This window comes from Streptomyces sp. NPDC021012 (assembly GCF_044333355.1).
In the GTDB taxonomy this organism is placed as follows: Bacteria; Actinomycetota; Actinomycetes; order Streptomycetales; family Streptomycetaceae; genus Streptomyces.
Map to the genome: position 1 here is coordinate 175238 of NZ_JBIRQU010000004.1, position 103419 is coordinate 278656.

Here is a 103419-nt window from a genome sequence, read left to right on the forward strand (position 1 = left end):
CTTCCACGCTCATCGGCGAGTTCTTCGTGATCGGCTTCGCCGGACTGGTCGCCATGAAGGACGACGGTCTCGCGATGTCCACCGTGTGGTGGGTCTGCGGCGTGGCCATGGTCTTCTCGGTGCTGCTGTGCGGGATGATCACCCGGCCCGGCGGGGTCCAGCTCGGCTGGGCCCTCCAGATCGGACTGGTCCTCAGCGGCTTCTTCGTCCCCACCATGTTCTTCCTGGGCGCGGTCTTCGCCGGCCTGTGGTGGGCCTCGGTGCACTACGGGCGGCGGATCGACGAGACCAAGGCCCGCTGGGCCGCCGCGCAGGCCTCGGCAGGGCCTGACGCTGCGTAATCGACGGACGTGCGGGCCCTGTAGCCTCGGAGGTCCCGCACACCGCTTTTCCGAAGGAGTTCCCCCGTGAGCCAGCGATCGCTCGTCCTGCTCAAGCCCGACGCCGTCCGCCGTGGTCTGATCGGCGAGATCATCGGCCGCATCGAGCGCAAGGCCGGCTGGACCATCACGGCCCTGGAGCTGCGCGAGCTGGACCAGGACACGCTGGAGCAGCACTACGGCGAGCACAAGGGCAAGCCCTTCTACGAGCCGCTGATGGGCTTCATGCAGTCCGGCCCGGTCGTCGCGCTCGTCGTCGAGGGCGAGCGGGTCATCGAGGGCCTGCGCACGCTCGCCGGCCCGACCGACCCGATCGCCGCCGCGCCGGGCTCCATCCGCGGCGACTTCGGCACCATCGTCCGCGAGAACCTGATCCACGCCTCGGACTCCGAGGAGTCGGCGGCCCGCGAGCTGAAGATCTTCTTCCCGGGCCTCGTCTGATCTGACCGGGAGTCAGCCGAACGAAGCACCCTGTGGGGCGACCGAAGGAATTCGGTCGCCCCCAGGCATATGAACGCCAATCCCGGGAACGGATCGCCGCGTCCTGCCGTCACCAGTACTGAGGTGGACCAACGCGCGCCATTCGCGCGGGCGGCACTACGATGGAAAACTCCACGCCGCACCACTCTCAGCCATGGGAAATCAAGGGGAACTTCATGTCGTTCATCGGCCGTGACATGGCTGTCGACCTCGGGACCGCCAACACGCTGGTGTACGTCAGGGGTCGAGGCATCGTTCTGAACGAGCCGTCCGTCGTCGCCATCAACACCAACACCGGAGGCATCCTCGCGGTCGGCGCCGAGGCGAAGAAGATGATCGGCCGGACCCCCGGCAACATCGTCGCCGTGCGCCCGCTCAAGGACGGTGTGATCGCCGACTTCGAGATCACCGAGCGGATGCTCCGCTACTTCATCCTCAAGATCCACAAGCGTCGCTGGATGGCCCGCCCCCGCGTCGTCGTCTGCGTGCCCTCCGGCATCACCGGAGTGGAGCGCCGCGCCGTGATCGAGGCGTCGACCCAGGCCGGCGCCCGCCAGGTGCACATCATCGAGGAGCCCATGGCGGCGGCCATCGGATCGGGCCTCCCCGTCCACGAGGCCACCGGCAACATGGTCGTCGACATCGGCGGCGGCACCACCGAGGTCGCCGTCATCTCCCTCGGCGGAATCGTCACGGCACAGTCCATCCGGGTCGCCGGAGACGAGCTCGACAGCGCGATCATCCAGCACATCAAGAAGGAGTACTCGCTCCTCCTCGGTGAGCGCACCGCCGAGCAGATCAAGATCACCATCGGCTCCGCGTACGACCTCGACAAGGACGAGCACACCGAGATCCGCGGCCGCGACCTCGTCTCCGGCCTGCCCAAGACCGTGGTCATCTCCGCTGCCGAGGTCCGCAAGGCCATCGAGGAGCCGGTCAACGCGATCGTCGACGCCGTGAAGACCACCCTCGACAAGTGCCCGCCGGAGCTCTCCGGTGACGTCATGGACCGCGGCATCGTTCTCACGGGTGGCGGCGCCCTGCTCCGCGGCCTCGACGAGCGCCTCCGGCGCGAGACCGGCATGCCGATCCACATCGCCGAGGACCCGCTGGACTCGGTGGCGCTCGGCTCCGGCAAGTGCGTGGAGGAGTTCGAGGCCCTCCAGCAGGTCCTGGACGCCCAGCCGCGCCGCTAGCGACACCGTTTCACCCGCACAGCCGAACAACCGAACCACGAGGAAAGGCACGGCCGCCGCACGTGAGGGACACACGAGAGAGCCGGCTGCTCCTGGTGCTGCTGATCGCCATCGCGTTCGCACTGATCACGGTGGACATCCGCGGCGGTCAGGAGTCACCCGTCGACGGTGCCCGGCAGGCCGCAGCGGCGGTCTTCGGGCCGGTCGAGAACGGTGTGGCGGCCGCCGTCGATCCCGTCGGCAACGCCATAGGCGCGGTACGGGACTCCGGGGAGCGGCACACCCGGATCGCCGCCCTGGAGAAGGAGAACGCCGAACTCAAGGCGAAGCTCGGCAGCGACGACCGCAACCGCAACCGGCTGCGCGAGCTCGACGCCATGCTCAAGACCGCCGGCGCCGGGCAGTACGGCATCAAGGGCGCCCAGGTCATCGCCATAGGAGCGGCCCAGGGCTTCTCCTGGACCGTCACCATCGACGTCGGCGCCCGCGACGGCATCAAGCGGGACATGACCGTGCTCAACGGCTCCGGGCTCGTCGGCCGGGTCACCACCGTCGGCCCCTCCACCTCCACGGTCCTCCTCGCCAACGACCCGGACTTCACCGTCGGCACCCGCATGGAGAAGAGCGACGAACTCGGCTTCGCCACCGGACAGGGCGACAGCCCCCTCCTGGTCCAGCTCCTCAACGGCAAGGCCAAGGTCAAGCCCGGCGACCGCCTCGTCACCTTCGGCTCGCGCGCGGACAAGCCCTTCGTGCCCGGCGTGCCGGTCGGCGAGGTCGTCCGCGTCGACCCCTCGGGCGGCGGCCTGACCCGCAACATCTACGTCCGCCCGTACGTCGGCTTCACCAAGCTCGACATCGTCGGCGTCGTCGTCCAGGCCCCGGGCTCCGACCCCCGCGACATGGTCCTCCCGCAGAAGCCCAAGCCCGCGCCGACCGTCACCGTCACGGTCACACCGACGGCGACACCACCGGACGGACAGCAGACCGCCGACGGACAGAAGCCGAACCAGAACCAGACGCAGGATCAGACGCAGGACCAGGGGGGCGTGACACCGTGAAGTTCAACCGCATCCTCCTCTCCGCCACCCTGATCGTGGTGGCCCTGGTCGTCCAGGTCTCCGTCCTCGCCCGCCTCCAGCTCCCCGGCGCCGTCCCCGACCTCGTGCTCCTCACGGTCGTCGGACTCGCCCTCGTCTACGGACCCGTCAGCGGCTCCCTCATCGGCTTCACCGCCGGCCTCCTCTCCGACCTCGCCCCGCCCGCCGACCACGCCGCCGGCCGCTACGCCCTCGTGCTCTGCGTCATCGGCTACCTCGTCGGCCTCGCGAGGCCGGACAACGGCCGGCTGACCTCCGCGACCGGCCCCATGGCCGTCGTCGTCGCCGCGGCCGTCGGCTCCACCCTGCTCTACGCGGGCGTCGGCGCCCTCGTCGGCGACACCGCCGCCCGCCATGTCGGCCTCGGCTTCCTGCTGTTCACCGCCGCCGTGTACGACCTGCTCCTGGCGCCCTTCACCGTGCCGCTCATCATGGCCCTGGCCCGCCGCGCCGAGAACGACCCGCTCGCCGACGCCGGCGGCGGCAACGGCGCCGACGTCGCCTCCGGCTGGCTCTCCTCCGGCACCGGCCTCAGGATCGGCACCCAGCGCGGCGGCCTGCGCGTGAAGGCCGCCCGCGGCCGCGCCTCACGCGCCGGACGCATCAAGGGAGTCAAGCGACTGTGAACGAGGGGGCACCGGCAGCATGACCAACATCCCCGAGACCGGGCGGACCCCCCGGGTCCAGATCCGGCTCGTCATCATCCAGATCCTCGTCTTCTCCCTGCTCCTCACCCTGGGGGGCCGGCTCTGGTACCTCCAGATCCGCAACGGCAAGGAGTACACGGACGAGGCGAAGAACAACCACGTCCAGCAGGTCGTCCAGCCCGCCGTCCGAGGCTCGCTCCTCGACGCCCGCGGCGTCCCGCTCGCCGACAACGAGACCCGGCTCGTGGTCTCCGCGTCCCGCACCGAGCTGATGAAGATGGAGGACCGGGGCAGGGCCGTCCTCACCCGGCTCGCCGACGTCCTCGACATGAAGCCCGACGAGGTCATCAACAAGATCCGGCTCTGCGACGCCAAGACGCCCAAGCCCTGCTGGAACGGTTCGCCCTACCAGCCGATCCCCGTCACCGACGAGGCCACCACCCAGCAGGCCCTCCAGATCCGCGAGCGCGCCGAGGACTTCCCCGGCATCACCGCCGAACCCACCGCCGTGCGCCGCTACCCGGCCCCCGCCAAGGCCCGCACCTCCCAGGTCCTCGGCTACCTCTCGCCCGTCACCGACGCCGAGATCGAGAAGGCCAAGGACACCGACTCGCCGTTCCTCCGCTCCGACCAGGTCGGCCGCTCCGGCCTGGAGCGCACGTACGACAAGGAACTGCGCGGCAAGGCCGGCGTCACCCGCTACGAGGTCGACAACCTCGGCCGCGTCATCGGCCAGGCCAAGAACGACCCTCCCGTGCCGGGCGCCAACGTCGTCACCTCCATCGACGCCCGCGTCCAGGCGGTCGCCGAATGGGAACTGCACAACGCGATGGTCGAGGCCCGCAAGGTCGTCGACAGGAACACCAACGAGAACTACAAGGCCGACTCCGGCGCCGTCGTCGTCATGGAGGCCAAGACCGGCCGCATCGTCGCCATGGCCTCGCAGCCCGACTACGACCCCAACGCCTGGGTCGGCGGCATCTCCGCCAAGGACTACGCCGCCCTCACCGGCAAGGACTCCAACTTCCCGCTGCTCAACCGGGCCATCCAGGGCCAGGCCGCGCCGGGCTCCATCTTCAAGGTCATCTCGACCACCGCCGCCGTGAACGCGGGCTACGACTTCGACGGGCGCTACCCGTGCACGAGCTCGTACTCCATCGGCAACCAGGTCTTCAAGAACTTCGAGTCGCAGAACCACGGCCCGATCACCCTCGGCCGCGCCCTCGAAGTCTCCTGCGACACCGTCTTCTACGCCCTCGCCCACCAGCAGTGGCTGAAGGACGGCGGGATGAAGCCGAAGAAGAACCCGGGCGACTGGTTCTACAAGACGGCCCATCAGTTCGGCCTCGGCGCCGAGACCGGCATCGACCTCCCCAACGAGGTCTCCGGCCGTGTCCCCGACCGCCAGTGGAAGCAGAAGTTCTGGGAGGACAACAAGGACTGGTGGTGCAAGTACGGCAAGAAGGGCGGCACCTACGTCCAGCAGCTCTCGTACGAGAACTGCCTCGAAGGCAACCTGATGCGCGCCGGTGACTCCGTCAACTACTCCATCGGACAGGGCGACACCCTCGTCACCCCCATCCAGATGGCCACCATCTACTCCGCCATCTCCAACGGCGGCACCCTGTGGAACCCCACCGTCGGCAAGGCCGTCATCAGCCCCGACGGCAAGAAGGTGCACGAGATCGCGCCCAAGTCGCACGGCAGGCTGCCCTTCGACGCGAACACCCGCGACTTGATAGACGAAGCCCTCGCGGGAGTCGCCACCCGCGGTACCGCCGCCTGGCGGTTCGGCGGCTGGCCGCAGGACAAGATCCCGATGCACGCCAAGACGGGCACCGCCGAGGTCTACGGCAAGCAGACGACCTCCTGGTTCGCCACGTACACCAAGGACTACGCGATCGTCATGACGATCTCCCAGGGTGGTACCGGCTCCGGCGCCTCCGGCCCCGCCGTGCGCAACATCTACGACGCGCTCTACGGACTCGACGACGCCGGCAACCAGGACCTCAAGCGCGCCCTGCTGCCGCAGCCGCAGAAGGCCCTGCCGAAGATCGAGGCCGACGGCTCCATCGACGCGCCGAAGGTCAAGCCGTACGACCCGGAGGAGCAGAAGGTCGACGAGACGAAGCCGAAGACCGACGGCACCCAGCCGCCGGCCGACCCGGCGACCCCCACCCCCACCAAAAAGCCGGACGACAACCAGCTCGCGGGCCCGCCCGCCACCCACCGAGGGAGGCTCTGAACAGATGGCCGCACCCCACGGCTTCTCCGTCTCCCGGTACGCGCCCGAGCGCGGCACCCTCGCCAAGCTGGCCGCCCGCGACTCGGTGCTCCGCCGACTCGACTGGCCCATCCTGCTCTCGGCGCTCGCGCTCTCCGGCATCGGCTCGCTGCTCGTCTGGTCCGCCACCCGCGGCCGCACCGAGCTCAACCAGGGCGACCCGTACTACTTCCTCTTCCGGCACCTGCTCAACACCGGCATCGGCCTCGCCCTGATGATCGGCACGATCTGGCTCGGCCACCGCACCCTGCGCGGTGCGGTGCCGATCCTCTACGGCCTCTCGATCGTGCTGATCCTCGCCGTCCTCACCCCGCTCGGCGCCACCATCAACGGCGCCCACGCGTGGATCGTCGTCGGCGGCGGCTTCTCCCTCCAGCCCAGCGAGTTCGTGAAGATCACGATCATCCTGGTCATGGCGATGCTCCTCGCCGCCAAGGTCGACGCCGGCGACCAGCTCCACCCCGACCACCGCACGGTCGCCAAGGCCCTCGCCCTGGCCGCCCTCCCCATGGGCATCGTCATGCTGATGCCCGACCTCGGCTCGGTCATGGTCATGATCGTCATCGTGCTCGGCGTGCTCCTCGCCTCCGGCGCCTCCAACCGCTGGGTCCTCGGACTCATCGGCGCCGGCGTCCTCGGCGCGGTCCTCGTCACCGCGCTCGGGATGCTCGACGAGTACCAGATCAACCGCTTCGCGGCCTTCGCCAACCCCGACCTCGACCCGGCCGGCGTCGGCTACAACACCAACCAGGCCCGCATCGCCATCGGCTCCGGCGGCCTCCTCGGCGCCGGCCTCTTCAAGGGCTCGCAGACCACCGGCCAGTTCGTCCCCGAACAGCAGACCGACTTCGTCTTCACCGTGGCCGGCGAGGAGCTCGGCTTCGTCGGCGCCGGCCTGATCCTCGTCCTCCTCGGCGTCATCCTCTGGCGCGCCTGCCGCATCGCCCGCGAGACCACCGAGCTCTACGGCACCATCGTCGCCGCCGGGATCATCGCCTGGTTCGCCTTCCAGTCCTTCGAGAACATCGGCATGACCCTCGGCATCATGCCCGTCGCCGGTCTGCCCCTGCCGTTCGTCTCGTACGGCGGCTCGTCGATGTTCGCCGTATGGGTGGCGATCGGACTGCTCCAGTCGATCCGTGTACAGCGCCCGATGACGGCCTGACGGGTCTAGATTCGAGGCATGGCGGAGACGAAGCGCGAGATCGAGCGGAAGTACGAAGCCACGGGTGAGACCCCGCTGCCGGACCTCACCCGGGTCGCCGGGGTGGCGGAGGTCGCCGACGAAGGCGTCATGGAGCTCGACGCCGTCTACTACGACACCCCCGACCTCCGGCTCGCGGCGGACGCGGTCACCCTCCGCCGCCGCACCGGCGGGAGCGATGCCGGCTGGCACGTGAAGTTCCCCGTCGCCGCCGGGATCCGCGACGAGATCAGGGCCCCGCTGAGCGACACCCTGCCGGATGAGCTCGCGGGGCTCCTGCGCTCCCGCGTCCGGCACGCCGAGATCGTCCCGGTCGTCCGGCTCCGCTCGTCCCGTGACGTCCGCCACCTCCTCGACGCCGACGGCACCCTCCTCGCCGAACTCTCCGTCGACACGGTCCACGCGGAACGCCTCCCGGGCGGGGGAGAGGCCTCCTGGACCGAGATCGAGGTCGAACTCGCGGACGGCGTCGACGACGAGAGCCTTCTCGACGCGATCGGGAAACGCCTCAAGAAGGCCGGCATCGTCCCCTCGGAGGCCCCGTCGAAACTGGCCAGGGCCCTGGCGGAGACGGCCCCGCCCCCGGAGTCGCCGGGCGCCGTGCCCGCCACACGGCGGGAAACCCCCCTGGCCCCGGCGGAGCGCCCCGGCACCGCCGGAGCCGCCGTGCTCGCCTACGTACGCGAACAGGCCGGGGCGATCGTCGCGCTCGACCCCGCCGTGCGCCGCGACCTGCCCGACGCCGTGCACCAGATGCGGGTCGCCTGCCGGCGGATGCGCAGTGCCTTCAAGACCTACCGCAAGGTCCTCGACCGGACCGTCACGGACCCCGTCGGCGACGAGCTGAAGTGGCTCGCGGGGGAGCTCGGCCTCGCCCGCGACCAGGAGGTCCTCGACGCCCGCCTCCGCGCCCGCCTCGCCGACCTGCCCCCCACCCTCACCCTCGGCCCCGTCGAGGCCCGGCTCCGCCGCCGCGACGCCGCCCTCGCCGAGGACGCCCGGCGCCAGGTCCTCGAAGCCCTCGACTCCGACCGCCACCTCGCCCTCCTCGACACCCTCCACGCGCTCCTCGCCGACCCGCCGTTGCGCGAGGCCGCCCGCCGCGACGCCCGCACGGTCCTCGCCAAGGCCGTCCGCAAGGACCACGACCGCCTCGGCGGCCGGATCGAACACGCCCTCGCCCTCGACCCCGGCCACGAGCGCGACCTCGCCCTCCACGAGGCCCGCAAGGCCGCCAAGCGCGCCCGCTACGCGGCCGACGCGGCCCGCCCCACCCTCGGCAAGCCCGCCAAGAAGCTCGGCAAACGCGTCAAGGCCGTCCAGTCCCTCCTCGGCGAACACCAGGACTCCGTCGTCGCCCGCGCCGCCCTCCGGGAGTTCGCGATCCAGTCCTACGGCGCCGGCGAATCGGCCTTCACCTGGGGACTTCTCTACGGCCGGGAGGAGGCCGCGGCCGCCGCGACCGAGCGGGAACTGCCCGGCGCGTGGGCGCGGGCCTCGGCCCCGGAAATCCGGGCGGCACTGAGCCGCTGAGCACCGGGGTACGCTTGAGAGTCGCCCCCCTGCCAGCTCACGAAGGTTCGAGATGTCTGCTGCCGAGTCTGTCTTCCCGCAGCTCGAAGCTCTGCTCCCGCACGTGCAGAAGCCGATTCAGTACGTCGGTGGAGAGCTGAACTCCACGGTCAAGCCGTGGGAGTCCGCCGACGTCCGCTGGGCGCTGATGTACCCGGACGCGTACGAGGTCGGCCTGCCCAACCAGGGCGTCATGATCCTCTACGAGGTGCTGAACGAGCGCGAGGGCGTCCTCGCCGAGCGCACCTACAGCGTGTGGCCGGACCTCGAAGAGCTGATGCGCGAGCACAACGTGCCCCAGTTCACCGTGGACAGCCACCGCCCCGTCGGCGCGTTCGACGTCTTCGGCCTGAGCTTCTCCACGGAGCTCGGCTACACGAACATGCTCACGGCCCTGGACCTGGCGGGCATCCCGCTGGAGTCCAAGGACCGGACGGTCGACCACCCGATCGTGCTCGCCGGCGGCCACGCCGCCTTCAACCCCGAGCCGATCGCGGACTTCATCGACGCGGCGATCATCGGCGACGGCGAGCAGGCCGTCCTGGACATGACCGAGATCATCCGGCAGTGGAAGGCCGAGGGCCGTCCGGGCGGGCGCGAGGAGGTCCTCTTCCGCCTCGCGAAGACCGGCTCGGTGTACATCCCGGCGTTCTACGACGTCGAGTACCTGCCGGACGGCCGCATCGGCCGTGTCGTCCCGAACAAGTCCGGTGTGCCGTGGCGCGTGTCCAAGCACACCGTCATGGACCTCGACGAGTGGCCGTACCCCAAGCAGCCCCTCGTCCCGCTCGCGGAGACCGTCCACGAGCGCATGTCCGTCGAGATCTTCCGCGGCTGCACCCGCGGCTGCCGCTTCTGCCAGGCCGGCATGATCACGCGCCCCGTGCGGGAGCGAAGCATCACCGGCATCGGCGAGATGGTCGAGAAGGGTCTCAAGGCGACGGGCTTCGAGGAGGTCGGCCTCCTCTCCCTGTCCTCGGCGGACCACACGGAGATCGCGGACATCGCGAAGGGCCTCGCCGACCGGTACGAGGAGGACAAGGTCGGCCTGTCCCTCCCGTCCACCCGCGTCGACGCCTTCAACGTCGACCTGGCGAACGAGCTGACCCGCAACGGCCGCCGTTCGGGCCTCACCTTCGCCCCCGAGGGCGGCTCCGAGCGCATGCGCAAGGTCATCAACAAGATGGTCTCGGAAGAGGACCTCATCCGCACCGTCTCCACCGCCTACGGCAACGGCTGGCGCCAGGTGAAGCTGTACTTCATGTGCGGCCTGCCCACGGAGACCGACGAGGACGTCCTCCAGATCGCCGACATGGCGATGAACGTGATCGCCGAGGGCCGCAAGGTCTCCGGCCAGAACGACATCCGCTGCACCGTCTCCATCGGCGGCTTCGTCCCCAAGCCGCACACCCCCTTCCAGTGGGCCCCGCAGCTGTCGGCCGAGGAGACGGACGAGCGCCTGCGCAAGCTCCGCGACAAGATCCGCGGCGACAAGAAGTACGGCCGCTCGATCGGCTTCCGCTACCACGACGGCAAGCCCGGCATCGTCGAGGGCCTCCTCTCCCGCGGCGACCGCCGCCTCGGCGCGGTCATCCGCGCGGTGTACGAGGACGGCGGCCGCTTCGACGGCTGGCGCGAGCACTTCTCGTACGACCGCTGGATGGCCTGCGCCGAGAAGACCCTCCCCGAGGTCGGCGTGGACGTCGCCTGGTACACCACCCGCGAGCGCACCTACGAGGAGGTCCTGCCCTGGGACCACCTGGACTCGGGCCTCGACAAGGACTGGCTGTGGGAGGACTGGCAGGACGCCCTCGACGAGACCGAGGTCGAGGACTGCCGCTGGACCCCGTGCTTCGACTGCGGCGTCTGCCCGCAGATGGACACGCACATCCAGATCGGCCCCACCGGCAAGAAGCTGCTGCCGCTGACGGTGGTCAACCAGTAGTAACACTTGCGTGACGGCCCGGCGGAGGGGAAACCCTCCGCCGGGCCTTCGCGTCGTTCTGAGCATGAACACGGAAAACCCGGGCTGCCTCACCGGGGTGGCGCGCGCCGTCGCCCTGGTGGTCGTCCTGCCCCTCCGGCTGCTCTGGGACGCCTTCGCCTTCTGCGTGAAGCAGCTGTGGCGCTGGATCCTCGCCCCGGTCGGCCGCGCCCTCGGATGGCTGATCCACCACCTGGTCGTGATCCCGCTCCGCTTCCTGTGGGAACGGGCGATCGTCCCGGTCGCCCGGGCCCTGTGGTGGGTGATCGACCTGCTCCTCGTCACCCCGCTGACCTGGCTCTGGCGCTGGGTCCTCCTCCCCGTCCTCAAGGCCCTGTGGTGGGTCGTCGACCTGCTGGTCGTCACCCCGCTCGGCTGGCTCTGGGAGTACGTGCTCGCCCCCGTCGGCCGGGCGGTCGGCGCCGCGTTCGCCTGGGCCTGGGGCATCGCCGGGCTGGTCTCGCGGGCCGTCGGCCGGGCCATCGGCTGGGTGCTGTGGAACGCGGTCGGACGCCCCCTCGCCTGGGCGTACCGGGTGGTCCTCACGCCCGTCGGCCACTGGCTGCGGACCTGGGTGTGGGCGCCGGTCGCCTCCGCCGCGCGGGCCGTCCGCGCGGCGGCCCGGGAGGTGCGTCTCGCCCTCTTCGGCGGACCCCGCTGACCGAGCCCGGGGAACCGGGGCCTGCCCGGGCGCGTACTCTGGGTAGTACAACCGAACGTCCCCGGAGCGCTGCCCGCCCCCGAGATCTCCCCGCAGGACGCGGGGGTGATCCGGGCGGACCGCCCAGGGGCCGTCCCCCAGACTTCCGGGCGGAGCGCCACCCGCGCCCGCCCCGCACCGAGGAGAAGAACCACTGGGCAAGCGACAGCCCGAAGGCCCGCCGCCCGCACCGGCGGTGCAGCGCATCCGACTGCGCTACACCAAGCGCGGCCGCCTCCGGTTCACCAGCCACCGTGACTTCCAGCGCGCCTTCGAGCGCGCGCTGCGCCGTGCCGAGGTGCCCATGGCGTACTCGGCGGGCTTCACCCCGCACCCGAAGGTCTCGTACGCCAACGCCGCCCCGACGGGCACGGGCTCCGAGGCCGAGTACCTGGAGATCGCGCTCACCGAGGCGCGCGACCCGGAGACCCTGCGGGCCCTGCTCGACGAGTCCCTCCCCGCCGGCCTCGACATCACCGACGCCGTCGAGGCCCGGACCTCGGGTCTCGCCGACCGGCTCACCGCCTCCGTGTGGGAGCTGCGGCTCGAAGGCGTCGCCGTCGAGGAGGCCGAGAAGGCCGTCGAGGCGTTTCTCGCGGCCGAGACGGTGGAAGTACAGCGCAAGACCAAGAACGGAGTCCGCACCTTCGACGCCCGTTCCGCCGTCACCGAGCTGACCGCTGCCCGTCCCCAGGGCGATCCCCAGGGTGATAGGCCGCTGGACAGCGCCTGTGCGATACTGCGGCTGGTTGTTCGGCACGTGACACCTGCCGTGCGACCCGACGACGTCCTGTCCGGTCTCCGAGCTGTGGCCGACCTGGCGCCGCCGGTCCCCGCTGCGGTGACCAGGCTGGCGCAGGGGCTCTTCGACGAGGAGTCCGGCACGGTGACCGACCCGCTCGCGCCCGACCGCGAGGCAGCTGCCTCAGCGACGGCGCCGGGTGCTGGTACCGCGTAGGGAGCGGTCGTCGTAGCGCCGCCCTGGTACTCGGGAGCCACCTGGGTCGGGCAGCGCACTGACCAGGAGACTTTCGCCAGGCCGTCCGCACAGGGCGTACGGAACCGGCGAGCCAGACATAGAGCTCCCGTGCGGCGCCCGCGCCCCGGACGGCGGCACCGCGCCACAGGCGCGACCGTGCCGCCGGACCGGAACCAGGCGCGGCGCCCGGGAGCGTGACGGGAGAAACCCCGCATGCTCGAGTCCAACGAAGACACCAACGCCCCCGGTGACAAGCTGCCGCCGCGCCGCAGGCGCCGCGCCGCTTCCCGCCCCGCCGGTCCGCCGGTGACGGGCGCCACCGCCGAACCCGCCGAGACCCCGGCCGCCGCCGAGGACCCCGTCGTGGAGGCCGCTCCGGTCGAGGCCGAGGCCGCTCCCGCGCCGCGCACCCGCCGCCGGGCCACCCGCAAGGCCACGGCGTCCGTCGTGGAGACCCCGGCCGAGCCGGCCGTGGAGCCGGTCGTCGAGACCCCCGCGGCCGAGGCCGTCGAGGAGGCCCCCGAGGCCTCCCCCGCCCGCCCGCGCCGCCGCGCCACCCGCAAGGCCACCTCGCCGGTGACGTCCACGGCAGTGGTCGCCGAGGAGACCGCGGAGCCCGTGGCCGTCGCCGCTCCGGCCGCCGAGCCCGCCCCGGCCGAGACCGAGGCCGCCCCGCCGGCCCGTACCCGCCGTCGTGCCACCCGCAAGGCCACCGCCCCGGCCGGCGCGCCTGCCGCCGCCGAGGAGGCCGTGGTCGTGGCCCCCGCCGCGGAGCCGGTCGCCGAGGCCCCGGTCGCCGAGGCCGCTCCGGCCGAGGCCGCCCCCGCGCCCCGTACCCGCCGCCGCGCCACCCGCAAGGCCACCTCGCCCGAGGCGAGCACCGAGGCCGCTCCCGCCGGCGAGTCGCTGCCGACGTCCACCGTCGAGCAGATCGCCGCCGCCGAGGCCGAGGTCGCCGCCGCCGAGACCGCCGCCACCCGCGGCCGCGGCCGCCGCCGCGTCACCTCCCCGCAGTTCACCTCCGAGCCGGCCCCGGCCCGCGAGCCGCGCCGCGCCGCGCGCCCCGCCGTCGCCGTCTTCCAGGCCCCGGTCTTCGCCGAGCCGATGTTCCAGACCCCGGAGACCGCCGCCTTCGCCGCGGCCGCCGCCGTGGCCGAGGAGCCGGAGGAGGAAGAGACGGTCGAGGCCGTCGAGACGGTCGAGGCCGTGGAGGAGCCCGAGCGCGCCGAGACCGGCTCCCGCCGTCGCCGTCGCCGCCGTGGCGAGCCCGTCGCCGTCGAGCCCGTCCCGGCCACCGTCGCCGACGAGCCCGAGGTCGAGGCCGTCGCCGACGAGGTCGAGGAGGCCGAGGCCGAGGAGGCGGACGAGTACGAGGACCGCCCGTCCCGCCGTCGCCGCCGTGGCGGCCGCCGCCGCCGTCGCGGCGAGCTCACCGAGGTCGAGGAGACCGAGGAGGGCGAGGAGCCGCACGCCGAGGACGAGGCCGAAGAGGCCGAGGAGTCCGAGGAGGAGCCGGAGGAGGCCGAGGCCTACGCCGGCGGTTCCAGCAGCTCCCGTCGCCGCCGCCGTCGCCGCCGTCGCAGCGGGGACGCCGCCGAGGTCGAGGCGGGCGAGGAGGACGGCGTCCGTACGGTCGTCAAGGTCCGCGAGCCCCGCCCGGCCCGTGAGAAGGCCGAGCCGTCCGACGAGGTCCAGTCCATCAAGGGCTCGACCCGCCTGGAGGCCAAGAAGCAGCGCCGCCGCGAAGGCCGCGAGCAGGGCCGCCGCCGCGTCCCGATCATCACCGAGGCCGAGTTCCTCGCCCGCCGCGAGGCCGTCGAGCGCGTCATGGTCGTCCGCCAGAACGGCGAGCGCACCCAGATCGGCGTCCTGGAAGACAACGTGCTCGTCGAGCACTACGTCAACAAGGAGCAGGCCACCTCGTACGTCGGCAACGTCTACCTGGGCAAGGTCCAGAACGTGCTGCCGTCCATGGAGGCCGCGTTCGTCGACATCGGCAAGGGCCGCAACGCCGTCCTGTACGCCGGCGAGGTCAACTTCGAGGCGCTCGGCATGGCCAACGGGCCGCGCCGCATCGAGTCCGCCCTCAAGTCCGGCCAGTCGGTCCTCGTGCAGGTCACGAAGGACCCGATCGGCCACAAGGGCGCCCGTCTGACCAGCCAGGTCTCCCTGCCGGGCCGCTACCTCGTGTACGTCCCCGAGGGCTCGATGACCGGCATCAGCCGCAAGCTCCCGGACACCGAGCGCGCCCGCCTGAAGACCATCCTCAAGAAGATCGTCCCCGAGGACGCGGGCGTCATCGTGCGCACCGCCGCCGAGGGCGCGAGCGAGGACGAGCTGCGCCGCGACGTCGAGCGCCTGCAGGCGCAGTGGGCCGACATCCAGAAGAAGGCCGCCCAGATCTCGACGTCCGCGCCGAGCCTGCTCTACGGCGAGCCGGACATGACCGTCCGCGTCGTCCGCGACATCTTCAACGAGGACTTCTCGAAGGTCATCGTCAGCGGCGACGACGCGTGGGAGACCATCCACGGGTACGTCTCGCACGTCGCGCCCGACCTGGCCGACCGCCTGTCCAAGTGGACGAGCGAGGTCGACGTCTTCGCGACGTACCGGATCGACGAGCAGCTCATGAAGGCGCTGGACCGCAAGGTCTGGCTGCCCTCCGGCGGCTCGCTGGTGATCGACAAGACCGAGGCGATGGTCGTCGTCGACGTCAACACCGGCAAGTTCACCGGTCAGGGCGGCAACCTCGAAGAGACCGTGACGAGGAACAACCTCGAAGCGGCCGAGGAGATCGTCCGCCAGCTGCGCCTGCGCGACCTCGGCGGCATCGTCGTCATCGACTTCATCGACATGGTCCTGGAGTCCAACCGCGACCTGGTGCTGCGCCGCCTCCTGGAGTGCCTGGGCCGGGACCGGACCAAGCACCAGGTGGCCGAGGTCACCTCGCTCGGCCTGGTCCAGATGACCCGCAAGCGGGTCGGCCAGGGCCTCCTGGAGTCCTTCTCCGAGACCTGCGTCCACTGCAACGGCCGCGGTGTCATCGTGCACATGGAGCAGCCGGCCGCCGCCGGCGGCGGTGGCGGCGGCAAGCGCGCGAAGAAGCGCGGCCGCGGCGGCGCCGAGCACGTCCACGAGCACGAGCACGCCGAGGCCGTGGAGACGGCGGAGGCCGAGGTCGAGACCGAGGCCGAGGTCGCCGCGGAGCTGGCCGCCCCGGTGGCCGTGCCGGTGCCGATCGCCCCGGACGAGGAGCTGTACGGCTCCGTCGCCGAGGCCGAGGCCGCCGCCACGCGCGGTCGTGGCCGCCGTCGCGCCACCCGCCGGGTGTCCGCCCCGGTCGTCTCGACGCCGGTCGCCCCGGCGGTCGTGGAGACCGAGGCCGTCGACTTCGAGCCGGCGCCCGCCGCCGAGCCCGTCGCGGCGCCGGTCGCGGAGCCCGTCGTCGAGCAGGCCGCCCCGGTGGCCGAGCCGGTCGCCGAGGCCGTGGTCGAGGAGACCCCCGCCCCGGCCCCGCGCGGTCGCCGCCGTGCCACCCGTCGGGTGACCTCCCCGGTCGTCTCCACCACGGAGACGCCGGCCGAGGTCGTCGTCGAGCCGGCCGCCGAGGCCGCGCCGGAGCCCGTCGCGGCGCCGGAGCCGGTCGCCGAGGCCGTCGCCGAGCCCGTCGTCGAGGAGGCCCCCGCGGCCGCCGCGCCGCGTGCCCGTCGCCGGGTGGTCCGCAAGGCCACCGCTCCCGCCGGTTCGCCCGCGGGCGCCGAGGAGGCGGCCGTCGTCGTGGTGACCACGGCCCCGGCCGAGAGCACCGAGGCGCCGGCCGAGGCCGCCGAGGCCGAGCCCGCCCCCGTCAAGAAGACGGCGGCGCGCAAGACCGCGGCGAAGAAGGCCACGGCCAAGAAGGCCGCCACCAAGAAGACGGCGGCGACCAAGAAGACCGCGGCGAAGAAGACCACCGCCAAGAAGGCCACGGCCAAGAAGGCGGCGGAGAAGACCGCCGCCCCGGCCCAGGACTGACCGGCCGGTGCGGGCCGCCCCTCCCCGGCGGAGGGGCGGCCCGCACCGCACGGGCGAATTTGACCCCCTGTGGCAGCCGCCCGTAACCTAGACCGTCGGCGTGTCTGATCGACATGCCGCGCCTCTGAGCACCTCCCTCCCGCTCGCCGGGAGAGGCCGCTCGTCCGATTCCGGAACGCCACGGGCCCCCGGGCCCGTGTGGGCGGCTGGCTTCAGAGGTTCCACCCCGAGTGAGAGAGAGATCCGCGTGTACGCCATCGTGCGCAGCGGTGGTCGCCAGCACAAGGTTGCTGTCGGCGACATCGTTGAGGTTGACAAGATTTCCACTGCCAAGGTTGGCGACACGGTCGAGCTCTCGACCCTGCTCGTTGTCGACGGCGACGCCGTGACCAGCGACCCGTGGGTCCTGGCCGGCATCAAGGTCACGGCCGAGGTCGTGGACCACCACAAGGGCGCCAAGATCGACATCCTGCGCTACAAGAACAAGACCGGCTACCGCCGTCGCCAGGGTCACCGTCAGCAGTACACGGCGATCAAGGTCACCGGTATCCCCGCGGCTGCGAAGTAAGAGGGACTGAGACATGGCACACAAGAAGGGCGCATCGTCCACCCGGAACGGGCGCGACTCGAATGCCCAGCGGCTCGGCGTGAAGCGCTTCGGCGGTCAGGCCGTCAACGCGGGTGAGATCCTGGTCCGCCAGCGCGGCACCCACTTCCACCCGGGCTCGGGTGTCGGTCGCGGTGGCGACGACACGCTGTTCGCCCTGCAGGCCGGCGCGGTGCAGTTCGGCACCCACCGTGGCCGCAAGGTCGTGAACATCGTTCCGGTCGCCTGATCGGAACACTTTGCGGAGGCGGACCTCACTTCCCGGACCGGGAAGCGGGTCCGCCTTTCGCGTGTTACTAGATAGACATTCCGCACGTAAGTAACTCTCTGGAGGCACCACCATGACCACCTTCGTGGACCGCGTCGAGCTGCACGTCGCCGCGGGTAACGGAGGCCACGGCTGCGCCTCCGTCCACCGGGAGAAGTTCAAGCCGCTCGGCGGCCCGGACGGCGGCAACGGCGGCCGTGGCGGCGATGTGACCCTGGTCGTCGACCAGTCGGTCACCACGCTCCTGGAATACCACCACTCGCCGCACCGCAAGGCGACCAACGGTCAGCCCGGCGCCGGCGACAACCGCTCCGGCAAGGACGGCCAGGACCTCGTCCTGACCGTGCCCGACGGCACCGTCGTCCTCGACAAGAAGGGCAACGTGCTCGCCGACCTCGTCGGCCAGGGCACCACCTTCGTCGCCGGCCAGGGCGGCCGCGGCGGCCTCGGCAACGCCGCGCTGGCCTCGGCCCGCCGCAAGGCCCCCGGCTTCGCGCTCCTCGGCGAGCCCGGCGAGGCGCGCGACATCGTCCTGGAGCTCAAGACCGTCGCCGACGTGGCGCTCGTGGGCTACCCGAGCGCCGGCAAGTCCTCGCTCATCTCCGTCCTCTCGGCCGCCAAGCCGAAGATCGCGGACTACCCCTTCACCACGCTCGTCCCGAACCTGGGCGTGGTCACGGCCGGTTCGACCGTCTACACGATCGCCGACGTGCCGGGCCTCATCCCGGGCGCCAGCCAGGGCCGCGGCCTCGGCCTGGAGTTCCTCCGCCACGTGGAGCGCTGCTCGGTCCTCGTCCACGTCCTCGACACGGCGACCCTGGAGTCCGAGCGCGACCCGGTCACCGACCTCGACGTCATCGAGGAGGAGCTCAAGCAGTACGGCGGCCTGGAGGACCGGCCCCGGATCGTCGTCCTCAACAAGATCGACATCCCGGACGGCCAGGACCTCGCGGACATGATCCGCCCGGACCTGGAGGAGCGCGGCTACCAGGTCTTCGAGGTCTCCGCCGTGGCCCGTACGGGTCTCAAGGAGCTCTCCTACGCCCTCGCCGGCATCGTCGCCGAGGCGCGCGCGGCCAAGCCGGTGGAGGAGGCGACCCGGATCGTCATCCGCCCGAAGGCCGTCGACGACGCGGGCTTCACCGTCACGTACGACGAGCACGAAGAGGTCTACCGGGTGCGCGGCGAGAAGCCGGAGCGCTGGGTCCGCCAGACCGACTTCAACAACGACGAGGCCGTGGGCTACCTGGCCGACCGCCTCAACCGCCTCGGCGTCGAGGACGCCCTGATGAAGGCCGGCGCCCGCGCGGGCGACGGCGTCGCGATCGGCTCCGAGGACAACGCGGTCGTCTTCGACTGGGAGCCCACCATGATGGCCGGCGCCGAAATGCTCGGCCGCCGCGGCGAGGACCACCGCCTCGAAGCCCCGCGCCCGGCGGCCCAGCGTCGCCGTGACCGCGAGGCGGAGCGTTTCGACCCGCAGCGTGAGTACGACGAGTTCGACCCGTTCTAGCAGGACGGCCGCGTCGGCCCGGCGGACGGAGTCCGGCGCAGCCGTCCGATGCCGGTGAGGCCCCTCGGGGCCGAGCCGTGCGAGGGTGGCGGGGGGAGGTTCTGCCCACCGCCTGGAAGCTCCGCGCCCGGCGGCCCAGCGTCGCCGTGACCGCGAGGCGGAGCGTTTCGACCCGCAGCGTGAGTACGACGGGTTCGACCCGTTCCAGCAGGTGCTCAGGGAGCCCCCCGACCCCGTCCGAGGGGGCGGGGGGCTCCCGTAGGATCCTGGTGTGAGTAGCGTCCCCCCGCCCGAGACCGCAGGTCGGCTCAGTGTCGTCGTCATCGCCTACAACGACGAGGAGCTGGTGGCCCAGGCCATCGGTTCCGCGCTCGACCAGGGGCCCGTGGTGGCGGAGGTCGTGGCGGTCGACGACTGTTCGAGCGACGGGACGGCCGCGGTCCTCGACGGGCTCGCCGCGCGGCACCCCCGGCTGCGGGTGGTGCGCCGCACCGAGAACAGCGGCGGCTGCGGGACCCCGCGCAACGACGGCATCCGCGCCGCGACCTCCCCGTACGTCATGTTCCTGGACAGCGACGACATCCTGCCGGCCGGCGCCGCCGAGGCCCTGGTCGCCGCCGCCGAGCGGCACCGCACCCCGGTCGCCGTCGGCGTCGCCGTACGCCGTGAACTGCCCGAGGGCCGGGACGTGCGCTGGCAGCCCGCCCTGTACCGGGAGCCGGCCGTCCTGGAGACGCCCGACGAGCTGCGCCCGCTCGTCCACGACACGCTCTGCGTCAACAAGATCTACGACCGTGCCTTCCTCGCCGAGCACGGCATCCGCTTCCCCGACGGCCGCTTCGTCTACGAGGACTTCCTCTTCACCGCCCGGGTGTACGCCGCCGCCCCCCGCGTCGCCGTGATCCCGGACACCGTCTACGTCTGGCACGTGCGCCGGGCCGCCGCCCAGCTGTCGATCTCCCTGGACCGCGAGGGCGTCTCCAACTGGCGGTCCCGGATCGCCGCCCACCGCACGGCCGTCGACACCCTCGCCGAGGCGGGACGCGCGGAACTCGCCGCCGCCTGCCGCACCAAGTTCCTCGAACACGACCTGCGCATGTACGCCCGCGACCTGCGGCTGAGGGACGCCGGGCACCGTGCCGAATGGTGGGAGCTCACCCGCGCCCACCTCTCCGGCTTCGCCGACGAGGAGATCGCCGCGGCGGCCGCCCCCGCCCGCTGGACCGCCCGCTTCCTGCTGGCCGCGAAGGAGCCGCGCGACCTGCTCCGGCTGTCCCGGCTCACCGCCAACCCGGGCCGGCTGCTCCCGCCGTACGCCGGCGACCGCACCGCCGCCGTCTGGGCCGACGACCTGCCGGAGGCCCGCCTCGACGGCATGGACGAGCTGCCGCTCGACGGGCTGCCGCTCGTCGTCGACGCCGTGCTGAGCACCGGCGGGGGCGGCGACCTGCGGTTCAGCGTGAAGGACCTGTACGGACGGCTCGCCGAGGCGGGCCCGGTCCGCGCCGAGCTCGCCTTCCTGCCGCGCGGCGACAGCGAGCCCGCCCGTACCGAGGAGGCCGCGCTGAGCGCCGTCACCGGGGCGGACGGCACGGTGGAGGCATGGACCGCCCGGGTCCCCGTCGGGCTCACCGGCCTCGCCGGATCCGGCCGGCGGCGGGGCCGCGAGGGCGTCCAGCTGTGGGACATCAGCGCCACGGTGACGTGTGCGAACGGTGAGTCGTTCACCACGTCGCTGCGGGCGCCGGACGGCTCCCAGCGGCGCTCGGTGCTTCCGAGCAGCCGGTACGGTGTACTCCTGGTGCAGCCGTACACCACGGCCAACGGCTCGCTGGCGGTACGGATCGCGCCCGGCGCACGGGACGGATTCCGGGCGGTCAGGGCCCGGCTGCGTCGGCTTGCCCGCAGTTCACAGTGAAAGGGTTTGGGGCACTATGACTTATCTGATCACCGGCGGCGCCGGATACATCGGTTCCCACGTGGTCCGCGCCATGACGCAGGCGGGCGAGCGGGTCGTCGTCCTCGACGACCTGTCCACGGGCTACGAGTCGCGGGTCCCCGAGGGCGTTCCCCTGGTGGTCGGCTCCACCCTGGACCGCGAGGTCCTGGACCGGACGATCGCGGAGCACGGTGTGACGGGCGTCGTCCACCTCGCCGCGAAGAAGCAGGTCGGCGAGTCCGTCGAGCTGCCGCTGCACTACTACCGCGAGAACGTCATCGGCCTCACGGTCCTCCTGGAGGCCGTCGCGGCCGCGGGCGTGCGCAACTTCCTCTTCTCCTCCTCCGCCGCCGTCTACGGCATGCCGGACGTCGACCTCGTCACCGAGGAGACCCCCTGCCTGCCGATGAGCCCGTACGGCGAGACCAAGCTCGTCGGCGAGTGGCTGGTCCGCGCAGCGGGCGCCGCGCACGGCATCTCGACGGCCTGCCTGCGCTACTTCAACGTGGCGGGCGCGGCGGCCCCCGAACTGGCCGACACCGGGGTCTTCAACCTGGTCCCGATGGTCTTCGAGCGCCTCGACGCGGGGGAGTCCCCGCGGATCTTCGGCGACGACTACGACACGCCCGACGGCACCTGCATCCGCGACTACATCCACGTCGAGGACCTGGCCGACGCGCACCTCGTCGCCGCGCGGAAGCTCGCGGAGTGGGCCGAGGCGGGCGAGCCGCGCGACCTGACCGTCAACATCGGCCGTGGCGAGGGCGTCTCCGTCACCGAGATGGTCCGGCTGATCAACGAGATCACCGGCCACACCACCGAGCCGCTGGTGACCCCGCGCCGTGCCGGCGACCCCGCCCGGGTCGTCGCCGCCGCCGACCGCATCGAGTCGGAGCTGGGCTGGAAGGCCCGCCACGACGTGCGCGACATGATCGAGTCGGCCTGGGCCGGCTGGGTCTCCCGCCGGGGCGCGACCGTCTGAACGTAGACACGGCAAGAGGGAAGGGCCGGGGAGTCGTACTCCCCGGCCCTTCCCTCTGGTGTCTCTACGATCAGCGCTCCAGGAAGGCGAAGAGCGCCTCCCAGCGGTCGGTGATCTCGTCGGCGGAGTACCGCTTCACGTTCTCGAAGGCGGCGTCGCCCATCCGGTTGCGCAGCTCCTCGTCGGAGATGAGGGAGCTGATGCGGGCGCCGAGCTCGACGGTGTTGCCGAGCCGCGCCAGCAGACCGTCCTCGCCGTCACGGATGATCTCCCGGACACCGGGGGCGCAGTCGAACGCGGCACAGGGCACGCCCGCCGCCATCGCCTCCAGGAGGGTGATCGGGAAGCCCTCGGCGCGGGACGCCTGCGCGAAGACCGAGGCCCCGGAGAGCGCACCGAGCACATCGCTGGTGCGGCCCATCCACTCCACGGACCCCTCGATGCCGAGCGTGGCCGTCCGGGCGAGCAGGGCCTGCTCCTCGTCGCCCGCGCCGTAGATCCGCAGCTTCCAGTCGGGGTGCCGGTCGGCGATCTCGGCCCAGCTGTCGAGCAGCATGTCGACGCCCTTCTCGTGCGAGAGGCGTCCGATCGAGGCGACGACCTTCGCGGTCCGGGGCGCCGGGGCCTCGGGCATGAACGGCAGGGCGTTCGGCATGTGACCGACGTTGTCCATGCCGGCCCGGATCCAGAGGTCCGCGTCGCCCGGGGTCAGGACGAGCATCCGGTCGACGTCCTTGTAGTACCGCTTCACCCGGGCGAGCCGGGAGGAGGCGGCGCTCGCCGCGTACGACTCGTGGCTCATGCCGATGACGACGTGGCCCTTGGTGTCGGCGAGGGAGACCCACTCCATCGCCCACACCTGCGTCACGATGACGACGGCCCCGGGCCGGGCGGCGGCGAACAGCGCCGTCATCCGGTCGGCCCGCTCGCGCATTCCGGCGGCGCGGGCCGTGTGGCGCCGACGCTCCACCGCGTTCAGCTTGCCCTTGAGGCCGCGCAGCGGCTTCACCTGCGGCGGGTGCGCGTCGTACAGCGTGGTGGTGTCGTACGGCAGCGGCTCGGGGAACTCGTGCTGCCGTCCGGCGGGGGCGGGCGTGATGCCGATGACGTGGACCTTGTGGCCCCGGTCGGTGAACTCCCGGGCCATCTGGTGCGTCCAGGTGGTCACACCGCCCATCTCGTCCACGCTGTTGGAGACGAGGAAGATGTCGCGGCCGCCGGACACGGCGGTCTGGTTGGTCACTTACCGCTCCTGGTGAAGAACTTGGCGACGATCTGCCGGGCCGCGTCGCCCCGGTCGTACTCGCTGAACTCCGCGTTGAACCGCCGACGGGCCGTCGCGTACTTGGTGTCGGCCTCGTCCTCGAAGTTGGCGATCACTCCGAAGAGCTCCTCCTCCGTGGCGACGACCGGGCCCGGAGCGTGCTCCTTCAGGTCGAAGTAGGTGCCGCGGTTCTCCGTCGCGTACTCGTCGTAGTCGTACGTGAAGAAGATCATCGGCCGGTCGAGCAGCCCGTAGTCGAACATCACGGACGAGTAGTCGGTGATCAGTCCGTCCGCGAGGGCGAGCAGCGGCGTGATGTCGTGGTGCTGGGACACGTCGACGATCCGGCCGCTGACCGACTCCGGCAGCGTCACGTGGTTCAGGTAGTGCGTCCTGATCAGCAGCGTGTGCGTGTCGCCGAAGCGCTCGGCGAACTCCTCCAGGTCGAAGGGCGGCTTGAAGGCGCGCACCTTGCCGCCCGGGGCGGACCGGAACGTCGGCGCGTACAGCAGCACCTTCTTGTCCGGGTCGAGGCCCAGCTCGGCCGCGAGCGCACCGCGCTCCCGCGCCCCGGTCCCGGCCTCCTCGGAGCGCGCCACGGCGAGCTCGTCGTTGCGCGGGTAGCCGACGGGCAGCAGCACCTCGTCGCGGAGGCGGAAGGCCCGGCCGAGGGTGCGGCGGTCGTGCTCACCGCGGATGAGGAAGTGGTCGAAGCGGTCCAGGGCGCGCTGGAAGGACTCCTGGGCGGCCAGCGGGCGCGCCTTGGAGTTGGGCTCGTCGAAGCCCATCCGCTTGAGGGCGGTGCCGTGCCAGGTCTGGATGTAGGTGGTCCCGGGGCGCTTGGTGAGGCGCAGCGGGAAGCCCTGGTTGTCGATCCAGAACTCGGCCTGGGCCAGCGCCTTCAGGTACTGCCAGCTCCAGCGCCTGACGAGGGTGGCGTCCTTGGGGAAGCCGGCCGGCGTCGCCCCGGCGTACGACCACACGGCCTCGAAGGGGACGCCCTGGCGGCGCATCTCCTCGTAGATCGCCTTGGGGCTGTCGCTGTACTGCTTGCCGAGGTGGCTCTCGAAGACGACGAGGCCCTTGCGGATCGGGAGCTTGCTGTAGAACTCGTGGTAGACGCGCAGCTTCGTCTCGCCCGAGGTCAGGTCCTTCTTCGCCTTCCGCAGGCGGCGCAGGCTGGTCTTCGCCAGCTGCGCGGGGCGCCCCTGCATCGCGCCCTCGATCATCGCCGAGGTGCGGACGGCCGCCTTGCCCTCGGCGGCGAGGACGTACGACAGGTTCCCCTTCTTGGTGATCTCGGGGACGAAGCGGTCCGACACCAGCGTGGTCAGCCGCGGGCGGACCTTGAGGGAACGGGCGTCCTCGAGGGACGCGTCGCCGACGGAGACCCGGGTCCGCAGACGCTGGCCGTCGACGGTGAGTATCACGCGGACGTCCCAGACGGCGTCGATGATGCCGAGCGGACGGACGGTGCCCGCGATGTCCGCGGTGCCCTCCCACTCGATCCACTCGCCGGCGTGGCGGAGGCTCGTCACCGGGATCCGGGCGGCCTTGCCGCTGACGCTCCGGCGGGCCGAGAACTCCAGAACGGCGCTGATCTTCGCGTCCGGGCTGATCCGGCCGAGCGGGTTGACGATGCGTCCGGCCAGCTTCACCACGCCGTCGGTGCTCTCGTACGAGGTGAGGCGGTTGCCGAGGGCGAGGGTGGTGAGCGCCCGGGTGTGGAAGTTGCGAGCGGTGACGTCGAGGATGCTGCGTCCCTGCTCGGTGTCCAGGTGGCGGTCGCACCAGTAGATCTGCTCGTCCAACTCGGCGAGGGGGACGGTGAGGCGGCCCGGGTTGGTGAGCGCCTCGGTGGCCGGGAGCAGGTTCTCCCAGTCCTCCTTGCTCAGCAGGTAGGCGCAGATCGCGTGGATCGGCTGCACTTCCTCGTACGCCTGCGGGTCGATGTCCGCGAGGTAGGCGTTGGCCAGTTCGGCGAACGCGTGGCGGTACTCGTCGTCGGCGCGCGCCAGGTCACGGAAGTGGAGGACCAGGTCGTGCTTGAGGAACTTGATGTCCTTGCGGTACTTGAGCTCGTCGTAGCCCTTGCTCGCGAGCAGCGCGTCCACGCGGCGGTGGATCTCCATGCGGTGCTCGAAGTTGGCGATCTCGTGGCGCCGGTTGCTGATCGACTTGGCGGCGGCGCTCTCCTGCACGTTCCAGTAGTAGACCGTGTTCGGGATGAGCGTGATGCGGTGGGCGGCGACGTAGGCCTGGGCCGAGAAGAGCAGGTCCTCGTAGTGGATGCCGACCGGGAACTCGAGGCCGGCCTCCAGGAGGAACTCCCGGCGGTAGCACTTGTTCGTCGACAGGGTGTCGAAGGTCAGCAGGTCCGACAGCTCGGTGATCGATTCGATCGTCCTGGTCGAGGAGTAGAGCCAGGGGTACCAGGCGGTCTTCTTCTGGTTGCGGCTGTCGAGGTGCACGCGGACGCAGAGGCCGGAGACGATGTCGGAGCCGGTGCTCTGGGCGGCGTCCAGCATGTTGCGGCAGGCGTTGCGCTCGAGCACGTCGTCGCTGTCGAGGAACATGACGTAGTCGCCGGCGCACTGCTGGATGCCGTAGTTGCGGGGCGCGCCGCAGCCGCCGCTGTTCTGCGGCAGCTGGAAGGCCCTCACCCGGTCCGGGTGCGCGGCGGCGAGCGCCTGGGCGACCTCGAAGGTGCTGTCCTTGCTGCAGTCGTCGACGATGACCACTTCGACGGCCTGCAGGGTCTGATCCAGTACCGACTGAACGGCCGTCGGGAGACGCTCTGCGTCGTTGTAGGCGATGACGACCACGGAGACGTCAGGCACTTGCACCTCGATCCACTTGTCTTTCCTCTAGACACACCCAAGCTACCTGGTGTTGTCCACCAGGTCCGACGCCGCTTCGGGCGCGACGGCGGGCCCCGTATCCCGATCGTTACGGGACAGGGAGCGGTTCGGAGGCAACCATCCGCACACGCGAGAGGTCGCCCTTATGGGCGCTCGTTCGGGGGCGGCTGTGCGGACGGCGGCACATGTGGCGAGAACCTACCCCAAAGCTCCTTACTTCCGACCACTCCAAGTGACAGGCATCACAGCCGTCTCAGGGGTGTCCTGAGTCATGGCCGAGACGGTCCGGGGGTGGAGTAGGTCATGACCGGCGGTCCCGGCGTGGCGTAGGTCATGACCGGCGGTCCCGGGGGTGGCGTAGGTCATGGCCGACGCAGCCGGTCCACCCCGTAGTAACGGGCGGCACACTGCGCGACCCAGTCCCGCGCGTACACGGTCGTGAAGAAGGGTTCCGCGAGGCCGCCGATGAGCAGGGGGCGGTACGTCACCTCCGCGCGTCCCGCCGCCGCCTCGGCGCGGATCCCGGAGTCCTGCCGGTCCCAGGCGAGGCTGCGCGCCACCGTGCTCGTGGTCAGCGTCCGCGTCGGGGACACCAGGGCGGCCGTACCCGCGACGGCCACGACCCCCGCGATCCCCGCCGCGAGCGCCGCGAGGGCCGACCGGGCCCCGAGCCGCCGCCCGATCCGGTGGCCGAGCCAGGCCCCGTAACCGCAGAGCGCGACCAGGAACGGCACGAGGAAGCTGGTCCACGCGCGCGCGTACGTCCAGCCGCCCGCTCCGTAACCACCCCGCAGGCCGTACACGGTCACCAGGCTGCCCAGGGCGATCAGGGGCACGGGGAGGACGGCGATCACGAGCAGCGCGCCGCGCGGCGGGCGGGGGGTGGATGGCGGGGCGGATCGCGGGCCGGCGGCCGGGCGGGAGGGGAGGGCCACCGCCAGGCCCAGGAGCACGCCGGCGGCGAGGGCGCCCGCGTACGCCCACTGGCCGCCGATCGTCTCCCAGACGCGGGCCCAGTCGTGGAACGTCGCCCCGATCTCCGACAGGGACAGCGGGCGCTTCGGCTGCTGGGCGCGCCGCCAGCGGGCCCCGGGCGACACGAAGAGCACCACCGAACCGATGACGAGGCCCAGGCACCAGGCGGCGCACCACGTCGAGGCGAAGCGGTCGTGGCCGAGGCGCAGCCGGGGGAGGCAGAGCACGGCGGCCGTCGCGGCGAGCAGCCCGGACATGGCGACGAAGGGTTCGCTGAGGGTGCCGGCCGCCGCGCCGAGCAGGACCGCCGAGCCGACGGCGACGGACCGGGCCCAGGGACGGTGGCTGCGGGCCGCCCACACCCCCGAGAGGGCGGCCCAGACGCCGAGGACGCTCGGGAGCGTGTGGGAGAGGGTGGCCGGCGCCCAGAGCAGCACCTGGTACGAGCGGGTCCCCGCGAGGAACAGCAGCGCTTCGAGCACCAGGACCGCCGTCGCGGTCGCGACCACCGGGAACGGCAGGCGCAGGGCGCGCAGCGCCTCCCGGGCGAGGAGGAGCAGCCCCGCGCCGAGCGTGACGATCAGGAAGGCGGGCAGCAGCTTCGGCCCCCGCATGTCGTCGGAGTAGAGGAGGCCGGTGAGGAAGGCGTTGGTGACGCGCCCGTTCTGGGTGCGGTAGAAGTCCGAGGTGATCCCCAGGGGGCCCATGTCGCGCGCCTTCCAGAGGGCGCACCAGTCGTCCGAGGTGGGGCGCACGTAGACGCCGAGGAAGGCGCCGACGGAGAGCAGCGCCCCGGCGCCGGCGGCGACGACGAGCGCGATCCGGGGCAGCAGCCGCCTGAGGGCGTCCGGGAGCCCGTCCGGCGTGTCCGCCGCGCCCCCCGTCCCCTCGGCGCCTCCCGTGTCCTCGCCGTCCTGCCCGTCCCGCCCGCCGTTCCCCCCGTGCGCGTCATCGTGCTCCGTGATGGTCGTCCCGCTCACCGGTCATCGCTCCAACTGGCCGAGTTTCGTGGCATGTCGCCCCTACGGGTGATAAATGGGCGAAAACGCCACGTACACCAATATCTTCCTCACATGCTTTGCCCCGTGGACGACATGCCGACCGGGGGCGGTCACTCGCGCGACGCCGGGCGGTCACCGCCGCGCCGTACCGTGGCCGCGCTGCTCGAAGGAGAGTCCGGTGGCGGTCCTTCCAGTCCCTCAGGACGCAAACTCGCCCATCCCTCTGGAGTGACCGTTCCATGACCAGGCTTTCCGTCGTCGTCCCCTGCTTCAACGAGGAGGACGTCATCGAGCGGTTCGACACGCGAATGCGACACGTGCTCGACGCACTCCCGGTCGGGTACGAGATCTGCTACGTCGACGACGGAAGCTCCGACGGAACCCTGGGCAAACTGCGCGAGATCGCCGCCCGGCACCCGCAGCACACCCAGTACGCCTCCTTCAGCCGCAACTTCGGCAAGGAGGCCGCCATGCTCGCCGGCCTGCGCAAATCCACCGGCGACGCCGTGGTCATCATGGACGCCGACCTCCAGCACCCGCCCGAGCTCCTCGCGCGCATGATCGACCTCTACCACCAGGGCCACGACCAGGTGATGGCGCGGCGCACCCGCGAAGGCGACAAGAAGGTCCGTACGGCGCTCAGCCATGTGTACTACCGGGCCGTCAACCGCTGGGTCGACGTCGAACTCACGGACGGGGTAGGCGACTTCCGGCTGCTCTCCCGCCCCGCCGTCGACGCCCTCCTCTCGCTGCCCGAGTACAACCGCTTCTCCAAGGGCCTCTTCTCCTGGATCGGCTTCGACACCGTCACCTTCGACTACCAGAACGCCGCGCGCGAGGGCGGCGAGACGAAGTGGAAGTTCAGCTCCCTGCTCAACTACGGCATGGACGGGCTGATCTCCTTCAACAACCGCCCGCTGCGCATCGCCCTCTGGCTCGGCATGATGCTCACCGGCCTCGCCGCCCTCTACGCGGTGTGGGTGACCGTCGCCGCGATCACCAACGGCGTCACCGCTCCCGGTTACGTCACCCTGGTCGCGATCATCGTGGGGCTCGGGGGAGTCCAGATGGTGATGCTGGGACTGATCGGCGAGTACATCGGCCGCATCTACTACGAGACCAAGCGCCGCCCGCACTTCCTCGTCAAGGAGACCCACCGCTCCTTCGGCCGCGCGGCCGCCGAGCGCGCCGCCGCCGAACGCATCCGCATCGTGACCGCCGAGCGGGAGCGCTGATGGGCCCGGAGGGCGCGGGAGACGTGCGGGGCGGTCGGCGGGCGCGGTTCGCCGAGATCTTCCGCTTCGCCCTGGTCGGCGGCGTCAACACCGGGACCTTCTTCGGCTGTTACCTGCTCCTGCACCCGTGGATGCCCTACTTCGCCGCGTACTCCCTCGCCTTCCTCCTCAGCATGATCGGCTCCTTCTTCCTCAACACCTACTTCACCTACCGCACCCGGCCGACGTGGAAGAAGTTCGCCCTCTTCCCGCTCACCAACGTCACCAACTACCTGGTGCAGAGCGTCGGTCTCTACGCGCTCGTCACCTGGGCCGGAATGGACGACAGGATCGCGCCACTCGTCGCGGCCGTCGTCGCGATCCCGTTCACCTACCTCATCTCCCAGCGGATCCTGGTGCCCCGCGGCACCGACCGGTCCTCCGCCGCTCCTGATCCGACCGGCCCGACAGGCCCGACCGGTCAGGCCGGTGCGACCGGTCCGACAGGTCAGGCCGGTGCGACCGGTCCAGGGAGCGAAACGGACGAGCGGCGCCCCTCCCGGCTCGCGTAGATTGCCTGGCAGCCGCGGCGGGGAGCATGCGGCGCTCAGCACAGCCGAGTGAGGACGACGCAGTGACCGGAGAGACGGACGTGGCAAGGCAGTACGTGACGGAGGCCCGCAGGATCGTCGTCAAGGTCGGCTCCTCCTCGCTCACCACCGCCTCCGGAGGCCTCGACGCCGACCGCGTCGACGCCCTCGTCGACGTGCTCGCCAAGGTCCGCAGCGGCGGCGAGAAGGAGATCGTCCTCGTCTCCTCCGGCGCCATCGCCGCGGGACTCGCCCCGCTCGGCCTCGCCCGCCGCCCCAAGGACCTCGCCCGCCAGCAGGCCGCCGCCAGCGTCGGCCAGGGCCTCCTCGTCGCCCGCTACACCGCCTCCTTCGCCCGCTACGGCGTCCGCGTCGGCCAGGTCCTCCTCACCACCGACGACACCAGCCGGCGCGCCCACTACCGCAACGCGTACCGCACCCTGGACCAGCTCCTCGCCATGGGCGCGCTGCCCGTCGTCAACGAGAACGACACCGTCGCCACGGACGAGATCCGCTTCGGCGACAACGACCGGCTCGCCGCCCTCGTCGCCCACCTCGTCCGCGCCGACCTGCTCGTCCTGCTCTCCGACGTCGACGGGCTCTACGACGGAGACCCGTCCAAGCCCGGCACCTCCCGGATCGCGCAGGTCGCGGGACCCGAGGACATCGCCCACGTCGAGATCGGCTCCGCCGGCAAGGCGGGCGTCGGCACCGGCGGCATGGTCACCAAGGTCGAGGCCGCCCGGATCGCCGCCGCCGCGGGCATCCCCGTGGTCCTCACCTCCGCGAGCCGCGCCGCCGACGCCCTCGCCGGCCGGGACACCGGCACCTACTTCCACCGCACCGGCCGCCGCTCCGCCGACCGGCTGCTCTGGCTCGCCCACGCCTCCACCCCGCAGGGTCACCTCAGCCTCGACGACGGAGCCGTACGAGCCGTCGTCGAGGGCAAGAAGTCCCTGCTCGCGGCCGGTGTCGCGGCCGTCGAGGGCGACTTCGTGGCAGGCGACCCCGTCGAGCTCCGCGACGCCTCCGGCCGGGCCGTCGCCCGCGGCCTCGTCAACTTCGACGCCAAGGAACTGCCCCGGATGCTCGGCCGCTCCACCCACGAGCTCGCCAGGGAACTCGGACCCGAGTACGAGCGCGAGGTCGTCCACCGCGACGACCTGGTCGTCATCCGCTGACGCGGCCGACGCCGAAACGGCTGAAAGTCTGGCCATCCGGAAGGGACGTTTACCAAAACCGCCCCATGTCCCGCCTCGGACTGGTCAACTTTCTCTCGGGGGTAAGACAAGGCGGGGTACAGCACCACACGCATCACACAGGAGGCCGCCGGTGAGACGAGCGCGCCCAGGGGCACCGCCCCGCGGGACTGCCGAACGCGCCCTGACCAGTGTCGAGGCCGGAGCCGACTTCGACGAGGCACGGGACAGGTCAGACAGGTCGGACCTGTCCACGGACAGGAAGACCGAGACCACCACCGAGACACGTGAGGAGCGGCCGGTGTCCAAGCTCTGGCACATCACTCTCAGCGTGTCGGGCGTGGAGTCACCGCTGAAGGAGGTACGACGCGGGCTGGAACAGCTGGCCCACGACCACCCCTTCCTGCTGACCAGTCGCTACGCCAACGACCACGCCGAGATCCGGTACTGGGAGGAGGCCCGCGACCTGCACGACGCGGCGGCCGTGGCCCTGCGCCTGTGGGGCGAGCACCGGCAGACCGCCAAGCTGCCGCCCTGGGAGATCGTGGGCCTCGAGGTCATCGACCGCGAGACCTACCACCAGCGGATCGCGGAGGGCTACGGCCCGCCGCCCGCCGCCCCGGTCGGCGTCCACCCGTACTGAGCAGGCGCCCACCCGCACCGACGGCCGGATCCCCGCCCGAGGGCACGTCCCGGGGTCGGGCCGGATCCCCGCGCGGGATTACGTCTCGGAGTGCGGGATACGTGAGGGATGTCCGCAGGGGTGCCAGTACCCTGCGGGCATGACCTCGCTCACGCCCCTCGACAACCTCTCCCCGGTCACCCGGGCCGCCTACCGGGCCCGTGGCGCCGCCGCCGAAATCGCGCCACTCCCGCGCGCGGCCAAGGACGACGCGCTCCTCGCGATCGCGGACGCCCTCGAAGTCCGCACCGCCGAGATCGTCGAAGCCAACGCCGTGGACATCGCCAAGGCCCGCGAAGCCGGGACCAGCGAGGCCATCATCGACCGCCTGACCCTCACCCCCGAGCGCGTCCGGGCCATCGCCGCCGACGTCCGGTCCGTCGCCGCGCTGCCCGACCCCGTCGGCGAGGTCGTCCGTGGCCAGACCCTCCCCAACGGCATCGACCTGCGCCAGATCCGCGTCCCGCTCGGCGTCGTCGGCATCATCTACGAGGCCCGCCCCAACGTCACGGTCGACGCCGCCGCCCTCTGCCTCAAGTCCGGCAACGCCGTCCTGCTCCGCGGCTCCTCCTCCGCGTACGCCTCCAACACCGCCCTGGTGACCGTCCTGCGCGACGCCGTCGGCGGCGCCGGGCTGCCCGCCGACGCGATCCAGCTCGTCCCCGGCGAGTCCCGCGAATCGGTCCGCGAGCTGATGCGCGCCCGCGGCCTCGTCGACGTCCTCATCCCGCGCGGCGGCGCCTCCCTGATCAAGACCGTCGTCGAGGAGTCCACCGTCCCGGTCATCGAGACCGGCACCGGCAACTGCCACGTCTACGTCGACGCCCAGACCGACCTCGACATGGCCGTCGACATCCTGATCAACTCCAAGGCCCAGCGGGTCAGCGTCTGCAACTCCGCCGAGACCCTCCTCGTCCACCGGGACGTCGCCGAGGCCTTCCTGCCCAAGGCCCTCGCCGCCCTCGCCGAGGCCGGCGTCACCGTCCACGCCGACGAGCGGGTCCTCGCCCTCGCCGAGGGCTCCAAGGCCACCGTCGTCCCGGCCACGCCCGAGGACTGGGAGACCGAGTACCTCTCGTACGACATCGCCGCCGCCGTCGTCGACTCCCTCGACAAGGCCGTCGAGCACATCCGGATGTGGTCCTCCGGCCACACCGAGGCGATCGTCACCACCTCGCAGGCCGCGGCCCGTCGTTTCACCCAGCTGGTCGACTCCACCACGGTCGCCGTGAACGCCTCCACCCGCTTCACGGACGGCGGAGAGTTCGGCTTCGGCGCGGAGATCGGCATCTCCACCCAGAAGCTCCACGCCCGGGGCCCGATGGGCCTTCCCGAGCTGACCTCGACCAAGTACATCGTCACCGGTGACGGTCACGTGCGCTAACACCTCCTTATCGGTACGGGGAGGGACGGGCGGGGAGGCTTCGCACTCTCCCTGCCCAAAACCACCTTCCGGGTCTACTCTGAATCCGTGCCGGACGACGTGGGGGGCAAGCCGTTCCAGGACGGCGGGGACCCCGAGGAATCTGTCGACCGCGGAGGCGCCGACGAGGTTTACGCCGACGTGGTCTTCGACGAGGACTTCGTCAGGGCCGCCACCATCCACGAGCCCACCGCGGTCGAGCGGCTCCTCGCCGCCGCCCAGGCCCGTGCCGAGGCGGAGGCGGCCCGCGCCCGAGCCGGCGGCGGATCCGTCGAGGACGACCCCTACGAGGACGGCCACGACCCCGTCGGCCTCACCTACGAGCCCGACGACATCGGCGACGACGCCAGCCCCTACGGCCGCCACGGCGGGGCCCTGCGCCCCTACCGGGGCCGGGCCCGCTGGCTCCGGCCCGTCGCCTGGGTCCTCGCCCTCGTCATGGGCGTCGGCATGGTCGCCCTCGCCTTCAGCGCCGTCTACCGGGGCGCGGCCGCCAACCACGAGGACCAGGTCCCGCCGCCGGCCTCCACCGGCGTCGACACACCGAACCCGAACCCGGCCCCACCGGCCGTCCAGGCCCCCGCGGCCGGGTCGGTGACCGGGGCGGCGGCGGGGGCGGCGTCACCCCGTTAGGCGCCCCGCCGGGAGCCCCGTCGCAGGGTCGGCACCGCCCCTGCGGGAGGCCCGTGCGCCCCCGCACACCCTGACGGCGGAATTCTTCCGAACTTGTCGTGTACCTGGGCGTTTACCGAAGCCCCCGCAGACCTACCCTGAAGGTATGGCAGGGCGTGGCGACCCGCCTGAGGGGACACCCGAGGGGCTCCCCGGCGGTGGTGAGGACGAATACCGATCCGTCGTCTTCGACGAGGCGTTCATCCGGGCTGCCCACCTCCAGGAGTTCTCGGCCCGGGAGCGGATGGGGGAGCACGCCCTGGCCGTCCGCAGCCGCTCCTCCTGGGAGAGCCGCAGCGGCTCCCGCCAGGCGCTCCTGCTCGTGCTGCTGATCCTCCTCGCCTTCGGTACCGCCATCTATCTGGGCGTGCGCAATCCGTACCAGCCCCCCGTCGACCAGCGGGCCGAGCCGCTGCGGACCACCGTGGTCCCGCTCGCTCCCGAGGGCCGCGTCCCGGGCGGCACGCCCACCCAGCTCTTCGCCCACAGTCCCGCCGCCGAGTACCGCACCGGGGCCGCCGGCATCAACCTGCCCGTCGCCGGGCGCACCACCAACTTCGCCGAGAGCCAGGTCGTCGCCGGACTCAACATCGCCAAGGAGTACCTGGTGGCCTCCTCCCTGGAGCCCGACGTCCTGTCCGGGGCGACCGTCCGGCCCGCGCGCCTGCTGATCGACCCGGACCAGCTGGAACAGTTCGACCAGAGCGTGGTGGCCCCCGCCGACGACGGCCGGCACGCCCTCGCGGGCTGGCTCGTCCGCTTCGACCCCCGGCAGGTGGCCCTCGCGGAGCCCGCCGCCCGCGTGCAGGGCACCCTCCGCTTCGAGGAGGTCGGTCCCGACACGCTGGACGTCACCGCGGACCACACGTACACCTACGCCCTCCGCCCGGCCGTCCAGGGCGCGGGACCGGCTGCCGCGGCGTCCCTCTTCACGGTCCACCGCGTGGTGCACTTCCGCTTCGACCGCGAGGACCTGCGCCTGCACCGCGCCGAGCTGCTGACCAGCACCGTGGAGGCCGGCCCCCAGGCCTGCGGCGCCGACACCACCGGCTCCCTGAAGCCGCTCCTGGCGGGAGCGCGGGCCTCCGACGCGGGCGTCGGTCCGGTGGCCACCGACCCGTACGCCACCGCCCGGCCCGCCGCCCCCGCACTGTGCGGAGTGCTGGCGCCGAGCGCTCAGCCCTCTCTCTGACCGTCCCCGGCACTGCTGCCCGGCCCGTCGTCGGCCTGGCCGCTCCCGGTCCGGCCTTCGGCGCCCTTGCCGTCGCCGGCCGGGCCGCCGTCCGCCTTCTGGCCGCCCCCGAAGCGGTTGCGCAGCCGTCCGCCCAGGTCGCCCGCCAGGTCACCGGCGCCGCCGGCTATGTCCCCGACCAGCTTCAGCAGCGGATCCTTGCTGGTCCGCACCGTGTCGGCGTAGTGCCCGGCGGACTCGCGGAAGGAGTCCGTGACCGAGGTGTCCTTGTCCTCCGAGCGCTTCGGGTAGTGCCCGTCCATGATCCGCTGGAAGTCGCGGCTCTCCGACCACTTCTTCAGCTCCGCCGCCCGGACGGTGGTGAAGGGGTGCGAGCGCGGCAGCACGTTCAGGATCTTCAGGACCGAGTCCCGCAGGTCCCCGGCCTTCTCGTACTCGTCGGCCTGGGCGAGGAACGCGTCCACGTTCATCTCGTGCAGGTGGTTGCCGCCGGCGATCTTCATCAGGCCGCGCATCGAGGCCCGCACGTCCTGGCCGACGAGGAGTCCGGCCCGGTCGGCGGAGAGCTCGGACTTGCGGAACCACTCGCGCAGCCCGGTGACGATGGCCGTGACCGCGACCGTCCCCAGCGGGATCCAGGCGATCTTGAGCGCGAGGCTGGTGAGGAACAGCAGGACCGTGCGGTAGACGGAGTGCCCGGACAGGGCGTGCCCCACCTCGTGGCCGACGACCGCCCGCATCTCCTCCTCGTCGAGGAGCTCCACCAGACCGGTGGTGAGCACGATGATCGGCTCGTCCAGGCCGATGCACATCGCGTTGGGCTTCGGGTCCTGGACGACGTACATCGGCGGGACCTTCTCCAGGTCCAGGATGTAACAGGCGTCCCTCAGCATGTCGTTGAGGTGGCTGAACTGCGCGTCGCTCACCCGGACGGAGTCCGAGAGGTAGAGGAGTCGCAGGCTGCGCTCCGGCAGCAGCCCGCTGAGCGCCTTGAAGGCCGTGTCGAAGCCGCTGAGCTTCCGCAGCGCCACCAGGGCCGAGCGGTCGGCCGGATGCTCGTAGGCCCGCGAGGAGATGCCGGGGAACCGCTTCCGCTTCCTGCTCGGCACGCTCCCCTGGTCGTTCTCGGTCATGGATGCCCCCTGTTCGTACGAGTCGGTGCTCGTCCCCCTGACTGACCCCAGACTAGGCGCTGGCGCTACCGTGTGCCGGGGCCCTGTGGATAACTGGGGCGCCGAGGACGACCGAAGGGCACGACCGACATGCCGGACACCGCCGACGCCGCAGCCGCGCTGCTCGCGGCCACCGCACAGCAGGGACCGGGCGACACGCTCCGGATCCTGCTGCTCGTCTCGATGGTGGGCGGCGCCCTGCTCGCCTGGTTCCTGCTGCGCGGGTACCGCAGCGGCGACACGGCCGGCGACGAGACGGCCGCCGACCGTACGGACACCGACACGGGCCGCGACGCCAACGCCTGAGTCGGCGTGAGCGCGCCGCGACCGCCCGCATACGATGTGCGCGAAGTCTCCGCTCCCATCCCCGATCGATAGGTCTGCCGAAGATGAGCCTCCACAGCACCGCCGCCCACCTGGTCACCCTCGCCGAGGGCGCCGAGCACGGCGGCAACCACGAAAGCCTCAGCCCCTACCTCACCGGCTTCGGTGCCTTCGGCACCCTGCTTCTGCTGCTGTGGATCACCACCCGCTTCAACCGCGACCGCTGAACCGGAGACCGCTGATCAGGCGTCCGCCGCCGTGCCAGTAGGCTCTGCACGCATGGGAGAGCAGGAAGTGCCTACTGGCGGGCGCGGGAAGCGCCGACTCGGCGTGATGGGCGGAACCTTCGACCCGATCCACCACGGACACCTGGTGGCGGCCAGCGAGGTCGCCGCCCTGTTCCACCTGGACGAGGTGGTGTTCGTACCGACCGGGGAGCCGTGGCAGAAGAGCCACAAGGCCGTCTCGTCGCCCGAGGACCGCTATCTGATGACGGTCATCGCCACGGCGTCCAACCCGCAGTTCTCCGTGAGCCGGATCGACATCGACCGCGGCGGCGCGACCTACACCATCGACACCCTGCGGGACCTGCGGTCTCTCAACAGCGACTCGGACCTGTTCTTCATCACCGGGGCCGACGCGCTGTCGCAGATCCTCACCTGGCGCGACGCCGAGGAGCTCTTCTCGCTCGCCCACTTCATCGGCGTCACCCGGCCGGGCCACGACCTCACCGACGACGGACTGCCCAAGGGCGGGGTCTCGCTCGTCGAGGTGCCCGCGCTCGCCATCTCCTCCACCGACTGCAGGGCGAGGGTCGCGCAGGGCGATCCCGTCTGGTACCTGGTCCCGGACGGCGTGGTGCGCTACATCGACAAGCGCCAGTTGTACCGCGGCGAGTGAGCTTCGGGGAGGGGCACCGGTGAACGATCAGCAGCACCCGTACGACCCGTACTATCCGCAGCCGCAGATCATCGGCTACGACGCGTACGGGCAGCCGGTGTACCAGCAGCCGCAGGCGCAGCAGCAGCCCGCGCAGCACTACGACCCCTACGGCGGACAGCAGCAGCCGCAGCAGGCCTACGGCTACGACCCGTACGCCCAGCAGCCGCAGGCCCAGGAACCGGTCCAGCCCCCGCAGTACGACCCGTACGGGCAGCAGGGCTACGCCGCCTACCCGTCCTACGACACCGGACAGCAGTGGGCCGCCCAGGCCGAGCCCGCTCCCGCTCCTGCCCCCGCCCCCGTCCAGGCGGCGCCGGTGGCCCCCGCGGCGCCGGCCGCCCCGGTCGCGGCGCCGGCCGGAGTGCCCGGCCAGCGCCCCGCGTCCGAGCGCCCCGGGTCCGAGGGCCTCGGGTCCGAGCGGTCCGCCACGGTCCGGCCGGACGAGGACGACCGCGCGTACCGCACCGAACAGTTCTCGTTCATCGAGGAGCCCGACGAGGACTCCGAGGACGTCATCGACTGGCTCAAGTTCACCGAGAGCCGCTCGGAGCGGCGCGAGGAGGCCAGGCGGCGCGGCCGCAACCGGATCGTCGCGCTCGTCGTCGTCCTCGTGCTCGCCGTCGCCGGCGGCGTCGGCTACCTCTGGTCCGCGGGCCTGCTCCCCGGCTCGTCCGACCCGGAGCAGAAGGGCGGGAACACGGCGACCGGCCCGCAGCAGCGCGACACGATCGTCGTGCACCTCCACGACCTCAAGAACGGCACCACCTCCACCGCCCTGCTCGTGGACAACACGACCACCCGCCAGGGCACCACGGTCCTCCTCCCCAACTCCGTCGTCGTCGCCGACGCCGAGGGCTCCGCGACCACCCTGGGGAAGTCCGTCGAGGACGACGGCTCCAGCGGCACCCGGGAGGCGATCGGCAACCTGCTCGGCACGGAGATCGCCGGCACCTGGCGGCTGGACACCCCCTACCTGGAGAACCTCGTCGAGTCCGTCAGCGGCATCGAGATCGACACCGACACGACGGTGCCCGACACCAAGAAGGGCGCCGAGCCGCTGGTCAGGCAGGGCGAGAAGCAGACGCTGAACGGCCGCGCCGCCGTCGCCTACGCCACCTACCGGGCCTCCGGCGAGGCCGAGGCCAAGCAGCTCCAGCGCTTCGGCCAGGTCATGTACGGGGTGCTGCGCAAGATCTCCAGCGATCCCGAGGCGGCCACGGTCACCATCGAGACCCTGCAGCAGATCCTCGACCCCTCGCTGCCGGAGAAGGACCTCGGCGCCTCCCTGGCCAAGCTCTCCGAGCACGCCAAGGTCGGCGACTACAAGACGGCCCTGCTCCCGGTGGGGCAGGACGGCGCGCTGACCGAGGGCGCGAGCGACAGTGTGGTGAAGGACATCCTGGGCGGCAAGGTCACCGCCCCCGAGGCGGGCGAGGTGCCCCGGGTCTCGGTGCGGGACGGTTCCGGCAAGAAGGCGGCCGAGGCGGCCCGGGTCGCCCTGGCCAACGGCGGCTACGCCTTCGTGGGCGGCGCCGACGCGCCGAGCCGGGAGGAATCGCAGGTCCTCTACGGCGACGACAGCCAGAAGGCGACGGCGGTCGAGGTGGCCAGGACGCTGGGGCTGCCCGCCGGCTCGGTCGCGAAGGGCAAGCCCTCGGGAACCATCGCGGTCACCGTGATCCTGGGCCGGGACTACAAGGCCCGGACGACCCCGTAAGGGGCGCCCGGGAAAACGCCGACGGGGCCGTCGGCGGTCCGTGAGACCCTGGAGGGGTACTGGACCGCCGACGAAAGCCTGCTTGTGACCGCCACGGACCGTTCCATCGAGCTCGTCAAGACCGCCGCCCAGGCGGCCGCCGACCGGCTCGCGCACGACATCATCGCGTACGACGTCAGCGACGTGCTGTCGATCACCGACGCCTTCCTGCTCGCCTCCGCGCCCAACGACCGCCAGGTCAAGTCGATCGTCGACGAGATCGAGGAGCGGCTGCAGAAGGAGCTCGGCGCCAAGCCGGTCCGCCGTGAGGGCGACCGCGACGCGCGCTGGATCCTCCTGGACTACGTCGACATCGTCGTCCACGTCCAGCACAGCGAGGAGCGGGTCTTCTACGCCCTGGAGCGGCTGTGGAAGGACTGCCCCGAGCTCGACCTGCCCGAGGACGCCCTGAAGACCCGCGGCAAGGCCGCCGAGCACGCCGCGCTGACCGGCGCCGACATCGAGGCCGGCTCCGGCCTTCCCGAGGGACCGGACGGTGAGCTGAGCTGAGCACCACCAAGGGCGGCAGCGGCCGCCGTATCGTCCTCTGGCGCCACGGACAGACCTCCTGGAACCTGGAGCGCCGCTTCCAGGGCTCGACCGACATCGAGCTGACGGAGACCGGCGTCGCCCAGGCCCGCCGGGCCGCACGGCTGCTCGCCGCGCTCAAGCCGGACGCCATCGTGGCCTCCGACCTGAAGCGGGCGGCGGCCACCGCCGCCGAGCTCGCCGCGCTCACCGGCCACGCCGTCGCCCACGACGCCGCCCTGCGCGAGACGTACGCGGGGGAGTGGCAGGGCCTGACCCACGACGAGATCGTCGCGCGGTACGGCGAGCAGTACGCCGCCTGGAAGCGCGGCGAGCCCGTGCGCCGGGGCGGCGGCGAACTCGAGACCGAGGTGGCCGACCGGGCCGCCCCGGTGGTCCTGGAGCACGCCGACAAGCTCCCCGAGGACGGCACGCTCGTCGTGGTCAGCCACGGCGGCACCATCCGCACCACCATCGGCCGGCTCCTGGGCCTGGAGGCCCGGCACTGGGAGAGCCTGGGCGGGCTCTCCAACTGCTGCTGGTCGGTGCTCGGCGAGGGCGCCCGCGGCTGGCGTCTGATGGAGCACAACGCGGGGACGCTTCCCGAGCCGGTCCTCGGCGACGACGACTGAGCCCCACGACCGGCCTGCCGGACCCGGATTTCACTTTCCGGCAGGTCACAGGCTAGAGTTCTTCTTGTTCGCAGCGCGGAGCGCGAAGAACACGAGGGGCTATAGCTCAGTTGGTAGAGCGCCTGCATGGCATGCAGGAGGTCAGGAGTTCAATTCTCCTTAGCTCCACAGTCACCGAATCCCGTCCCCACCAGGGGGCGGGATTCGTCGTTCCGTCACCCCTTCGCCCTGCGGAGGGTCTCGATCCCCTGGCGGCTCTCCTCGTCGCTCGGCGTGTACGTCACGATCCGGCACTCCGGCATCCCGTTGACCGAGAGGGAGACCGAGGTCAGCCGGATCTCGCCCACCAGATCGTGCCGGAAGGTCTTCACCCGCGTCCCCGGGGGCACCACGTCACCACTGCGCCAGAGCCGGGCGAACTCCGGGCTGGCGTCCGCCAGACGCCGTACGAACTCCTCCCAGTCGGGCTCGCCCACATGACGGCCGTACGCACCCCGCAGCTGGGCCACCATCAGCGGCAGCTCCCGCTTCCGGTCGACCACCGGGCACTTGGGCCCCGGCACGCTGAAGAGCGCCCACAGCACGTTGCGTATGCCGAACGGGCCGGTGTCCAGGCCCGGTCCGTCCTGCATCAGGAGCCGCTCGTACAGGACGTTGGTCGCGAGCACGTCGTACCGCGCGTTGTAGAGCACCGCCGGGAGCGGGTCCAGGGCGTCGAGGATCCCCTGGATCTCCTGGCTGACCTCCGGGACGTCCGCGGCGGACCGGTCGGGGGCGTACGGCACTTCGGCCAGGTGGTAGAGGTGCTCGCGCTCCGGCCGGTCGAGCCGGAGGGTGCGGGCCACCGCGTCGAGGACCTGCGCGGAGGCGTTGATCGGGCGGCCCTGCTCCAGCCAGGTGTACCAGGTGACACCGACACCGGAGAGCTGGGCGACCTCCTCGCGGCGCAGCCCCGGCGTGCGCCGACGGAGCCCCGGCGGCATGCCCACGTCCTCCGGGGTCACCCTGGCCCGGCGGCTGCGCAGGAACGCGGCCAGTTCCGGTCGTCGCCGACGCTGCGTCGGTAGTGCTGCCACGATCGTCACGCCCCCATGGTCGAGTCCCCGTGCCGCCGTTGCCAGGTGGTGTCGGTACCAGCATCGGCGGGCTCTCGTTACCCGTATCCGATCGGGGTCACGCTCGTCGCATGACCTCGACCACGACACGTCCCGCACTCAGTAAAGACGGTGCCACCGACAACCGCCCCGGCCTGCTGCTCGGCGTGGTCCTCGCCGCCCAGTTCATGGCACTCCTCGACGTCTTCATCGTCAACGTCGCCGCCCCCACCATCCGGACCGAACTCTCCGCCTCCGGAGGCGCGCTCCAGCTCGTCATCGCCGGATACACCATCACCTACGCGGTGTTGCTGATCACCGGAGCCCGCCTCGGCGATCTGCTCGGCCACCGCCGGGCGTACCTCGGTGGCCTCGCCCTGTTCACCGCCGCCTCCCTCGCCTGCGGACTCGCGGCGGGAACGGACCAGTTGATCGCCTTCCGGCTTGTACAGGGCGCGGGCTCCGCGCTGATGATCCCGCAGGTGCTCAGCCTCATCCAGCGCAACTTCACGGGCGAGCGCCGGGCGCGGGCCCTCAGCGCCTACTCCGCGGTCCTGGCCACCGGCGCGGCCGCCGGGCAGGTCGCCGGCGGCGTCCTGGTGAGCGCCGACCTCTTCGGCACCGGCTGGCGGCCCGTCTTCCTGGTCAACGTCCCCGTCGGGATCGCCCTGCTCGCCCTCGGCGCCCGGGTGCTGCCCCGCGACGCCCACACCGCGCCCACGCGTGCGCGTGCCCTCGACCTGCCGGGGCTGCTGCTCCTCGCCGCCGCCGTGTCCCTGCTGACCGTCCCGCTGGTCCTCGGGCAGGAACAGGACTGGCCGCTGTGGTCCTGGCTCTCCCTCGGCGGCTCGCTGGTGCTCGCCGCCGTCTTCGGCGCGTACGAGTCCCGGCTCGCCCGGCGCGGCGGCGCACCGCTGATCGCCCCGCGCGTGCTGCGGATCCCCGGGATGGGCCGGGCCGTCCTGTGGATCGCCGTGGCGATGGGCGTCAACGCCGGCTTCCTGTTCACCCTCACCCTGCACCTCCAGGGCGGGCTCGGTCACAGCGCCCTGCGCGCCGGACTCACGTTCGGGCCCGCCGCCGTCGTCTTCGGGGCCGTCGGCCTGACCTGGCGGCGCTGGCCGGCCCGGCTGCACCGCGCGCTGGTCCCGACCGGTTTCCTGCTCGCGGCCGCGGCGCTCCTCGCCCTCGGCGGGCTCCTCGGGGACGGCGGCACCGGCGGCTGGGGGCTCTACCCGGCCCTGGGCGCCTTCGGCGCGGGGATCTCGCTGGCCTTCAGCCCGGCCCTGACCGGGGCCCTGGCCACCGTGCGTCCCGAGGACGCGGCCGACGCCAGCGGACTGCTCGCGACCGTCACCCAGCTCGGCCAGCTCGTCGGCGTCGCCGCGTTCGGCACCCTCTTCCTCGGCCGGTACGCGGGTCCCGGTGCCCAGGACTCCGCCGACGCGCTGTGGGCGACCGTCCTGGCCCTGGCCGCCGCCTCCCTCGTGGGCGCCGCGGCGGGACTGCCGCGACGATCGCGCTGACCCTCTTGCGGGGCCATGGCAGAATCGGACGGCCGGAGGGGGACGAGGATCCGGACGGGAGGGTGACCCACGTGCTCGGCGACAACGGCAGGGCGTCCTATGGGTGTACGGCCTGCGGCCACAGCTGGAGCTGATTCATGGGTGCACACAGGCGGAAGTGCGACTGGTGCGGCAGCGGGACGCCCATCGTGCGCGACATGGACCCCGTCAACACGGGGTTCCAGTACTGGTGCGAGGAGTGCGCGCGGGCGCTGATCATAAAGGGCGACCCGATCGAGACCTACCGCGAGCTGGAGGGTGAGCCGATCTACGGCCGGCTCCTCGACGAGCACTGCACCCTCAAGCGGTTCTACTCCTTCGCCACGGCCTGACGGCGCCGGGTCAGCGCATACCCGGCGAGCAGCGCCGTCGCCGTCAGCGGGTAGACCGCCGACAGCAGCATCTGCCCCGCGTTCTGGTCCAGTTCGGGGCGGCCCGGGTCGTGCGGGACCCACCACAGCGCGAACGAGGCGAAGACCAGCGCCACCGTTCCCGTCACCCACCACGCGCGCGTGGCGCGGTCCGCGAGCAGGATCAGCAGGGGCACGCACCAGACCCAGTGGTGGGACCACGAGATCGGGCTGATCATCAGCGCCGTGAGCGCGCAGACGACCACGGCCACCGCCTTGTCGCCGCGCACCGCCGCCCGTACCGCGAGGACCATCGCCGCGCCGCCCAGGACGGCCGCGGTCACCGCCCACCACATGCCCGGGTCGTCCGTGTGCATCAGCCGGGCCAGGACCCCGCGGATCGACTGGTTGGCGGTCTCCTCGGCGAAGCCCACCCGTCCGGTCTCGAACAGGGTCTCCGTCCAGAACCGCTTCGAGTCCGCGGGCAGGGCGAGCGCCACGGCCAGCGTCGTCCCGAGGAACACCCCGGTCGCGGTCAGCGCCGTGCGCAGCCACTGGTTCACGGACCGGTCCCGGCGCCACAGGAGCAGGCCCGCGGCGAGCAGCAGGACCACGAAGAGTCCCGGTGTGAGCTTCACCGCGGTCGCCAGGCCGATGCCCAGGCCGGCCCAGCGGCTGCTCTCGCGGCGGGTGAGGTCCCAGAGCACCGCCACCGCTATGAGCAGGTTGATCTGGCCGTACCGCAGGGTCGTCCACACGGGCTCGCACCAGACCGCGACGGCGGCGACCCACAGCGTCGTGCGCCACAGGTCCGTACGGGACAGCGAGGGGCGGATCAGCTGGAGCGAGAGCTGCACCAGCGCGACCACCAGGAGCAGGTTCCCGGCCGTGGTGAGCGTCCGCATCAGCGGGACGCCCACCAGGGTCAGCGGGACGAACAGCAGGGCCGCGAAGGGCGGATAGGTCATGCCGAGGTTCGCCGAGGTCGCCCGCATCGCGTACAGGTCGCCGCCGGCCCGGACCGTCTCGCCCTCGGCCCGGTAGACCATCACGTCGAGCATGTTCACGTGGGCGAGGCGTTGCGCCACCCAGAAGGCCGCGAACGAGAGCAGGCAGACCGCCGCGGCGGTGGCCAGGGGCCACGGCCGGGCGCGGGTTTTGGAGAGCACGGAGACGGACACAGTCGGCGACCCTACCCGGCAGGTCAGGGGCGTCCCGAGAATCGATTTGGAGATCTGCCGCGCGGGCCGTTACTGTTCTGTTCGTCGCCGCGAGCGAGAGCGAAGCGGGGACAACAACTCAAGGGGCTATAGCTCAGTTGGTAGAGCGCCTGCATGGCATGCAGGAGGTCAGGAGTTCAATTCTCCTTAGCTCCACAGAACGGAAGTGAACCATTCGAACCGGATGGCTCGCACCGGTTCTGCGGAAATCTGAAAATTCCCGCACGCGGGGCTATAGCTCAGTTGGTAGAGCGCCTGCATGGCATGCAGGAGGTCAGGAGTTCAATTCTCCTTAGCTCCACAGAAGAGAAGCGGGCCACCCTGACCAGGGTGGCCCGCTTCTTCGTGTCACCGCCCCCTTTCGCTCCGTGGAACGCCGGTGCGGCCCGCTCGGGCCCTGCGGTACCCTGGCGCCATGCGTGCCGTACGCCTCCTGCTTACCGAGCCGCGCTGACCAGTCCCGACGGGCGACAGACATCCCGTCGGAGTCGGCGCGGCATCCCCTCCTGTGCGAGGGGATTTTTCATTTCGGGCAGTTCGTGGCAGTGGGCAGAGACGATCGATGGAGCATCAAGGACCATGACCGAGATCACGACGGCCGCCGAGACGGCGGCCCCTCATCGCTACACGGCGGCCATGGCCGCCGACATCGAGGCACGCTGGCAGGACTTCTGGGACGCCGAGGGAACCTACGAGGCGCCGAACCCCACCGGTGACCTGGCGGGCGACCCCGCGGTCGCCGCCCTGCCCAAGAAGTTCATCATGGACATGTTCCCGTACCCCTCGGGTGCGGGCCTGCACGTCGGCCACCCGCTGGGCTACATCGCCACGGACGTCTTCGCCCGCCACGCGCGCATGACCGGCCACAACGTGCTGCACACCCTGGGCTTCGACGCCTTCGGCCTGCCGGCCGAGCAGTACGCCGTGCAGACGGGCACGCACCCGCGCGTGTCCACCGAGGCCAACATGGAGAACATGAAGGTCCAGCTGCGCCGGCTGGGCCTGGGCCACGACAAGCGCCGGTCGTTCGCCACGATCGACCCGGAGTACTACAAGTGGACCCAGTGGATCTTCCTGCAGATCTTCAACTCCTGGTACGACGACGAGGCCAAGAAGGCCCGGCCGATCGCCGAGCTGATCGAGCAGTTCGAGAACGGCACCCGTGAGGTCCCCGGCACGCGCGCGTGGAGCGAGCTGAGCGCCGCCGAGCGCTCCGACGTCCTGGGCGAGTACCGCCTGGCGTACGCCTCCGACGCCCCCGTCAACTGGTGCCCCGGCCTGGGCACCGTCCTGGCCAACGAGGAGGTCACCGCCGACGGCCGCTCCGAGCGCGGCAACTTCCCCGTCTTCAAGGCCAAGCTGCGCCAGTGGAACATGCGGATCACCGCCTACGCGGACCGCCTGCTGGACGACCTGGACGCGCTGGACTGGCCCGAGGCCATCAAGCTGCAGCAGCGGAACTGGATCGGCCGCTCCGAGGGCGCCCGCGTCGACTTCCAGGTCGGCGACACCGACGCCATCACCGTCTTCACCACCCGCCAGGACACCCTGTTCGGCGCCACCTACATGGTCCTGGCGCCCGAGCACGACCTGGTCGAGAAGATCGTCCCGGCCGCCTGGCCCGAGGGCACCCACGAGGTGTGGACCGGCGGTCACGCCACCCCCTCCGAGGCCGTCGACGCCTACCGCAAGCAGGCCGCCTCCAAGTCCGACGTCGAGCGACAGGCCGAGGCCAAGGACAAGACCGGCGTCTTCACCGGCGCCTACGCGACCAACCCGGTCAGCGGCGCCCAGGTCCCCGTCTTCATCGCCGACTACGTCCTGATGGGCTACGGCACCGGCGCGATCATGGCCGTCCCGGCGCACGACAGCCGCGACTTCGCCTTCGCGCGCGCCTTCGAGCTGCCGATGCGCTGCGTCGTGGAGCCCAACGACGACCGCGGCACCGACCCGTCGACCTGGGACGACGCCTTCGCCTCGTACGAGGCGAAGCTGGTCAACTCCACCAACGACGAGATCTCCCTGGACGGCCTGGGCGTCGTCGACGCCAAGGCGAAGATCACCGCCTGGCTGTCCGACCGCGGCATCGGCGAGGGCACCGTCAACTTCCGGCTGCGCGACTGGCTGTTCAGCCGCCAGCGGTACTGGGGCGAGCCCTTCCCGATCGTCTACGACGAGGACGGCGTCGCCCACTCGCTGCCCGAGTCGATGCTGCCCCTGGAGCTGCCGGAGGTCGAGGACTACTCGCCGCGCACCTTCGACCCCGACGACGCGGACACCCAGCCGGAGACCCCGCTGTCCCGCAACGAGGAATGGGTCAACGTCACCCTGGACCTGGGCGACGGCCGCGGCCCGCGCCGCTACCGGCGCGAGACCAACACCATGCCCAACTGGGCCGGCTCCTGCTGGTACGAGCTGCGCTACCTGGACCCGCACAACTCCGAGAAGCTGGTCGACCCCGCCGTCGAGCAGTACTGGATGGGCCCCCGCGAGGGCATGCCGACCGGTGGCGTCGACCTGTACGTCGGCGGCGCCGAGCACGCCGTGCTGCACCTGCTGTACGCGCGCTTCTGGTCCAAGATGCTGTTCGACCTGGGCCACATCTCCTCGGCCGAGCCGTTCCACAAGCTGTACAACCAGGGCATGATCCAGGCCTTCGTCTACCGGGACGCGCGCGGGATCGCCGTGCCGGCCGCCGAGGTCGAGGAGCGCGACGGCGCGTTCTACTACCAGGGCGAGAAGGTCAGCCGCGTCCTGGGCAAGATGGGCAAGTCCCTGAAGAACGCGGTCACGCCGGACGAGATCTGCTCCGAGTACGGCGCCGACACCCTGCGCCTGTACGAGATGGCGATGGGCCCGCTGGACGTGTCCCGCCCCTGGGACACACGCGCGGTGGTCGGCCAGTACCGGCTGCTGCAGCGACTGTGGCGCAACATCGTCGACGAGGCGACCGGCGAGGTCACGGTCGTCGACACCGCGCCCGACGAGAACACGCTGCGCGCCCTGCACAAGGCGATCGACGGCGTCTCGCAGGACATGACCGCGATGCGCTTCAACACCGCCATCGCCAAGATCACCGAGCTGAACAACCACCTGACCAAGTCCGGTGGCGCGATCTCCCGCCCGGTCGCCGAGCAGCTGGTTCTGCTGGTCGCCCCGCTGGCCCCGCACATCGCCGAGGAACTGTGGCGCAGGCTGGGCCACACCGACTCGGTCGTCCACCAGGACTTCCCGGTCGCCGACCCGGCGTACGTCGTCGACGAGACCGTGACCTGCGTCGTGCAGATCAAGGGCAAGGTCAAGGCCCGCCTGGAGGTCCCGCCGTCGATCACCGACGCGGAGCTGGAGACGCTGGCGCTGGCCGACCCGCACGTGGTCGCGGCGCTGGGTGACGCGCAGATCCGCAAGGTCATCGTGCGCGCGCCGAAGCTGGTCAACATCGTCGCCGGCTGACACCGGCCTTCCCCTAGGGGGAGCGTGGGGGCAGGTTGAGGGTTCGAAGGGAACCGTCGACCTGCCCCTTCCGTTTACCGTGGAAGAACCACAACCGAGGCCGGAGGGGCGCCCATGGAAGCCACGATTATCACGATCATGGCGCTGCTCTTCTTGTCCTTCGTCGCGCTCGGGGTGTTCGTCACCGTGAAGGTCGCGAAGGCCGCCAAGCGAGGCGTGGACCGCACCCTCGACCAGGCCCGGCGCACGGTCGAGGACACCACGCTGCGGGCCAAGAGCCTCGGCCAGGTCGGAGCCGCCGGCGAGATCGCCCGGCTTCGGCTCTCGCTGCGCACCTCGATGCGCGCCACACAGGAGGCGCTCCAGGCGGGCGTCGGCGAGGACGCCTCGCTGAAGGAGTCGCTCGACCTGTTCCACCGGCTCAGCGCCCACGGGCTCGAACTGGACGCGGACCTCAAGCGCCTGGAGCGGGAGCCCGACCGGGCGTGGGTGGCCGGCCAGCTGCCCGAACTCGTCGCCCGGACCGAGCGGATCACGGGCTCGGCCGACGCGCTGCGGCACGCCGCCCGGGACCGGGCGCTGAAGTTCGCGGAGGACGACCTGTCGGCGCTCAGCGCGCAGATCGACGTCGAGGCGGGCGCCCTGCGCCACTGGGCGGGCCCGGAGGCCACGCCGAGGACGGCCCGCGGGGCGGGGGCGGGGGCCGGGGTGCCGGATGCGGCGACGGCCGACGGACGGGGGCAGCCCGCCGGGCCCGCAGGGCAGGCCGGTCCGAGGACCGGCGGAGAGCCCTCCGCGATCACGGCACCCGACCCCCGGCGGACCGCCCACCCCTGGGAGAAGTCGGCCCGGCCGGAGACCACCACCTGACGGCACGGTCCCGCGCGCGACCGTGCCGGGGCACGGACAGGTGTCCGGTGGGGGGCCGGGCTGCCGCGCGGCAGCCTCGGCGGGTAACCTCCCGCTCATGTCCCGGCATGTCGCGATCCTCACCGATTCCACGGCCTACCTGCCACGCCAGACGAGGGAGCGGCACGCGATCACCACGGTCCCGCTGACCGTCGTCATCGGCGACCACGCCCTTGAGGAGGGCACGGAGATCTCGGCGAAGGCCCTGGCCGAGGCCCTGCAGAAGCGCCGGCCCGTCACCACCTCGCGGCCGAGCCCCGAGGTCTTCGCCGAGGCCTACCGCGCGGCCGCCGCGGCGGGTGCCCAGGGCGTCGTCTCGCTCCATCTGTCCGCCGAGGTCTCCGGGACCTACGACGCCGCCGTGCTCGCGGCGAAGGACGCCCCCCTGCCCGTACGGGTGGTGGACACCCGCATGATGGGTATGGCGCTGGGCTTCTGCGCCCTCGCGGCGGCGGAGGTCGTGGAGGCCGGCGGTTCCCTCGACGAGGCGGTCGCGGCGGCCGAGAAGCGCGCCGCCGGCACCTCCGCCTACTTCTACGTCGACACCCTGGACTATCTGCGCAGGGGCGGACGCATCGGTGCCGCGCAGGCGCTCCTCGGTTCCGCGCTCGCCGTGAAACCGCTCCTCGAACTCGACGGCGGGCGGATCGAGCTGCGGGAGAAGGTGCGCACCGCCTCGAAGGCCATCGCGCGCCTGGAGGAGATCGCCGTGGAGCGGGCCGGTTCCGGCCCCGTCGACATCGCCGTCCACCACCTCTCCGCGCCGGAGCGGGCCGCCGCGCTCGCGGAGCGGCTCAGGGAACGCGTGCCGGGAATCGAGGATCTCCAGGTCAGCGAGGTGGGCGCGGTCATCGGCGCCCACACGGGCCCCGGTCTCCTGGCGGTCGTCGTCTCGCCGCGTTGAGCCCTTCCGTCCCCCGCCGTCCCTCGCCGTCCCTCGCAAGGGTGAGTGAGTTTTCCACAGCGGAGCGTCTGTCCACGGAAGTCGGCTGAGCTCCGCACGGGCCTTCCGTGATCTCTACCGTCACGGACATGACTTTTCGTACACCTCTCGCATCGACCATCGCCAGGACCGAGGCCCTGTTTCCGACAGCGGTGCCTCCGGTGCCGGTGAGGGCACCGCTCCCGGCGCTCGCACCGGAGGCCCGGGAGGCGCCGGAGGCACCGGAGCGTGGTTCCCCGCCAGGGGCGCGGGAGCGGCTGGCCGCCGCGCTCCGCGACCGGACCCCGGTGTGGGTGCAGACCAGGTGCGGGCTGGAGCCGAGGGCGCTCGCCGCGCTGGCGGTGGTCCTGCTCGTGGCCGCGGGCCTCGCCGGCGCGTACTTCTGGACCGGGCGGCCGGAGGAGGTGCGCGCTCCCGAACTCGTCCGCGCCGCCGCCCCCATGGCGGCCGCGCCCGCGCCGAAAGCCGGCCCGGGGGAGGCGGGACAGGGGCCGGTCTCCCCCGGGCCGGGAGCAGGAGCGGGGGCGGCACCGGGGGCCGGGGCTGCCGGAGTCTTCGGGGCTTCCGGGGCTTCCGGGGCGAGGGTCGTCGTCGACATCGGTGGCAAGGTGCGCAGGCCCGGGGTGCTGACCCTGCCGGCCGGCTCGCGGGTGGCGGACGCACTGCGGGCGGCGGGCGGGGCGGAGCCCGGCGCGGATCTCACCGGGGTGAACCGGGCCCGCGTCCTGCTCGACGGGGAGCAGGTCCTGGTCGGTCTGCCGGGGCCGCCGGCGGGCGGCCCCGGCCCGGGCGGCGGCGGAGGCGCACCGGGGGTGCCGTTGAGCCTCAACACGGCCACGGCGGAACAGCTCGACGGCCTCCCGGGAGTGGGACCCGTACTCGCCCAGCACATCGTCGACCACCGGACGGAGCACGGAGGCTTCCGGTCGGTCGGGGAGCTGCGGGAGGTCGACGGCATCGGTGAGCGTCGGTTCGCCGACCTCGAACCGCTGGTCCGGCCGTGAAGCGCGACGGGGAGCCCGGTGCGCGGGAGCCGGTGTGGCGGGAGGGGCCGAGCGATCTCCGGCTCGTCCCCCTCGCGGGGGCGGCCTGGGCGGCGGCGGCCCTTGCCGTGGGGATCACCGGGTGGTGGACGGTGGCCGGTGTCACGGTCTGCCTGGTGGGGGCCCTGGTCCTGCTGGTGCGGGGTCCGGCGCGGTGGCGCGGTGGCACGGGTGCCGGTCGTGGGTCTCCTTCACCGATGACCACGCCGGGGTGGCGGTTACGGGCGACCGCGTGGGCCGGGGTCCTGCTCTGCGCGGCGGCCGGGGCCACCTCGGCGGGGCTGCATGCGGCGGACCTCCGGCGGGGGCCCGTGCCGGAGCTGGCGCGGGAGTACGCGCGGGCGCGGCTGGACGTGGTGGTGACCTCGGATCCACGGCTCACCCGGCCCAAGGTCCGGGGCAACGCGATGGTGCCGGTCTCGGTCGTCCTGGACGGCGAGGTGACCCGGGTCGAGCGGTCCGACGGCTCGGTCCACCGGACCCGGGCGCCGGTCCTGCTGATCGTGCCCTCGGGGGAGGGGCGGGAGGAATGGCTGCGGCTCCTCCCCAGCACCCGGCTGCGGGTCGGCGCCCGGCTCGCGCCGCCGCTGCTCCCCGGCGAGCCCTTCGCTGCGGTGCTCAAGGTCGACGGGGCGGGACCGCCGCGGATCGTCGGCCCGCCGAGCGGCCTGCAGCGCACGGCGGGGGATCTGCGGGCCGGGCTGCGGAGGGCGACGGAGAAGCTCGATCCGGACGCGCGGGCCCTGCTGCCCGGACTGGTCGTCGGGGACACCTCCAGGATCGCCCCCGAGCTGCGGGACGTGTTCGAGGCGACCGATCTCACCCATCTCCTGGCGGTTTCCGGCAGCAACCTCACGATCGTGCTGCTCCTGCTGATCGGGCGGCCCGGGCGGGCGCACCAGGTGGAGCGGGGCGGGCTCGCGCCCCGGATCGGACTGTCGCTGCGGGTCACGGCGCTGGCCGGGGGAGGTCTGACGCTCGCGTTCGTGATCGTCTGCCGGCCCGATCCGAGCGTGCTGCGCGCCGCGGCCTGCGGGCTCGTCGCACTGCTCGCGATCGGGACCGGACGCCGGAGATCGCTCGTCCCCGCGCTGGCCGCGGCCGTCCTCCTCCTGGTCCTCCACGACCCCTGGCTCGCGCGGAGTTACGGCTTCCTGCTGTCGGTCCTGGCGACGGGGGCGCTGCTGACGATCGCCCCGCGTTGGAGCGAGGCGCTGCGGCGGCGCCGGGTGCCCGGCCGGTTGGCGGAGGCGCTGGGGGTGGCCCTGGCGGCGCAGGCGGTGTGCGCGCCGGTCGTGGTGGTGTTCGCCGCCCGGGTGAGTCTGGTCGCCGTCCCGGCGAACCTCGTCGCCGAACTCGCGGTGGCGCCGGCGACGGTGTGCGGGTTCGCCGCGCTCGCCCTGGCGGCGGTCTGGATGCCGGCCGCGGAGGGGGTGGCGTGGCTGGCGGGGTGGCCGGCCGGATGGATCGCGTGGGTGGCCCGTACGGGCGCGGCGCTGCCGGGGGCCGAGCTGGGCTGGCCCGGCGGGTGGTGGGGCGGCCTCGCGTTGGCGCTGCTCACGGCGCTGGTGGTCCTCGGGGCGCGCAGGTTGCCGTACCGGGGGGTGGTCGGCGCGGTCGTCGCCGCGCTGCTCCTGCTCGTGGTGGTGCGGCCGGTGTCGCTGGACCGGTGGGTCACGGGGTGGCCGCCGCCGGGCTGGGCGTTCGCGATGTGCCAGGTGGGGCAGGGGGACGCGACGGTGCTCGCGGCGGGCGGGGACTCCGCCGTCGTGGTGGACGCGGGCCCGGATCCCGTGCCGGTGGACCGCTGTCTGCGTGAACTCGGGGTGCGGCGGGTGCCGTTGCTGGTGCTCACCCACTTCCACGCGGACCATGTGGCCGGGCTTCCGGGGGTGTTGCGGGGGAGGTCGGTGGGGGCGATCCAGACCACGGGGCTCGAAGAGCCGCCCGGCCAGGCGGCGTTCGTGCGGCGGACGGCGGCCGCCGCCGGGGTGCCGCTGATCCGCGCGGTGCCGGGGGAGCGGCGGAGGGTCGGGGCGCTGGAGTGGCGGGTGCTCTGGCCGTGGGGAGCGGGCGTGGCCTCCGGTGGTGGGGCCAATGACGCCAGTGTCACGTTGCTCGTCCGTACCGCCGGAGGGATGAGCCTGCTGCTTCTCGGGGATCTCGAACCGCCGGCCCAGCGGGCGTTGGCGCGGATCCATCCGGAGCTCGGGCCGGTGGACGTGCTCAAGGTCGCCCATCACGGTTCCGCGTACCAGGACGCGGGGCTGATGAGGACGGTGCGGCCGAGGCTCGCGCTGGTGTCGACGGGGCGGGACAACCCGTACGGGCATCCCTCGGCCCGGACGCTGGAGGCGCTGCGGGCGGGTGGCGCGCGGGTGCTGCGGACCGACCGGGACGGGGCCGTCGCGGTGGTAGGGGCGGGGCGCGGGCTCATGGCCGTACCGGGAGGAGGGTGAGGCGCCGGGAGGGCGAGACCGACGGGCGGGCTTGTAAAGAGATCCTTGTAAAGGAGTCTTTCTAAAGATATCTTTTCATCATGCCGGAGAACAGCGAACCGCAGTCCGGGGGCGAGCAGCCCCGCAGCATCCGACTCACCGACCCGCGTGCCCTGCGGGCCTACGCCCATCCGCTGCGGATGTCGCTGGTGGGGCTGCTGCGGAGCAGTGGGCCCTTCACCGCCACCCGGGCCGCCGAGCTGACCGGGGAATCCGTGGCCAGCTGCTCCTACCACCTGCGGATACTCGCCAAGTACGGGCTGGTGGAGGAGGCGCCCGGCGGGCGGGGGCGGGAGAAGCCCTGGCGGGCCACGGCCCGGTACACGGAGTGGCCGGAGTACAGCGAGGACGCCTCGGTCGCCGAGGCGGCCGACGCGCTGAACGTCGCCGTCGCCGAGCGCTACTTCGAGCGGGTCACCCGGGCCATCGAGAACCGGCACCGGCTGCCGAGGGAGTGGCGGGAGGCCGAGGAGTTCGGCGACTCCCTGCTCCACCTCACCCCCGGGGAGCTGGCCGGTCTCGGAGAGCGGATCGACGCACTGCTCCGGCCCTACGAGGCGCGCTCGTCCGACCCGTCGCTCAGGCCCGAGGGCGCGCGGCCCGTCAGCATCCTGCGGATCGCCTACCTGGACCAGGACATCCCCGACCACGAAGAGGAGTGACCGAGATGGCCCTCGTGGAACGCGTACCGGCCCTCTTGCGCGAGCGGACCTTCCGCCGCTACTGGACCGGGCAGACCGTCTCCCTCGTCGGGGACCAGATCTCGCTCATCGCGATCCCGCTCGCGGCCGTCCTGATCCTCGGTGCCGACGCCACGGCGATGGGCCTGCTCAAGACCGCCGAGCTCCTGCCCGCCCTCCTGCTCAACCTGCCGCTCGGCGCCTGGGCCGACCGGCGGGCCAGTCGCAGACGCGCCATGATCGCGGCCGACCTCGGGCGGGCGGCGCTGGTGCTGACCCTCCCCGTCGCCTACGCGCTGGACGCGCTGACGCTCGGCCAGCTGTACGCGGTGGCCTTCGGGATCGGCGCGCTCACCGTGCTCTTCGAGGTCTGCAACGTCACGCTGTTCGTCGCGCTCGTCCCCACCGAGCGCTACGTCCAGGCGAACGCGCTGGTCAACGGCAGCCGTTCGATGGCCTGGCTGGCGGGACCCGGCGTCGGAGGCCTGCTCGTGCAGGTCTTCACCGCGCCCTTCGCGCTGGTCGCGGACGCCCTCACCTATCTGGCGTCGGCCGGGTACCTGGCCCGGATCAAGCCGGTCGAACCCGCGCCGGCGCCCGTGGCCAAGGGGCACTTCACCGAAGGGCTGCGCTGGGTGCTGCGGGAACGCTCGATGCGCGCGCTCTTCGCGGCCTCCGGCACGATCCAGTTCTTCAACTTCATGTTCTCCACCCTCTTCGTGCTCTACGCGACCACCGAACTCGGCATCGGCGCGGGGCTGCTCGGCCTCGTGCTCGCGGCCGGAGCCGTGGGCGGCCTCCTCGGGGCGGTGTGGGCCGGAACGGTCGTCCGCCGGATCGGTCTCGGCCCCGCGCTCGTCGCGGGCTTCCTCGGCTTCACCCTCCCCCTGCTCCTGGTCCCCCTGTCAGGCGGGCCGCTCCCGCTGGTGGCGGGCGTGCTGTTCGTCGCGGAATTCCTCTCCTGCGTCGGCGTGATGCTCGCCGACATCGCCGCCGGCTCGTTCCAGATGGCGCTGATACCCGACGCCGTGCGGGCCAGGGTCATGGGCGCCTACCGGACCCTCAACCACGGCTTCCGCCCGCTCGGCGCACTCGCCGGAGGCCTGCTCGGCACCGCGATCGGGCTGCGCCCCACGCTGTGGATCGCCACCGCCGGGGCCGTCCTCGCCGTGCTCTGGCTACTGCCCTCGCCGCTGCCGAAGATGCGGGAACTGCCCGCGAAGGAAGGGGAATCGGTGCCCGTCGGGTGAAGGAACGATTGAGGAGTGGATCATCGAGCGGGCAGACTGCCGGTATGACCACAGACGAACCTGTCGAACCCGTCGAACCCGCCGCCATCGACGCCTATCTGCGCCGCATCGGCGCGGAGCGGCCGGAGCGCGCGGACGCCGCCGCGCTGCGCGAGCTGCACCTCCGCCACCTGCGGACCGTGCCCTTCGAGAACCTCTCGCTCCATCTCGGCGAGCCCGTCGTCCTGGACGAGAAGGCGCTCCTCGACAAGGTGGTGGGCGCCCGCAGGGGCGGGTTCTGCTACGAGGTCAACACGGCGTTCGCCGTCCTGCTGCGGGGGCTCGGGTACGAGGTCGCGCTGCTCCAGGCGCGGGTGATCGGGCCGGACGGGAAGCCGGGCATCCCGTACGACCACATGGCGCTGCTCGTGGAGACGGCGGAGGGGGAGCGGTGGCTGGCCGACGTCGGGTTCGGTGACCACAGCCACCACCCGCTGGCCTTCGACGCGCGCGACGACCAGGAGGACCCGGGCGGGACCTTCCGGATCGTGGAGACCGCGGACGGCGACCTGGACGTGCTGCGGGACGGGGTGCCCAAGTACCGGCTGGAGCGGCGGCCGCGGGAGCTCGCCGACTTCACGGCCGGCGCCTGGTACCACCAGACCTCGCCGGACTCGCACTTCCCCCGGGCGCTCATCTGCTCCCTGCTCACCGAGGACGGCCGGATCACGCTCAGCGCGCCGAAGCTGATCACCCGGGCGGGCGGCGAGCGCGAGGAGCGGATCCTCGACGGCGAGGAGGAAGTGAGGAGCGCGTACCGGGAGCTGTTCGGCATCGAGTTCGACGTCCTGCCGGCCGTGAAAAGCGGAATCTTTAATTCGGACTCCCGGTAACACTTCCCTCCACTCACCCCGTTTGCCTCGAACGCCGCAACAGTGATCGAATGCAACTTCGTTGCATGTTGAATGATTCGCACGGGGGTGTGTGAAGAATGTTCGATCGTCTCTTCGGGAAGCGCGCGACGGGAGCCGCTCGCGGTGGTGGTCCGCTCGCCGGTCTCACCGTCCCCTCCTCGGCCGGCGTGCTCAGCTGCCGGGTGCTCGACCCCGTGCACGAACCGGTCCGGCAGGCCGAGTTCGTCGTCAGCGACACGGTCGGCCGCAAGGTCCTGGGAGGCGAGACCGACCCGTACGGCACGGTCCTCGCGACCGTGCCGGCGGGGGAGTACCGGGTCGCCGTCACGTCCGAGGGCTACACCCCCTACCACGGCAGCGCCGTCGTCACCGAGGGCGAACACCACGGCATCGGCGACGTCCTCCTCCAGGTCGCGCCCCAGCCGCAGCTGCCGGAGCCGGGCGACTGGGAGATCGACCCCGCGCACTCGCAGATCGGCTTCACCGCGCGCCACATCGGCCTCGCCCGGATCCACGGCCGGTTCAACAGCTTCGCGGGAGCGGTGCGGATCGCCGAGCGCATGGAGCAGTCCGCGATGCACGTCGTCATCGACGCGGCCTCCATCGACACCGGGGTGCAGATGCGCGACGACCACCTGCGCTCCGCCGACTTCCTCGACGTCGCCGTCTACCCGACGCTGGAGTTCTACAGCGAGCGCTTCGTCCACCGGGGCGGCAGCCGCTGGGGCGTCACCGGAGCGCTCACCCTGCACGGGGTGAGCCGCACGGTGACCCTCGACACCCAGTACCTGGGCCTCGGCAACGGCCTGGAGGGCGAGACCCGGGGCGCCTGCCGGGCCACCACCGAGCTGCACCGCGAGGACTTCACCCTCACCTGGCAGACGCTGCTCGCGCGGGGCATCGCGGCCGTCGGGTCCAGCATCAGCATCGACCTCGACGTCCAGATCGTCCCGAAGACGGGGCGTTCCTGAGGGGCGCCCCTAGGAGGCGCTCCTAAGGGGCCTCCAGCCAGCCCTCGTACTCGGCGGCCAGCGCGTCCAGCGCCGCCGGGTCGAGACGGGCGTCCGGGTCCTCGACGACCACCAGCCACTGCGCGTCCTCGGCGTCGTCCTCCCCGGCCAGGGCGTCCCGCACGAGCTGCGGTTCCTCGGACAGGCCGAAGCGGTCGGGGAGCTCCTCGGCGACCTCCTCGGCGGCGTCGCGGTCGGGGAGCACCAGTACGTGTCGTTCACTCACCCCGCCATTGTCGTCCCCGTCCCGGGCACCGGTGTCAGTGGCCCGTGGGATGCTGGATCGCGATGGCCACCAGAAAGACTTCCCTCGACGACCTCCTCGGCCCCGTGACGCTCGCCGTGGGGCAGGAGGACCTGCTCCTCGACCGCGCCGTCCAGGAGGTGGTGGCGGCCGCCCGGGCCGCCGACGCCGACACGGACGTGCGCGACCTCGCCCCCGAGCAGCTCCAGCCCGGAGCCCTCGCGGAGCTCACCAGCCCCTCGCTCTTCGCCGAGCGCAAGGTGCTGGTCGTGCGGAACGCGCAGGACCTCTCCGCCGACACGATCAAGGACGTCAAGGCGTACCTGGACGACCCGGTCGAGGACATCTCGCTCGTCCTCCTCCACGCGGGCGGCGCCAAGGGCAAGGGGCTGCTCGACGCGGCACGCAAGGCGGGGGCCCGGGAGGTCGCCTGCCCGAAGACGACGAAGCCGGCGGAGCGGCTGACGTTCGTACGGCAGGAGTTCCGGGCGCTCGGACGGTCGGCCACGCCCGAGGCCTGCCAGGCGCTCGTGGACTCGATCGGCAGCGATCTGCGGGAGCTCGCGTCCGCGGTCTCGCAGCTCACGTCCGATGTGGACGGGACGATCGACGAGGCGGTCGTCGGGCGGTACTACACGGGCCGCGCCGAAGCCTCCTCCTTCAACGTCGCGGACCGCGCCGTCGAGGGGCGCGCCGCCGAGGCCCTGGAGGCGCTGCGCTGGTCGCTCTCGACCGGGGTCGCGCCCGTGCTCATCACCAGCGCGCTGGCCCAGGGCGTACGGGCGATCGGCAAGCTCTCCTCGGCGCGGGGCGGCCGGCCCGCCGACCTGGCCCGGGAGCTGGGGATGCCGCCCTGGAAGATCGACCGCGTACGCCAGCAGATGCGGGGCTGGACTCCCGACGGGGTGTCGCTCGCCCTGCGGGCGATCGCGGAGGCGGACGCGGGGGTGAAGGGCGGGGGCGACGACCCGGAGTACGCCCTGGAGAAGGCGGTGGTCGCGGTGGCGCGGGCGGCGCGGCTGCGGCGGGCCTAGCCGGCCGTTCGGGGGTGTGAGGGTCGCCGTGCGGGTTGCCGTGCGGCGCGGGGGCGCGTGTCGTGCGGGCGGTTCGTGGTGGGTGTTCGAGCGGATCCCCCACCCCGCCCCTTCCCGAAACCCTGCCGGGGGCCGGTGGGGGTTGAGGCCGGTTTCTTCCGGGGGCTCCGCCCCCCGGGCCCCGTTCGTAGGCCCCGTCCGCGGCCGGGCGGCAGCTTCGCGCCGCCCGCCCCGCTCCCGCCCCCGTAGCGAACCGCGTACGACGAAGGCCCCGCCACCTCCTGGGGAAGGAGGCGGCGGGGCCTTCGGCGTTACAGCTGGTGGGCTCGCGCCCGCGTGGCGAACGCGTCCGCGCGCGAGTCCGGGTGGCCGGGCGGGAGCGGGGTAGAGGGCCCGCTGAGTCCCGTGCGGCCGGTCACATCAGAGCTCAGCCCTGGAGGGAGGCAACCTTGACAGCCAGCGCCGACTTCTTGTTGGCGGCGGCGTTCTTGTGGATGACACCCTTCGAGACAGCCTTGTCGAGCTGACGCGAGGCGGCGCGAGCGGCAACGGTGGCCGTCTCGAGGTCGCCGGCGGCGACAGCCTCACGGGCCTTGCGGATCGCGGTCTTGAGCGAGGACTTGACGGCCTTGTTGCGCAGGCGCGCCTTCTCGTTCGTCTTGTTCCGCTTGATCTGGGACTTGATGTTCGCCACGAAAAGAGCCTTTACAGGTTCGATGTTCCTTCTGGATGCGCCCCGCAGCTGAGAGGGCATGCGAGACACAGCTGTCCACACTATCAGCCGCTCTCAGGGCCGCCCAAACCGGGCGCCGGGCGGCGGGCATGGGACCATGGTGTCTACGTATCCGTTCTGAACATCGCCCGAGACGAGATCCCTGCGTGCCCGCGACTCCTACCAACGTGCCCGAGCCGAGCCGTACCGACCCGGCTCTGATCCGCAACTTCTGCATCATCGCGCACATCGACCACGGCAAGTCCACGCTTGCCGACCGGATGCTCCAGCTGACCGGTGTGGTCGACCAGCGGCAGATGCGTGCCCAGTACCTCGACCGGATGGACATCGAGCGGGAGCGCGGCATCACGATCAAGTCCCAGGCGGTCCGGCTGCCGTGGGCGCCGACCGAGGGGCCGGCTCAGGGCAACACGCACATCCTGAACATGATCGACACCCCCGGGCACGTCGACTTCACGTATGAGGTCTCGCGCTCGCTGGCCGCCTGCGAGGGCACGATCCTGCTCGTCGACGCCGCGCAGGGCATCGAGGCGCAGACCCTCGCGAACCTGTACCTCGCGATGGAGAACGACCTCACGATCGTTCCCGTCCTGAACAAGATCGACCTGCCGGCCGCCCAGCCCGAGAAGTTCGCCGACGAGCTCGCGAACCTCATCGGCTGCCAGCCGGAGGACGTCCTCAAGGTCTCCGCCAAGACCGGCATGGGCGTCGAGGCGCTGCTCGACCGCGTCGTCCAGGACATCCCGGCCCCGGTCGGCGTCGCCGACGCCCCCGCCCGCGCGATGATCTTCGACTCCGTGTACGACTCGTACCGCGGTGTCGTGACGTACGTCCGTGTCGTCGACGGGCAGCTCAACAAGCGCGAGCGCATCCGGATGATGTCGACCGGAGCCACGCACGAGCTCCTGGAGATCGGTGTCTCCTCGCCCGAGATGACGTCGTCCGACGGCCTCGGCGTCGGCGAGGTCGGCTACATCATCACCGGTGTGAAGGACGTCCGTCAGTCCAAGGTCGGTGACACGATCACCTCCCAGAACCAGGGCGCCACCGAGCCGCTCGGCGGCTACAAGGACCCGAAGCCGATGGTCTTCTCGGGCCTCTACCCGCTCGACGGCTCCGAGTACCCGGACCTCCGCGAGGCCCTCGACAAGCTCCAGCTCAACGACGCCGCGCTGGTCTACGAGCCGGAGACCTCCGCCGCGCTCGGCTTCGGCTTCCGCGTCGGCTTCCTCGGTCTGCTCCACCTCGACGTGATCCGTGAGCGTCTGGAGCGCGAGTTCGGGCTCGACCTGATCGCCACCGCGCCGAACGTGGTCTACCGCGTCGTGATGGAGGACGGCAGCGAGCACACGGTCACGAACCCGAGCGAGTTCCCCGAGGGCAAGATCAGCGACGTGTTCGAGCCCGTCGTGCGCGCCACGATCCTCGCCCCGAGCGAGTTCATCGGCGCGATCATGGAGCTCTGCCAGACCCGTCGCGGCACGCTGATCGGCATGGACTACCTCTCCGAGGACCGGGTCGAGATCCGCTACACCCTGCCCCTCGCGGAGATCGTCTTCGACTTCTTCGACCAGCTGAAGTCCAAGACCCGCGGTTACGCCTCCCTCGACTACGAGCCCACCGGCGAGCAGGCCTCCAGCCTGGTCAAGGTCGACATCCTGCTGCACGGCGACAAGGTCGACGCCTTCTCGGCCGTCACCCACAAGGACGCCGCGTACGCCTACGGTGTCCGGCTCGTCGCCAAGCTCCGCGAGCTCATCCCGCGGCAGGCCTTCGAGGTGCCCATCCAGGCCGCCATCGGCTCCCGGGTCATCGCCCGCGAGACCATCCGCGCCATCCGGAAGGACGTCCTCGCCAAGTGCTACGGCGGTGACATCTCCCGTAAGCGGAAGCTGCTGGAGAAGCAGAAGGAAGGCAAGAAGCGCATGAAGATGGTCGGCTCGGTGGAGGTGCCCCAGGAGGCCTTCATCGCCGTCCTGTCGAGCGACGAGTCCTCCGGCAAGAAGAAGTAGCCCGGACGGCGAGAAGTAGCTGTCCTGTGCAACGAACGGGTCCACGCGCCATGCGCGCGTGGGCCCGTTCGTTATGGAAGAGACGTGAAGCGACGCCCTGCAGGGCCTTACGCGCCGGTCCCCGGCCCTTTAGTCTGAACGCGGCTCGAAGGTTACTCGCCAGTTAGTTACGAACCACCAGAAGGCACCGCCGCCGCCCGGAGGACGTCGTGAGCGACACACAGACCCAGATCGAGAACCGGCCGCCCTCCGTGGCGACCCTCTTCCTTGAGCGCGTCGAGCGGACCCCGGACGCGGAGGCCTACCGCTACCCGGTGCCCGCCGCCTCCGGCGCCGGCCCGGACGACTGGAAGTCGCTCAGCTGGGGACAGGCCGCCGAGCGGGTCTACGCGATCGCCGCCGGCCTCGTCGACCTCGGCGTCGAGCCCGAGGAGCGCGTCGCCCTCGCCTCCTCCACCCGGGTCGAGTGGATCCTCGCCGACCTCGGCGTGATGTGCACGGGCGCCGCGACCACCACGGTCTACCCGCAGACCAACGCCGAGGAGTCGGCGTTCATCCTCTCCGACTCCGAGTCCGGGGTCCTCATCGCCGAGAACGCCGCCCAGCTGGCCAAGGCCGTCGAGCGCCGCGCCGAGCTGCCCCGGCTCCGGCACGTGGTCGTCATCGACACCGACGGCGTGGAGGGCGACGGCGAGTTCGTCCTCTCCCTCGCGGACCTGGAGGCGCGCGGCAAGGCCTATCTGGAGAAGCACCCCGAGGCCGTCAAGGAGCGGGTCGGCGCGATCACCTCCACGCAGCTCGCCACCCTCATCTACACCTCCGGCACCACCGGCCGCCCCAAGGGCGTCCGCCTCCCGCACGACAACTGGTCGTACATGGCCAAGGCCATCGCCGCCACCGGCCTCGTCACCCAGGCCGACGTCCAGTACCTCTGGCTGCCGCTCGCCCACGTCTTCGGCAAGGTCCTCACCTCCGGCCAGATCGAGGTCGGCCACGTCACCGCCGTCGACGGCCGCGTCGACAAGATCATCGAGAACCTGCCGGTCGTCCAGCCGACCTACATGGCGGCCGTCCCCCGCATCTTCGAGAAGGTCTACAACGGGGTCGCCGCCAAGGCCCGCGCCGGCGGCGGAGCCAAGTACAAGATCTTCCAGTGGGCGGCCGGCGTCGCCCGCGAGTACGCCAAGGCCACCCAGGACAACTTCCGCCGCACCGGCACCGCCTCCGCGCCCTTCGGCCTGGCCGCCAAGCACAAGGTCGCCGACGCCCTCGTCTACGCCAAGATCCGCGAGGCCTTCGGCGGCAACCTGCGCGCCTGCATCTCCGGCTCCGCCGCCCTCGCACCCGAGATCGGCTACTTCTTCGCCGGCGCGGGCATCCACATCCTGGAGGGGTACGGCCTCACGGAGTCCTCCGCCGCCTCCTTCGTCAACCCGGGCGAGGCCTACCGCACCGGCACCGTCGGCAAGCCGCTCCCCGGCACCGAGGTCCGCATCGCCGACGACGGCGAGATCCTGCTGCGCGGCCCCGGCATCATGGAGGGCTACCACGGCCTGCCCGAGAAGACCTCCGAGGTCCTGGAGTCCGACGGCTGGTTCCACACCGGCGACATCGGCGAGCTGTCCCCCGACGGCTACCTCCGGATCACCGACCGCAAGAAGGACCTGATCAAGACGTCCGGCGGCAAGTACATCGCCCCCGCCGAGGTCGAGGGCCAGTTCAAGGCCGTCTGTCCCTTCGTCTCGAACATCCTCGTCCACGGCGCCGACCGGAACTTCTGCACCGCCCTCATCGCCCTCGACGAGCCCTCCCTCCTCGGCTGGGCCGCCGAGCACGGCCTCGGCGGCAAGCCGTACGCCGAGGTCGTCGCCGCCCCCGAGACCGTCAAGCTCATCCAGGGCTACGTCGACCGCCTCAACGAGGGCCTCCAGCGCTGGCAGACGATCAAGAAGTTCCGTCTGCTGCCCCGCGACCTCGACATCGAGCACGGCGAGCTCACCCCGTCCCTGAAGCTGAAGCGGCCGGTCGTCGAGCGCGAGTACAAGGACCTCATCGAGGAGATGTACGCGGGCTCGCGCGAGGGCTGACGTCCGCCGTCGGGGCCGTCACCCCGGGCAGTACGGGACAATGGGGCCCATGCCTTCCGTACTGCCCGATGGTGAGCCCGTACCCGACGACGGGGCGCTGCCCCCGAGTGCCCTCGAAGGGGCCGGGGAGCGGCCCCTCGGGTTCTACCTGCACGTGCCGTACTGCGCGACGCGCTGCGGCTACTGCGACTTCAACACGTACACCGCGAGCGAGCTGCGCGGTACGGGCGGCGTGCTCGCCTCCCGCGACAACTACGCCGAGCAGGTCGTCGAGGAGATCCGGCTCGCCCGGAAGGTCCTCGGGGACGACCCGCGGCCCGTGCGCACCGTCTTCGTCGGCGGCGGCACGCCGACGCTGCTCGCCGCCGGCGACCTCGTGCGGATGCTGGGGGCGATCCGGGACGAGTTCGGGCTCGCGGACGACGCCGAGGTGACGACGGAGGCCAATCCGGAGTCCGTGAACCCGACCTACCTGAGCGAGCTGCGGGAAGGCGGCTTCAACAGGATCTCCTTCGGGATGCAGAGCGCCCGGCAGCACGTGCTGAAGGTCCTCGACCGGACCCATACGCCCGGGCGGCCCGAGGCGTGTGTCGGCGAGGCGCGGGCCGCCGGGTTCGAGCACGTCAACCTCGACCTCATCTACGGCACGCCCGGGGAGTCCGACGAGGACTGGCGGGCCTCGCTGGAGGCGGCGATCGGGGCCGGGCCGGACCATGTGAGTGCCTACGCGCTGATCGTCGAGGAGGGTACGCAGCTGGCGCGGCGCATCCGGCGGGGTGAAGTGCCCATGACCGATGACGACGTGCACGCCGACCGCTACCTGATCGCCGACTCCGTTCTCGCCGAGGCCGGATTCGACTGGTACGAGGTCTCCAACTGGGCCACCTCCGAGGCCGGGCGCTGCCTCCACAACGAGCTGTACTGGCGCGGCGCCGACTGGTGGGGCGCCGGGCCCGGCGCCCACTCGCACGTGGGCGGCGTCCGGTGGTGGAACGTGAAGCACCCCGGCGCGTACGCCGCCGCCCTGGCCGGTGGCCGGTCGCCCGGCGCCGGGCGGGAGATCCTCGCGGACGAGGACCGGCGGGTCGAGCGGATCCTGCTGGAGCTGCGGCTCCGGGAGGGCGTCGAACTGTCGATCCTCAAGCCCGCGGGGCTCGCGGCGGCGCGCAAGGCGCTGGCGGACGGGCTGCTCGACCCCTCGTCGTACGAGACGGGGCGGGCGGTGCTGACGCTGCGGGGGCGGTTGCTGGCGGACGCGGTGGTCCGGGACCTGGTGGACTGAGCCGCCGCCGCTCGTTGCGGGCGCGGGTCCTGCTGGGGCGCGCCCCAGCCGCCCCCGTTGCGGGCGCGCCCGCCGGGGCGGTGCCCCGCTGCCGCCGCCCCCGTTGTGGGCAATCGTTCCGCTGGGGCGAGGGGGTCCCCCCTGCTCGAGCGAAGCCGAGAGCTTGGGGGAGGGTGGGCACAACGGGCCTGCGCCCTGCCGGCGCCAGAGGCTTACGCGCCTGAACCCGCACCCGGTGCACAGCGCACAACGGGTGCGGGTTCAGGCTCGGAACGCGGAGGCGCCGCTAGAAGGCGCCGTCCCGTGTGCCCACCCGTCCCGCCCAGCGGGACGATTGCCCACACGGCAGCGGGTGCGGGCCCCACACGGGGCGGGGGGCGAAGCCCCAGGCGGGGGCGCCCCGCACGGGCAGCGGGTGCGGGTGCGGGCGTTGGGCGGGGCTAGGGGGCTGTCACGAAGTCGATCAGTTCCTCCACGCGGCCCAGGAGCGCCGGCTCCAGGTCCTTGTAGGAGGTGACGCGCCTGAGGATGGCCTGCCAGACCGCGCCGGTGTTGTCCGAGGGCCAGCCGAGGGCGCGGCAGACGCCGGTCTTCCAGTCCTGGCCGCGGGGGACGGAGGGCCAGGCGGGGATGCCGAGGGAGGAGGGCTTCACGGCCTCCCAGACGTCGATGTAGGGGTGGCCGACGACCAGGACGTCCGGGCCCGTCACCTGGGCGGCGATCCGGGACTCCTTCGAGCCGGGGACCAGGTGGTCCACGAGGACGCCGAGCCGGGCGTCCGGTCCGGGGGCGAAGTCCGCGACGATCGCGGGGAGGTCGTCGACGCCGTCGAGGTACTCCACGACGACGCCCTCGATGCGCAGGTCGTCGCCCCAGACCCGTTCGACGAGCTCCGCGTCGTGGCGGCCCTCGACGTAGATCCGGCCCGCTCGGGCCACGCGCGCGCGTGCGCCCGGGACCGCGACCGAGCCGGAGGCCGTACGGGTGGGGCGCGACGGGCCCGACACCGGACGGACCAGGGTCACGACCTTGCCCTCCAGGAGGAAGCCGCGCGGTTCCAGCGGGAAGACCCGGTGCTTGCCGAAGCGGTCCTCCAGGGTCACCGTGCCCGCCTCGCAGCGGATCACCGCCCCGCAGAAGCCGGTGGTGACCTCCTCCACGACCAGGTCGTGGTCCGCCGGGACCTCCGGCACGGGCGCCGACTTCTTCCAGGGCGGCGTCAGATCGGGGTTGTAGCTGCGCATGGGCTCGATCCTGTCCAGGACGCGGTGGTGGGGAATCTGCTGGGGGTCCGGGGGTCGTCCCCCGGGGGATGCGGCCAGGGCGGCGTCAGATCGGGGTTGTAGCTGCGCATGGGCTCGATCCTGTCCAGGACGCGGTGGCGGGGAATCTGCTGGGGGTCCGGGGGTCGTCCCCCGGGGGATGCGGCCAGGGCGGCGTCAAGTCCGGGTTGTAGCTGCGCATTCGGGTGACGTTAGGGCACCTCGAAGCGCCTTGCCAGTTCATCGCGTTGTGCCCGGACGAACGTGGCGTCCACCACCGCCCCGTGCCCCGGTACGTACGCCGCCTCCTCGCCGCCGAGGGAGAGGAGGCGGTCGAGGGCGTCGGGCCAGCGGGACGGGATGGCGTCGGGGCCGGCCTGGGGTTCGCCGGACTCCTCGACGAGGTCGCCGCAGAAGACGATCTCGCGGGTGCCGGGGACGCAGAGCGCCAGGTCGTGGCCCGTGTGGCCGGGGCCCACGTTCGCCAGGAGGACCTGGCGGTCGCCGAGGTCGAGCGTCCACTCGCCGGAGACCACGTGCCGCGGGGCCACCAGGACGTCCGCCGCCGCCTCCGCGGCCGCCGGGTCCAGGCCCTGCGCCACCGCGTCCCCGTACAGCTCCTCCCGGGCCCGCGCCCCGCTCAGGAGGTCGTCCGAGCCCACCGCGCCGAAGACCTCCGCCCCGGCGAACGCCGCCGTGCCGAGGACGTGGTCGAAGTGGGGGTGGCTGAGTGCGATGTGCGTCACCTTCCGGCCGCCCGTGAGTTCCGCCACCTGCGCCCGCAGCTCCGCGCCCTCCGCGAGCGAGGCCCCCGTGTCGTACAGCAGCACCCCCTCCGTACCCAGGACCAGCCCGACCGTGGCGTCCCAGACGGGCAGCCGTCGCCGGCCCACCCCGTCCGCGAGCCGCTCCCATCCACACGCTTCCCAATCCACGTCCATGGGGCGACGCTAACGGGTGCGGGCGCCGCCTCCTTGCCAGGAGCGATGCCCGCCGCCGTACACTGGCCGGGGGATCGCTGGCACTCGGACAGGGCGAGTGCCAAAAGCGGAGCAACCGGAACGACCGTCTACAGCTGGAGGTGCGCACGATGCTCAGCGAACGCAGGCTCGAGGTCCTGCGCGCCATCGTCCAGGACTACGTCGGGACGGAGGAGCCCGTCGGCTCCAAGGCGCTCACGGAGCGCCACAAGCTCGGCGTGTCGCCCGCCACCGTGCGCAACGACATGGCCGTCCTGGAGGAGGAGGGGTACATCGCCCAGCCTCACACCAGTGCCGGACGCATTCCCACCGACAAGGGCTACCGGCTCTTCGTCGACCGGCTCGCCGGCGTCAAGCCGTTGTCGACGCCCGAGCGGCGGGCCATCCACAACTTCCTCGACGGAGCCGTCGACCTCGACGACGTCGTCGGCCGCACGGTACGGCTGCTCGCCCAGCTGACCCGGCAGGTCGCCGTCGTCCAGTACCCCTCGCTGACCCGCTCGACCGTCCGGCACGTGGAGCTGCTCTCGCTGGCCCCCGCCCGCCTGATGCTCGTCCTCATCACGGACACCGGCCGGGTCGAGCAGCGGGTCGTCGACTGCCCCGCGCCCTTCGGCGAGACCTCGCTCGCCGACCTGAGGGCCCGGCTCAACAGCCGGGTGGTCGGCCGTCGGTTCGCCGACGTGCCGCAGCTGGTGCAGGACCTCCCCGAGTCCTTCGAGGAGATCGAGGACCGCGCCACGGTCTCGACCGTGCTCGCGACCCTCCTCGAAACGCTCGTCGAGGAGCACGAGGAGCGGCTGATGATCGGCGGCACCGCCAATCTCACCCGCTTCGGACACGACTTCCCCCTGATGATCAGGCCCGTGCTCGAAGCCCTTGAGGAGCAGGTCGTGCTCCTCAAGCTGCTCGGCGAGGCCAAGGAATCGGGCATGACCGTACGCATCGGGCACGAGAACGCCCACGAGGGGCTGAGCTCCACGTCCGTCGTCTCGGTCGGCTACGGTTCGGGCGGCGAGGCAGTCGCCAAACTCGGCGTGGTCGGACCGACCCGCATGGACTACCCCGGAACGATGGGAGCGGTACGCGCAGTGGCACGTTACGTCGGACAGATCCTGGCGGAGTCGTAAGTGGCCACGGACTACTACGCCGTACTCGGCGTACGCCGCGACGCGTCCCAGGACGAGATCAAGAAGGCGTTCCGGAGGCTCGCGCGCGAGCTGCACCCGGACGTCAATCCCGATCCCAAGACGCAGGAGCGCTTCAAGGAGATCAACGCCGCCTACGAGGTCCTCTCGGACCCGCAGAAGAAGCAGGTCTACGACCTGGGTGGCGACCCGCTCTCGGCCTCCGGCGGCGGTGGCGCGGGCGGCGGCTTCGGAGCGGGCGGCTTCGGCAACTTCTCCGACATCATGGACGCCTTCTTCGGTACGGCTTCGCAGCGCGGCCCGCGCTCGCGGACCCGCCGCGGCCAGGACGCCATGATCCGCCTGGAGATCGACCTCAACGAGGCGGCCTTCGGCACCACCAAGGACATCCAGGTCGACACGGCGGTCGTCTGCACCACCTGTTCGGGTGAGGGCGCCGCGCCCGGAACCTCCGCGCAGACCTGTGACATGTGCCGCGGCCGCGGCGAGGTCTCCCAGGTCACCCGGTCCTTCCTCGGCCAGGTCATGACCTCCCGCCCCTGCCCGCAGTGCCAGGGCTTCGGCACGGTCGTCCCGACCCCGTGCCCCGAGTGCGCCGGCGACGGCCGCGTGCGGTCCCGCCGCACCCTCACGGTCAAGATCCCGGCCGGTGTCGACAACGGCACCCGCATCCAGCTCGCGGGCGAGGGCGAGGTCGGCCCCGGCGGCGGCCCCGCCGGCGACCTGTACGTCGAGATCCACGAGACCCCGCACGAGGTCTTCCAGCGGCGCGGCGACGACCTGCACTGCACGGTCACCATCCCGATGACCGCGGGCGCGCTCGGCACGAAGGTGCCGCTGCAGACCCTCGACGGCGTCGAGGAGATCGACATCCGGCCGGGCACGCAGTCCGGCCAGTCGATCCCGCTGCACGGGCGCGGCGTCACGCACCTGCGCGGCAACGGCCGGGGCGACCTGGTCGTCCACGTCGAGGTGACGACCCCGAGCAAGCTCGACGCCGAGCAGGAGCGCCTGCTGCGCGAACTGGCCAAGCTGCGCGGCGAGGAGCGGCCCACGGGTCAGTTCCAGCCGGGGCAGCAGGGGCTGTTCTCACGCCTGAAGGACGCGTTCAACGGGCGGTAGGACGTGAGGAAGGGGCGGCACCCGGTGTGCCGCCCCTTTCCGTTGTCCGTGCGCGGGCATGACACGATGCCCATATGTCCCCCACCGCACTGAACGATCTCTCTCGGTTTCCGATCGTGCAGGCCCCCATGGCCGGTGGCGCCTCCTGTCCCGAGCTCGTCGGGGCCGTCTGCGAGGCCGGGGCGCTCGGCTTCCTCGCGGGCGGGTACAAGACGGCCGGAGGCCTGTACCAGGAGGTCAAGCGGGTGCGCGGGCTCACCGCGCGACCCTTCGGGGTCAACCTCTTCCTGCCGCAGGACGGCCGGCCCGCCGACCCCGCCGCCGTCGAGGTCTACCGCCACCAGCTCGCCGGCGAGGCCACCTGGTACGAGACCCCGCTCGGCGAGGCGGACGAGTGCCGTGACGACGCGTACGACGCCAAGCTGGCCATCCTCCTGGAGGACCCGGTCCCCGTCGTCTCCTTCACCTTCGGCTGCCCCGCCCGCGAGACCTTCCACGCCTTCGACCGCGTCGGTACGTACACGATCGTCACCGTCACCTCCGCCGACGAGGCCCTCGCCGCGGAGCGGGCCGGCGCCGACGCCGTCTGCGTCCAGGGCGTCGAGGCCGGCGGGCACCAGGGCACGTACCGCGACGACCCGGCCGACGAAGGCGCCCCCGGCACCGGGCTCCTCACCCTCGTCACCCAGGTCCGCGAGGCCGTCGCGCTGCCGATCGTCGCCGCCGGAGGGCTCATGCGCGGCGCGCAGATCGCCGCCGTCCTCGCCGCCGGCGCCGACGCCGCCCAGCTCGGCACCGCCTTCCTCCCCTGCCCCGAGTCGGGCGCCCACCCCCTGCACAAGCAGGCCCTGACGGACCCGCTGTTCACCCGGACCGCCCTCACCCGGGCCTTCTCCGGGCGCCCGGCGCGCGGCCTCGTCAACCGCTTCATGCGCGAGCACGGGCCGTACGCCCCCGCCGCCTACCCCGAGATCCACCACCTCACCGCCCCGCTCCGCAAGGCCGCCGCCGACGCCGGAGACGCCCAGGGCATGGCCCTGTGGGCCGGCCAGGGCCACCGCCTCGCCCGCGCGCTCCCCGCCGGGCAGCTGGTCGAGGTGCTGGCCGCCGAACTGGACACCGCCCTCTCCGAGCTCGCCCACAGGAGCGCTTCATGACCGCACCCGTCTTCGTCGTCGACACCGTCCCCGGTGCCGGGAGTTTCCTCCTGGACGGGCCCGAGGGGCGGCACGCCGTCTCCGTGAAGCGGCTGCGGGCCGGGGAGGAGCTCGTGCTCGCGGACGGGCACGGCCGCTGGGCCGAGTGCGTGGTGGTCTCCGCCGAGGGCAGGGACGAACTGACCGTGCGGGTCGACGAGGTCCACGAGGACCCCGAGGAGGAGCCCCGCATCACCGTCGTCCAGGCGCTCCCCAAGGGCGACCGGGGCGAACTCGCCGTCGAGACCATGACCGAGACCGGCGTGGACGCGATCGTGCCCTGGGCCGCCTCCCGCTGCATCACCCAGTGGAAGGGCGACCGGGGCCTCAAGGCGCTCGGCAAGTGGCGGTCCACCGCGCGCGAGGCCGGCAAGCAGTCCCGCCGCACCCGCTTCCCCGAGGTCGCCGAGCTCATGACGACCAAGCAGGTCGCCGCCCTCCTCGCGGGCGCCGACTTCGCGGCCGTCCTGCACGAGGACCGCGACCACCCCAGCGGCGCCCTCGCCACCGCCGAACTCCCCGCCAAGGGCTCGATCGTGCTCGTCGTCGGCCCCGAGGGCGGGGTCTCCCCGGACGAGCTGGCCGCCTTCGAGGCCGCGGGCGCGAAGCCGTACCGCCTCGGCCGCAGCGTCCTGCGCACCTCCACGGCCGGTACGGCGGCGACCGCCCTGGTCCTGGGGCGCACCGGCCGCTGGAGCTAGGGCCCGCCCGGCGGACCGGGGTCGGACGGGCCCCGGTCCTCCCCGGCCCCCGTCAGCTCGTCGAAGAGCGGCCAGGCGTCGACCTCCCGTACGCCGTTCCCGTACGGGAGGAGGCCCCGGGCCGCCGCCAGGTCGAGGAGCCGGCGGACCACGCCCGGCTCGTTCAGGTTGAGGTGCCCGCCGGCGGCGGCCACCTCGCCCGCCCCGTACGGGAAACCCGCCGTGACGCGGCCCGGGCCGCTCTCGAAGACCAGCCGGGTCAGGGCGTTCCGGGCCCCGGCCGGGCGCAGCGTGACATAGGTGCGGCAACCGGGATGCGTGTGGCCGACGTTCCACAGCCAGACCCGGCCGTCCACCGTCAGCCGGCGCGGCGCGCGGGCACGTCTCATGGACCGCAGCCTACGGGGGCGGGCGACCCGCTGGAGGGGGGACGGGGCGACCTTTCTAGGCTGGCCCCATGGCCGACGAGTCCCCCCTCATCCGCAGTCTGCGCGCCGCCGTGGCCGCCGCCCCCGGCGATGTGCCCCTGCGCCTCCACTTCGCCGAGCTCCTCCTCGCGGAGGGGCGCGGCGACGAGGCCGTCGCGGAGGCGGCCGTCGCCCTCCAGCACGCGCCGGGCGACGCGGGGGCGCGGGCGCTGATGATGCGGGCGATGGGGGTGCCGCCGGTGGAGCCTCAGAAGCCCGCGCCGGTTCCCGAAGGGCCCGCAGCGCCTTTGGCCCCGGTCCCCGAAGAGCCCGTAGGGCCTCCGGCCCCGGTCTCCGGAGAGACCGCCTTCGACTGGGACGCCGCCGAGCAGCAGGTCCAGGACCTCGTCGGGCCCCGGTTCCTGGACGACCCGCAGGCCGACGGCGCCGGCGGGACAGCCGGGGACGCCGCCGCCTGGGACGTCGACGCCCCCGGGGCCGTACGCCTGGCCGACGTCGGCGGCATGGACGAGGTCAAGGAGCGCCTGGAGGCCGCCTTCCTCGCGCCCATGCGCAACCCCGAACTGCGCAGGCTGTACGGCAAGTCGCTGCGGGGCGGCCTGCTCCTGTACGGCCCGCCCGGCTGCGGCAAGACGTTCATCGCGCGGGCCGTCGCGGGCGAACTCGGCGCGAACTTCCTCACCGTGTCGCTCTCCGACGTCCTCGACATGTGGATCGGGGCCTCCGAGAAGAACATCCACGACATCTTCGAGACCGCCCGCCGCCAGGCGCCCTGCGTCGTCTTCCTCGACGAGCTGGACGCCCTCGGCGCCAAGCGCTCGCGCACCCACCACAGCGGCCTGCGCAACGTCGTCAACCAGCTCCTCACCGAGCTCGACGGCATCGCGAGCGGCGCAGGGAACGAGGGCGTCTTCGTGCTCGCCGCCACCAACGTGCCCTGGGACGTGGACATCGCGCTGCGCCGCCCGGGACGTCTCGACCGGACCCTGCTCGTGCTGCCGCCGGACGCCGCCGCCCGCGAGGCGATCCTCCGCTACCACCTGCGGGAGCGCCCCATCGAGGCCGTCGACCTCGGCAAGCTCGTCAAGGCCACCGAGGACTTCTCCGGCGCGGACCTCGCCCACGTCTGCGAGACGGCCGCCGAGGCCGCGCTCCTCGACTCCGCCCGCACCGGCTCCGTACGCCTGATCACCACCAAGGACCTGCTCGGCGCGGCCAAGCAGATCAAGCCGTCCACGGAACCGTGGTTCGCCGCCGCGCGGAACGTCGCCATGTTCGCCAACGAGGGCGGCCTCTACGACGACCTCCTCGCCCACCTCAAGAGGAAGCGCAAGCTGTGACCGCCTCCGGCCCGTCCACCGAGCTCGCCCGCGCCGAGGCGCTCTACGAGACCGGGCGGTACGCGCAGGCCGGCGAGCTCGTCGCCCGGCACCTGGCGGGCGAACCGGAGGACGCCGAGGCGCTCGTCCTGCTCGCCCGCTGCCACCACCGGGCCGGCGACCGGGCCGCCGCCCTGGCCGCCGTCGACCAGGCGCTGCGGGCCGAGCCCGAGCTGCTCGGCGCCTGGCTGATGCGCGTCCACATCCTCCTCGCCGACAAGCGGTACGAGGAGGCCGAGGCCACCGCCCGGCACTCCGTCGCCCTCGCCCCGAACTACTGGGGCACCCACTACGCGCTCGGCACCGCCCTCGCCGAGCACGGCGAGGCCACCCGCACGCGCGCGCGTACCGTCGAGGCGTACGAGGCGGCCCGGACCGCCGTCGCCCTCGCCCCCGAGGAGGACGCCGCCCACTTCCTCGTCGGCCTCACCGCCCAGCGGCGCGGCGACCACGCCACCGCCCAGCGCGCGTACGAGACGACGCTGCGCCTCAACCCGCAGAGCAGCGAGGCCCACAACAACCTCTCGCTGCTGCGGCTGCGGCGCCGCTGGTTCCGGCGCGGCGCCTGGACCCAGGCCGCCGAGGGCTTCGTCGCCTCCGCCGCGCTCGACCTCCAGGACCGCAAGGCCCGCTACAACCTGGAGGCCATGGCCTGGAACACCGCCGCCGGGGCCCGCTGGGTCGCCCTCGTCGGCTTCCTGGCCGCCGCCGTCACCCGCGCCGCGATCCCCGACGGCGCGACCTGGGCCGACGCGGCCGTCCCGCTGCTCGTCGGCGGGGCCGCGGTCCTCGGCGCCTGGACCGGATGGGCGGTGTGGATGGCCCGCCGGGTGCCGCCCCGGCTGCGCCGGCCGCTGCTCCTGGTGGCCCGCAGCTGCCGGCCCGTGCTGTGCATGGCCGGGGCCGTCGGGCTCCTCGGCCTCCACTCGCTCGCCTCGCTCCTCCTGTGGTCCTCCGACCCGGGCGTGGTGAGCGGGGCCGGCACGGTGCTGTTCTGGGGCGTGATCGTCACGTACTGGGTGAGCCGCTCGGCGCTCAACCGCCGGGCGCCGAAGGACTGAGGGTTTTCCACAGGCCTTCCGCAGGGGGTCGGAAGCGGCGGATAGCATGGCCGGGTAGTGATCGTCAGTAGTCGGCAGCATCAGACCGAGGAGGTCCGGGACATGGCCGGAGAGCCGCAGAGCGACTGCCTGTTCTGCAAGATCGCGGAAGGGGAGGTGCCGGCGACGATCGTGCGCGAGACGGAGACCACCGTCGCGTTCCGCGACATCAACCCGCAGGCGCCCACGCACGTCCTCGTGATCCCGCGCGTCCACTACCCCGACGCCGCCTCGCTGGCCGCCGCCGCGCCGACCGTCGCCGCCGACATACTGCGCGAGGCGGGCCAGGTCGCCGAGCAGGAGAAGATCGACGGCAGCGGCTTCCGGATCGTCTTCAACACCGGCGCCGGCGCCGGCCAGACCGTCTTCCACGCCCACGCGCACGTCCTCGGCGGCCGCGGCCTCAACTGGCCCCCCGGATAGCCCGTGTCCGTACGCGAACTGGTCGTCCTCGGGACCGCGAGCCAGGTCCCGACCCGGCACCGCAACCACAACGGCTACGTGCTGCGCTGGGACGGAAAGGGCATCCTCTTCGATCCCGGCGAGGGCACCCAGCGGCAGATGCTGCGGGCCGGGGTCGCCGCGCACGACCTCGACCGGATCTGCGTCACGCACTTCCACGGCGACCACTCGCTCGGCCTGGCCGGGGTGATCCAGCGGATCAACCTCGACCAGGTCCCGCACCCGGTCACCGCCCACTACCCGGCGAGCGGGCAGCACTTCTTCGAGCGGCTGCGGTACGCCACGGCCTACCGCGAGACCGTGCGGCTGACCGAGGCGCCGGTCACCGCCGACGGGCCGCTCGCCGTCACCGAGGACTTCACCCTCGACGCCCGCCGGCTCTCCCACCCCGTCGAGTCCTTCGGCTACCGGATCACCGAGCCCGACGGCCGCCGCCTCCTGCCCGAGAAGCTCGCCGCGCACGGCATCAAGGGCCCCGACGTCGGCCGGATCCAGCGCGAGGGCGCCCTCGGCGGGGTCACGCTCGACGACGTCAGCGAGGTCCGGCGCGGGCAGCGCTTCGCCTTCGTCATGGACACCCGCCTCTGCGAGGGCGTGCACGCCCTCGCCGAAGGCGCCGACATGCTCGTCATCGAGTCGACCTTCCTCGACGAGGACGTCCGCCTCGCCACCGACCACGGCCACCTGACGGCCGGACAGGCCGCCGCCGTCGCCCGGGACGCGGGCGTGCGGCACCTCGTCCTGACCCACTTCTCGCAGCGCTACTCCGACCCCGCCGCCTTCGAACGGCAGGCGCGGGCGGCAGGGTTCGACGGCGAGCTGAGCATTGCCCAGGACCTCATGAGGGTCCCCGTACCGAAACGAACGTGAACATGCCTGTACCCAAGGCCGAACTGCACCTCCACATCGAAGGCACCCTCGAACCCGAGCTCGCCTTCGCGCTCGCCGCCCGCAACGGCGTCACCCTGCCGTACGCGGACACCGACGCCCTCCGCGAGGCCTACCGCTTCAGCGACCTCCAGTCCTTCCTGAACCTCTACTACGAGCTGATGGCGGTCCTGCGCACCGCCGAGGACTTCACCGAGCTCGCCGACGCCTACCTGGAGCGGGCCGCCGCCCAGGGCGTCCGGCACGCCGAGATCTTCTTCGACCCGCAGGCGCACACCGCCCGTGGCGTCCCGATCGGGACCGTGATCGAGGGGCTCGGCGCCTCCCTCGACCGGGCCGAGGAGCGGTACGGGATCTCCACCCGGCTCATCCTGTGCTTCCTGCGCGACGAGTCCGCCGAGTCGGCGCTCGCGACCCTGGAGGCCGCGAAGCCGTACCTCCACCGGATCACCGGCGTCGGCCTCGACTCGGCCGAGGTCGGCCACCCGCCGGCCAAGTTCCGCGAGGTCTACGAGGAGGCCGCCCGGCTCGGCCTGCGCCGCGTCGCCCACGCGGGCGAGGAGGGCCCCGCCGCCTATGTGCGCGAAGCCCTCGACGTCCTCGGCGTGGAGCGGATCGACCACGGCCTGCGCTGCATGGAGGACCCGTCGCTCGTCGAGCGGCTGGCCCGCGAGCGGGTGCCGCTCACCCTCTGCCCCCTGTCGAACGTCCGGCTCCGCGTCATCGACACCCTCGCCGACCATCCGCTGCGCGCGATGATGACGGCGGGGCTGCTCGTGACCGTCAACTCCGACGACCCGGCGTACTTCGGGGGGTACGCGGGGGACAACTTCGACGGGGTGCGGGAGGCGCTGGGGCTGACGCCGGAGCAGCTCCGGGAGCTGGCGCGGAACTCGTTCCTCGCGTCGTTCCTGGAGGACGACGAGCCGCGCAGGGCGCGTTATCTGGCCGAGGTGGAGGCGTACGAGTTCGGCGGGGCGGAGTAGTCCGGGGCGGGGGTGGGCGCGGGGCGGGGGTGCCTGCGGCGGGCCTCTTCCCCACCCCGCCCCTTCCCCGAACCGGGGGCTCCGCCCCCGGACACCCGGGCATCGAGCGCCGGCGGGGCCGGAATCCCGACCGCCCGGCGGGCCACCGCCGTCATCGGGGCCGCCACCAGCAACAGCAGGGCGCACAGGATCAGACCCATGCCCGGGTAGCCGGCCCGGTCGGAGAGCAGTGAGCCGACCGCCGGGCCGCATGCCGTGCCCAGGGACGAGGCCGAGCCGACCATGACGGCCCAGCGGCCGCGCGGGTCCAGGGAGGCGGCCAGGCCCAGGAGGTAGGACAGGACCACCGGGTAGACCGCGTTCCACACGATCATGCCGGTCGCGAAGCCCGCGAGGCCTTCCGCGGTCGAGCTCAGCAGGACACAGCCCGCGATCGTCACCGTGCCCGCGCCGATCGGCACCGCCCGGCCCAGCCGGGGCCCGAGCGCGCCCGCCGCGGTGACTCCGGCGACGCCCGCCCCGAGCGCCGCCGCGAAGACCGCTCCGAGGGCCACCTCGGAAAGGCCGGCCTGCGTGAGGCCGATACGGCCGCTCACGCCCCAGAGGGCGTTCTGCGCGATGGACCAGCACAGGGTCCCCCCGGCGAGGACGACACCGGTCCGCCGGTGGGGGAGGGACGCGAAACCGCGAGCGGCCCCGTCCACCGGCACCGCCTGCGCGGCCGCCCCGCCCTCCCGTACCGCGCCCGTGGCGACCGGCAGGCGGCTCGTGACCGGCCAGGTCAGGGCCGCTGCGCAGGCGATCGCGAGCAGGGGCGTGGAGTGGCCGCCGCCCAGGTGCGGGAAGGTCAGGTAGAGGGTGCCCGCCGTCGCCGAGACGGAGAGGAGGCCGAGGGTGGAGGCGCGGTGGGGGTCGCGTCGGCCCGCGATGCCGGCGACGGCGACGGCCGTGGCCGTGCCGGAGCCGAGGCCGCCGAGGATCGCGCCGGTGATCACCAGGGGTACGAGGTGGGTCGCGGCGGCGGAGCCGTATCCGATGCTCATCGCGAGCAGGCCCGCCCGGGCGGTCCGGCGCGGGGCGGTGCGGTCGCCGCGCGCGGCGAGCGTGAAGCCGGCGGTGGAGGAGCCGAGGAGGAGGACGGAGCCGATCAGGCCAGCTTGGGAGGGGGTGAGGCCGAGTCCGGCGGAGAGGCGGCCGACGACGGTCGGCAGGAGGTACGGGGCGAGGTAGCCGGCGGTGAAGAGGGCGACGAGGGCGGCGAGGGCCCCCGCGTCGCGGGTCCGCGAGGACATGGGCGTTCCCTGGAACGGAAAAGGGGAAGGTGGAGCGCCCGATGGTGTGCCGGGGGCACGGGGTCGCGGGATCATGTGTATCAAGCGGGTGAGCGGCGGGAGAAGGTGGTTTCCGTCGGTTCGGTGTGTGATCCGGGTCACTTGTTGTTTGGGAGTGGGGGTCGGGGGTACCAGCTTGCTCTTCTTGTGCGTCCCACCCGTCACCCCACCCCCATCGGGCACACTGATCTGATCCGCACCGCGACCGGGGAGCCTGCCGTGAGCACAACAAGGGGAGAGCAGCCGCAACACGACGCCGGGGTCGACCCGTTGGTGTGCCTGCGTGAGCCCACCGACCCCGCCTGCGACGTCTTCCTCACGGGAACCGTCTTCCTGGACATCATCTTCACCGGGCTCGACTCCGCCCCCGTGCGCGGCACCGAGTCCTGGGCCCGGGGCATGGGGTCGAGCCCCGGCGGCGTCGCCAACATGGCCACCGCGCTCGCCCGGCTCGGACTGCGGACCTCGCTCGCCGCCGCGTTCGGCGACGACCACTACGGCGAGTACTGCTGGGACGCCCTGGAGCAGGGGGAGGGGATCGACCTGTCGCTGTCGCGGACCGTGCCCGGCTGGCACTCCCCGGTCACCGTCTCCATGGCCTACGAGGGCGAGCGCACGATGGTCTCCCACGGCCACGAGGCCCCGCCCCTCGACGGCGCCCTGCCCGCCTATCCGCCGCACGCGCGCGCGGCCGTCGCCTCCCTCGCACCCGGCCGCTCCGAGGACTGGGTCGCCCAGGCGGCCCGGGGCGGCGCCAAGGTCTTCGCCGATGTGGGGTGGGACGACACCGGCCGCTGGGACCTCGCCGGACTCACCGACCTCCAGCACTGCGAGGCCTTCCTGCCGAACGCCGCCGAGGCGATGCGCTACACCCGCACCGACTGCCCCCGGGCCGCCGCCCGCGCCCTCGCCGACAAGGTCCGCTACGCCGTCGTCACCCTCGGTTCGGAAGGCGCCTACGCCGTCGACGGCGCCACCGGCGAGACCGCCGAGGTGCCCGCGATCCAGGTCTCCGCGCTCGACCCGACCGGAGCCGGGGACGTCTTCGTCGCCGGGTTCGTCACCGGCACCCTCGCCGACTGGCCGCTCGCCGACCGGCTCGCCTTCGCCGGTCTGACCGCCGCCCTGTCGGTGCAGGAGTTCGGCGGCTCGCTGTCCGCCCCCACCTGGCACGAGATCGCCGCCTGGTGGCAGCACGTCCAGGGCCACGCCCGGCAGGACCCCGAGGCGCTGCGCGGCCGCTACGCCTTCCTGGAGCGGCTCCTGCCCGCCCCCGCCCGCCCCTGGCCGCTGCGCAGGGCCGTGCCGACCATCGGGTTCCGGGCCGCTCATTCGTAAACCCTTACGAGCTTGTCGGTGCCTGGTCGTAGGCTTGGAAGCCGAGAGGTTGTCGAGCGGCGAGAACCCTTCAACGGGAGGTATGTGCAGGCCACAGTGCCGGCCCATGACTCAGACACCCACAGCCCACAACGGGGCACCCCACGAAGGGGTGCCAGGACAGGCCCGCGCCCACTTCACCGTCCCCGCGAAGCACCCCATGGTGACGATCCTCGGATCCGGTGACTCCCTGCTCCGCGTGATCGAGCGGTCCTTCCCGCTCGCCGACATCCACGTCCGGGGCAACCAGGTCAGCGCGGTCGGCGACGCGGTGGAAGTCGCCCTGATCCAGCGCCTGTTCGACGAGATGATGCTGGTGCTCCGCACCGGTCAGCCGATGACGGAGGACGCAGTGGAACGCTCGATCGCCATGCTCAGGGCGAGCGAGAACGGATCGGCGGAGGGCGGCGAGGAGACTCCCGCCGAGGTGCTCACGCAGAACATCCTCTCCAGCCGGGGACGCACGATCCGTCCCAAGACGCTCAACCAGAAGCGGTACGTCGACGCGATCGACAAGCACACGATCGTCTTCGGCATCGGCCCCGCCGGCACCGGCAAGACCTACCTCGCCATGGCGAAGGCGGTCCAGGCCCTGCAGTCCAAGCAGGTCAACCGGATCATCCTGACCCGGCCCGCCGTCGAGGCGGGCGAGCGGCTCGGCTTCCTGCCCGGCACGCTCTACGAGAAGATCGACCCGTACCTGCGGCCGCTCTACGACGCCCTGCACGACATGCTCGACCCCGACTCGATCCCCAAGCTCATGGCGAGCGGGACGATCGAGGTCGCGCCCCTGGCCTACATGCGGGGCCGGACGCTCAACGACGCGTTCATCATCCTCGACGAGGCGCAGAACACGAACCCCGAGCAGATGAAGATGTTCCTCACCCGCCTCGGCTTCGACTCGAAGATCGTCATCACCGGTGACATCACCCAGGTCGACCTGCCGAACGGGACGAAGAGCGGTCTGCGGCAGGTCCGCGACATCCTGGAGGGCGTCCAGGACGTGCACTTCTCGACGCTCACGTCGCAGGATGTCGTCCGGCACAAGCTCGTCGGCCGTATCGTCGACGCGTACGAGCAGTACGACAGCCGCAACGGGAAGTAGCAGAAACAGCACATGTCGATCGACGTCAACAACGAGTCCGGCACCGAGGTCGACGAGCAGGCGATCCTCGACATCGCCCGCTACGCGCTCGCGCGCATGCGCATCCACCCGCTCTCCGAGCTCTCGGTGATCGTCGTGGACGCGGAGGCGATGGAGCAGCTCCACATCCAGTGGATGGACCTGCCCGGACCGACGGACGTCATGTCCTTCCCGATGGACGAGCTGCGCCCGCCGTCGAAGGACGACGAGGAGCCCCCGCAGGGCCTCCTCGGCGACATCGTGCTCTGCCCCGAGGTCGCCACCCAGCAGGGCAAGGACGCGCCGACGCAGCACTCCATGGACGAGGAGCTCCAGCTCCTCACCGTCCACGGCGTGCTGCACCTGCTCGGGTACGACCACGAGGAGCCGGACGAGAAGGCCGAGATGTTCGGCCTCCAGGCGGCGATCGTCGACGGCTGGCGCGCGGAGAAGGGCCTCACCGGCCCGTCCCCGGCTCCGACCGTCTCCTGACCCGATGGACGTCTCGCTGATCCTCGGCGCGGTCGCGCTGGTCATCATCGCCTGGCTCGCCGCCTGCGCCGAGGCCGGTCTCGCCCGCGTCTCCAGCTTCCGCGCCGCCGAGGCCGTACGGTCCGGGCGGCGCGGAGCCGAGAAGCTCGCCCAGGTCGCCTCCGACCCGACCCGCTATCTCAACGTGGCGCTGCTCGTCCGCGTCGCCTGCGAGATGGCGGCGAGCGTCCTCGTCACGTACGCCTTCCTCGAATCCTTCCCGGAGACCTGGCAGGCGCTGCTCGCCGCGATCGGCGTCATGGTCCTCGTCTCGTACGTGGCCGTCGGCGTCTCGCCGCGCACCATCGGCCGCCAGCACCCGCTGAACACGGCGACCGCCGCCGCGTACGTGCTGCTGCCGCTGGCCCGGATCATGGGCCCGATCCCGCAGCTGCTCATCCTCATCGGCAACGCGCTGACCCCGGGCAAGGGCTTCCGCAAGGGCCCCTTCGCCTCCGAGGCCGAGCTGCGGGCCATGGTCGACCTCGCCGAGGCCGAGTCGCTCATCGAGGACGAGGAGCGCCGCATGGTGCACTCCGTCTTCGAGCTGGGCGACACCCTCGTCCGCGAGGTGATGGTGCCCCGGACCGACCTGATCTGCATCGAGCGGTACAAGACGATCCGTCAGGCCCTCACGCTCGCGCTGCGCTCCGGCTTCTCCCGGATCCCGGTCACCGGGGAGAACGAGGACGACATCGTCGGCATCGTCTACCTGAAGGACCTGGTCCGCCGGACCCACATCAACCGGGACTCCGAGTCCGACCTGGTGTCCACCGCGATGCGGTCCGCCGCCTTCGTGCCCGACACCAAGAACGCCGGGGACCTGCTGCGCGAGATGCAGCAGCAGCGCAACCACGTCGCCGTCGTCATCGACGAGTACGGCGGCACGGCCGGCATCGTCACCATCGAGGACATCCTGGAGGAGATCGTCGGCGAGATCACCGACGAGTACGACCGGGAGCTGCCGCCCGTCGAGGAGCTCGGCGACGACCGCTACCGGGTCACCGCCCGCCTCGACATCGGCGACCTCGGCGAGCTGTACGGCTTCGGCCCCGACGAGTACGACGACGAGGACGTGGAGACCGTCGGCGGTCTGCTCGCCAAGGCCCTCGGCCGGGTCCCGATCTCGGGTGCCAAGGCCGTCGTGGAGCTGCCGGACGGCCGCTCGCTGCGGCTGACGGCCGAGTCGCCCGCCGGCCGCCGGAACAAGATCGTCACCGTGCTCGTGGAACCGCTGGAACCGGAGGAGAAGCCGGAATGACCCCCGACGAGCTGCGCGCCTTCTGCCTGGACTTCAACGACGCCTCGGAGGAGTTCCCCTTCGGTCCGGACACCTCCGTGTTCAAGGTCGCCGGGAAGATGTTCGCGCTCTCGTGGCTCGACGGCCGGCCGCTGCGGGTCAACCTCAAGTGCGATCCGGACGAGGCCGTACGGCTCCGGGCGGAGCACCCGGCGATCGCCCCCGGCTACCACATGAACAAGCGGCACTGGAACACCGTGACCGTCGGAGAGCTCCCGGACCGGATGGTCCGGGAGCTCGTCGAGGACTCGTACGACCTGGTGGTCGCGGGTCTGCCGAAGGCCGTACGGCTCCGCCTCGACAGGCCGTAGCTCAGGACCGGCGCCGCAGGCCGAGGGCGACCACGACCGCCGCGCCGACCACGATCGCCGCGTCGAGGGCGATGACCGTGCGGACCCCGGCGAAGAGGTCGGAGCCGGTGGTGGCGAGCACGCCGAGCAGCGGGATGCCGACGGTGAGCCCGACCTGCTGGGTGGTGGTGACCAGACCGGTCGCGAGCCCCTGCTCCTCGTCGCGGACGCCGGAGGTGACGGTCACGCCGTACGAGATGATCGCGCCGAGGTGCAGCATCGACGCCAGCGAGACGGCCACCGTCGCCAGGACCGCGCCCGACTCGCGCCCGATGCCGAGGATCGCGGCGGTCAGCAGGCCCTGGCCGAGGAGCGAGACCACCAGGGTGCGGTGGGCGCCGAAGCGGCCGATCACCTTCGAGGTGAACACGCCGGCGAGCACCGAGAACGCGCCCTGGACGCCGAAGACGATGCCGGAGGCGAAGGCCGAGAGGCCGAGGGTCTCCTGGAGGTACAGGGTCAGCACGAAGACGATCGTCGACATCATCGAGAAGGTGACCAGGCCGCCCAGGTTGCCGAAGGCGACGGTACGGCGGCGCAGCACCGGCAGCGAGACCAGCGGGGCCGGGTGCCGGGACTCGATCACGCCGAAGGCCGCGAGCAGCAGCACGCCCAGGGCGAGGGCGACGGGGACGTCCACGCCGCCGAAGCCGCGCTCGGCCGCCGTCGTCAGCGCGTAGATCAGGGAGAGCAGACCACCGGTGACGGTCAGCGCGCCGGGCACGTCGAGGCGGGGCCGCTCGGGGGTGCGGGACTCGGGCAGCAGGCCCGGGGCGAGCGGCAGCACGACCAGGGTGAAGACGGCGAGCAGGCCCATCGTGGAGCGCCAGCCGAGGGTGTCGGTCATGACCCCGCCGAGCACCATGCCGATGGTGAAGCCGAGGGACATCAGGGTGCCGGAGATGCCGAGCGCCCTCGCCCGCAGCGGGCCCTCGGGGAAGGCGGTGGTGAGCAGCGCCATGCCGGTCGGCACGATGGCCGCCGCGCCGAGGCCCTGGAGGGCGCGGCCGGCGAGGAAGGCGCCGGGGCTCCAGGCGAGGGTCGCGAGCAGGGAGGCCGCGCCGAAGAGCACGAGGCCGGAGAGGAAGAGCTTCTTGCGGCCGAACAGGTCGCCGATCCGGCCGAAGAGGAGCAGGAAGCCGCCGGAGGGCAGGGCGAAGGCGGTGACGGCCCACTGCAGGGCGGACTGGTCGAAGTGCAGGTCGGCGCCGAGGACGGGCAGGGCGACGTTCAGGACGGAGAAGTCGAGCGCCACCATGAACTGGGCGGCGCACAGGACGAAGAGGACGAGCCGGTCGCGGCCGGTGAGGGCCGGGGGAGCGGCGGGGGCGGGGGCGGTGGCGGATGCGGGCTTGGTGGTCGTCGTTGCCATGCGTCCACCTTCGGCGCCCGGGAACAACGCCGGGGAGCGGGAACTTATCCTGTTGGTCGCACCACCAGGCACCGACAGGCGCCACCGGCATCCACCATGCGTCCAGGGGGAGGAAGCACACGTGGCCACCGCTCTCGAGAGCAGCAGCGCGAAGCGGCACCGACTCGGCGAACTGCGCGAGTTCCTGATGAGCCGCCGGGCCCGGGTCACCCCGGCCGAGGCGGGACTCCCGGACGGCGGCGCCCGGCGGCGCACCCCGGGCCTGCGCCGGGAGGAGGTCGCGGTCCTCGCGGGCGTCGGGGTCTCCTGGTACCAGTGGCTGGAGCAGGGCCGGGACATCACGGTCTCCCCGCAGGTCCTCGACTCGGTCGCGCGGGTGCTGCGGCTGAGCCCGGCCGAGCGGCGGCACCTGTACGTCCTGGCGGCGCTGAACCCGCCGGCGCTCGAACTGGCCCCGGAGGACCGGGACATGTGCCACGGGCTGCAGCGGCTCATCGACGCGTGGATGCCGTTCCCGGCGCACATCATGGACCAGTACTGGAACACCGTGATGTGGAACGACGCCGCGGCGATCGTGCTCGGGATGCGGCCGGAGATCGCCCAGAACTGCCTGGTCGCGTTCTTCACGGACCCGCTGTACCGCTCGCGTTCGACGCGCTGGGAGGAGCTGGCGCCGAAGGTCGTCGCGCAGTTCCGCTCGGCCTGCTCCGAGTGCCCGGACGACGAGGGCTTCCAGGCCGTTGTCGAGGAGGCCAAGGCGGTCAGCCCGGAGTTCGCGGAGCTGTGGGAGCGGCGGGACATCCTGCCGGGCGGCCAGAACCGCAAGGAGATGGAGCACCCGCTGGTCGGCACGCTGGTCGTCGAGGCGACCCAGTTGAGGGTCCCGGCCCGCCCGGACCTGGTCATCGTCATGCACACCCCGCTCCCTGAGGCCGACACGGCCGAGAAGCTGGAGTGGCTCGTGTCCCCGGAGGGCCGCCGCGGGGCGATGTACCCGGTGGCGGGCTGAGCCCGGAGAGCGCGCGGGTGGTCGCGGCTGAGCCCGGGGGCGGGGCACCCGATGACGGGCCGCGGCCCGAGCCGGTCGAGCCGGTGCGGCTGGTGGCGGGCTGAAGCCCGGGGGCCGTGCGGCTGGTGGCTGGCTGAAGCCCAGGGGCCGTGCGGCTGGTGGCGGGCTGAAGCCCGGAGGCGACACGGCTGGTCGCAGGCTGAGACCGGGGGCGATCACGGGCTGAGACCCGCACCGGTCCCGGACCGACCCCGACCTATGCTCGGCTCATGACACTCAGCAGCGAGCACGGCGACCTCGGCGCCGAGGACCTCAAGATCATCACCCTGGCGCGGAGCGCCCGCGCACGCAACGGCGTGCCCGAGGGCGCGGCCGTACGGGACGAGACGGGCCGCACCTATGTGGCCGGCACGGTGGAGCTGGAGTCGCTCAGGCTGAGCGCGCTGCGGACCGCGGTCGCGATGGCCGTGGCCAGCGGCGCCGAGTCCCTGGAGGCGGCGGCCGTGGTGTCGAACGCCGAGGCGCTCTCGGACGAGGACCGCGCGGCGGTGCGGGACCTGGGCGGCCCGAAGACCCCGGTCCTGCTCGCGGGCCCGGACGGGCAGCTGCGGACGGCCGTCACCGCGGGCTGAGCCGGCGGGCGCCCCACGGCGAGATCAGGACAGCGGGGCCCGGCGTCGTGCCGGGCCCCGCTGTCCTTGTGTGTTTGTGAAGGATCACCGCATCTTCTCTTGCCTTCCCCGGCGGTCTGCGCGTCAATGACAGCGGTTCGTCCGACGGACCGTCAGATCTCCACCGTTCACGCAGTGTCCGCACCCCTGCGTCAGGCAGCAGAAGGGGTTCGAACTCGCCATGAGAAACAGAAGCACCTTAGGGACCGTCGCGGTACTCACCGGGGCGCTCGCCGCCGCCGGACTCGCCTTCGCCCCGACGGCCGGCGCCGTCGCACCGGGCTCGGCGACAGCGACGTACGACTGTGGCACCTGGGGCAGCGGCACCGCCAACCTCACGGCCACGCAGAGCGGCACCGCCGCGACCATCACCCTCACCTCGGCCATCACGACGCCGGTCGCGGTCGGCGCCGACACGATCAGCTCCACCCTGACGATGGCCAAGGGTGGCGGTGGCACCCGGGTCTTCACCGGGAAGAAGAACCCGGCGCTCTCCGCCGGGCAGTCCGTCAAGATCGGTCCCCTCAGTGGGACCGTGGCCTCGGGCGACAGCCTCAACTCGTACTTCGCGGGGGTCGCCCTCAAGATGGTGATCTTCGGGGTGACGGTGAACTGCGACGCCGTGACCTCGCAGTCGCCGGGACCGTTCGTGTTCAGCTGAGCCCGCACCACCCGGACCGGTGTCGCCCTGGGCGGCACCGGTCTCTCGCATGCCCGGGTGTGGCCCGGCAGCCGTGACCTGCGGAAACATCCCCATGGTCGGATCTTGACAGCATCTGATGGCCCATCAGTCGACGTGCCTCGATTCCATTGACTTCTCTCCGCCCGCGCCCGTCAATGGCGCCCACTCATCCCTCAGGAGGGGGCACACACATGGCACTCAACCGATCCCGGGCGGCGGCCCGAAGACGGCGCTGGACCGCCGCCCTCGGCGTCACCGCCCTCGCGGTCGCCGGCGGCGGCGCGCTCGCCGCACCGGCCGGGGCGACCACCACCTCCCAGGCGGTGGAATTCCAGACCCGCTGCGTCCCGCCGCCGATCGCCCAGATCCCGCCGATCGAGGGCACGACCACCGCCCAGATCACGGTCGACAAGCCGAGCCCCAAGGTCGGCGAGACCGTCACCGTGACCTACACGATCACCAAGCCCGCCGCGTCCAACCCCGTCGACCTCGCGCTCCCGGCCGACATCATGACGCCCACCGGCAAGGTGGTCCTCGGCGGCGCCCAGAGCGGCACGGTCACCGTCACCGGCCCCAAGAAGAACCCGCCGGTCCCCGGCAAGGGCTCCTTCCCGGCCTTCTCCATGACGGGCACCTTCACCGCCACCGAGGCCGGCTCGATCAGCCTCTCGCCCGGCGACTACAACATCCACACCAGCTACCTCATGGAGCTGGACACCCCCTGTACGGTGCTCAACCCGCCCGCCCCGGTCTCCGAGACGGTCGTCGCGAGCCCCGTGACCAGCCCCAATCTCCGCGCGCTCCAGCTCGACAACGCCTCCGGGGACCCCGGCGTCCGGGTGACCGTCACCGGCTCCAAGTTCACCCCGCTCACCGAGGTCACCGTCGTCGGCCGCGCCGGAGCGGCGGAGACCGCCGACAAGATGACCGTCACGACCGACAGCGAGGGCGGCTTCGCCGCGCGCCTGAAGGTCAACGACCCGGCGACCACCGGGATCGTGGCGTACGAGGGCACGGCCTGGGACCCGGAGAAGGGCGCCGGACCCGCCGCGTACAAGGTCGTCGTCCCGGCTCCGCCGAACAGCCAGACGATCACGGCGGCCGTCAACGCGGGCGAGCTGTCGATGACCCAGGCGGGGGACGCCGTCCAGCTGTCCTCCGTCGACTTCGGCGCGGGCGGCGCGGCCAAGGGCGCGCTCCAGACGGTGACCGTCAAGGACTTCCGCGGCGGCCCCGCCGGCTGGTCCCTGACCGGCAAGGTCACCGACTTCACCGGCCCCGGCGGAGCCATCGGCGCCGGGAACCTCTCCTGGACGCCCGCCTGCACCGCCAAGGCCGGCAGCCCCAGCGCCTGCGCCGCCGGCTCGGCGGGCCCGGTCGGCAGCGGCGGCGCGACCCTCGCCTCCACCCCGAACGGCACCCTCACGGGCGGCGAGTTCACCGTCGACGCGCAGCTCTCCCTCGACGTCCCGGCGTTCACCGCGCCCGGCTCGTACGCGGGCGTGCTCACGCTGACCCTGTCCTGACCGCCCCGCGGGCCGGGCGCGCACCCGGCCGGCCCGCCCCGATCCGCACCCCGGGGGTCCGCACCCGTGCGCACGAAGCCGTACGTCCTCCTCCTGAGCACGCTCCTCGTGCTGCTCGGCCTCGCGCCGGGCGCCCAGGCCGCCGAGAACGGCGAGTGGGCCGTCTACCCGGCCGCCTCCAAGCTCGGCGGCCGCCCGTACTTCTACCTCTCCGCCGACCCCGGCACCACGCTCACCGACCGGGTCACCGTCGCCAACAAGACCGCCGCCCCGCTCACCTTCCGGCTGTACGGCGCCGACGCCTACAACACCGACCGGGACGGCGGCTTCGCCGTGCGCACCCAGCGGGAGAAGCAGACCGGCGCGGGCGCCTGGATCAAGCCCGAGCGGACCCGGATCACCGTCCCGGCCCGCTCCGCCGTCACCGTCCCCTACACCCTGGCCGTCCCCGCCGACGCCGACCCCGGCGACCACCCCGGGGCCCTCGTCGCCCTCGACGAGCGGATCGCCCCGGGCGGGAAGGGAGCCGTCGCCATGGGCGTCCAGCGCGCGGTCGGCGCCCGCGTCTACCTGAGGGTCAACGGGCCGACCGTCCCCGCCCTCGCCGTCGAGGACGTCACCCTCGACCAGGACCGGCCGTGGGTCCCCGGCACCCGTACGAGCACCGCCCTCGTCTCGTACACCCTGACCAACCGGGGCAACGTCACCCTCAACCCCAAGGTCGTCCTCAAGGCCCAGGGCCTCTTCGGCCGCACCCTCCTCGACCGCGACCTGGCCGGGGTCCCGGCCGAGCTGCTGCCCCGGCAGAGGATCCGGCTCACCGAGCGCTGGACCGGCTCCCCGCAGTTCGACTGGGGCGACGTGACCCTCACCGCCACCGCGAAGGGCGTGCGGGAGACCGGCACCGCCTCCTTCCTGGCCCTGCCCTGGCTGGCGGCCTCGGTCCTCCTCGTGGGCGGCGCGGCCGGGCTCTACGGCCTGCGGATACGCCGCCGCCGGGCACTGAGTGCGTGAGGCGGGCGCTCATCGGGGACAATGGCCCCCATGAGCGCTCGCAACCAAGAAACCGAAGCCGTCCACCGGGCCGGCTTCGCCTGCTTCGTCGGCCGCCCCAACGCGGGCAAGTCCACCCTCACGAACGCTCTGGTCGGCCAGAAGGTGGCCATCACCTCGAACCGGCCGCAGACCACCCGGCACACCGTCCGCGGCATCGTGCACCGCCCGGACGCGCAGCTGATCCTGGTCGACACCCCCGGCCTCCACAAGCCGCGCACCCTCCTCGGCGAGCGGCTCAACGACGTCGTGCGCACCACCTGGGCCGAGGTCGACGTCATCGGCTTCTGCCTGCCCGCCGACCAGAAGCTCGGCCCCGGCGACCGCTTCATCGCCAAGGAGCTCGCCGAGATCAAGAAGACCCCCAAGGTCGCCATCGTCACCAAGACCGACCTGGTGGACTCCAAGACCCTCGCCGAGCAGCTGATCGCCATCGACCAGCTCGGCCGGGAGCTCGGCATCGAGTGGGCCGAGATCGTGCCCGTCTCCGCCGTCGGCGACAAGCAGGTCCAGCTCGTCGCCGACCTGCTCATCCCGCTCCTCCCGCAGTCCCCGCCGCTCTACCCGGAGGGCGACCTCACGGACGAGCCGGAGCAGGTCATGGTCGCGGAGCTGATCCGCGAGGCCGCGCTCGAAGGCGTACGGGACGAGCTGCCGCACTCGATCGCGGTGGTCGTCGAGGAGATGATCCCGCGCGAGAACCGCCCGGTGGACCGGCCGCTGCTCGACATCCACGCGAACGTGTACATCGAGCGCCCCAGCCAGAAGGGCATCATCATCGGCCCCAAGGGCAGCCGCCTCAAGGAGGTCGGCATGAAGTCCCGCAAGCACATCGAGGCCCTCCTCGGCACCCCCGTCTTCCTCGACCTCCACGTGAAGGTCGCGAAGGACTGGCAGCGCGACCCGAAGCAGCTGCGCAAGCTCGGCTTCTAGGGGAGCCCCCACCGTCCGGCCGGAGGACGGCGGTGAAAAGGGGCCCCGAAGCAGCTGCGCAAGCTCGGCTTCCGAGGTTCAGGCGCCTTCCTTGAGGACCCTCGTCACGAGGGTCCTCTGGGCGTCCGTGAGGCGGGGGTCGCCGCAGCGGACCGTGCGGCCGTCGATGTCGATCTCGTAGGAGAAGCCGTCCGGCACGCCCCGGACGTCGCCGTCGCCGTCCGTGAGGACGGTGGAGGCCAGGGACTCCCATTCGGGTCCCGAGACCTCCACCTCCGCCGACCGCTCGATGCCCGCGAAACCGCCCGTGCGCCGCACTCGAATCCGCATGGGCCCTGTCTACCAGCCGGTCAGCTCGTGGGCACCCCCACGGACGACCACGCCTTGAGGACCGCCTGGACCTCGTCGCTCTCGCCGTACAGCGTCCGGGCCGCCGCCACGGTGGCCCGAGCGAAGTCGGCGAAGTCGGCGTCCGACGCCAGCGTGCCGCCGGTCATCACGTCGAACCAGATCCGTCCGGCCCGCTCCCAGGCGTTGCCGCCGAGCTCGGTGGCGAGCAGGTAGAAGGCGTGGTTGGGGATGCCCGAGTTGATGTGGACCCCGCCGTTGTCGCGGCTGGTGCGGACGTAGTCGTCCATCGTCGCGGGCTGCGGGTCCTTGCCGAGGACGTCGTCGTCGTACGCCGTGCCCGGCTCCTTCATGGAGCGCAGCGCCACGCCGCTGTCCACGGACGGTCCGAGGAGCCCGGCTCCGATCAGCCAGTCGGCCTGCTCGGCGGTCTGCCCGAGGGCGTACTGCTTCACGAGCGAGCCGAAGACGTCGGAGACGGACTCGTTGAGCGCGCCCGACTGGCCGTAGTACTCCAGGCCCGCCGTGTACTGGGTGAAGCCGTGGGTCAGCTCGTGGCCGATGACGTCCACCGGGAGGGTGAAGTCGAGGAAGATCTCGCCGTCCCCGTCCCCGAAGACCATCTGCTCGCCGTCCCAGAAGGCGTTGTTGTACTGCCGGTCGTAGTGGACGGTGGCGTTGAGGGGCAGGCCCGTCCCGTCCACCGAGTCGCGTCCGTAGGCCTGCTGGAAGAGGTCGAAGGTGGCGCCGAGGCCCGCGTAGGCCCGGTTGACGGTGGCGTCGGAGGTGGGGTCGTCACCCTCGGCGCGGACCTTCCTCCCCGGCAGTGTGGCGGTGTGCCCGGTGTCGAAGATCGTGCGCTTCGGCTTCCCGGTGGGCGAGGACTCCGGGGCGGCGATGCCCCGCAGCGCGGTCACGCGGCGGCGGGTCCGCAGGGCGCCGTCGTGCTCCAGGGTGCGGCGCGCGGCGTCGTTGCCGTCCTGGGCCAGCTTGTCGAGGACGTGGGGCGGGACGATCGAGCAGAAGACAGGCGTGTGGGGAGTCATGCCAGCAATGTGGCACTGCGTACCGTCGGTGTCACGAGCAGCGACGAGGATTGGCGAAATGGAGTGATGGGTCACCTTTCCGCCTTGACGCGGGCCCCGTCTTGCATACTGAAACAGGACGTCCGCCTTCCACGGACCTGGGCTATGGTGACGCACATCATGCGTTTCGGGCTGCTTCTCCTTAGCTGCCGCGGCGAGGGCCTGTAGTCGTAGGCCGACCCCCTCCCCGCGGGTTTCGGTGTTGCGTCACGTCGGCCTCCCCCAAGCTCTCGACTTCGCTCGAGCAGGGGGGACCCCCTCTCCCGCAGGACCCCGAGGAGCCCTACGCAATGTCCCAGTCGCCTTTCGTCAGCCGCCCGACGCCCGTCACCAACGCGACCCACACGCAGCAGCCGTCCGGGATGCCGATCCACAAGTACGGCCAGTACGAGGCCGTGGACATCCCCGACCGGACCTGGCCCGAGAAGCGCATCACCAAGGCGCCCCGCTGGCTGTCCACCGACCTGCGCGACGGCAACCAGGCCCTGATCGACCCGATGTCCCCGGCCCGCAAGCGCGAGATGTTCGACCTGCTCGTACGCATGGGCTACAAGGAGATCGAGGTCGGCTTCCCGTCCTCCGGCGAGACCGACTTCGCGTTCGTGCGCTCCATCATCGAAGAGGGCGCGATCCCGGACGACGTCACCATCTCCGTCCTGACCCAGGCCCGCGAGGACCTGATCGAGCGGACCGTGGAGTCCCTGAAGGGCGCCAAGCGCGCCACGGTCCACCTGTACAACGCGACCGCCCCGACCTTCCGCCGGGTCGTCTTCCGCGGCTCGAAGGACGACATCAAGCAGATCGCCGTCGACGGCACCCGCCTGGTGATGGAGTACGCGGAGAAGCTGCTGGGCCCGGAGACCACCTTCGGCTACCAGTACAGCCCCGAGATCTTCACCGACACCGAGCTGGACTTCGCCCTGGAGGTCTGCGAGGCGGTCTGCGACGTCTGGCAGCCCGGTCCGGGCCGCGAGATCATCCTCAACCTGCCCGCCACCGTGGAGCGTTCGACGCCGTCCACGCACGCGGACCGGTTCGAGTGGATGGCCCGGAACCTGACCCGCCGCGAGTACGTCTGCATCTCCGTCCACCCGCACAACGACCGCGGCACGGCCGTGGCCGCGGCCGAGCTGGCCGTCATGGCCGGCGCCGACCGCATCGAGGGCTGCCTGTTCGGGCAGGGCGAGCGGACCGGCAACGTCGACCTGGTGACGCTGGGCATGAACCTGTTCTCGCAGGGCGTCGACCCGCAGATCGACTTCTCGCAGATCGACGAGATCCGCCGCACCTCCGAGTACTGCAACCAGATGGAGGTCCACCCGCGCCACCCCTACGCGGGCGACCTGGTCTACACCGCCTTCTCCGGCTCCCACCAGGACGCCATCAAGAAGGGCTTCGACGCCATGGAGGCCGACGCGGCCGCCCGGGGCAAGACCGTCGACGAGATCGAGTGGGCCGTCCCGTACCTGCCGATCGACCCGAAGGACGTCGGCCGCTCCTACGAGGCCGTCATCCGGGTCAACTCGCAGTCCGGCAAGGGCGGCATCGCGTACGTCCTGAAGAACGACCACAAGCTGGACCTGCCCCGCCGGATGCAGATCGAGTTCTCGAAGATCATCCAGCAGAAGACCGACACCGAGGGCGGCGAGGTCACGCCGGCCGCGATCTGGGGCGTCTTCCAGGACGAGTACCTGCCCAACCCGGACAACGCCTGGGGGCGCATCCAGCTGCGCTCCGGTCAGTCGACCTCGGACACGGACGGCACCGACACCCTGCGCGTCGAGGCGGTCGTCGACGGCGTCGACACCGTCCTGACCGGCTCCGGCAACGGTCCGATCTCCGCGTTCTTCGACGCCCTGCAGTCCATCGGCGTCGACGCCCGCCTGCTGGACTACCAGGAGCACACGATGAGCGAGGGCGCCTCCGCGCAGGCCGCCTCGTACATCGAGTGCGCCATCGACGGCAAGGTCCTGTGGGGCATCGGCATCGACGCCAACACGACCCGCGCCTCCCTGAAGGCGGTCGTCTCGGCGGTCAACCGCTCCGCCCGCTGACCCCTCGCACCACCCCCGGACGCCGCCGACTGTGACCTCCGTCACGCCTTTAGCTTGACTTAAGGAGGAACAGTCGGCGGCGTCCGATTTTCCGGGATATGGGAGAAGTTGACGGGACATCAGGGCGTGCCGGAAGGTCGGCTTCACATCCCCTCCACACCTCCCCGACCTGGAGTTCCGCATGCGCACGACCGCTGCCGTGGCCGCCGTCCTCGCGGTGACCGGCGCCGCCATCGGCTGGGCCCCCGCCGCTTCCGCCACCCCCGCGGAGTGCGTGACGCAACCGCTCGGCACGGCCGGTCTGTACGCCGAGTTCATCGAGAAGGACTCCGTCCGCCACGCGGACTCCGAGGGCGCGGTCGCGGTCGGCGGCGACGCCACCTTCGGCGAGCCGGGACTGTCCGGCTTCTCCGTCGGCTCCAAGCTCTCCGACGCCGACCTCGCCAAGCTGCCCGGCGGCCACAGCCTCGTCGTCGGCGGCACCCTCAAGGCCAACGGCGTGGTCCTGGTGAAGGGCTCCGGCATAGCCGGCAAGGTCGTCGACGACTCCCGGGGCGGCGGCTTCGGCGTCGACGGCGACAAGGTCGCGACCGGACCCTCCCCGATCGACTTCGGCAAGGAGTTCACCGAGCTCCGCAAGCGCTCCACCGCCTGGGCGGGAATCAAGCCCAACGGCGAGGCGGCCGTCGACGGGCGCAGCCTCTACCTCACCGGCACCGACGCGAAGCTGAACGTCTTCGCCCTGAGCAGCGCCGACCTGGAGAAGGCCGGCGAGATCTACCTCAAGGTCCCGGTGGGCTCCTCCACCCTCGTGAACGTCATCGGCGCCTCGTACGACATGCAGTCCAAGCCCACCTCGGGCGTCTGGATCTCCGAGGGCGGCGCGTACGTCCAGGACGACTACGACCGGCACACCGACGGCCACAAGAGCATCCGCTCCAAGCTGCTGTGGAACTTCCCGCAGGCCGAGACCGTCAAGAAGAACTACGCCGCCTGGCCCGGCGCGATCCTCGCCCCCAACGCCGCCGTCAGCATGGGAAGCAAGGGCGGCTACGGCCCCGGCCACATCAACGGCTCCGTGATCGCCGAGTCGCTGGACACCGTCCCCGGCGCCGAGACCCACCAGATGAACTTCACCGGCTGCCTCCCCGAGGTGACCACCCCCGGCCCGGTCGTCACCCCCGGGACGCCCAAGCCGACCGACACCCCCGCGCCCAAGCCCTCGACCACCACCCCGGCGCCCGAGGGCACGCCGACCGCCCCGGAGGGCACCGGGACCCCCTCCGCGTCGCCCTCCACCCCGGGCGCCCCGGGCGAGACCCCCGGCGGGACCCCCTCCGGCTCGGCCCCGGCCCCGGCGCCGTCCGCCACCCCGGAGGGTGATCTCGCGACGACCGGTTCGGCCATCGGTCCGGGCGCGATCGGAGCCGCCGTGGCGGCCGTCCTCGTCGGCGGCGGCTTCCTGGCCTTCGCGAAGCGCCGTCGCCGCACTTCCTGAGCCCGCGAGAGCGATGGCATGTCTCGGCCAACTAGGGGGCGAACTCCTGACGGGGTGCTGACGCCACATCGAGGATGTGGCTAACATCACGCCAACGCCGGCAGTGCAGCCGGGCCGTTGAGGAGGTGCGTGTGCGGTCTGCCCGGAATTCACGTGGTGGGAAACTCGGCATCTGCGGAATCCGCACCTCCTGGAACACCGTCGGAGACGGCGAGTTCTTCTGCGAGGAGTGCGGGGGCGACCGCAACTACCGGCGGCGCACCGGCCGCCGCAGGTTCGCCGTCCTGGGCGTCCCCGTCCTGCCCCGGGGCTGTACCGGCCCCGTCGTCGAGTGCGCCGCCTGCCACACGCACTTCGGTACGGAGGTGCTCGACCACCCGACGACGGGCCGCTTCTCGGCGATGCTGCGGGACGCCGTGCACACCGTCGCCCTGGCCGTCCTCGCGGCCGGCGGCACCGACTCCGGCGAGGCCCTGGACCGGGCCGTCAGCGCGGTCCGGTCCGCCGGCTTCGCCGAGTGCACGGCCGTCCAGCTCGTCGACCTCGTCGAGGCCCTGGAGGCCGACACCGGGCGCTTCATGCCCGAGGTGAACCCCGAGGGCACGCTCCTCGCGATCGAGCTCCACGAGGCCCTGGAGCCGCTCACCCCGCACCTGGCCCCCGCCGGGCGCGAGTCGATCCTGCTCCAGGCCGCCCGGATCGCCCTCGCGGACGGCCCCTACAGCCCGGCCGAGACCGAGGTCCTCGGCACCGTCGGGAACGCGCTCGCGCTCGCCCCCGAGGACACCGTCCGCCTCCTCGCCTCGGCCCGCACGGTCTCCTAGCCGGGGCCCGTCAGCCGAAGGCGGGCAGCGCGAGGGCGACCGCGCCCCAGCAGGGGAGCGCCGCGAGGGCGAGGAGGACCACGCCTCCGATCAGCGTTCCGACGAGGGAGCCCGTGCCCTTGTGGGGGACCGCCCGCTGCGGTTTCCGCGGGTGGTAGGCGACCCTGATGGTCTCGCCCCTGGCCTTGTCCCCGGCGCCGACGGGACGGAGCCTTCCGGTGGCGTCCGTGTACGCGTAGGTGCCCCGGCCCTCGATGAGGACGGGGTCCGCCTCCACGGTGATGCCGTGGCGGGGCAGGTACCAGTCGCTCCACGCCGACCACAGCGCCAGCCAGGCGAGGAAGCCGAAGGCCCCGGCGACGAAGCCGAGCATCAGCACCGCGACCGCCCGGTCCAGGTCCTTCCCGGCGAACCCGACGACCGCGGAGAGCACGACGGGCGGCAGGCCGAACGCCAGAGGGGCCCAGATGAGGGCGGCTTCGGCCTTCTCCTCTTCCGCCTGCTCGTCCTCCTCCGCCTCCGGACCGCCCAGGACGGTGACGGTGACGAGGGTCGAGCCGTCGACCGGCTCCTCCCCGGCGGCGCGGTCCGGCAGCGCGCCGTTCACGGCGTCCGCGAAGACGCCGGCGGCGGCCCTGCTCACGTCCTCGATCCGGTACGAGACCGCCTCGGCCTCGGCCGGAGCCGTCAACTCGACGGTGACGTCGCGCCCTTCGGCGCGGACCCGCGCGACCGCGGCCAGCGGGATGCGCACCTCCTCGCGGGGACGGCGCAGCAGCAACGCCTCGCCCTCGGAGCGGAGTTCGGCGTTCCCGTCCCCCAGGAGGACGGGTATGGACGAAGAGATCGACATGGGGGTGATGGTAGGACCTGTGTTGCCGTACCGTCCGCCCTGTGAACATGGTGAACGTGGTACTCGTCTGTGCCGCCGTCGTGTCCGTGCCGGCCTGCGTCTTCAGCCTGATGGTGATGGCCGGTTCGCGGCAGGAGGCGAAGAAGATGAAGGTGCTCGAGGAGACGGGCGTCCTGGTCCAGGCCCGGCTGGCGCACCTGGTGCCGTTCGGCAACAGGGGCACCGCGCACGTCCGGTACGAGTTCCCGGGGCTGAACGGGGAGACCGCCCGGTACGACACGGGCGTGTCGGCCTACCCGGTCCACGTGGTGGGAGAGACGTACCCGCTCGTCCACCACCCCCGGAACGTGAAGAGCGTGTACCAGGGGACGAGGAAGGCCGTCCGCACGGAGCGCAGGGCCCAGGAGGGCTTCATGAAGGGCGCCGGCTGGATCGCCTGCTTCTTCTTCCTGACGGGCGCCCTCTCGATCACGGCCCTGGCCCTCTGAGGCCCTTCCCGTAGAGGGCGTTCAGACCGGTACGGCCCCGAGCCGCTCGAACGCCGCCCGCGCCGCGCCCCGTTCCCGGCGGGCCGCCGCCCCGTCGCCCAGCGCCCGGAAGGCCGCCGCGACCAGCGTCCGCGTCCGCGCCGCCTCGTACGGCACCCGCAGGGCCAGCCAGCCGGCGAGCGCCGGGCGCAGCAGCCGCAGCGCGGGCTCCGGCCGGGCCTCCGCGAGCGCCACCGCGCCCCGCGCCGAGCAGGCCATCGCCCGGAGCAGCGGTACGTCCCCGGCCAGCACCTCCAGCGCGCCCGCCGCGCCCGCCGCCCCCGGCACGTCGCGGACGGCGAGGGCCACCTCGGTCCTGGCGGCGAGCAGCCGGGCCCGGCCGAGGAGGTCGTGGCGGGGATCGCTCTGGCAGGCGAGCGCCAGCTCGACGCCCGCCACCGCCGCCTCGGCCCGCCCCTGCGCGAGCCGCAGCAGCGCGAGCCCCGGCTGCGGGATCCTGCCCAGCTCGTGGGCGTGCGCGTACGAGACGGCGGCCTCCTCCAGGCGGCCCTGGCGCCGCTGGACGTCCCCGGCGGTGCAGTACGCGGCGGCCGCCGCGTCCAGGCGGTCCGCCGGCACCTCCCGGCACGCCTGCCGCGCCTCCGCCTCCGCGAGCGCCCACGCCCCGAGGAGGTCGAGCACCCGCACCCGGTGCGCCCGGCACATCCCGCGGAAGGGGTTCTCGCCGGAGGGGACGGGGCCCGTGCCGGCCGTGTGCGCCGGGCGGCCCGTCCACGGGGGCGCGCACCACTCCATCGCCGCGTTCGTCCACTCCACCGCGCGGCCCAGCTCCGCCGCCTCCCCGCACCGGGTCAGGGCCAGGTCGTACAGCAGGCCCGTGAACAGGCCGGTCAGTTCGCCCGCCGTGACCGCGCGCATCGCCTCGTCCAGGAGCGCCAGGGCCTCGGCGCGGCGGCCGTGCGCGAGGAGGACCGAGGCCTCGGCCTGGCGGCTCAGGGCGAGCAGGTCGGGGCTGCCGGAGCGGAGGGCGAGCCGGGTCATCCGGTGGGTCGCGGCGAGGGCGGCCGCGCGGTCGCCGCGGGCCGTCGCCTGCTCCGCGTCGGTCCAGGCGGGGAAGCACTGCTCGGGGCAGGGCGGCTCGTCGTCCAGGTGGTGGTGGGCCCGGTGCAGCCAGCCGGCCGCCGCCGCGGGCCGCCCCAGGCCCGCGTACTCGTACGAGAGCCACCAGGAGGCGAGCCCCGCGCCCCGGTGGTCGCCGCCCGCCACGTACGCCGCGTGGGCCCGCAGCCGGGCCGCGACGGACTCGTCCACATGACCCGACCACCAGGCGGCGTCGGCCAGGATCATCAGGTCGCCGGCGGTCGGCGCGCGGGAGGGGTGGGCGTCGTGGGCGTGCAGCAGCCCGTACGCCTCGGACCAGGACTCCCGGGTCGCCGCGTCCCTCGCCCGCGCGATCCGGTCGATCGTGGGTGCGGACATGGCCCTCACCTCTTCCGGGTCCTTTCAGGGTAGGACCGGGAAGAGGTGAGGGCCCCGCGAACCCCTACTTGATGGCGCCGCTGGCGCGCAGCATGTCCTCGCGCTCGACGATCTTCACGCGCTCGCGGCCCTGCGGCTCGCCGAGCGCCTTCTCGGCGGCGTCGAGGGCGTACCAGCCCTCCCACGTCGTGTACGTGACGCCCTTGCCCTCCAGGAAGGACACGACCGCGTCCTCCTCCGGGGTCCCCGGGGTGAGCAGGCGCCCGTTCGCGAAGTCGTCCAGGAGGTTCGCCACGGTCTCGTTGGCGTCGCCCTTGGTGTGGCCGATGAGACCGACGGGACCGCGCCGGATCCAGCCGGTGCAGTACGTGGAGGCCATGTGCTCGCCGGTCTCCTCCAGCACGCGGCCGCCCTGGTCCGGGATGGTGCCGGAGACGGCGTCCCACGGGATCTTGGGCAGCTCGTCGGAGAGGTAGCCGACGGCCCGGTACACGGCCTGGACGTCCCAGTCGGTGGTGGTGCCGGTGCCCTTGACGTTGCCCGTGCCGTCGAGCTCGGTGCGCTCGGTGCGCAGGCCGACGACCTGCCCGTCCTCGCCGAGGATCTCGACGGGGGACTCGAAGAAGTGCAGGAAGAGCTTGTGCGGGCGGTCGCCGACGTCGCGGATCGCCCAGTTCTCCAGGGTCTTGGCGACCATGTCGGTCTGCTTGTTCTTGCGGCGCTCGGCGATCGAGCCCTCGTCGTAGTCGATGTCCTCGGGGTTGACGATGACCTCGATGTTCGGCGAGTGGTCGAGCTCGCGCAGCTCCATCGGGGAGAACTTCGCCTGCGCCGGACCGCGACGGCCGAAGACGTGGATCTCGACGGCCTTGTTGGCCTTGAGGCCGTCGTGGACGTTCGCCGGGATCTCCGTCGGGAGCAGCTCGTCCGCCGTCTTCGCGAGGATCCGCGCGATGTCCAGGGCCACGTTGCCGACGCCGAGGACCGCGACCTTCTCGGCCTCCAGGGGCCAGGTGCGCGGGACGTCCGGGTGGCCGTCGTACCAGGACGCGAAGTCGGCCGCGCCGTACGAGCCGTCGAGCTCCACGCCGGGGATGTTCAGCTCGCGGTCGAACATGGCGCCGGTGGAGAAGATCACCGCGTCGTAGAAGGAGCGCAGGTCGTCGAGGTGGACGTCGGTGCCGTAGTTCACGTTGCCGAAGAGGCGGACCTGCGGCTTGTCGAGGACCTGGTGGAGGGCGGTGATGATGCCCTTGATGCGCGGGTGGTCGGGTGCGACGCCGTAGCGGATCAGGCCGAACGGCGCGGGCATCCGCTCGAAGAGGTCGATCGACACGCCCGGCTCGGCGGCGGCGTCGGACTTCAGCAGCGCATCGGCGGCGTAGATCCCGGCGGGGCCGGCGCCGACGATCGCGACCCGGAGGGGGCGGGGCATGACGGGTTTCCCTTCGCAAGCGACGTGGCGGCGGAGCCGCCGACACTTAGGACACCCTAAATAACACCTCGCGCGGAGTGGTACCCACCCCCGGTCTATGGGCTCATAAGGCGAACTTATGACTTCCATAAGTAACTCTAGAAGGCGCCGGAGACCGACTCGGGATCGACGAAGGCCATGACCGCCCAGGCGACCGTACCGCCCAGGCCGGCGAGCGCGACGAGGGTGCAGAACAGGCCGATCGCGAGCTCCCCGCGCCGGAACAGGGCGGCCCTCGGGAGGACGACGTTCCCCGGGTCGACGGGGTCGTAGCTGACCTTGACGGCGATGCCGCCGGCCCAGGTGGACACATGGCGGATCAGCCCCGCCGGGTCCGTGTACAGGTACATCCCCGGCCTCTCCGGGACCTCGGCGGCGAAGGTCGTGATGCCGTGCCGGATCAGACGCCACTCGCGGTACCAGCCGGCCAGCGCGTTCGCGCCGACGGCGAGGGCCGCGACCGCGACGATCCCTCCGGGCGCGAAGGCGATCACGGCGACCGGCTCCCCGGCGACGGCGATGAGCACGCACGAGAGGACGAGCAGCCCGAAGCCGCCGGCCGCCACCCACATCACGCGCCGCAGCTTCCTCGCCCGCCGGCTCAGGGGAAGCTCGCGCGTCTCCACGAGGGCGGTCCCGTCGGCCGTCGTGTCCCGCCCCGGCGTCCCCGGCAGGACGGCGTTCACGGTCTCGGCGAACATGCCGGCCCCCGCCTCGCTCACCCCGTCGATCCTGTGCACGTAGCGGGTCGTCCCCGCCGGAGCCGTCAGCTCGACGGTGAGCTTCCGCCCCTCGGCCCGTATCCGCTCGATCGCCGCCAGCGGGATACGCGCCTCCTCGTGCGGGCGGCTCAGGAGCAGCGCGTCGCCTTCGAGTCGGAGGGAGGCCTTCCTGGAGCCCTGGACGACGGGTATGGACGGAGTGATCGGCATGGCGGAGATCGTAGGGGCGGGGCGCGGTTCACGGGAGGGGTGCCGCCCGGGAGTCGGGCGGCGCCCACTTCCGTTTCGTGGCACGGGGGTTGGCCCCATCCCGGGCGCGGGGGTCGCCACCATGTTCGCGGCCGGACCCGCGTGATCGGCTGGGCGGATGAGAGAACGCATCGGTTGTGCCGCGTGGATCGCGGGTGTGGGCCAGTTCTTCGTCGTCCACGGAATCGTGGAGTCCGCCTGGGTGCGTCCCTACAGCTGGGCCCACAACAACATCAGTGACCTGGGGAACGCGCTCTGCGCGCTCCAGAGCGAGCCGGAGCCCCGCTTCATATGCTCGCCCGAACACGGCCTCATGAACGGCTCGTTCGTCGTCCTCGGCGCCCTGCTCGCCGTCGGCGCCGTACTGACCGGCCCGCTCTGGCGCCGGGGCGCCGCCGCCGTCACGGCGCGGGTCCTCGTGGCCGGGGCCGGCCTCGGCTTCGTCCTCGCGGGCCTCGCGCCCGCCGACACCGACGAGAACCTGCACGTCCTCGGTGCCCTCCTCATCATGGGCCTGGGCAACATCGGCCTCGTGGCGGCGGGCGGCGGCCTGGCCCGGGAGCTGCCGGGCGCGCTGCGCCGGGCCACGAGCGCGCTCGGCCTCGTCGCGCTGACGGCCTTCGGACTCTTCCTGTCCCGCCACTACCTGGGCCTCGGCATGGGCGGCATGGAGCGCGTCGCCGCGCTGCCCGTCCTGCTGTGGGCACTGGCGGCGGGCGCGTACGGCCTCGGTCGACGGCCCGCGCGAGCGCTCACTTCGGCTTGAAGAGGATCTTCTCCGAAGGGATCGTCATCCTCACCGTGCCGCCGTTGGTGATCTCGACGATCCGGTGCAGCCCGATCTGCTCCTTCGGGTCGGGCTGCGTCAGGTCGAGGAACCTGTCCGCGGCCCCCGCCAGGTAGGTGAGGAAGCCGTCCAGCGTGGTGTTGCCGAGCGAGAAGTACTCCTTCAGGCGGCGGAAGAGCTTCGGGAGGATCACCACGTCGCCGGTGATCGAATCCATCCCGGTGATCTTCGCCCCGCTGAGGGTCACGTCATTCATCGAGTCGGTCGAGACGTTCCAGATGCCCTTGCCGACCCCCGTCTGCGCCTCCGCCTTGCCGTCGGCCAGCGCGTTGCGCAGCGCGGGAAGCAGGCCCTCGTAGAACGTCGGATACACCAGGCCCTCGGAGAGCAGGTGGTAGTTGGCCGTCCTCTCCTTCAGGAGCTTCACCGACACGTCCAGCTCATAGCCGCTGGCCCCCGGCGGCTCCCCCGCACAGGCGAACGCCACACAGCGGCCGAAGACGTCGGCGCCGTTGGTGAGGATGAAGCCCGGGACCGACGCCGGGGTCGCCGAGATCATGTCGTGCGGGTGGTGCGGGTCGGGGGTCCGCCGGATGTCGCTGAAACCGAGGAACGTCAGCAGCGCGTCCGTCGCCTGGTCGCCGAACTTCGCCGGCTGGCGCTTCTCGTCCCCGTAGTTCCCCGAGTAGTGCGTCTCCAACGCGTCGATGCCTTCGAGCCGGATGTCGACGTGCCCGTCCCGCGCCGGCTGGGGCTTCTCACAGCCCCGGACGAGCTTCCACTCGCCCACGTAGTCCGGAATGAAGGGGACGGTGTCCCCGTCGGGGGCCGTGAAGCCCGAGAGATGGAAGGATCCCTTGATCAGCAGCATGGGCATGGTGACTCCCACGGCGATGTGCGTGCGGCATGGAAGGGAACCGGTTCTCCTCCTTCCATGCTGCGACCGCGCGCGGCGGAGTGCCAACGGGGGAGGGACGGCCATGAGCCGACGCGGCAGCAGATGGACGCTCGACGAGGAGAACTGGTCGCAGCCCTGGTGGATACCCCTCACCGCCGTGGTGTTGGCCGCCGTGACCTGGGGCCTCCTCGGCCTCGTCGAAGGCGGCTGCCGAACCGGCCCCCGCGGCGGCTGCGTTGCCGCCGCGGGGTACCGGCTGAACGGTTGGGTCCTCGCCCTCGCCGCCGTACCCGCGTACGTCGTCGTCATCACCGGCCTGGCCGCAGACCGCTGGCCGCCCGCCCTCGGCCTCACCCTCGGCGGGACGGCCTGCGCGGCGTACGTCCTGACGCAGGGGCGTACGCCGGCGCACTTGGCCATCGCGGGCGTGCTCCTCGTCCTCGCGGCGCTCGCGCCCGCGCTGACGTGGTGGCGCAGGCGTCAGGCGGCGCCGCTCACGCCTTGATGTCGGCGAGGAAGGCGGTCCAGGCGGTGGCGGGGACGAGGAGGACGGGGCCGTCGGTGATTTTGCTGTCGCGGACCGGGACAACACCGGGGATGTTGTCGAGGACCTCGACGCAGTTGCCGCCTTCACCATTGCTGTAGCTGCTCTTGCGCCAGTGGGCGTTGTTCAGGTCGTACGTGCGCATCGTCTGAAGTCCTCCGCCGCCGATTCGATCAGGGCCAGGGACGCCTCCGGCGACAAGGCGGCGACCCTGAGCAGATCGTAGGCGCGCTGTACACGCTTCACTGCTGCCGGATCATCCAGGAGCGTCCCCGAAAACGAGGTCTCTGTATAGGCGGTTGGCGGCTGGTCGTCGAACTCCATGAGCCGGAGCGAGCCATCCATGGAGGCGTGTGCGCCTGCGGCCCGAGGCAGCACGGCCACCAGCACCCGCCGCTCCCTTATCAGGGCCGTGATGTGATCCAGCGTTGCCGCCATCACCGCCGGGCCTCCCACGGGTGTGCGCACCGCGTTCTCGTGCAGGATCACCCAGTACTCGGGCCTTGTAGCGTCCGCGAGGATCCTCGCTCGGTCCATCCGCGAGGTGACCTTCTCCTCGATGTACTCCTCCGTGACGAACGGGTTCGCCGCCACCGTCACCGCCCGCGCGTACTCCGCTGTCTGCAACAC

General features: G+C 72.2%; 93 protein-coding genes and 3 tRNA genes. 74 read left to right on the forward strand and 22 right to left on the reverse strand.

Going from position 1 to position 103419, the window contains the following annotated elements; genetic code table 11:
- The 17 genes from ACH4TP_RS14965 to galE all read left to right on the forward strand — a co-directional run.
- A partial coding sequence (locus ACH4TP_RS14965) for a DUF4233 domain-containing protein (protein ID WP_398438030.1) occupies window positions 1-341 on the forward strand: 341 nt, incomplete at its 5' end.
- Between the two features lie 66 nt (window positions 342-407).
- Window positions 408-821 carry a nucleoside-diphosphate kinase gene (ndk, locus tag ACH4TP_RS14970; protein ID WP_041129227.1) on the forward strand — a complete coding sequence of 138 codons (414 nt, stop codon included), beginning with the start codon at window positions 408-410 and terminating at the stop codon, window positions 819-821.
- A 215-nt stretch (window positions 822-1036) separates the two neighbouring features.
- The gene (locus ACH4TP_RS14975; RefSeq protein WP_116161013.1) at window positions 1037-2056 is read left to right on the forward strand and encodes a rod shape-determining protein; all 1020 of its coding nucleotides are present in this window, start codon (window positions 1037-1039) and stop codon (window positions 2054-2056) included.
- Between the two features lie 62 nt (window positions 2057-2118).
- The gene (mreC, locus tag ACH4TP_RS14980; protein ID WP_389221902.1) at window positions 2119-3117 is read left to right on the forward strand and encodes a rod shape-determining protein MreC; all 999 of its coding nucleotides are present in this window, start codon (window positions 2119-2121) and stop codon (window positions 3115-3117) included.
- Window positions 3114-3782, forward strand: a complete 669-nt coding sequence (mreD, locus tag ACH4TP_RS14985; protein WP_389221900.1) for a rod shape-determining protein MreD — start codon at window positions 3114-3116, stop codon at window positions 3780-3782. Before mreC ends, mreD begins: the two co-directional genes overlap by 4 nt.
- 19 nt (window positions 3783-3801) lie before the next feature.
- Window positions 3802-6048 carry a penicillin-binding protein 2 gene (gene mrdA / locus ACH4TP_RS14990; protein ID WP_398438033.1) on the forward strand — a complete coding sequence of 749 codons (2247 nt, stop codon included), beginning with the start codon at window positions 3802-3804 and terminating at the stop codon, window positions 6046-6048.
- Between the two features lie 4 nt (window positions 6049-6052).
- A complete protein-coding gene (gene rodA, locus ACH4TP_RS14995) occupies window positions 6053-7252 on the forward strand; it encodes a rod shape-determining protein RodA (protein WP_398178627.1) in 1200 nt (399 codons plus the stop codon).
- An 18-nt stretch (window positions 7253-7270) separates the two neighbouring features.
- The gene (locus tag ACH4TP_RS15000; protein ID WP_398438034.1) at window positions 7271-8824 is read left to right on the forward strand and encodes a CHAD domain-containing protein; all 1554 of its coding nucleotides are present in this window, start codon (window positions 7271-7273) and stop codon (window positions 8822-8824) included.
- A gap of 52 nt (window positions 8825-8876) precedes the next feature.
- On the forward strand, window positions 8877-10808 hold the full coding sequence (locus ACH4TP_RS15005) for a TIGR03960 family B12-binding radical SAM protein (RefSeq protein ID WP_389221892.1): 1932 nt from the start codon (window positions 8877-8879) through the stop codon (window positions 10806-10808).
- Window positions 10809-10872: 64 nt separating this feature from the next.
- A complete protein-coding gene (locus tag ACH4TP_RS15010) occupies window positions 10873-11508 on the forward strand; it encodes a hypothetical protein (protein WP_398178621.1) in 636 nt (211 codons plus the stop codon).
- Between the two features lie 235 nt (window positions 11509-11743).
- Window positions 11744-12505: a TIGR03936 family radical SAM-associated protein gene (locus ACH4TP_RS15015; protein WP_389221888.1), complete on the forward strand. Its 762-nt coding sequence runs from the start codon at window positions 11744-11746 to the stop codon at window positions 12503-12505.
- A 234-nt stretch (window positions 12506-12739) separates the two neighbouring features.
- A complete protein-coding gene (locus ACH4TP_RS15020; RefSeq protein ID WP_398438037.1) occupies window positions 12740-16540 on the forward strand; it encodes a ribonuclease E/G in 3801 nt (1266 codons plus the stop codon).
- Between the two features lie 247 nt (window positions 16541-16787).
- Window positions 16788-17108, forward strand: a complete 321-nt coding sequence (gene rplU / locus ACH4TP_RS15025) for a 50S ribosomal protein L21 (protein ID WP_015033583.1) — start codon at window positions 16788-16790, stop codon at window positions 17106-17108.
- A gap of 13 nt (window positions 17109-17121) precedes the next feature.
- A complete protein-coding gene (rpmA, locus tag ACH4TP_RS15030) occupies window positions 17122-17376 on the forward strand; it encodes a 50S ribosomal protein L27 (protein WP_015033582.1) in 255 nt (84 codons plus the stop codon).
- A gap of 112 nt (window positions 17377-17488) precedes the next feature.
- Window positions 17489-18928 carry a GTPase ObgE gene (obgE, locus tag ACH4TP_RS15035; RefSeq protein ID WP_389221884.1) on the forward strand — a complete coding sequence of 480 codons (1440 nt, stop codon included), beginning with the start codon at window positions 17489-17491 and terminating at the stop codon, window positions 18926-18928.
- A gap of 271 nt (window positions 18929-19199) precedes the next feature.
- Window positions 19200-20846 (forward strand): glycosyltransferase family 2 protein, encoded by a 1647-nt coding sequence (locus tag ACH4TP_RS15040; protein WP_398178613.1) that lies wholly within the window; start codon window positions 19200-19202, stop codon window positions 20844-20846.
- A gap of 16 nt (window positions 20847-20862) precedes the next feature.
- The gene (gene galE / locus ACH4TP_RS15045) at window positions 20863-21849 is read left to right on the forward strand and encodes a UDP-glucose 4-epimerase GalE (RefSeq protein ID WP_389221880.1); all 987 of its coding nucleotides are present in this window, start codon (window positions 20863-20865) and stop codon (window positions 21847-21849) included.
- Between the two features lie 70 nt (window positions 21850-21919).
- Here galE and ACH4TP_RS15050 read toward each other — a convergent pair whose 3' ends face one another.
- The 3 genes from ACH4TP_RS15050 to ACH4TP_RS15060 form a co-directional block, all read right to left on the reverse strand.
- Window positions 21920-23026: a glycosyltransferase gene (locus ACH4TP_RS15050; RefSeq protein WP_389222389.1), complete on the reverse strand. Its 1107-nt coding sequence runs from the start codon at window positions 23024-23026 to the stop codon at window positions 21920-21922.
- Window positions 23027-23088: 62 nt separating this feature from the next.
- Complete coding sequence (locus ACH4TP_RS15055; protein ID WP_389221878.1) at window positions 23089-25959, reverse strand: CDP-glycerol glycerophosphotransferase family protein; 2871 nt, start codon at window positions 25957-25959, stop codon at window positions 23089-23091.
- A 377-nt stretch (window positions 25960-26336) separates the two neighbouring features.
- Entirely contained in the window at window positions 26337-27929 is a 1593-nt protein-coding gene (locus tag ACH4TP_RS15060; RefSeq protein WP_398438040.1) for a hypothetical protein, read from the reverse strand.
- A gap of 260 nt (window positions 27930-28189) precedes the next feature.
- On the opposite strand from ACH4TP_RS15060, the gene ACH4TP_RS15065 reads away from it, so the two are divergent.
- The 7 genes from ACH4TP_RS15065 (at window position 28190) to ACH4TP_RS15095 (ending at window position 34922) form a co-directional block, all read left to right on the forward strand.
- On the forward strand, window positions 28190-29185 hold the full coding sequence (locus ACH4TP_RS15065) for a glycosyltransferase family 2 protein (protein WP_398438041.1): 996 nt from the start codon (window positions 28190-28192) through the stop codon (window positions 29183-29185).
- Window positions 29185-29736: a GtrA family protein gene (locus ACH4TP_RS15070; RefSeq protein ID WP_398438043.1), complete on the forward strand. Its 552-nt coding sequence runs from the start codon at window positions 29185-29187 to the stop codon at window positions 29734-29736. Before ACH4TP_RS15065 ends, ACH4TP_RS15070 begins: the two co-directional genes overlap by 1 nt.
- 26 nt (window positions 29737-29762) lie before the next feature.
- Entirely contained in the window at window positions 29763-30935 is a 1173-nt protein-coding gene (gene proB / locus ACH4TP_RS15075) for a glutamate 5-kinase (protein WP_398438044.1), read from the forward strand.
- A gap of 151 nt (window positions 30936-31086) precedes the next feature.
- Window positions 31087-31596: a hypothetical protein gene (locus ACH4TP_RS15080; protein ID WP_389221870.1), complete on the forward strand. Its 510-nt coding sequence runs from the start codon at window positions 31087-31089 to the stop codon at window positions 31594-31596.
- Window positions 31597-31735: 139 nt separating this feature from the next.
- Window positions 31736-33019 (forward strand): glutamate-5-semialdehyde dehydrogenase, encoded by a 1284-nt coding sequence (locus ACH4TP_RS15085; protein WP_389221868.1) that lies wholly within the window; start codon window positions 31736-31738, stop codon window positions 33017-33019.
- A gap of 87 nt (window positions 33020-33106) precedes the next feature.
- A complete protein-coding gene (locus tag ACH4TP_RS15090; protein ID WP_398438047.1) occupies window positions 33107-33691 on the forward strand; it encodes a hypothetical protein in 585 nt (194 codons plus the stop codon).
- Window positions 33692-33836: 145 nt separating this feature from the next.
- Window positions 33837-34922, forward strand: coding sequence for a hypothetical protein (locus ACH4TP_RS15095; protein ID WP_389221864.1), 1086 nt, complete (start codon window positions 33837-33839; stop codon window positions 34920-34922).
- Here the strand turns inward: ACH4TP_RS15095 and ACH4TP_RS15100 are convergent.
- The gene (locus ACH4TP_RS15100; protein ID WP_389221862.1) at window positions 34907-36055 is read right to left on the reverse strand and encodes a M48 family metallopeptidase; all 1149 of its coding nucleotides are present in this window, start codon (window positions 36053-36055) and stop codon (window positions 34907-34909) included. The two genes, ACH4TP_RS15095 and ACH4TP_RS15100, sit on opposite strands and share 16 nt — an antisense overlap.
- A 129-nt stretch (window positions 36056-36184) precedes the next feature.
- Between ACH4TP_RS15100 and ACH4TP_RS15105 the strand changes: the two genes are divergently transcribed.
- From ACH4TP_RS15105 to ACH4TP_RS15135, 7 genes are all read left to right on the forward strand, one after another.
- Entirely contained in the window at window positions 36185-36400 is a 216-nt protein-coding gene (locus ACH4TP_RS15105) for a hypothetical protein (protein ID WP_389222401.1), read from the forward strand.
- Between the two features lie 83 nt (window positions 36401-36483).
- Window positions 36484-36645: a hypothetical protein gene (locus ACH4TP_RS15110; RefSeq protein ID WP_030684916.1), complete on the forward strand. Its 162-nt coding sequence runs from the start codon at window positions 36484-36486 to the stop codon at window positions 36643-36645.
- A gap of 52 nt (window positions 36646-36697) precedes the next feature.
- The gene (gene nadD / locus ACH4TP_RS15115; RefSeq protein ID WP_388848739.1) at window positions 36698-37318 is read left to right on the forward strand and encodes a nicotinate-nucleotide adenylyltransferase; all 621 of its coding nucleotides are present in this window, start codon (window positions 36698-36700) and stop codon (window positions 37316-37318) included.
- A 19-nt stretch (window positions 37319-37337) separates the two neighbouring features.
- A complete protein-coding gene (locus ACH4TP_RS15120; RefSeq protein WP_398178590.1) occupies window positions 37338-39077 on the forward strand; it encodes an LCP family protein in 1740 nt (579 codons plus the stop codon).
- An 84-nt stretch (window positions 39078-39161) separates the two neighbouring features.
- A complete protein-coding gene (rsfS, locus tag ACH4TP_RS15125; protein ID WP_041129201.1) occupies window positions 39162-39626 on the forward strand; it encodes a ribosome silencing factor in 465 nt (154 codons plus the stop codon).
- Window positions 39623-40276, forward strand: a complete 654-nt coding sequence (locus ACH4TP_RS15130; RefSeq protein WP_389222385.1) for a histidine phosphatase family protein — start codon at window positions 39623-39625, stop codon at window positions 40274-40276. Before rsfS ends, ACH4TP_RS15130 begins: the two co-directional genes overlap by 4 nt.
- Window positions 40277-40371: 95 nt before the next feature.
- A tRNA-Ala gene (locus ACH4TP_RS15135) sits at window positions 40372-40444 on the forward strand.
- Between the two features lie 47 nt (window positions 40445-40491).
- Here ACH4TP_RS15135 and ACH4TP_RS15140 read toward each other — a convergent pair.
- Window positions 40492-41361, reverse strand: a complete 870-nt coding sequence (locus tag ACH4TP_RS15140) for a helix-turn-helix transcriptional regulator (protein WP_398438050.1) — start codon at window positions 41359-41361, stop codon at window positions 40492-40494.
- A 101-nt stretch (window positions 41362-41462) separates the two neighbouring features.
- On the opposite strand from ACH4TP_RS15140, the gene ACH4TP_RS15145 reads away from it, so the two are divergent.
- Complete coding sequence (locus ACH4TP_RS15145; protein ID WP_398438052.1) at window positions 41463-42896, forward strand: MFS transporter; 1434 nt, start codon at window positions 41463-41465, stop codon at window positions 42894-42896.
- A gap of 137 nt (window positions 42897-43033) precedes the next feature.
- Window positions 43034-43267, forward strand: coding sequence for a hypothetical protein (locus tag ACH4TP_RS15150; protein ID WP_017239283.1), 234 nt, complete (start codon window positions 43034-43036; stop codon window positions 43265-43267).
- Here ACH4TP_RS15150 and ACH4TP_RS15155 read toward each other — a convergent pair.
- The gene (locus ACH4TP_RS15155; protein ID WP_398438054.1) at window positions 43246-44466 is read right to left on the reverse strand and encodes a glycosyltransferase 87 family protein; all 1221 of its coding nucleotides are present in this window, start codon (window positions 44464-44466) and stop codon (window positions 43246-43248) included. The genes ACH4TP_RS15150 and ACH4TP_RS15155 overlap by 22 nt on opposite strands.
- 122 nt (window positions 44467-44588) lie before the next feature.
- Here ACH4TP_RS15155 and ACH4TP_RS15160 point away from each other — a divergent pair.
- The 11 genes from ACH4TP_RS15160 to ACH4TP_RS15210 all read left to right on the forward strand — a co-directional run bounded on the left by ACH4TP_RS15160 (window position 44589) and on the right by ACH4TP_RS15210 (window position 57145).
- Window positions 44589-44661: transfer RNA gene (locus tag ACH4TP_RS15160), tRNA-Ala, on the forward strand.
- Between the two features lie 72 nt (window positions 44662-44733).
- Window positions 44734-44806, forward strand: a tRNA-Ala gene (locus ACH4TP_RS15165).
- 278 nt (window positions 44807-45084) lie between these two features.
- The gene (gene leuS / locus ACH4TP_RS15170) at window positions 45085-47958 is read left to right on the forward strand and encodes a leucine--tRNA ligase (RefSeq protein WP_398438056.1); all 2874 of its coding nucleotides are present in this window, start codon (window positions 45085-45087) and stop codon (window positions 47956-47958) included.
- 114 nt (window positions 47959-48072) lie between these two features.
- Window positions 48073-48828, forward strand: coding sequence for a hypothetical protein (locus ACH4TP_RS15175; protein ID WP_398438058.1), 756 nt, complete (start codon window positions 48073-48075; stop codon window positions 48826-48828).
- Window positions 48829-48925: 97 nt separating this feature from the next.
- Complete coding sequence (locus ACH4TP_RS15180) at window positions 48926-49771, forward strand: DegV family protein (RefSeq protein WP_398178570.1); 846 nt, start codon at window positions 48926-48928, stop codon at window positions 49769-49771.
- Between the two features lie 128 nt (window positions 49772-49899).
- Window positions 49900-50814 carry a helix-hairpin-helix domain-containing protein gene (locus tag ACH4TP_RS15185; RefSeq protein ID WP_398438059.1) on the forward strand — a complete coding sequence of 305 codons (915 nt, stop codon included), beginning with the start codon at window positions 49900-49902 and terminating at the stop codon, window positions 50812-50814.
- 236 nt (window positions 50815-51050) lie between these two features.
- The gene (locus tag ACH4TP_RS15190) at window positions 51051-53312 is read left to right on the forward strand and encodes a ComEC/Rec2 family competence protein (RefSeq protein WP_398438061.1); all 2262 of its coding nucleotides are present in this window, start codon (window positions 51051-51053) and stop codon (window positions 53310-53312) included.
- An 80-nt stretch (window positions 53313-53392) separates the two neighbouring features.
- Window positions 53393-54013 (forward strand): winged helix-turn-helix domain-containing protein, encoded by a 621-nt coding sequence (locus ACH4TP_RS15195; protein ID WP_389221839.1) that lies wholly within the window; start codon window positions 53393-53395, stop codon window positions 54011-54013.
- Between the two features lie 5 nt (window positions 54014-54018).
- Window positions 54019-55281, forward strand: coding sequence for an MFS transporter (locus ACH4TP_RS15200; RefSeq protein WP_398438063.1), 1263 nt, complete (start codon window positions 54019-54021; stop codon window positions 55279-55281).
- Between the two features lie 44 nt (window positions 55282-55325).
- Window positions 55326-56153, forward strand: a complete 828-nt coding sequence (locus ACH4TP_RS15205; protein WP_398178561.1) for an arylamine N-acetyltransferase — start codon at window positions 55326-55328, stop codon at window positions 56151-56153.
- A 98-nt stretch (window positions 56154-56251) separates the two neighbouring features.
- A complete protein-coding gene (locus tag ACH4TP_RS15210) occupies window positions 56252-57145 on the forward strand; it encodes a YceI family protein (RefSeq protein WP_398438065.1) in 894 nt (297 codons plus the stop codon).
- Between the two features lie 22 nt (window positions 57146-57167).
- On the opposite strand, the gene ACH4TP_RS15215 is transcribed toward ACH4TP_RS15210, so the two are convergent.
- Window positions 57168-57410, reverse strand: a complete 243-nt coding sequence (locus ACH4TP_RS15215) for a hypothetical protein (protein ID WP_389221831.1) — start codon at window positions 57408-57410, stop codon at window positions 57168-57170.
- Window positions 57411-57472: 62 nt separating this feature from the next.
- Here ACH4TP_RS15215 and holA point away from each other — a divergent pair, with 62 nt between their 5' ends.
- Complete coding sequence (gene holA / locus ACH4TP_RS15220) at window positions 57473-58462, forward strand: DNA polymerase III subunit delta (protein ID WP_398438067.1); 990 nt, start codon at window positions 57473-57475, stop codon at window positions 58460-58462.
- A 427-nt stretch (window positions 58463-58889) separates the two neighbouring features.
- On the opposite strand, the gene rpsT is transcribed toward holA, so the two are convergent.
- Window positions 58890-59156 (reverse strand): 30S ribosomal protein S20, encoded by a 267-nt coding sequence (gene rpsT / locus ACH4TP_RS15225; protein ID WP_389221827.1) that lies wholly within the window; start codon window positions 59154-59156, stop codon window positions 58890-58892.
- A 185-nt stretch (window positions 59157-59341) separates the two neighbouring features.
- Between rpsT and lepA the strand changes: the two genes are divergently transcribed.
- From lepA to hemW, 3 genes are all read left to right on the forward strand, one after another.
- Window positions 59342-61207 (forward strand): translation elongation factor 4, encoded by a 1866-nt coding sequence (gene lepA, locus ACH4TP_RS15230; RefSeq protein WP_389221825.1) that lies wholly within the window; start codon window positions 59342-59344, stop codon window positions 61205-61207.
- A 209-nt stretch (window positions 61208-61416) separates the two neighbouring features.
- Window positions 61417-63294 carry an AMP-dependent synthetase/ligase gene (locus ACH4TP_RS15235; protein ID WP_398438070.1) on the forward strand — a complete coding sequence of 626 codons (1878 nt, stop codon included), beginning with the start codon at window positions 61417-61419 and terminating at the stop codon, window positions 63292-63294.
- Window positions 63295-63334: 40 nt separating this feature from the next.
- Window positions 63335-64576, forward strand: coding sequence for a radical SAM family heme chaperone HemW (gene hemW / locus ACH4TP_RS15240; protein WP_398438072.1), 1242 nt, complete (start codon window positions 63335-63337; stop codon window positions 64574-64576).
- A gap of 440 nt (window positions 64577-65016) precedes the next feature.
- On the opposite strand, the gene ACH4TP_RS15245 is transcribed toward hemW, so the two are convergent.
- A complete protein-coding gene (locus tag ACH4TP_RS15245; protein ID WP_398178548.1) occupies window positions 65017-65820 on the reverse strand; it encodes a DUF3097 domain-containing protein in 804 nt (267 codons plus the stop codon).
- Window positions 65821-66050: 230 nt separating this feature from the next.
- Entirely contained in the window at window positions 66051-66779 is a 729-nt protein-coding gene (locus tag ACH4TP_RS15250) for an MBL fold metallo-hydrolase (RefSeq protein ID WP_398438074.1), read from the reverse strand.
- 149 nt (window positions 66780-66928) lie between these two features.
- Here ACH4TP_RS15250 and hrcA point away from each other — a divergent pair, with 149 nt between their 5' ends.
- From hrcA to ACH4TP_RS15270, 4 genes are all read left to right on the forward strand, one after another.
- Window positions 66929-67948 (forward strand): heat-inducible transcriptional repressor HrcA, encoded by a 1020-nt coding sequence (gene hrcA, locus ACH4TP_RS15255; protein WP_376438464.1) that lies wholly within the window; start codon window positions 66929-66931, stop codon window positions 67946-67948.
- Window positions 67949-69088 carry a molecular chaperone DnaJ gene (dnaJ, locus tag ACH4TP_RS15260; protein WP_389221815.1) on the forward strand — a complete coding sequence of 380 codons (1140 nt, stop codon included), beginning with the start codon at window positions 67949-67951 and terminating at the stop codon, window positions 69086-69088.
- Between the two features lie 74 nt (window positions 69089-69162).
- Window positions 69163-70245 carry a nitronate monooxygenase gene (locus tag ACH4TP_RS15265; RefSeq protein ID WP_398178541.1) on the forward strand — a complete coding sequence of 361 codons (1083 nt, stop codon included), beginning with the start codon at window positions 69163-69165 and terminating at the stop codon, window positions 70243-70245.
- Window positions 70242-70985 carry a 16S rRNA (uracil(1498)-N(3))-methyltransferase gene (locus ACH4TP_RS15270; RefSeq protein ID WP_389221811.1) on the forward strand — a complete coding sequence of 248 codons (744 nt, stop codon included), beginning with the start codon at window positions 70242-70244 and terminating at the stop codon, window positions 70983-70985. The genes ACH4TP_RS15265 and ACH4TP_RS15270 overlap by 4 nt, the downstream gene beginning before the upstream one ends.
- Here the strand turns inward: ACH4TP_RS15270 and ACH4TP_RS15275 are convergent.
- Window positions 70982-71374: a hypothetical protein gene (locus ACH4TP_RS15275; RefSeq protein WP_398438077.1), complete on the reverse strand. Its 393-nt coding sequence runs from the start codon at window positions 71372-71374 to the stop codon at window positions 70982-70984. The two genes, ACH4TP_RS15270 and ACH4TP_RS15275, sit on opposite strands and share 4 nt — an antisense overlap.
- A 68-nt stretch (window positions 71375-71442) precedes the next feature.
- Between ACH4TP_RS15275 and ACH4TP_RS15280 the strand changes: the two genes are divergently transcribed.
- The 5 genes from ACH4TP_RS15280 to ACH4TP_RS15300 all read left to right on the forward strand — a co-directional run bounded on the left by ACH4TP_RS15280 (window position 71443) and on the right by ACH4TP_RS15300 (window position 76228).
- On the forward strand, window positions 71443-72753 hold the full coding sequence (locus ACH4TP_RS15280; protein WP_398438079.1) for an ATP-binding protein: 1311 nt from the start codon (window positions 71443-71445) through the stop codon (window positions 72751-72753).
- Entirely contained in the window at window positions 72750-73853 is a 1104-nt protein-coding gene (locus tag ACH4TP_RS15285) for a tetratricopeptide repeat protein (protein ID WP_398438081.1), read from the forward strand. The genes ACH4TP_RS15280 and ACH4TP_RS15285 overlap by 4 nt, the downstream gene beginning before the upstream one ends.
- Before the next feature lie 102 nt (window positions 73854-73955).
- Entirely contained in the window at window positions 73956-74315 is a 360-nt protein-coding gene (locus ACH4TP_RS15290; protein ID WP_389221802.1) for a histidine triad nucleotide-binding protein, read from the forward strand.
- 3 nt (window positions 74316-74318) lie between these two features.
- A complete protein-coding gene (locus ACH4TP_RS15295) occupies window positions 74319-75224 on the forward strand; it encodes a ribonuclease Z (protein WP_389221800.1) in 906 nt (301 codons plus the stop codon).
- Between the two features lie 2 nt (window positions 75225-75226).
- A complete protein-coding gene (locus ACH4TP_RS15300; protein ID WP_398438083.1) occupies window positions 75227-76228 on the forward strand; it encodes an adenosine deaminase in 1002 nt (333 codons plus the stop codon).
- Here ACH4TP_RS15300 and ACH4TP_RS15305 read toward each other — a convergent pair.
- Window positions 76183-77520 carry an MFS transporter gene (locus ACH4TP_RS15305; RefSeq protein WP_398438085.1) on the reverse strand — a complete coding sequence of 446 codons (1338 nt, stop codon included), beginning with the start codon at window positions 77518-77520 and terminating at the stop codon, window positions 76183-76185. The two genes, ACH4TP_RS15300 and ACH4TP_RS15305, sit on opposite strands and share 46 nt — an antisense overlap.
- A gap of 258 nt (window positions 77521-77778) precedes the next feature.
- Between ACH4TP_RS15305 and ACH4TP_RS15310 the strand changes: the two genes are divergently transcribed.
- From ACH4TP_RS15310 to ACH4TP_RS15330, 5 genes are all read left to right on the forward strand, one after another.
- On the forward strand, window positions 77779-78897 hold the full coding sequence (locus ACH4TP_RS15310) for a carbohydrate kinase family protein (protein ID WP_389221794.1): 1119 nt from the start codon (window positions 77779-77781) through the stop codon (window positions 78895-78897).
- 106 nt (window positions 78898-79003) lie between these two features.
- Window positions 79004-80041, forward strand: a complete 1038-nt coding sequence (locus ACH4TP_RS15315; protein WP_398178525.1) for a PhoH family protein — start codon at window positions 79004-79006, stop codon at window positions 80039-80041.
- Between the two features lie 12 nt (window positions 80042-80053).
- Entirely contained in the window at window positions 80054-80551 is a 498-nt protein-coding gene (gene ybeY / locus ACH4TP_RS15320; RefSeq protein ID WP_041129173.1) for an rRNA maturation RNase YbeY, read from the forward strand.
- 4 nt (window positions 80552-80555) lie between these two features.
- Window positions 80556-81851: a hemolysin family protein gene (locus ACH4TP_RS15325; RefSeq protein ID WP_398438087.1), complete on the forward strand. Its 1296-nt coding sequence runs from the start codon at window positions 80556-80558 to the stop codon at window positions 81849-81851.
- The gene (locus ACH4TP_RS15330; RefSeq protein WP_041129171.1) at window positions 81848-82201 is read left to right on the forward strand and encodes an MmcQ/YjbR family DNA-binding protein; all 354 of its coding nucleotides are present in this window, start codon (window positions 81848-81850) and stop codon (window positions 82199-82201) included. Before ACH4TP_RS15325 ends, ACH4TP_RS15330 begins: the two co-directional genes overlap by 4 nt.
- 1 nt (window position 82202) lies before the next feature.
- Here the strand turns inward: ACH4TP_RS15330 and ACH4TP_RS15335 are convergent, their stop codons facing one another.
- A complete protein-coding gene (locus ACH4TP_RS15335; protein ID WP_398438089.1) occupies window positions 82203-83612 on the reverse strand; it encodes an MFS transporter in 1410 nt (469 codons plus the stop codon).
- 187 nt (window positions 83613-83799) lie between these two features.
- On the opposite strand from ACH4TP_RS15335, the gene ACH4TP_RS15340 reads away from it, so the two are divergent.
- The 6 genes from ACH4TP_RS15340 (at window position 83800) to era (ending at window position 89486) form a co-directional block, all read left to right on the forward strand.
- A complete protein-coding gene (locus ACH4TP_RS15340) occupies window positions 83800-84621 on the forward strand; it encodes a helix-turn-helix transcriptional regulator (protein ID WP_389222383.1) in 822 nt (273 codons plus the stop codon).
- Between the two features lie 269 nt (window positions 84622-84890).
- On the forward strand, window positions 84891-85253 hold the full coding sequence (locus ACH4TP_RS15345) for a cytidine deaminase (RefSeq protein ID WP_389221786.1): 363 nt from the start codon (window positions 84891-84893) through the stop codon (window positions 85251-85253).
- Between the two features lie 220 nt (window positions 85254-85473).
- Window positions 85474-85953, forward strand: a complete 480-nt coding sequence (locus ACH4TP_RS15350) for a hypothetical protein (RefSeq protein ID WP_398178517.1) — start codon at window positions 85474-85476, stop codon at window positions 85951-85953.
- A 212-nt stretch (window positions 85954-86165) separates the two neighbouring features.
- The gene (locus ACH4TP_RS15355; RefSeq protein WP_389221782.1) at window positions 86166-87500 is read left to right on the forward strand and encodes a beta-xylosidase; all 1335 of its coding nucleotides are present in this window, start codon (window positions 86166-86168) and stop codon (window positions 87498-87500) included.
- A gap of 66 nt (window positions 87501-87566) precedes the next feature.
- Window positions 87567-88514: a WxL protein peptidoglycan domain-containing protein gene (locus ACH4TP_RS15360; RefSeq protein ID WP_398438091.1), complete on the forward strand. Its 948-nt coding sequence runs from the start codon at window positions 87567-87569 to the stop codon at window positions 88512-88514.
- Window positions 88515-88535: 21 nt separating this feature from the next.
- Window positions 88536-89486 (forward strand): GTPase Era, encoded by a 951-nt coding sequence (gene era / locus ACH4TP_RS15365; RefSeq protein ID WP_398438093.1) that lies wholly within the window; start codon window positions 88536-88538, stop codon window positions 89484-89486.
- Between the two features lie 78 nt (window positions 89487-89564).
- Here era and ACH4TP_RS15370 read toward each other — a convergent pair whose 3' ends face one another.
- Complete coding sequence (locus tag ACH4TP_RS15370; protein WP_389221778.1) at window positions 89565-89816, reverse strand: protealysin inhibitor emfourin; 252 nt, start codon at window positions 89814-89816, stop codon at window positions 89565-89567.
- A gap of 20 nt (window positions 89817-89836) precedes the next feature.
- Window positions 89837-90880: a M4 family metallopeptidase gene (locus ACH4TP_RS15375; RefSeq protein ID WP_398438095.1), complete on the reverse strand. Its 1044-nt coding sequence runs from the start codon at window positions 90878-90880 to the stop codon at window positions 89837-89839.
- A 329-nt stretch (window positions 90881-91209) separates the two neighbouring features.
- Between ACH4TP_RS15375 and leuA the strand changes: the two genes are divergently transcribed.
- The 3 genes from leuA (at window position 91210) to ACH4TP_RS15390 (ending at window position 95295) form a co-directional block, all read left to right on the forward strand.
- Complete coding sequence (gene leuA / locus ACH4TP_RS15380) at window positions 91210-92973, forward strand: 2-isopropylmalate synthase (protein WP_389221774.1); 1764 nt, start codon at window positions 91210-91212, stop codon at window positions 92971-92973.
- A gap of 181 nt (window positions 92974-93154) precedes the next feature.
- Window positions 93155-94471, forward strand: coding sequence for a choice-of-anchor A family protein (locus tag ACH4TP_RS15385; RefSeq protein ID WP_398438097.1), 1317 nt, complete (start codon window positions 93155-93157; stop codon window positions 94469-94471).
- Window positions 94472-94602: 131 nt separating this feature from the next.
- The gene (locus tag ACH4TP_RS15390) at window positions 94603-95295 is read left to right on the forward strand and encodes a TerB family tellurite resistance protein (protein WP_389221770.1); all 693 of its coding nucleotides are present in this window, start codon (window positions 94603-94605) and stop codon (window positions 95293-95295) included.
- Between the two features lie 10 nt (window positions 95296-95305).
- On the opposite strand, the gene ACH4TP_RS15395 is transcribed toward ACH4TP_RS15390, so the two are convergent.
- Window positions 95306-96148 (reverse strand): hypothetical protein, encoded by an 843-nt coding sequence (locus ACH4TP_RS15395; protein WP_398438099.1) that lies wholly within the window; start codon window positions 96146-96148, stop codon window positions 95306-95308.
- Between the two features lie 41 nt (window positions 96149-96189).
- Between ACH4TP_RS15395 and ACH4TP_RS15400 the strand changes: the two genes are divergently transcribed.
- A complete protein-coding gene (locus ACH4TP_RS15400) occupies window positions 96190-96636 on the forward strand; it encodes a hypothetical protein (RefSeq protein ID WP_398178497.1) in 447 nt (148 codons plus the stop codon).
- A 21-nt stretch (window positions 96637-96657) separates the two neighbouring features.
- Here ACH4TP_RS15400 and ACH4TP_RS15405 read toward each other — a convergent pair whose 3' ends face one another.
- From ACH4TP_RS15405 to ACH4TP_RS15415, 3 genes are all read right to left on the reverse strand, one after another.
- Complete coding sequence (locus tag ACH4TP_RS15405) at window positions 96658-98115, reverse strand: LuxR family transcriptional regulator (protein ID WP_398438101.1); 1458 nt, start codon at window positions 98113-98115, stop codon at window positions 96658-96660.
- A 64-nt stretch (window positions 98116-98179) separates the two neighbouring features.
- Window positions 98180-99550, reverse strand: a complete 1371-nt coding sequence (locus tag ACH4TP_RS15410) for an FAD-dependent oxidoreductase (RefSeq protein ID WP_389221762.1) — start codon at window positions 99548-99550, stop codon at window positions 98180-98182.
- Between the two features lie 137 nt (window positions 99551-99687).
- Entirely contained in the window at window positions 99688-100521 is an 834-nt protein-coding gene (locus ACH4TP_RS15415; RefSeq protein WP_398438103.1) for a hypothetical protein, read from the reverse strand.
- Window positions 100522-100678: 157 nt separating this feature from the next.
- Here ACH4TP_RS15415 and ACH4TP_RS15420 point away from each other — a divergent pair, with 157 nt between their 5' ends.
- The gene (locus tag ACH4TP_RS15420; protein WP_398438104.1) at window positions 100679-101326 is read left to right on the forward strand and encodes a DUF998 domain-containing protein; all 648 of its coding nucleotides are present in this window, start codon (window positions 100679-100681) and stop codon (window positions 101324-101326) included.
- Here ACH4TP_RS15420 and ACH4TP_RS15425 read toward each other — a convergent pair.
- Entirely contained in the window at window positions 101313-102224 is a 912-nt protein-coding gene (locus tag ACH4TP_RS15425) for a nuclease (RefSeq protein ID WP_398438106.1), read from the reverse strand. The genes ACH4TP_RS15420 and ACH4TP_RS15425 overlap by 14 nt on opposite strands.
- A gap of 103 nt (window positions 102225-102327) precedes the next feature.
- Here ACH4TP_RS15425 and ACH4TP_RS15430 point away from each other — a divergent pair, with 103 nt between their 5' ends.
- Window positions 102328-102750 (forward strand): hypothetical protein, encoded by a 423-nt coding sequence (locus tag ACH4TP_RS15430; RefSeq protein ID WP_398438107.1) that lies wholly within the window; start codon window positions 102328-102330, stop codon window positions 102748-102750.
- Here the strand turns inward: ACH4TP_RS15430 and ACH4TP_RS15435 are convergent.
- On the reverse strand, window positions 102740-102934 hold the full coding sequence (locus tag ACH4TP_RS15435; protein ID WP_398438109.1) for a DUF397 domain-containing protein: 195 nt from the start codon (window positions 102932-102934) through the stop codon (window positions 102740-102742). The two genes, ACH4TP_RS15430 and ACH4TP_RS15435, sit on opposite strands and share 11 nt — an antisense overlap.
- A partial coding sequence (locus tag ACH4TP_RS15440; RefSeq protein ID WP_398438111.1) for a DUF5753 domain-containing protein occupies window positions 102916-103419 on the reverse strand: 504 nt, incomplete at its 5' end. The genes ACH4TP_RS15440 and ACH4TP_RS15435, both read right to left, overlap by 19 nt.

What these genes read in the sequence shown, in the direction of transcription:
- obgE (WP_389221884.1), top strand. Translation starts at nt 17,489, where the DNA reads ATGACCACCTTCGTGGACCGCGTCGAGCTGCACGTCGCCGCGGGTAAC.
- ACH4TP_RS15385 (WP_398438097.1), top strand. Translation starts at nt 93,155, where the DNA reads ATGCGCACGACCGCTGCCGTGGCCGCCGTCCTCGCGGTGACCGGCGCC.
- ACH4TP_RS15065 (WP_398438041.1), top strand. Translation starts at nt 28,190, where the DNA reads ATGACCAGGCTTTCCGTCGTCGTCCCCTGCTTCAACGAGGAGGACGTC.
- proB (WP_398438044.1), top strand. Translation starts at nt 29,763, where the DNA reads ATGCGGCGCTCAGCACAGCCGAGTGAGGACGACGCAGTGACCGGAGAG.
- ACH4TP_RS15415 (WP_398438103.1), bottom strand. Translation starts at nt 100,521, where the DNA reads ATGCCGATCACTCCGTCCATACCCGTCGTCCAGGGCTCCAGGAAGGCC.
- era (WP_398438093.1), top strand. Translation starts at nt 88,536, where the DNA reads ATGGCCCCCATGAGCGCTCGCAACCAAGAAACCGAAGCCGTCCACCGG.
- ACH4TP_RS15405 (WP_398438101.1), bottom strand. Translation starts at nt 98,115, where the DNA reads ATGTCCGCACCCACGATCGACCGGATCGCGCGGGCGAGGGACGCGGCG.
- ACH4TP_RS15340 (WP_389222383.1), top strand. Translation starts at nt 83,800, where the DNA reads ATGAGCCGCCGGGCCCGGGTCACCCCGGCCGAGGCGGGACTCCCGGAC.
- leuA (WP_389221774.1), top strand. Translation starts at nt 91,210, where the DNA reads ATGTCCCAGTCGCCTTTCGTCAGCCGCCCGACGCCCGTCACCAACGCG.
- rpmA (WP_015033582.1), top strand. Translation starts at nt 17,122, where the DNA reads ATGGCACACAAGAAGGGCGCATCGTCCACCCGGAACGGGCGCGACTCG.
- ACH4TP_RS15195 (WP_389221839.1), top strand. Translation starts at nt 53,393, where the DNA reads ATGCCGGAGAACAGCGAACCGCAGTCCGGGGGCGAGCAGCCCCGCAGC.
- ACH4TP_RS15435 (WP_398438109.1), bottom strand. Translation starts at nt 102,934, where the DNA reads ATGCGCACGTACGACCTGAACAACGCCCACTGGCGCAAGAGCAGCTAC.
- ACH4TP_RS15420 (WP_398438104.1), top strand. Translation starts at nt 100,679, where the DNA reads ATGAGAGAACGCATCGGTTGTGCCGCGTGGATCGCGGGTGTGGGCCAG.
- ACH4TP_RS15100 (WP_389221862.1), bottom strand. Translation starts at nt 36,055, where the DNA reads ATGACCGAGAACGACCAGGGGAGCGTGCCGAGCAGGAAGCGGAAGCGG.
- ACH4TP_RS15020 (WP_398438037.1), top strand. Translation starts at nt 12,740, where the DNA reads ATGCTCGAGTCCAACGAAGACACCAACGCCCCCGGTGACAAGCTGCCG.
- ACH4TP_RS15095 (WP_389221864.1), top strand. Translation starts at nt 33,837, where the DNA reads ATGGCAGGGCGTGGCGACCCGCCTGAGGGGACACCCGAGGGGCTCCCC.
- ACH4TP_RS15200 (WP_398438063.1), top strand. Translation starts at nt 54,019, where the DNA reads ATGGCCCTCGTGGAACGCGTACCGGCCCTCTTGCGCGAGCGGACCTTC.
- ACH4TP_RS15000 (WP_398438034.1), top strand. Translation starts at nt 7,271, where the DNA reads ATGGCGGAGACGAAGCGCGAGATCGAGCGGAAGTACGAAGCCACGGGT.
- holA (WP_398438067.1), top strand. Translation starts at nt 57,473, where the DNA reads ATGGCCACCAGAAAGACTTCCCTCGACGACCTCCTCGGCCCCGTGACG.
- ACH4TP_RS15250 (WP_398438074.1), bottom strand. Translation starts at nt 66,779, where the DNA reads ATGGACGTGGATTGGGAAGCGTGTGGATGGGAGCGGCTCGCGGACGGG.
- ACH4TP_RS15245 (WP_398178548.1), bottom strand. Translation starts at nt 65,820, where the DNA reads ATGCGCAGCTACAACCCCGATCTGACGCCGCCCTGGAAGAAGTCGGCG.
- ACH4TP_RS15265 (WP_398178541.1), top strand. Translation starts at nt 69,163, where the DNA reads ATGTCCCCCACCGCACTGAACGATCTCTCTCGGTTTCCGATCGTGCAG.
- ACH4TP_RS15280 (WP_398438079.1), top strand. Translation starts at nt 71,443, where the DNA reads ATGGCCGACGAGTCCCCCCTCATCCGCAGTCTGCGCGCCGCCGTGGCC.
- ACH4TP_RS15105 (WP_389222401.1), top strand. Translation starts at nt 36,185, where the DNA reads ATGCCGGACACCGCCGACGCCGCAGCCGCGCTGCTCGCGGCCACCGCA.
- ACH4TP_RS15085 (WP_389221868.1), top strand. Translation starts at nt 31,736, where the DNA reads ATGACCTCGCTCACGCCCCTCGACAACCTCTCCCCGGTCACCCGGGCC.
- ACH4TP_RS14975 (WP_116161013.1), top strand. Translation starts at nt 1,037, where the DNA reads ATGTCGTTCATCGGCCGTGACATGGCTGTCGACCTCGGGACCGCCAAC.
- ACH4TP_RS15275 (WP_398438077.1), bottom strand. Translation starts at nt 71,374, where the DNA reads ATGAGACGTGCCCGCGCGCCGCGCCGGCTGACGGTGGACGGCCGGGTC.
- ACH4TP_RS15425 (WP_398438106.1), bottom strand. Translation starts at nt 102,224, where the DNA reads ATGCCCATGCTGCTGATCAAGGGATCCTTCCATCTCTCGGGCTTCACG.
- ybeY (WP_041129173.1), top strand. Translation starts at nt 80,054, where the DNA reads ATGTCGATCGACGTCAACAACGAGTCCGGCACCGAGGTCGACGAGCAG.
- ACH4TP_RS15005 (WP_389221892.1), top strand. Translation starts at nt 8,877, where the DNA reads ATGTCTGCTGCCGAGTCTGTCTTCCCGCAGCTCGAAGCTCTGCTCCCG.
- hrcA (WP_376438464.1), top strand. Translation starts at nt 66,929, where the DNA reads ATGCTCAGCGAACGCAGGCTCGAGGTCCTGCGCGCCATCGTCCAGGAC.
- ACH4TP_RS15325 (WP_398438087.1), top strand. Translation starts at nt 80,556, where the DNA reads ATGGACGTCTCGCTGATCCTCGGCGCGGTCGCGCTGGTCATCATCGCC.
- ACH4TP_RS15190 (WP_398438061.1), top strand. Translation starts at nt 51,051, where the DNA reads ATGACCACGCCGGGGTGGCGGTTACGGGCGACCGCGTGGGCCGGGGTC.
- ACH4TP_RS15010 (WP_398178621.1), top strand. Translation starts at nt 10,873, where the DNA reads ATGAACACGGAAAACCCGGGCTGCCTCACCGGGGTGGCGCGCGCCGTC.
- ACH4TP_RS15270 (WP_389221811.1), top strand. Translation starts at nt 70,242, where the DNA reads ATGACCGCACCCGTCTTCGTCGTCGACACCGTCCCCGGTGCCGGGAGT.
- ACH4TP_RS15110 (WP_030684916.1), top strand. Translation starts at nt 36,484, where the DNA reads ATGAGCCTCCACAGCACCGCCGCCCACCTGGTCACCCTCGCCGAGGGC.
- ACH4TP_RS15150 (WP_017239283.1), top strand. Translation starts at nt 43,034, where the DNA reads ATGGGTGCACACAGGCGGAAGTGCGACTGGTGCGGCAGCGGGACGCCC.
- ACH4TP_RS15300 (WP_398438083.1), top strand. Translation starts at nt 75,227, where the DNA reads ATGCCTGTACCCAAGGCCGAACTGCACCTCCACATCGAAGGCACCCTC.
- ACH4TP_RS15395 (WP_398438099.1), bottom strand. Translation starts at nt 96,148, where the DNA reads ATGTCGATCTCTTCGTCCATACCCGTCCTCCTGGGGGACGGGAACGCC.
- galE (WP_389221880.1), top strand. Translation starts at nt 20,863, where the DNA reads ATGACTTATCTGATCACCGGCGGCGCCGGATACATCGGTTCCCACGTG.
- ACH4TP_RS15205 (WP_398178561.1), top strand. Translation starts at nt 55,326, where the DNA reads ATGACCACAGACGAACCTGTCGAACCCGTCGAACCCGCCGCCATCGAC.
- leuS (WP_398438056.1), top strand. Translation starts at nt 45,085, where the DNA reads ATGACCGAGATCACGACGGCCGCCGAGACGGCGGCCCCTCATCGCTAC.
- ACH4TP_RS15305 (WP_398438085.1), bottom strand. Translation starts at nt 77,520, where the DNA reads ATGTCCTCGCGGACCCGCGACGCGGGGGCCCTCGCCGCCCTCGTCGCC.
- nadD (WP_388848739.1), top strand. Translation starts at nt 36,698, where the DNA reads ATGGGAGAGCAGGAAGTGCCTACTGGCGGGCGCGGGAAGCGCCGACTC.
- ACH4TP_RS15335 (WP_398438089.1), bottom strand. Translation starts at nt 83,612, where the DNA reads ATGGCAACGACGACCACCAAGCCCGCATCCGCCACCGCCCCCGCCCCC.
- ACH4TP_RS15315 (WP_398178525.1), top strand. Translation starts at nt 79,004, where the DNA reads ATGACTCAGACACCCACAGCCCACAACGGGGCACCCCACGAAGGGGTG.
- ACH4TP_RS15210 (WP_398438065.1), top strand. Translation starts at nt 56,252, where the DNA reads ATGTTCGATCGTCTCTTCGGGAAGCGCGCGACGGGAGCCGCTCGCGGT.
- ACH4TP_RS15145 (WP_398438052.1), top strand. Translation starts at nt 41,463, where the DNA reads ATGACCTCGACCACGACACGTCCCGCACTCAGTAAAGACGGTGCCACC.
- ACH4TP_RS15070 (WP_398438043.1), top strand. Translation starts at nt 29,185, where the DNA reads ATGGGCCCGGAGGGCGCGGGAGACGTGCGGGGCGGTCGGCGGGCGCGG.
- rodA (WP_398178627.1), top strand. Translation starts at nt 6,053, where the DNA reads ATGGCCGCACCCCACGGCTTCTCCGTCTCCCGGTACGCGCCCGAGCGC.
- ACH4TP_RS15430 (WP_398438107.1), top strand. Translation starts at nt 102,328, where the DNA reads ATGAGCCGACGCGGCAGCAGATGGACGCTCGACGAGGAGAACTGGTCG.
- ACH4TP_RS15330 (WP_041129171.1), top strand. Translation starts at nt 81,848, where the DNA reads ATGACCCCCGACGAGCTGCGCGCCTTCTGCCTGGACTTCAACGACGCC.
- ACH4TP_RS15355 (WP_389221782.1), top strand. Translation starts at nt 86,166, where the DNA reads ATGGCACTCAACCGATCCCGGGCGGCGGCCCGAAGACGGCGCTGGACC.
- mrdA (WP_398438033.1), top strand. Translation starts at nt 3,802, where the DNA reads ATGACCAACATCCCCGAGACCGGGCGGACCCCCCGGGTCCAGATCCGG.
- ACH4TP_RS15050 (WP_389222389.1), bottom strand. Translation starts at nt 23,026, where the DNA reads ATGGGCGGTGTGACCACCTGGACGCACCAGATGGCCCGGGAGTTCACC.
- ACH4TP_RS15290 (WP_389221802.1), top strand. Translation starts at nt 73,956, where the DNA reads ATGGCCGGAGAGCCGCAGAGCGACTGCCTGTTCTGCAAGATCGCGGAA.
- ACH4TP_RS15185 (WP_398438059.1), top strand. Translation starts at nt 49,900, where the DNA reads ATGACTTTTCGTACACCTCTCGCATCGACCATCGCCAGGACCGAGGCC.
- ACH4TP_RS15350 (WP_398178517.1), top strand. Translation starts at nt 85,474, where the DNA reads ATGAGAAACAGAAGCACCTTAGGGACCGTCGCGGTACTCACCGGGGCG.
- ACH4TP_RS15370 (WP_389221778.1), bottom strand. Translation starts at nt 89,816, where the DNA reads ATGCGGATTCGAGTGCGGCGCACGGGCGGTTTCGCGGGCATCGAGCGG.
- ACH4TP_RS15375 (WP_398438095.1), bottom strand. Translation starts at nt 90,880, where the DNA reads ATGACTCCCCACACGCCTGTCTTCTGCTCGATCGTCCCGCCCCACGTC.
- ACH4TP_RS15410 (WP_389221762.1), bottom strand. Translation starts at nt 99,550, where the DNA reads ATGCCCCGCCCCCTCCGGGTCGCGATCGTCGGCGCCGGCCCCGCCGGG.
- ACH4TP_RS15345 (WP_389221786.1), top strand. Translation starts at nt 84,891, where the DNA reads ATGACACTCAGCAGCGAGCACGGCGACCTCGGCGCCGAGGACCTCAAG.
- ACH4TP_RS15175 (WP_398438058.1), top strand. Translation starts at nt 48,073, where the DNA reads ATGGAAGCCACGATTATCACGATCATGGCGCTGCTCTTCTTGTCCTTC.
- hemW (WP_398438072.1), top strand. Translation starts at nt 63,335, where the DNA reads ATGGGGCCCATGCCTTCCGTACTGCCCGATGGTGAGCCCGTACCCGAC.
- ACH4TP_RS15180 (WP_398178570.1), top strand. Translation starts at nt 48,926, where the DNA reads ATGTCCCGGCATGTCGCGATCCTCACCGATTCCACGGCCTACCTGCCA.